This window comes from Pseudomonas hamedanensis, assembly GCF_014268595.2.
Classification (GTDB): domain Bacteria; phylum Pseudomonadota; class Gammaproteobacteria; order Pseudomonadales; family Pseudomonadaceae; genus Aquipseudomonas; species Aquipseudomonas hamedanensis.
The window spans coordinates 5,794,551-5,907,595 of the sequence record NZ_CP077091.1 but is presented as its reverse complement, the minus strand read 5'-3'; the positions used below and the strand labels follow the sequence as shown (position 1 = coordinate 5,907,595).

At 61.4% G+C, this 113,045-nt stretch carries 107 protein-coding genes and 1 pseudogene (2 of these 108 cut by a window edge); 52 read left to right on the top strand and 56 right to left on the bottom strand.

What is annotated here, in order from left to right; translation table 11 throughout:
- Nucleotides 1–162 carry the 5' portion of an excinuclease ABC subunit UvrA gene (uvrA, locus tag HU739_RS25955; protein WP_186546715.1) on the bottom strand. 2,673 nt of this gene lie to the left of the window's left edge, so the window shows 162 of its 2,835 coding nt (coding positions 1–162); the start codon lies at nt 160–162; its stop codon lies off the left edge, out of view.
- 191 nt (nt 163–353) lie between these two features.
- On the opposite strand from uvrA, the gene HU739_RS25950 reads away from it, so the two are divergent.
- Both HU739_RS25950 and HU739_RS25945 read left to right on the top strand, forming a co-directional pair.
- On the top strand, nt 354–1,751 hold the full coding sequence (locus HU739_RS25950; RefSeq protein ID WP_186546716.1) for an MFS transporter: 1,398 nt from the start codon (nt 354–356) through the stop codon (nt 1,749–1,751).
- Between the two features lie 9 nt (nt 1,752–1,760).
- Nucleotides 1,761–2,279, top strand: coding sequence for a single-stranded DNA-binding protein (locus HU739_RS25945; protein ID WP_186546717.1), 519 nt, complete (start codon nt 1,761–1,763; stop codon nt 2,277–2,279).
- Nucleotides 2,280–2,442: 163 nt separating this feature from the next.
- On the opposite strand, the gene pip is transcribed toward HU739_RS25945, so the two are convergent.
- Together pip and HU739_RS25935 are read right to left on the bottom strand one after the other, a co-directional pair.
- Nucleotides 2,443–3,423 carry a prolyl aminopeptidase gene (pip, locus tag HU739_RS25940; RefSeq protein WP_186546718.1) on the bottom strand — a complete coding sequence of 327 codons (981 nt, stop codon included), beginning with the start codon at nt 3,421–3,423 and terminating at the stop codon, nt 2,443–2,445.
- A gap of 117 nt (nt 3,424–3,540) precedes the next feature.
- Nucleotides 3,541–4,299, bottom strand: coding sequence for an SOS response-associated peptidase family protein (locus HU739_RS25935; RefSeq protein WP_186546719.1), 759 nt, complete (start codon nt 4,297–4,299; stop codon nt 3,541–3,543).
- 189 nt (nt 4,300–4,488) lie between these two features.
- Here HU739_RS25935 and HU739_RS25930 point away from each other — a divergent pair, with 189 nt between their 5' ends.
- Nucleotides 4,489–5,493, top strand: coding sequence for an NAD(P)/FAD-dependent oxidoreductase (locus HU739_RS25930; RefSeq protein ID WP_186546720.1), 1,005 nt, complete (start codon nt 4,489–4,491; stop codon nt 5,491–5,493).
- Nucleotides 5,494–5,592: 99 nt separating this feature from the next.
- Here the strand turns inward: HU739_RS25930 and HU739_RS25925 are convergent, their stop codons facing one another.
- The 7 genes from HU739_RS25925 to HU739_RS25895 all read right to left on the bottom strand — a co-directional run bounded on the left by HU739_RS25925 (nt 5,593) and on the right by HU739_RS25895 (nt 10,826).
- Nucleotides 5,593–6,750, bottom strand: a complete 1,158-nt coding sequence (locus tag HU739_RS25925; protein WP_186546721.1) for a glutathionylspermidine synthase family protein — start codon at nt 6,748–6,750, stop codon at nt 5,593–5,595.
- Nucleotide 6,751: 1 nt separating this feature from the next.
- Nucleotides 6,752–7,438 carry a DUF1190 domain-containing protein gene (locus tag HU739_RS25920; protein ID WP_186546722.1) on the bottom strand — a complete coding sequence of 229 codons (687 nt, stop codon included), beginning with the start codon at nt 7,436–7,438 and terminating at the stop codon, nt 6,752–6,754.
- 17 nt (nt 7,439–7,455) lie between these two features.
- Complete coding sequence (locus tag HU739_RS25915) at nt 7,456–7,881, bottom strand: DUF350 domain-containing protein (protein ID WP_186546723.1); 426 nt, start codon at nt 7,879–7,881, stop codon at nt 7,456–7,458.
- Between the two features lie 15 nt (nt 7,882–7,896).
- On the bottom strand, nt 7,897–8,547 hold the full coding sequence (locus tag HU739_RS25910; protein WP_186546724.1) for a DUF2491 family protein: 651 nt from the start codon (nt 8,545–8,547) through the stop codon (nt 7,897–7,899).
- A gap of 196 nt (nt 8,548–8,743) precedes the next feature.
- Nucleotides 8,744–9,442 carry a PspA/IM30 family protein gene (locus HU739_RS25905; RefSeq protein WP_186546725.1) on the bottom strand — a complete coding sequence of 233 codons (699 nt, stop codon included), beginning with the start codon at nt 9,440–9,442 and terminating at the stop codon, nt 8,744–8,746.
- 17 nt (nt 9,443–9,459) lie between these two features.
- A complete protein-coding gene (locus HU739_RS25900; RefSeq protein WP_186546726.1) occupies nt 9,460–10,128 on the bottom strand; it encodes a YjfI family protein in 669 nt (222 codons plus the stop codon).
- A gap of 143 nt (nt 10,129–10,271) precedes the next feature.
- A complete protein-coding gene (locus HU739_RS25895) occupies nt 10,272–10,826 on the bottom strand; it encodes a cysteine hydrolase family protein (protein WP_186546727.1) in 555 nt (184 codons plus the stop codon).
- Nucleotides 10,827–10,927: 101 nt separating this feature from the next.
- On the opposite strand from HU739_RS25895, the gene HU739_RS25890 reads away from it, so the two are divergent.
- From HU739_RS25890 to HU739_RS25880, 3 genes are all read left to right on the top strand, one after another.
- On the top strand, nt 10,928–11,908 hold the full coding sequence (locus HU739_RS25890; protein ID WP_186546728.1) for a GlxA family transcriptional regulator: 981 nt from the start codon (nt 10,928–10,930) through the stop codon (nt 11,906–11,908).
- 302 nt (nt 11,909–12,210) lie between these two features.
- On the top strand, nt 12,211–13,320 hold the full coding sequence (locus HU739_RS25885) for a DUF3182 family protein (RefSeq protein WP_186546729.1): 1,110 nt from the start codon (nt 12,211–12,213) through the stop codon (nt 13,318–13,320).
- Nucleotides 13,310–14,068 carry an alpha/beta hydrolase family protein gene (locus tag HU739_RS25880; protein WP_186532304.1) on the top strand — a complete coding sequence of 253 codons (759 nt, stop codon included), beginning with the start codon at nt 13,310–13,312 and terminating at the stop codon, nt 14,066–14,068. The genes HU739_RS25885 and HU739_RS25880 overlap by 11 nt, the downstream gene beginning before the upstream one ends.
- Before the next feature lie 112 nt (nt 14,069–14,180).
- Here HU739_RS25880 and HU739_RS25875 read toward each other — a convergent pair whose 3' ends face one another.
- From HU739_RS25875 to HU739_RS25860, 4 genes are read right to left on the bottom strand one after another with little or no spacing between them, the layout of a single operon-like run.
- On the bottom strand, nt 14,181–15,167 hold the full coding sequence (locus HU739_RS25875; protein WP_186546730.1) for a lysylphosphatidylglycerol synthase domain-containing protein: 987 nt from the start codon (nt 15,165–15,167) through the stop codon (nt 14,181–14,183).
- A complete protein-coding gene (gene clsB / locus HU739_RS25870; RefSeq protein ID WP_186546731.1) occupies nt 15,164–16,438 on the bottom strand; it encodes a cardiolipin synthase ClsB in 1,275 nt (424 codons plus the stop codon). The genes HU739_RS25875 and clsB overlap by 4 nt, the downstream gene beginning before the upstream one ends.
- On the bottom strand, nt 16,435–17,232 hold the full coding sequence (locus HU739_RS25865; protein WP_186546732.1) for an endonuclease/exonuclease/phosphatase family protein: 798 nt from the start codon (nt 17,230–17,232) through the stop codon (nt 16,435–16,437). The genes clsB and HU739_RS25865 overlap by 4 nt, the downstream gene beginning before the upstream one ends.
- The gene (locus HU739_RS25860) at nt 17,229–18,155 is read right to left on the bottom strand and encodes a DUF72 domain-containing protein (protein WP_186546733.1); all 927 of its coding nucleotides are present in this window, start codon (nt 18,153–18,155) and stop codon (nt 17,229–17,231) included. Before HU739_RS25860 ends, HU739_RS25865 begins: the two co-directional genes overlap by 4 nt.
- A gap of 307 nt (nt 18,156–18,462) precedes the next feature.
- On the opposite strand from HU739_RS25860, the gene HU739_RS25855 reads away from it, so the two are divergent.
- Nucleotides 18,463–20,568: a mechanosensitive ion channel family protein gene (locus HU739_RS25855; protein ID WP_186546734.1), complete on the top strand. Its 2,106-nt coding sequence runs from the start codon at nt 18,463–18,465 to the stop codon at nt 20,566–20,568.
- A gap of 115 nt (nt 20,569–20,683) precedes the next feature.
- On the opposite strand, the gene HU739_RS25850 is transcribed toward HU739_RS25855, so the two are convergent.
- The gene (locus HU739_RS25850) at nt 20,684–24,970 is read right to left on the bottom strand and encodes a DEAD/DEAH box helicase (protein WP_186546735.1); all 4,287 of its coding nucleotides are present in this window, start codon (nt 24,968–24,970) and stop codon (nt 20,684–20,686) included.
- Between the two features lie 298 nt (nt 24,971–25,268).
- On the opposite strand from HU739_RS25850, the gene HU739_RS25845 reads away from it, so the two are divergent.
- Nucleotides 25,269–26,153 (top strand): sugar nucleotide-binding protein, encoded by an 885-nt coding sequence (locus tag HU739_RS25845; protein ID WP_186546736.1) that lies wholly within the window; start codon nt 25,269–25,271, stop codon nt 26,151–26,153.
- Nucleotides 26,146–27,075, top strand: a complete 930-nt coding sequence (locus tag HU739_RS25840; protein WP_186546737.1) for an NAD-dependent epimerase/dehydratase family protein — start codon at nt 26,146–26,148, stop codon at nt 27,073–27,075. The genes HU739_RS25845 and HU739_RS25840 overlap by 8 nt, the downstream gene beginning before the upstream one ends.
- 240 nt (nt 27,076–27,315) lie before the next feature.
- Here the strand turns inward: HU739_RS25840 and HU739_RS25835 are convergent, their stop codons facing one another.
- The 5 genes from HU739_RS25835 to HU739_RS25815 form a co-directional block, all read right to left on the bottom strand.
- Nucleotides 27,316–28,014 (bottom strand): OmpW/AlkL family protein, encoded by a 699-nt coding sequence (locus tag HU739_RS25835; protein WP_186546738.1) that lies wholly within the window; start codon nt 28,012–28,014, stop codon nt 27,316–27,318.
- Nucleotides 28,015–28,235: 221 nt separating this feature from the next.
- Entirely contained in the window at nt 28,236–28,754 is a 519-nt protein-coding gene (locus HU739_RS25830; protein WP_186546739.1) for a DUF3299 domain-containing protein, read from the bottom strand.
- An 11-nt stretch (nt 28,755–28,765) separates the two neighbouring features.
- The gene (locus HU739_RS25825) at nt 28,766–30,031 is read right to left on the bottom strand and encodes an ABC transporter permease (RefSeq protein WP_186546740.1); all 1,266 of its coding nucleotides are present in this window, start codon (nt 30,029–30,031) and stop codon (nt 28,766–28,768) included.
- A gap of 1 nt (nt 30,032) precedes the next feature.
- Entirely contained in the window at nt 30,033–30,743 is a 711-nt protein-coding gene (locus tag HU739_RS25820; RefSeq protein ID WP_186546741.1) for an ABC transporter ATP-binding protein, read from the bottom strand.
- 139 nt (nt 30,744–30,882) lie between these two features.
- Nucleotides 30,883–31,482 carry a DUF2796 domain-containing protein gene (locus tag HU739_RS25815; protein ID WP_186546742.1) on the bottom strand — a complete coding sequence of 200 codons (600 nt, stop codon included), beginning with the start codon at nt 31,480–31,482 and terminating at the stop codon, nt 30,883–30,885.
- A gap of 135 nt (nt 31,483–31,617) precedes the next feature.
- Between HU739_RS25815 and HU739_RS25810 the strand changes: the two genes are divergently transcribed.
- Entirely contained in the window at nt 31,618–31,977 is a 360-nt protein-coding gene (locus tag HU739_RS25810; protein ID WP_186546743.1) for a hypothetical protein, read from the top strand.
- Between the two features lie 4 nt (nt 31,978–31,981).
- On the opposite strand, the gene trxA is transcribed toward HU739_RS25810, so the two are convergent.
- From trxA to HU739_RS25795, 3 genes are all read right to left on the bottom strand, one after another.
- Nucleotides 31,982–32,854 carry a thioredoxin gene (gene trxA, locus HU739_RS25805; protein WP_186546744.1) on the bottom strand — a complete coding sequence of 291 codons (873 nt, stop codon included), beginning with the start codon at nt 32,852–32,854 and terminating at the stop codon, nt 31,982–31,984.
- A 181-nt stretch (nt 32,855–33,035) separates the two neighbouring features.
- Entirely contained in the window at nt 33,036–33,692 is a 657-nt protein-coding gene (locus HU739_RS25800) for a class I SAM-dependent methyltransferase (protein ID WP_186546745.1), read from the bottom strand.
- Nucleotides 33,689–34,153, bottom strand: a complete 465-nt coding sequence (locus HU739_RS25795) for a YbaY family lipoprotein (protein ID WP_186546746.1) — start codon at nt 34,151–34,153, stop codon at nt 33,689–33,691. Before HU739_RS25795 ends, HU739_RS25800 begins: the two co-directional genes overlap by 4 nt.
- 128 nt (nt 34,154–34,281) lie before the next feature.
- Between HU739_RS25795 and nrdR the strand changes: the two genes are divergently transcribed.
- From nrdR to HU739_RS25735, 12 genes are all read left to right on the top strand, one after another.
- Nucleotides 34,282–34,746 (top strand): transcriptional regulator NrdR, encoded by a 465-nt coding sequence (nrdR, locus tag HU739_RS25790; protein ID WP_007910946.1) that lies wholly within the window; start codon nt 34,282–34,284, stop codon nt 34,744–34,746.
- On the top strand, nt 34,743–35,876 hold the full coding sequence (gene ribD, locus HU739_RS25785) for a bifunctional diaminohydroxyphosphoribosylaminopyrimidine deaminase/5-amino-6-(5-phosphoribosylamino)uracil reductase RibD (protein WP_186546747.1): 1,134 nt from the start codon (nt 34,743–34,745) through the stop codon (nt 35,874–35,876). The genes nrdR and ribD overlap by 4 nt, the downstream gene beginning before the upstream one ends.
- 47 nt (nt 35,877–35,923) lie before the next feature.
- A complete protein-coding gene (locus tag HU739_RS25780; RefSeq protein ID WP_186546748.1) occupies nt 35,924–36,586 on the top strand; it encodes a riboflavin synthase in 663 nt (220 codons plus the stop codon).
- Between the two features lie 21 nt (nt 36,587–36,607).
- Nucleotides 36,608–37,699, top strand: coding sequence for a bifunctional 3,4-dihydroxy-2-butanone-4-phosphate synthase/GTP cyclohydrolase II (gene ribBA, locus HU739_RS25775; RefSeq protein ID WP_186546749.1), 1,092 nt, complete (start codon nt 36,608–36,610; stop codon nt 37,697–37,699).
- 250 nt (nt 37,700–37,949) lie between these two features.
- The gene (gene ribH, locus HU739_RS25770) at nt 37,950–38,426 is read left to right on the top strand and encodes a 6,7-dimethyl-8-ribityllumazine synthase (protein WP_003228649.1); all 477 of its coding nucleotides are present in this window, start codon (nt 37,950–37,952) and stop codon (nt 38,424–38,426) included.
- Nucleotides 38,423–38,923: a transcription antitermination factor NusB gene (gene nusB, locus HU739_RS25765; protein ID WP_186546750.1), complete on the top strand. Its 501-nt coding sequence runs from the start codon at nt 38,423–38,425 to the stop codon at nt 38,921–38,923. The genes ribH and nusB overlap by 4 nt, the downstream gene beginning before the upstream one ends.
- Nucleotides 38,924–38,950: 27 nt before the next feature.
- On the top strand, nt 38,951–39,916 hold the full coding sequence (gene thiL / locus HU739_RS25760) for a thiamine-phosphate kinase (protein ID WP_186546751.1): 966 nt from the start codon (nt 38,951–38,953) through the stop codon (nt 39,914–39,916).
- Entirely contained in the window at nt 39,913–40,416 is a 504-nt protein-coding gene (locus tag HU739_RS25755; protein ID WP_039761886.1) for a phosphatidylglycerophosphatase A family protein, read from the top strand. Before thiL ends, HU739_RS25755 begins: the two co-directional genes overlap by 4 nt.
- 31 nt (nt 40,417–40,447) lie before the next feature.
- The gene (locus HU739_RS25750; protein ID WP_186546752.1) at nt 40,448–41,185 is read left to right on the top strand and encodes a substrate-binding periplasmic protein; all 738 of its coding nucleotides are present in this window, start codon (nt 40,448–40,450) and stop codon (nt 41,183–41,185) included.
- A 244-nt stretch (nt 41,186–41,429) separates the two neighbouring features.
- A complete protein-coding gene (ribA, locus tag HU739_RS25745; RefSeq protein ID WP_186546753.1) occupies nt 41,430–42,047 on the top strand; it encodes a GTP cyclohydrolase II in 618 nt (205 codons plus the stop codon).
- Nucleotides 42,044–42,463: an MFS transporter gene (locus HU739_RS25740; protein WP_186546754.1), complete on the top strand. Its 420-nt coding sequence runs from the start codon at nt 42,044–42,046 to the stop codon at nt 42,461–42,463. The genes ribA and HU739_RS25740 overlap by 4 nt, the downstream gene beginning before the upstream one ends.
- Nucleotides 42,463–43,263, top strand: coding sequence for a cobalamin-binding protein (locus HU739_RS25735; protein ID WP_186546755.1), 801 nt, complete (start codon nt 42,463–42,465; stop codon nt 43,261–43,263). Before HU739_RS25740 ends, HU739_RS25735 begins: the two co-directional genes overlap by 1 nt.
- A 138-nt stretch (nt 43,264–43,401) precedes the next feature.
- On the opposite strand, the gene HU739_RS25730 is transcribed toward HU739_RS25735, so the two are convergent.
- From HU739_RS25730 to HU739_RS25710, 5 genes are all read right to left on the bottom strand, one after another.
- The gene (locus HU739_RS25730; protein WP_186546756.1) at nt 43,402–45,285 is read right to left on the bottom strand and encodes a TonB-dependent receptor domain-containing protein; all 1,884 of its coding nucleotides are present in this window, start codon (nt 45,283–45,285) and stop codon (nt 43,402–43,404) included.
- A gap of 166 nt (nt 45,286–45,451) precedes the next feature.
- Nucleotides 45,452–47,350: a 1-deoxy-D-xylulose-5-phosphate synthase gene (gene dxs / locus HU739_RS25725; protein WP_186546757.1), complete on the bottom strand. Its 1,899-nt coding sequence runs from the start codon at nt 47,348–47,350 to the stop codon at nt 45,452–45,454.
- A gap of 91 nt (nt 47,351–47,441) precedes the next feature.
- Entirely contained in the window at nt 47,442–48,329 is an 888-nt protein-coding gene (gene ispA / locus HU739_RS25720) for a (2E,6E)-farnesyl diphosphate synthase (protein ID WP_186546758.1), read from the bottom strand.
- A complete protein-coding gene (locus tag HU739_RS25715) occupies nt 48,326–48,568 on the bottom strand; it encodes an exodeoxyribonuclease VII small subunit (protein ID WP_003228627.1) in 243 nt (80 codons plus the stop codon). The genes ispA and HU739_RS25715 overlap by 4 nt, the downstream gene beginning before the upstream one ends.
- Nucleotides 48,569–48,801: 233 nt before the next feature.
- Nucleotides 48,802–49,935: a Fic family protein gene (locus tag HU739_RS25710; RefSeq protein ID WP_186546759.1), complete on the bottom strand. Its 1,134-nt coding sequence runs from the start codon at nt 49,933–49,935 to the stop codon at nt 48,802–48,804.
- A 276-nt stretch (nt 49,936–50,211) separates the two neighbouring features.
- Between HU739_RS25710 and HU739_RS25705 the strand changes: the two genes are divergently transcribed.
- Genes HU739_RS25705 through HU739_RS25680 form a run of 6 tightly spaced genes read left to right on the top strand, consistent with a single transcriptional unit; the run spans nt 50,212 to nt 60,394 of the window.
- Nucleotides 50,212–51,003, top strand: coding sequence for a YfaP family protein (locus tag HU739_RS25705; protein ID WP_186546760.1), 792 nt, complete (start codon nt 50,212–50,214; stop codon nt 51,001–51,003).
- A 35-nt stretch (nt 51,004–51,038) separates the two neighbouring features.
- The gene (locus HU739_RS25700) at nt 51,039–52,751 is read left to right on the top strand and encodes a DUF2138 domain-containing protein (RefSeq protein ID WP_186546761.1); all 1,713 of its coding nucleotides are present in this window, start codon (nt 51,039–51,041) and stop codon (nt 52,749–52,751) included.
- Nucleotides 52,736–53,386 carry a DUF1175 domain-containing protein gene (locus tag HU739_RS25695; protein ID WP_186546762.1) on the top strand — a complete coding sequence of 217 codons (651 nt, stop codon included), beginning with the start codon at nt 52,736–52,738 and terminating at the stop codon, nt 53,384–53,386. The genes HU739_RS25700 and HU739_RS25695 overlap by 16 nt, the downstream gene beginning before the upstream one ends.
- Nucleotides 53,383–57,957: an alpha-2-macroglobulin family protein gene (locus HU739_RS25690; protein WP_186546763.1), complete on the top strand. Its 4,575-nt coding sequence runs from the start codon at nt 53,383–53,385 to the stop codon at nt 57,955–57,957. The genes HU739_RS25695 and HU739_RS25690 overlap by 4 nt, the downstream gene beginning before the upstream one ends.
- A 1-nt stretch (nt 57,958) precedes the next feature.
- A complete protein-coding gene (locus HU739_RS25685) occupies nt 57,959–59,578 on the top strand; it encodes a DUF2300 domain-containing protein (protein ID WP_186546764.1) in 1,620 nt (539 codons plus the stop codon).
- A gap of 3 nt (nt 59,579–59,581) precedes the next feature.
- Entirely contained in the window at nt 59,582–60,394 is an 813-nt protein-coding gene (locus HU739_RS25680; RefSeq protein ID WP_186546765.1) for a YfaP family protein, read from the top strand.
- 45 nt (nt 60,395–60,439) lie between these two features.
- Here the strand turns inward: HU739_RS25680 and darG are convergent, their stop codons facing one another.
- The 13 genes and pseudogenes from darG to exaC form a co-directional block, all read right to left on the bottom strand.
- On the bottom strand, nt 60,440–61,525 hold the full coding sequence (darG, locus tag HU739_RS25675) for a type II toxin-antitoxin system antitoxin DNA ADP-ribosyl glycohydrolase DarG (RefSeq protein WP_186546766.1): 1,086 nt from the start codon (nt 61,523–61,525) through the stop codon (nt 60,440–60,442).
- A pseudogene (locus HU739_RS25670) lies at nt 61,522–61,605 on the bottom strand (type II toxin-antitoxin system toxin DNA ADP-ribosyl transferase DarT); the annotation flags it as partial. The gene darG and the pseudogene HU739_RS25670, both read right to left, overlap by 4 nt.
- Nucleotides 61,606–61,675: 70 nt before the next feature.
- On the bottom strand, nt 61,676–61,972 hold the full coding sequence (locus HU739_RS25665; RefSeq protein ID WP_186546767.1) for a type II toxin-antitoxin system RelE family toxin: 297 nt from the start codon (nt 61,970–61,972) through the stop codon (nt 61,676–61,678).
- Nucleotides 61,962–62,201, bottom strand: a complete 240-nt coding sequence (locus HU739_RS25660) for a type II toxin-antitoxin system RelB/DinJ family antitoxin (protein WP_039761862.1) — start codon at nt 62,199–62,201, stop codon at nt 61,962–61,964. The genes HU739_RS25665 and HU739_RS25660 overlap by 11 nt, the downstream gene beginning before the upstream one ends.
- A 442-nt stretch (nt 62,202–62,643) precedes the next feature.
- Entirely contained in the window at nt 62,644–63,390 is a 747-nt protein-coding gene (locus HU739_RS25655) for a S24 family peptidase (protein WP_186546768.1), read from the bottom strand.
- A 216-nt stretch (nt 63,391–63,606) separates the two neighbouring features.
- On the bottom strand, nt 63,607–64,134 hold the full coding sequence (gene ppa / locus HU739_RS25650; protein ID WP_003205933.1) for an inorganic diphosphatase: 528 nt from the start codon (nt 64,132–64,134) through the stop codon (nt 63,607–63,609).
- Nucleotides 64,135–64,246: 112 nt separating this feature from the next.
- Nucleotides 64,247–65,059 (bottom strand): M90 family metallopeptidase, encoded by an 813-nt coding sequence (locus HU739_RS25645; RefSeq protein WP_186546769.1) that lies wholly within the window; start codon nt 65,057–65,059, stop codon nt 64,247–64,249.
- Between the two features lie 4 nt (nt 65,060–65,063).
- Nucleotides 65,064–65,714, bottom strand: coding sequence for a DedA family protein (locus HU739_RS25640; RefSeq protein ID WP_016773001.1), 651 nt, complete (start codon nt 65,712–65,714; stop codon nt 65,064–65,066).
- A gap of 232 nt (nt 65,715–65,946) precedes the next feature.
- Nucleotides 65,947–66,408 (bottom strand): GNAT family N-acetyltransferase, encoded by a 462-nt coding sequence (locus HU739_RS25635; protein WP_003228592.1) that lies wholly within the window; start codon nt 66,406–66,408, stop codon nt 65,947–65,949.
- Nucleotides 66,409–66,524: 116 nt separating this feature from the next.
- Entirely contained in the window at nt 66,525–67,358 is an 834-nt protein-coding gene (gene eutC, locus HU739_RS25630) for an ethanolamine ammonia-lyase subunit EutC (RefSeq protein WP_407681937.1), read from the bottom strand.
- Nucleotides 67,355–68,749: an ethanolamine ammonia-lyase subunit EutB gene (locus HU739_RS25625; protein WP_186546771.1), complete on the bottom strand. Its 1,395-nt coding sequence runs from the start codon at nt 68,747–68,749 to the stop codon at nt 67,355–67,357. Before HU739_RS25625 ends, eutC begins: the two co-directional genes overlap by 4 nt.
- A gap of 52 nt (nt 68,750–68,801) precedes the next feature.
- Nucleotides 68,802–70,253 (bottom strand): ethanolamine permease, encoded by a 1,452-nt coding sequence (gene eat, locus HU739_RS25620; protein ID WP_186546772.1) that lies wholly within the window; start codon nt 70,251–70,253, stop codon nt 68,802–68,804.
- Between the two features lie 172 nt (nt 70,254–70,425).
- Entirely contained in the window at nt 70,426–71,946 is a 1,521-nt protein-coding gene (gene exaC, locus HU739_RS25615; protein WP_186546773.1) for an acetaldehyde dehydrogenase ExaC, read from the bottom strand.
- A 302-nt stretch (nt 71,947–72,248) separates the two neighbouring features.
- Here exaC and HU739_RS25610 point away from each other — a divergent pair, with 302 nt between their 5' ends.
- The 4 genes from HU739_RS25610 to HU739_RS25595 all read left to right on the top strand — a co-directional run bounded on the left by HU739_RS25610 (nt 72,249) and on the right by HU739_RS25595 (nt 76,656).
- Complete coding sequence (locus tag HU739_RS25610) at nt 72,249–74,159, top strand: sigma-54-dependent Fis family transcriptional regulator (protein WP_186546774.1); 1,911 nt, start codon at nt 72,249–72,251, stop codon at nt 74,157–74,159.
- A gap of 226 nt (nt 74,160–74,385) precedes the next feature.
- A complete protein-coding gene (gene mpl, locus HU739_RS25605; RefSeq protein ID WP_186546775.1) occupies nt 74,386–75,735 on the top strand; it encodes a UDP-N-acetylmuramate:L-alanyl-gamma-D-glutamyl-meso-diaminopimelate ligase in 1,350 nt (449 codons plus the stop codon).
- Entirely contained in the window at nt 75,732–76,379 is a 648-nt protein-coding gene (gene ubiX, locus HU739_RS25600; protein ID WP_186546776.1) for a flavin prenyltransferase UbiX, read from the top strand. The genes mpl and ubiX overlap by 4 nt, the downstream gene beginning before the upstream one ends.
- Nucleotides 76,372–76,656, top strand: coding sequence for a YceK/YidQ family lipoprotein (locus tag HU739_RS25595; protein WP_186546777.1), 285 nt, complete (start codon nt 76,372–76,374; stop codon nt 76,654–76,656). Before ubiX ends, HU739_RS25595 begins: the two co-directional genes overlap by 8 nt.
- 128 nt (nt 76,657–76,784) lie before the next feature.
- Here the strand turns inward: HU739_RS25595 and HU739_RS25590 are convergent, their stop codons facing one another.
- The 3 genes from HU739_RS25590 to HU739_RS25580 form a co-directional block, all read right to left on the bottom strand.
- On the bottom strand, nt 76,785–77,426 hold the full coding sequence (locus HU739_RS25590; protein ID WP_186546778.1) for an oxidoreductase: 642 nt from the start codon (nt 77,424–77,426) through the stop codon (nt 76,785–76,787).
- Nucleotides 77,427–77,453: 27 nt separating this feature from the next.
- Nucleotides 77,454–79,181, bottom strand: coding sequence for a C13 family peptidase (locus HU739_RS25585; protein WP_186546779.1), 1,728 nt, complete (start codon nt 79,179–79,181; stop codon nt 77,454–77,456).
- Nucleotides 79,182–79,283: 102 nt separating this feature from the next.
- Nucleotides 79,284–79,739 carry a MaoC family dehydratase gene (locus HU739_RS25580; protein ID WP_186546780.1) on the bottom strand — a complete coding sequence of 152 codons (456 nt, stop codon included), beginning with the start codon at nt 79,737–79,739 and terminating at the stop codon, nt 79,284–79,286.
- Nucleotides 79,740–79,931: 192 nt separating this feature from the next.
- On the opposite strand from HU739_RS25580, the gene HU739_RS25575 reads away from it, so the two are divergent.
- The 5 genes from HU739_RS25575 (at nt 79,932) to HU739_RS25555 (ending at nt 82,608) form a co-directional block, all read left to right on the top strand.
- Nucleotides 79,932–80,294 (top strand): CidA/LrgA family protein, encoded by a 363-nt coding sequence (locus tag HU739_RS25575; protein ID WP_186546781.1) that lies wholly within the window; start codon nt 79,932–79,934, stop codon nt 80,292–80,294.
- Complete coding sequence (locus HU739_RS25570; protein WP_016773013.1) at nt 80,294–81,010, top strand: LrgB family protein; 717 nt, start codon at nt 80,294–80,296, stop codon at nt 81,008–81,010. The genes HU739_RS25575 and HU739_RS25570 overlap by 1 nt, the downstream gene beginning before the upstream one ends.
- 12 nt (nt 81,011–81,022) lie before the next feature.
- Complete coding sequence (locus HU739_RS25565; RefSeq protein WP_186546782.1) at nt 81,023–81,613, top strand: LON peptidase substrate-binding domain-containing protein; 591 nt, start codon at nt 81,023–81,025, stop codon at nt 81,611–81,613.
- A 113-nt stretch (nt 81,614–81,726) separates the two neighbouring features.
- Nucleotides 81,727–81,957 carry a hypothetical protein gene (locus HU739_RS25560; RefSeq protein WP_186546783.1) on the top strand — a complete coding sequence of 77 codons (231 nt, stop codon included), beginning with the start codon at nt 81,727–81,729 and terminating at the stop codon, nt 81,955–81,957.
- A 78-nt stretch (nt 81,958–82,035) separates the two neighbouring features.
- Nucleotides 82,036–82,608, top strand: a complete 573-nt coding sequence (locus HU739_RS25555; RefSeq protein WP_186546784.1) for a hypothetical protein — start codon at nt 82,036–82,038, stop codon at nt 82,606–82,608.
- 116 nt (nt 82,609–82,724) lie between these two features.
- Here the strand turns inward: HU739_RS25555 and HU739_RS25550 are convergent, their stop codons facing one another.
- From HU739_RS25550 to HU739_RS25540, 3 genes are all read right to left on the bottom strand, one after another.
- Entirely contained in the window at nt 82,725–86,222 is a 3,498-nt protein-coding gene (locus HU739_RS25550; RefSeq protein ID WP_225922780.1) for a calcium-binding protein, read from the bottom strand.
- Nucleotides 86,223–86,564: 342 nt separating this feature from the next.
- Complete coding sequence (locus tag HU739_RS25545; protein WP_186546785.1) at nt 86,565–87,881, bottom strand: bifunctional DedA family/phosphatase PAP2 family protein; 1,317 nt, start codon at nt 87,879–87,881, stop codon at nt 86,565–86,567.
- Between the two features lie 165 nt (nt 87,882–88,046).
- Entirely contained in the window at nt 88,047–88,772 is a 726-nt protein-coding gene (locus HU739_RS25540; RefSeq protein ID WP_186546933.1) for a DNA-3-methyladenine glycosylase, read from the bottom strand.
- A 176-nt stretch (nt 88,773–88,948) separates the two neighbouring features.
- On the opposite strand from HU739_RS25540, the gene HU739_RS25535 reads away from it, so the two are divergent.
- From HU739_RS25535 to HU739_RS25475, 13 genes are all read left to right on the top strand, one after another.
- Entirely contained in the window at nt 88,949–90,220 is a 1,272-nt protein-coding gene (locus HU739_RS25535) for a glutamate-5-semialdehyde dehydrogenase (RefSeq protein WP_186546786.1), read from the top strand.
- Nucleotides 90,189–90,911, top strand: a complete 723-nt coding sequence (gene nadD / locus HU739_RS25530) for a nicotinate-nucleotide adenylyltransferase (protein WP_225922778.1) — start codon at nt 90,189–90,191, stop codon at nt 90,909–90,911. The genes HU739_RS25535 and nadD overlap by 32 nt, the downstream gene beginning before the upstream one ends.
- A 71-nt stretch (nt 90,912–90,982) precedes the next feature.
- Nucleotides 90,983–91,477, top strand: a complete 495-nt coding sequence (gene rsfS / locus HU739_RS25525; protein ID WP_016773024.1) for a ribosome silencing factor — start codon at nt 90,983–90,985, stop codon at nt 91,475–91,477.
- Between the two features lie 9 nt (nt 91,478–91,486).
- Nucleotides 91,487–91,954 (top strand): 23S rRNA (pseudouridine(1915)-N(3))-methyltransferase RlmH, encoded by a 468-nt coding sequence (gene rlmH, locus HU739_RS25520; RefSeq protein ID WP_011063671.1) that lies wholly within the window; start codon nt 91,487–91,489, stop codon nt 91,952–91,954.
- 10 nt (nt 91,955–91,964) lie between these two features.
- A complete protein-coding gene (gene mrdA / locus HU739_RS25515; RefSeq protein WP_186546788.1) occupies nt 91,965–93,860 on the top strand; it encodes a penicillin-binding protein 2 in 1,896 nt (631 codons plus the stop codon).
- A gap of 31 nt (nt 93,861–93,891) precedes the next feature.
- On the top strand, nt 93,892–94,995 hold the full coding sequence (gene rodA / locus HU739_RS25510; protein ID WP_186546934.1) for a rod shape-determining protein RodA: 1,104 nt from the start codon (nt 93,892–93,894) through the stop codon (nt 94,993–94,995).
- A 17-nt stretch (nt 94,996–95,012) separates the two neighbouring features.
- Entirely contained in the window at nt 95,013–96,023 is a 1,011-nt protein-coding gene (mltB, locus tag HU739_RS25505) for a lytic murein transglycosylase B (RefSeq protein WP_186546789.1), read from the top strand.
- Nucleotides 96,023–97,033: a septal ring lytic transglycosylase RlpA family protein gene (locus HU739_RS25500; RefSeq protein ID WP_186546790.1), complete on the top strand. Its 1,011-nt coding sequence runs from the start codon at nt 96,023–96,025 to the stop codon at nt 97,031–97,033. Before mltB ends, HU739_RS25500 begins: the two co-directional genes overlap by 1 nt.
- A 187-nt stretch (nt 97,034–97,220) precedes the next feature.
- On the top strand, nt 97,221–98,378 hold the full coding sequence (locus HU739_RS25495) for a D-alanyl-D-alanine carboxypeptidase family protein (protein ID WP_186546791.1): 1,158 nt from the start codon (nt 97,221–97,223) through the stop codon (nt 98,376–98,378).
- A gap of 80 nt (nt 98,379–98,458) precedes the next feature.
- Nucleotides 98,459–98,734 (top strand): DUF493 domain-containing protein, encoded by a 276-nt coding sequence (locus HU739_RS25490; protein WP_186546792.1) that lies wholly within the window; start codon nt 98,459–98,461, stop codon nt 98,732–98,734.
- Nucleotides 98,734–99,381, top strand: a complete 648-nt coding sequence (gene lipB / locus HU739_RS25485; RefSeq protein WP_039761815.1) for a lipoyl(octanoyl) transferase LipB — start codon at nt 98,734–98,736, stop codon at nt 99,379–99,381. Before HU739_RS25490 ends, lipB begins: the two co-directional genes overlap by 1 nt.
- A 25-nt stretch (nt 99,382–99,406) precedes the next feature.
- Nucleotides 99,407–100,405 carry a lipoyl synthase gene (gene lipA / locus HU739_RS25480; protein WP_169432710.1) on the top strand — a complete coding sequence of 333 codons (999 nt, stop codon included), beginning with the start codon at nt 99,407–99,409 and terminating at the stop codon, nt 100,403–100,405.
- Nucleotides 100,406–100,579: 174 nt separating this feature from the next.
- Nucleotides 100,580–101,527, top strand: a complete 948-nt coding sequence (locus HU739_RS25475) for a S66 peptidase family protein (RefSeq protein ID WP_186546793.1) — start codon at nt 100,580–100,582, stop codon at nt 101,525–101,527.
- A gap of 101 nt (nt 101,528–101,628) precedes the next feature.
- On the opposite strand, the gene HU739_RS25470 is transcribed toward HU739_RS25475, so the two are convergent.
- The 5 genes from HU739_RS25470 to leuS all read right to left on the bottom strand — a co-directional run bounded on the left by HU739_RS25470 (nt 101,629) and on the right by leuS (nt 107,733).
- Nucleotides 101,629–102,951, bottom strand: a complete 1,323-nt coding sequence (locus tag HU739_RS25470; RefSeq protein WP_186546794.1) for a lytic murein transglycosylase — start codon at nt 102,949–102,951, stop codon at nt 101,629–101,631.
- Nucleotides 102,952–103,012: 61 nt separating this feature from the next.
- On the bottom strand, nt 103,013–103,177 hold the full coding sequence (gene arfA, locus HU739_RS25465) for an alternative ribosome rescue factor ArfA (protein WP_186546795.1): 165 nt from the start codon (nt 103,175–103,177) through the stop codon (nt 103,013–103,015).
- Nucleotides 103,178–103,355: 178 nt separating this feature from the next.
- Nucleotides 103,356–104,393 (bottom strand): DNA polymerase III subunit delta, encoded by a 1,038-nt coding sequence (gene holA, locus HU739_RS25460; protein WP_186546796.1) that lies wholly within the window; start codon nt 104,391–104,393, stop codon nt 103,356–103,358.
- A gap of 39 nt (nt 104,394–104,432) precedes the next feature.
- Entirely contained in the window at nt 104,433–105,038 is a 606-nt protein-coding gene (locus tag HU739_RS25455) for an LPS-assembly lipoprotein LptE (RefSeq protein WP_186546797.1), read from the bottom strand.
- A gap of 88 nt (nt 105,039–105,126) precedes the next feature.
- Nucleotides 105,127–107,733, bottom strand: coding sequence for a leucine--tRNA ligase (leuS, locus tag HU739_RS25450; protein ID WP_186546798.1), 2,607 nt, complete (start codon nt 107,731–107,733; stop codon nt 105,127–105,129).
- 255 nt (nt 107,734–107,988) lie between these two features.
- On the opposite strand from leuS, the gene HU739_RS25445 reads away from it, so the two are divergent.
- Nucleotides 107,989–108,312: a hypothetical protein gene (locus tag HU739_RS25445; RefSeq protein ID WP_186546799.1), complete on the top strand. Its 324-nt coding sequence runs from the start codon at nt 107,989–107,991 to the stop codon at nt 108,310–108,312.
- A 105-nt stretch (nt 108,313–108,417) separates the two neighbouring features.
- Nucleotides 108,418–109,197, top strand: coding sequence for a YdcF family protein (locus tag HU739_RS25440; protein WP_186546800.1), 780 nt, complete (start codon nt 108,418–108,420; stop codon nt 109,195–109,197).
- Nucleotides 109,198–109,287: 90 nt separating this feature from the next.
- Here HU739_RS25440 and lnt read toward each other — a convergent pair whose 3' ends face one another.
- The 4 genes from lnt to HU739_RS25420 form a co-directional block, all read right to left on the bottom strand.
- Nucleotides 109,288–110,811, bottom strand: a complete 1,524-nt coding sequence (gene lnt, locus HU739_RS25435; protein ID WP_186546935.1) for an apolipoprotein N-acyltransferase — start codon at nt 110,809–110,811, stop codon at nt 109,288–109,290.
- Between the two features lie 280 nt (nt 110,812–111,091).
- On the bottom strand, nt 111,092–111,931 hold the full coding sequence (locus HU739_RS25430; protein WP_007909641.1) for an HlyC/CorC family transporter: 840 nt from the start codon (nt 111,929–111,931) through the stop codon (nt 111,092–111,094).
- Between the two features lie 5 nt (nt 111,932–111,936).
- Nucleotides 111,937–112,431: an rRNA maturation RNase YbeY gene (gene ybeY, locus HU739_RS25425; protein ID WP_186546801.1), complete on the bottom strand. Its 495-nt coding sequence runs from the start codon at nt 112,429–112,431 to the stop codon at nt 111,937–111,939.
- Nucleotides 112,424–113,045: the 3' portion of a PhoH family protein gene (locus HU739_RS25420; RefSeq protein WP_186546802.1), read on the bottom strand. 377 nt of this gene lie beyond the right edge of the window; the window shows 622 of its 999 coding nt (coding positions 378–999); the start codon falls outside the window, past its right edge; it ends in the stop codon at nt 112,424–112,426. Before HU739_RS25420 ends, ybeY begins: the two co-directional genes overlap by 8 nt.

Here is a 113,045-nt window from a genome sequence, read left to right as displayed (position 1 = left end):
GACATAGCGACGCTGACCTTCGGCATACAGCGTGTCGAACGCCAGGGACGACTTGCCGGATCCGGACAGGCCGGTGATGACGATCAGTTTGTCCCGTGGCAGGGTCAGGTCGATGTTCTTCAGGTTGTGGGTACGGGCCCCACGTATCAGGATCTTGTCCAAAGTGGCCTCGCTTGGCGGGCGTCGAAAACGTAGGAGTATACGGCCAAATACTGGATGGATGCACACTATCAAACAGCGGGTTTTTTGCACTGGATGAAGAGAGTTTCATCTATACGCGTCATAGCGTCGCGATCTACCCCGTCTTTCGATGGGACTGGTAGAATCGCCGCCGGTTCACACGAGGTTTTTCCATGCACGATCCCCACAGCGAACGCATGAGTGGCAGCGAGACCCGCGCGGCGAGCGGTCTGGCTCTGGTGTTCGCGTTCCGTATGCTTGGCATGTTCATGGTGTTGCCGGTACTGGCGACCTATGGCATGGACCTGGCGGGAGCGACCCCGGCCCTGATCGGGTTGGCGATTGGCGCTTACGGCCTGACCCAGGCCATTTTCCAGATTCCGTTCGGGGTCATTTCCGATCGCATCGGCCGTCGGCCGGTGATTTACCTGGGGCTGATCGTGTTCGCCCTGGGCAGTGTGCTCGCGTCTCAAGCCGATTCGATCTGGGGCGTGATCGCCGGTCGGATCCTGCAAGGTGCCGGAGCGATTTCCGCGGCGGTCATGGCGCTCCTCTCAGACCTGACCCGCGAGCAGCATCGCACCAAAGCCATGGCCATGATCGGCATGACCATCGGCCTTTCGTTCGCCGTGGCCATGGTGGTCGGCCCCTTGTTGACGAGCGCGTTCGGGCTGTCCGGATTGTTCCTCGCCACCGGCGGGATGGCGCTGGTTGGCATCCTGATCATCATGTTCATGGTGCCGCGCTCCACCGGGCCATTGCAGCATCGTGAGTCCGGCGTGGCGCGACAGGCACTGATGCCGACGCTCAAGCACCCCGACCTGCTGCGGCTCGATCTGGGGATCTTTGTGTTACATGCGATGTTGATGTCGAGCTTCGTCGCCTTGCCCCTGGCGCTGGTGGAAAAAGCCGGTTTGCCCAAGGAGCAGCACTGGTGGGTCTATCTCACCGCACTGCTGATTTCTTTCTTCGCGATGATCCCGTTCATCATCTATGGCGAGAAGAAACGCAAAATGAAACGAGTTTTGCTCGGCGCCGTCATGACGCTGATGCTGACTGAGCTATTCTTCTGGCAGTTCGGCGACAGCTTGCGGGCTCTGGTGATCGGTACGGTGGTGTTCTTCACTGCGTTCAATCTGCTGGAAGCTTCATTGCCATCGCTGATCAGCAAGGTTTCACCGGCAGGTGGCAAGGGCACGGCCATGGGCGTGTATTCCACCAGCCAGTTCCTCGGTTCGGCACTTGGCGGGATACTCGGCGGCTGGTTGTTCCAGCACGGCGGTCTGTCGGTTGTGTTCCTCGGATGCGCCGCGCTGGCTGCACTTTGGCTGGCCTTTGCTGTTACCATGCGCGAACCTCCCTACGTGACGAGCCTGCGCTTGCCGTTGTCGCCCGAAGCGATCCGCGAAGCGGGTCTGGTCGAGCGCCTCAAGGCCCTGGTAGGGGTAACAGATGCAGTGATAGTCGCTGACGAAGCGGCTGTTTACATCAAACTGGACAAAGAATTAGTGGATCGCACCACCCTCGAACGCCTGGTGAACAACCCGGCCGGAGCTGCGTGCGACGCTTAGGAGAACGTTATGGCCCGTGGGGTTAACAAAGTCATATTGGTCGGCACTTGCGGCCAGGATCCCGAAGTTCGCTACCTGCCGAACGGTAACGCCGTGACCAACCTGAGTCTGGCCACCAGCGAACAATGGACCGACAAGCAAACCGGTCAGAAGGTCGAGAAGACCGAGTGGCATCGTGTGTCGATGTTCGGCAAGGTCGCCGAGATCGCCGGCGAATACCTGCGCAAGGGTTCGCAGGTTTACATCGAAGGCAAGCTGCAGACCCGCGAGTGGGAAAAAGACGGTATCAAGCGTTACACCACCGAAATCGTGGTCGACATGCAAGGCACCATGCAACTGCTCGGCGGTCGTCCACAACAGGGCGAGCAGCAAGGCGGCGGCAATAACTACCAGCAGCAGGCGCCACGTCAGCAGGCACCACGCCCGCAACAGTCGGCTCCACAGCAGCGTTCGGCGCCGGCCCCTCAGCAGGCTGCACCGCAACCGGCTGCGGATTTCGACAGCTTTGATGACGATATTCCGTTCTGATCCGCAGCTTTCAGAACCGTAGACATAAGAAGCGAAGCCATTCATTTGGCTTCGCTTTTTTATTGGCTTGCAGATACGTCCGCGTGTACGGCAGGTGACTGCACTCTGGAAATGTGATGTCGAGGACGAAGTCTTCGGCCAGCTCGGTTGCCATGCCTTCGCTTCAGCAGAACTTCCCCGATTCCTTGAACTGTTCGGTCGCCTCGATCAACGCACTGACAATCCCCGGCTCCGATGGCGAATGTCCGGCGTCGTTGATGATCTTCAGCACCGAGTCTGGCCAAGCCTTGTGCAAACGAAAAGCTGAATTGGGCGTGGCGATCATGTCGTGCCCACCCTGGATAATTTTGCACGGGAGATGTTTGATTGCCTCAAGGTTGTTTATCAGTTGGTCCTCCTCAAGAAACAGACGGTTTTTGAAGTACCAGACATCAAGACGTCCCAGACCGGTACTGGTTTGTTCATCGGCGGCCTGGTCTTCGACGCCGTCGGGATCGTGGCGCAACAATGAGCAACTGGCCGAGTAGCGGACCCAGCCGCGAATGGCTTCGCCGCTCAATTTCTCGTCGTCGCCTGTCATCCGCTCGAGATAGGCCTGTAGCAAATCTTGCCGCTCTTCCTCGGGGATGAAGTTCACGAAATCCTCATGGGCACGCGGAAAAAACCGACGCATGCCGTGGATGAACCAGTCGATCTCGTCTTCGGTGCCAAGGAACACGCCGCGCAAGATGAAACCCAGGCAGCGCTGCGGATGGGTCTCGCCGTAGGCCAGCGCGAGGGTAGTGCCCCATGAGCCTCCGGTTATCAGCCAGTTTTCGATGTTCAGATGTTCGCGCAGTTTTTCCAGATCGTCGACCAGCGCCTGCGTCGTGTTGTTTCGCAGCTCGCCCAGGGGCGTCGAACGAAGGGCGCCGCGTTGATCGAACAGCACGATGCGGTAGTAATCCGGATCCCAGAACTGACGCTTGCCCGGCGGAGCCCCTTCGCCGGGGCCACCGTGCAAGTACACGACGGGAACACCGTCAGGGTTGCCGCTTTCTTCCCAATAGAGGGTATGGATTTCATCGACTTCCAGCGTACCGCTGCGTCGCGGTTCTTCGATTGCAGGGAACAGGCTGTAGGTGACTTCACGAGGGGCTTGCATGTTTCATCCTCACGAATCGCAACGGCGGGGTGCCTGAGCGTTTGCGGATTGATGGAGGGTCGCTCGACGTGGCCTCGTGAGGTCGCGAGCGGCCCTGGATAAAGGACATGTTCGTGCTCATCGCCCGCGCAGGCTGCGCGGCGAGGCCAGGACATGTTCCAACTGCGGTTCTGCCAGTGCCATGTGCATGGCCAGCTCCTGCGCCTGCTCCCATTGCAGATCGGGACGTAGCCACACCCGTGCGTCCTCGGCAGTAAATGCCAGCAGGCGTTGCTGCTTGGTGGCGCTGTCATCATGGGTGACCAGGGTGAGTCCGTCACAACCATTGAATTGTTCACTGGCCTGCGCCAGCGCCGCGAGAAAAATCGGTGCGCTCTGGCGCGAGGTGGTGTAGCTGAGGCGGTGGTTGTTTTTCGATTGCTCGGATTCGCAGGCTTCATACCAGCCGTCGACAGCGATGAGCATGCGCCCGTCGCGCTTGACCCGGTCGAACACCTTCGAACGCATCACCAGATGCAGAGGCAGGTGAGTCATCGGCGGCATTGTTCCCATCGACCAGAAAGGCTTCCACCCCCAGCGAACCTTGATGCATTCCAGAACCCCGTTGCGGCTGCGTATGGCATCGACCTGCATGTTCGGCTTGATCACGTGTTGGCTGTCCTGCGGTTCGCAGGTTCGGTGCAGGCTGCTGCCCGCCACCGCAATTGCACTCCCGATACTTTGATTCTGCGTTGCGGCAAGCAGCGCTTCGAACCCCTCGGCGACATCATGTTGAACAATGTACTCACACATCGCGAAAACTCCTGGCAGTGGCACTTCAAAGGATCCGCCGCGTCGCGTCTTATCAGTTTTTACGGATTGAATGCGGCGGGTCATGTAAATGCGAGCCATGGCGTTGCGACGTGGTTCGAAACTGCTTCGCCTAAGCAGACGAGCGGAAAAAAAGCTGCATTTCATCGACTTACGTTACCGCTCATCGGACGTTGCCGTTTGCGAACGGAGGTGATCGCGCGATCTGTCTGTCGTCAGTCAAGCGGGGTCAAAAAACATTCAGGAGGGCAGGCCATGTCAGTTAATCCAGACGAATACCGCAAGGTTTTTGATCGCCCCGAATCAGCCTCTGCCAAGGCCGATCATGTCGACGTCGATTGCCTGGTTGTTGGTGCCGGTCCCGCAGGGCTGACCACGGCGGTTTATCTTAGCCGCTTCCACCGGCGAGTCGTGGTTGCCGACGGCGGGCAAAGTCGTGCGAGCCTGATTCCGCTTTCGCACAATTACCCCGGCTTCCCGCCAGGTATATCGGGTCACGACTTGCTCCGCCGATTGCGCGAGCAGGCGGTGTCTTACGGTGCGACGATTGAAGCCGGGCGCGTGGAAAGTCTGTTCAAGAACCGCACCGGTTTCGTTGCGCAACTCAACGGCCGAACGCTGAGCGCGCGCCGCGTGGTGCTGGCAACGGGAATCGTCGATACCCTGCCGCAAATGGATCGCCCTTACGACGGCATCGCACAGTCGGTCATTCGGCTATGCGCCATATGCGACGGCTACGAAATCAACGGTGACAACGTCGCGGTGTACGGCGAAGCACACTGCGCGATTAGTCACGGACTGTTTTTGCGCAACTTCACTGACCGCGTAACGGTGCTGGTCGAGGGTGATAACCCAGCGTGTGAGGAGGCAGTCGCGGCAGCGCGGCACGCCGGGATACGCCTGATCGATGACCGGGTCGTGGCCATCGAAGTGAGCGATGGCAAAGTTCTCGTGACGGTGGGCAAGGGCGAAGCCTTTTGCTTCGATATCGTCTATCCGTCGCTCGGCTCGCAATACCGCTCGGAGCTGGCGGTGCAACTGGGTGCGCAGGTCGACGAGGAGGGCGCTGTGCGCGTTGACAGCCACCAACGCACATCGATCGACGGGCTTTACGCGGTCGGGGATGTCGTCGACTCGCTCAAGCAACTCAGCGTCGCTACAGGCCAGGCGGCAGTTTGCGCGACGGCGGTGCATAACAGCCTGCAAGTGCGTTTGTGGGATCGTGCACAGGATGAACGAACCGCTCAGGGTACCGCTTGAGTGTGGGCGCTGGCTTGCCAGCGATGGCCCGGATCAATCAACCAATGAGGCGACCGAGGTCCGTCATCGCTGCCAGGCCGACACAGGGATACGAGTGCTTCAGTCGAGGATCAGGTGCGGTAAGAACCGGCTGGAATCCTTGGTGATCAGACTGTTGTCCTCGCGCACGCCAATCCCTGCCGCCTGATCGCCAATCACCCAGGAGCCGATCAGCGTGTAGCTGTCGCCAAACTTCGGCAACGGCGCGAACTCTTGCAGGATGAACGGCGCATCGGTGTAAGGTCCGTCCTCTTTTACGATCAGACCGTCCGCTGTTTGCAGCTCGATGTTCGCGCCTTCCCGGGAAAAGTACGGCTTGCGCACCCAGCCCCTTGGCACGGCGCCGGCCGGATTCGGATCGAGGTGCGCGGCGAGCAGGTTCGGATGGCCCTTGTGCAGTTCCCACAGCAGCGGCAACGCGCCTTTGTTCGACAGGATCGCCTTCCACGCCGGCTCGAAAAACTGCGTATCGCACTCGGCAATCGCCGCGCCAAACGGTTCGTGGAAGATGAATTCCCAGGCGTGCAGCTTGAACAGGTGCGGGATCCAGCGATCCTGCAGGTCGACAAAACGACCTTCAGCCGTCAGGCCGATGTCCTCGATATCGATGTGCCGCGACTCGATGCCGACCTTTTCTGCGATCAGCCGCAGGTAGTCGGTGGTGCCTTTGTCCTCGACCGAGTCTTTCATCGATGCGAAGTAGAACGGCCGCTTCAATTGCAACTCGGCAAAGGCCTGATGCAGCCGGGTGTCGATGCTGTTGAACTGGTCGGCATGGCGCGGCAGGGTACCGCGTTCGATGCATTGTTCCAGCCAGCCCCACTGGAACGCCGCCGCTTCGTAGAGGCTGGTCGGCGTGTCGTAGTTGAGCTCCAGCAGTTTCGCCGGGCCGGCGCCGTTGTAGGAAAAGTCCATGCGACCGTACAGATGCGGATGACCTTCACGCCAGGACGTGCGGATCATCTCGTAGTACGCCGCCGGGATGCTCAGGCGATCCAGCAACTCTTCGCTGTTCACTACGCGCTCGACCAGGTCCATGCACATCTCATGCAGTTCGGTGGTCGGGTCTTCGAGATCGTTTTCGATCTGCGCGAGGCTGAACTGGTAGTAGGCGCTTTCGTCCCAATAGGGTTCGTCGTCGATGGTGTGGAACATGAAACCGAGGCTTTCGGCGGTGTGTTTCCAGTCGGGGCGCTCGGCGCAATGGATCTTTTTCATGTCAGCTGCTCGAGCGCCCGGAGCTGCTGCCCCAGCCACCCCAACCGCTGCGCGCGCTGGACTGGCTGCCGAAGCCGCCGCGCGAAGTCGACGAAGCCACGTTCACCGGTTTGCTTTTGCTGCTCTCGTAATCCGCCTGACTGCGCGTCGTCGTTTCAGCTCTGCGATATTGCGTCGAAGTGTTGTACGGCTGGCGCGTTTCACGGTCGCGGTAAACGGTGCGGTTGGCGTTGTTGCTCATCGCGTTGCCGATCAGCCAACCGGTGAGCCAGCCGTTGCCGCCGCCAGTGGCAACCTGCGACGTGTTCGCACCCTGCACAGATGCGGCGTCACCCGCCGGCATCTGCGCATCGGCGATGGCGTCGAGATTTTGCGGCGCGTCACCGCTCTGCGGCACTTTGAAACCGCCGAGTTTCGGTACGAAGCGGCCATCGGAGTTTTTCTGACACCAGTCGGCGGCAAAATCTGCGTCGCACTTGGCTTTGTCGTCGTACGCCGGGGCGATGCGCCGGTGTTCGGTCAGAGCGGCGACGTAGGCGTTGGAGCAGACGTCGGCGGCCAGTTCGGCATCGACGCATTGTTCGACACTCTGGAAACTGCGCGGCTGATCCACCGCCGCGGCTTCACCGGAAATGGCCATCGCCACCGACGCGGCGAGGGACAATTGCACGTATTTGCTGCGTTTCATCGAAGGCGTCCTGCCGATCAGTTGGAGGGGGTCATGCACGCGGCATTGAGCATGCCGACGCTGATCGCCACGGCGGCCACGTAAATGCCGGCGGCGACTTCGCCGTTGGCGATGCGCTGGGAAGTGCCCTTGAGCACCAGCCCGGTCGCAACGAACGCCAACAGCTGCACGACGGCGGCGATGACAGCCCAGAGTACAAAGTCGAGCACGTTGACCGAGTAGGCAATCACGTTGCTCGCCGGAATGGCAAAACCGATGATCGCCCCGGACAGTGCGATAGCGGCTGCGGTATTGCCAGCGCGGATCAGCTCGAATTCCTTGTGCGCGGTGATGCGCGTATAGACGAATTGAAACAGCATGAACAGCAAAACGGCGCCGATCAGGTAGACGACAAAACCGACCAGTGCGGTTTTGTTCAGGGAAACGGCCAGCACTTCCAGCATGAAAAACTTCCTTTTTTAAATGGCGCTCAAATCAGTCGTGTACAGCGAGATGCCCAATGAGGTACTCAGGCTGACGGTGCCTTCTTCGTCCTGTTCGACGGAAAACAGCAGCAGTTCGCGGCGATCGGTCAGGCCGGTGTCGCGGGCATAGAGTATCGAGTGGTGTTTGATGGTGTAGGACTCGTCCGGGTTGGCCACGTGTTCGGTCATCGGCACCAGTTCGGTCTGGCCCTGTTCGGTGCCCCACTCGCGAGTGTATTCGACACCGTCGTGGGTATAGCCCGGCAGACCGATCAGGCTGTTCGGGCCGGCCAGACGCTGCAGTTCGGCGTCACTGTTGACCGTCACGTAGCTGAGGTAATTGAAGAGGGTGACCGACTCGATCTGGTCTTCACCAGTGACGTGGATCTGCACCCAGAAATCCTCGTCGTTCATGTAATAGCGGTGCAGTTTGTTGGACTGGCCGAGATCGACCCAACCGGCGCTCCACACCGCTTGATCGAACGGTACCCGCACCGAGGTCGAGCCTTCCAGCAACAGCGCCAGGGTTGTGTCGAACCGTACGCCTTTGCCTTGCGCCATGCCCAACGGGCCACTGGCAGCGGTGGTCGTTGGCGCAGCGGTCTGCCAGGTGCTGGTGCCCAGCAAGTCTTTAAACCATCCCATGGGTACGTTCCTTGAAGCGGGTGGAGGTGTTCGGGGGCGAAAAAGTGGCGCTAGTGTAACGGGCGCAACGGTGTACGACACGCCGCAAACCATGTGGGAGCGGGCTTGCTCGCGAATGCGTTGTGTCAGGCAGTAGAAATTTGACTGACAGTACGCATTCGCGAGCAAGCCCGCTCCCACAGTTATGATTGCGGAGTTAGTGCGTGGACTTCTGCTTCAGCCGCTCAAGAATCGCATTGGCGCTGCCTTCGTTCGGCGTGATGCCGGCGTCGCGCAGTTTGCGTTCCAGGTCGTTGCCGGTGGAGGCGTCGGCCAGTTCGTCCGCCGCGCTGAGTTCGGCCGCGCGTTGCTGCTGTTTGGCTTGCAGACGGTTCAGGGTGCCGACGGCGGTTTCCAGTTTGCCGTTGGCGCCGCCGCTGGCAATCGAAGCGCTGACCTGTGCCTTCTGTACGCTGTCGCGGGCCTTGGCCATGTCCACTTGCTGGCGCAGGCTTTTGATTCGCGACTCGGCCTTGCTGATGTCTTTGCGCATGTTCTCGGCGTAGGCGCCGAACTCATCGCTGAGCTTCTTCTCGGCATCCAGGTCGTTGGTCAGGGTCGAAATCGCTTCGGCCACTTCCAGGGCCAGATCTTCGCGGCCGGCGTTCAGCGCGGCAACGGCCTTGGCTTCGAGGTCCTTGATCTTGGCGTCGTATTCGCTGACGCGGTCGGCGGCCAGTTTGTGCTTGGCCATGATGGTGACCAGTTCGCGACGAGCGTTGGATAGCGCGCTATCAGCGTCGCGGATTTCCTGATCGAGGATGCGCAGGGCCTGCTGGTCGGCGATGGCTTCGCCGACTTCGTTGGCGCCGCCGCGCAGCGCGGTGAACAACTTGCTCCAGATGGACTGAGTCATTGGATATTCCCTGTTGATTACTTGAAGAAGTGTTCGAAGGCTTCGCTGGCGCGCTGCACATTGTCGACCAGGGTTTTCACCTCGGTGACGATATTGGTCAGGCTCGAGTCGGCGCTGAGGGCGCCGAACATGTTGTAAACGGTCTGGCCGTTGGGCATCGACTCGATACCGATCGACGACAGCGGGAACATCTCGCGGCTGCGCAATACGGCATCGTTGAAGGCGTGCACATCGCTGATCGAATCGATGTCCACCAGCACGGTGTCGACGATGATCTGCTGGCCGGCCAGGGCGATGTGAATCGGCAGGCCGCCGAATTCATTCATCTCCAGCTTGATGCTCGGCTCGGAGCTCTGGATCAGGGACAGCGAAATCTCTTGGGAAACCACCTCGTCCAGGGCCTTGAGGGCATTGAAGAGGCTGTCGATGGTCCAGTTGTTGCCTGCGCTCATGTAATTCTCCGACATGAAAGAGCCAGCCAGAATCGGTTGGCGTAGCTGTTGCTCCATTTGCTTGAGCAAGCTTCGGTTTTCCGGAAGCACCCAAGTTTCGTGTTTGACATAACCGGCGGCGGCCAGCCCTGCACGCATCTGCTTCATGTAGAAGCTCGACGGTTTTTTCGCGGACGCCTTGGCTCGCTCGCCCTTGGGGCTTGCGGCGGCAGTTGTCGTAGAGCGGCTTTTCATGGCTATGACCCGGTTATGAACATCTCACGCGTGGGCCACACTACAACCAATGCAAAGTGCCATCAATGACTCACGCGTGAGATTTTCATGACAGACGCAAAAAGGCCCGCAACGCGGCGGGCCAGTGGGTTTTGCAGTTGTTGCTAGGCGTTGCTGCGCAGGAACTCGTCGGTCGAGACCACGCTGGCGTAGGCGAAACCCAGTGCCGACATAAATGCTGCGTGCACCTGTGCGGCCGGCACGGTCAGGCCATTGAATTGCAGATCCCGGCTGGCGCAGGCATCGTGAATCACCGTCACGCCATAGCCCATGTCTGCCGCCGCGCGAGTGATGCCATCGATGCACATATGGCTCATGCTGCCGATCACCACCAGATCCGTGATGCCTTGTTCGTCGAGAACCGATTTCAGTTCGGTTTCACGGAACGAGTTGACGAAGTGCTTGAGCACCACAGGCTCGCCAGCCTGATTGAGCACTTTGGGATGCAGTTTGGCGCCCTCGGAGCCTGGGGTGAAAAACGGCGCATCTTCGGAGGTGAATTCGTGGCGAATGTGCACCACCGAATCCCCCGCTTTGCGAAAGGCCGCGATCAGCCGCGCGGCGTTATCGGCAGCAGCGTCGGCGCCGACCAGCGGCCACTTGCCTTGGGGGAAGTAGTCGTTCTGGATATCGACTACGATGAGCGCTTGCTTGGCCATGGGAGTGTCCTCGGGGTTGTGATTGGGTGTGGCTTCAGTATTGGCGCTGGCCGACGATTCGAGGATTGGCCGCACCGACAATAGACAGGGGAAAACTGACAATGCCTGCAGAAAAAGCCGCCACGGCTGAATTGGGCGTGCTGATTTATCCCGGCGCGCAACTGGCGGCGGTACACGGGTTGACCGATCTGTTCGCCGTGGCCAACCGCATCGCCGGCGAATATGCGGCGGTGCAATTGCCCGTGCTGCGGGTCAGTCACTGGCAGGTTGAAGGCAAGCAAGTGCCGACGCCGGTGTATGACAGCCACCCGGGCAGCCAGAACGCTTTGCTGGCCGTACTGATTCCACCGTCGCTCGGCGGTTTCAGCGCGGCGCAGATGCCTGCCAGTCTGAAGCAATGGCTGCGCGAGCAGCATGCCCGCGGCGCGACGCTGGGCGGTGTGTGCGTGGGGTCGCTGATGCTTGCCGAAAGCGGCTTGCTCGATGGCCGTAGCGCCACCACCCACTGGACCTCGGCCGAGGCGTTTGCCGAGCGTTACCCGCTGATTAAACTCAAGGCGGATACGCCGATTGTCGACGACGGCGACCTGATCACCACGGCCGGTCTGATGGCTTGGTCCGAGTTGGGATTGCGTCTGGTCGATCGCTTGCTCGGCCCGAGCATCGCCACCGCGACCGCGCGATTTCTGGTGATGGAACACAGCGACAGCGCCAGCGAATGTGGCAGCAATTTTGCGCCGATCCTCAGCCACGGCGACGCGGCGATTCTCAAGGTCCAGCACTGGCTGCAAAGCACCGGCGCGACGGAGGTCTCGCTGACGGCAATGGCTGAGCGAGCGGGGCTGGAAGAGCGTACTTTTCTAAGGCGTTTTCGCGCCGCGACCGGTTTGAAACCGACCGAGTACTGCCAGCACCTGCGGGTGGGCAAGGCGCGGGAAATGCTTGAGTTCACCAACGGCACCATCGATCACATCGCCTGGACGGTGGGCTATCAGGACCCGGGCGCGTTTCGCACGATCTTCAAGAAAATTACCGGGCTGGCGCCGAGTGATTATCGCGCTCGGTTTGGCCTGACACGCTAGCTCAAGCAATGATGTTCCACTGTAGGAGTGAGCCTGCTCGCGATAGCGGTGTTTCAGTCGCCAGTAGAGTTGAATGACACACCGCTATCGCGAGCAGGCTCACTCCTACAAGGGGAGCGGTGTGTCGCGTGTGATCGTGCAATTTGCCGGACTTTCGCGCGCCGTCGTGCAGTTTGAAACAGGCGCGGTGCCAGTACCGTTTCGCCAACCGCCCGGTTACCGGGTGTTTTCTGCGGATCAGCCATTGGCCTGATCTCTGCACTTTTCCTTGCTGAACCCACGAACCGATGCAAGGGGAACGCATGACCCCGACACTCAGCAGCAAACTCGTCGTCGCGCACTCGCTGCGTGCCGACGCGCCGCAACATGAAGTCCAGACCAACAAGGCCCTGGCCCGCTGGCTGGCGCAGATTCTCGGCTGCACATTCGGCGGCAGCTACGATCCCGAAAAGCATCAGGGGTGCGATGTGTATTGGCTGCCGACACAGACCATCGTCGGTGCGGCCAATGCGCAAGCGCTGGGGATCAAAGGTCCCGATGATCTGTGGGGCGGTTACGTCGAATACGATTTCATCTGCACCAAAGCCATCAGCCACGGTTTACGCAGCCATCTGGCCCGGGCGCCGCAGGGCTGGTCGCCGCTGTTCTCCGAGCGCGTGCGCAACGTGGTGCTCGACGGCCTCAGCGTATTTGCGCTGGAGGATGCGCGGCCGGCCGCCGAGCATTTGCTGTACGCCGGGCCGATCCGCTTGAAGCCGATTCACGCCTGTGCCGGCCGCGGCCAGGCAGTAATCAAAAGCCTCGACGCGTTCGATGAAATCCTCGCGCGGCCCGAGGCGCAAAAGATCTTCAGCGAAGGCGTGGTGCTGGAGCAGGACTTGAGCCAGGTGGTCACCCACAGCGTCGGCCAGTCGTTCATTGGCGGCAGGGTGCTGAGCTACTGCGGTGACCAGTACCTGACCGAAGACGGTCAGGGCGAAGAGGTCTACGGCGGCTCGAACCTGCTGGTGGTGCAGGGCGGTTATGACGCGTTGCTGGCGCTGGATCTGCCCGACGATGTGCGTCTGGCGATCGAACAGGCCCAGGTGTTCGACAACGCCGCCGATGAAGCCTACCCACGATTCTTCGCCTCGCGGCGCAATTACGACATCGCCCAAGGCCTGGATGCCAACGGCAACGCGCGCAGCGGGGTGCTTGAACAATCGTGGCGCATGGGCGGGGCCAGCAGCGCGGAAATTGCCGCGCTGCAAGCTTTCGTCAACGATCCAGGGATACGCGCTATCCGCGTGTCCTCCGTGGAAACCTACATCGATCAGACGCTGCCGGCGGACGCCATCGAGGTCTATCGCGGCCCGGCCGAAAACAGCGCCTTTCTTCTCAAATACGTAACGGTCAAACCCTATGACGGCTAGAAGCGAAAGCATTCAAATCGACATTGATGATGAACAGATGAGCGGGACGTTTCTCAGTCCCAAATCGAAGGTGCCGGGGGTGTTGTTTGTCCACGGTTGGGGCGGCAGTCAGGAGCGCGACCTGGAGCGTGCCAAAGGTATCGCCGGTCTGGGCTGCGTGTGTCTGACGTTCGACCTGCGCGGGCATACCGGCGGCACCGGCATCCCGCTGAGCCGCGTCACCCGTGAGGACAACCTGCGTGACCTGCTGGCGGCCTACGACCGCCTGCTGGCGCATCCGGCGCTCGACACCTCGGCGATTGCCGTGGTGGGCACCAGTTACGGTGGCTATCTGGCCTCGATCCTCACGTCCTTGCGGCCGGTGCGCTGGTTGGCGCTGCGAGTGCCGGCGCTGTATCGCGACGAACAATGGCACACGCCCAAGCGTGATCTGGACAAGGCGGATTTACGTGACTATCGCGGCACACTGGTGCCCGCCGACAGCAACCGTGCGCTGCACGCTTGTTCGCAGTTCACCGGGGATGTGTTGTTGGTGGAATCGGAAACCGACGATTTCGTGCCGCACGCGACGATCATGAGTTACCGCGCCGCGTGTCAGCAGACGCACTCGCTCACGCACCGGATTATCGACGGCGCCGACCATGCCTTGAGCGATCCGGTGTCGCAGCAGGCCTATACCTCGATTCTGGTGGACTGGATTACCGAAATGGTGGTGGGTGAGCGGTTGAGCATTATTCAATCCAGATGATGTGGCGCGTGTACCGGCGCTATCGCGAGCAGGCTCACTCCTACATCTGGAATGCGTTCCCCTTGTAGGAGTGAGCCTGCTCGCGATAGCTATTTCCCATCCAACAACAATCTCAGGAAGGTTTCTTCTCGATCCGCAGCGCCTTGGCTTTGGCCTCCACCACCAGATACATCACCACGGTAATCAACAACGGCAGCAGAAAGTAAATCGCCCGGTACGCCAGCAGTCCCGCCACCAGACTGCCCCGTGATGCCTCATGCTGCAGCAGCGCCACAAACACCGCTTCGAGTACGCCCAGACCCGCCGGAATATGGGTGATGACCCCGGCAATCGCGCTGATCAGCAGCACGCCAAGCACCAGCGGATAATCCAGCTTGCTCGGCAACAGCGTGAAGATGACCGCCGCCATCAACGACCAGTTCAACGCGCCCAGCAACAGTTGCAGCACCGCCATGCGCAGCGACGGCAGGTTGATTTCCACGCCACGAATCGTCCATTCGCGACGCTTGGAAAACTGACACGCCGCCAGGTAACCGGCGCTGATCAACAGCAACAGCACGCCCACCCACTGCAACGCATCGCTGCTCAGTTTCCAGCCCGGCGGCATGCGCACCAGACCACTGCTGAACACCACGCCGGCGATGGTCATGTAGCCGAACCAATTGGTCGCCAGACTCAGGCCAAGGATCTTGGCGATGTTGCCTTTGCTCACGCCCAGCCGCGAATACAGGCGATAGCGCATGGCGATCCCGCCCACCCAGGCACTCAGGTTCAGGTTGAACGCATAGCTGATCACGCCCACCGGCAGGATCTGTTTCCAGGTCAAATCCTGACGAATGTAGGTGCGCCCGATCAGGTCGAAACTGGCGTACACCAGAAAACTCAACAGCGTCACGCTCGCGGCGATGAGCAGCGTGCGCACCTTGAAATCGGCGAGGGTCTGCAGCACTTCGGCCCATTCGATGCGCGTGGCGAACATCGTCAGCAGAACGATCAGGGCGAGGAAGAACAGCAAGGTCAACGGGCGCTTCCAGCGGCTCCATTTCGAGTGGTTGGCTGGCGCCGAATCAGCGGTGGACTGTGCTTGGGTTCGGCTCATTTAAACTCTCCTCGAAAAGGCTTGAGCCGCGGTTTATGCGCCGGCAGCCAGCCGGCGATTGCCGGGAAATGCCGTAGAAAGTGGAACACCAGAAAACCCACGGTCATGTGCCAGATTCGTCCACGGGGTAGGCGCTTGGGATCCATGGCTTTGCAGTGGTTGCGGCTGAGGTCTTCGAGGCGTTCGAACAAGTGCTGATTGAATGCGCGGTCGCGGATCAGCACGTTGGCTTCCAGGTTCAGCGACAGGCTCAACGGGTCGAGATTGCTCGAGCCGACGGTGCTCCAGTCGTCATCCACCAAGGCGACTTTGCCGTGCAGGGGGCGCTCGCAATATTCATGAATCTGCACGCCCGCCTTGAGCAGGTAATCGTAGGTCATGCGTGCCGCCAGTTTGGCCACCAGCATGTCCGGCTGACCTTGCAGAATCAGCCGCACCTCAACACCCCGGCGCGCCGCGTTACGGATCTCGCGCAACAGGCGATAGCCAGGGAAGAAATAGGCGTTGGCGATGATCACGCGGCGCTTGGCTTGGCGCAGCACCTGTAAATAGACATCCTCGATATCGGTGTTGTGCTGGTCGTTGTCGCGGAACACCAGGCGTACCTGACCATCGTGTTCGTTGAACGCCATTTCTGCGCGACGCTGACGCCGACGCTGCCACCAGAACCGCGCGCGTCCCGGACGGCCGCTTTGCAGCAGGGCAAAATGATGGATATCAGCGACTACCGGGCCCTGAATCTCCACGGAATAATCCTGCTTGGCTTCCGGGCCGAAATCGGCCAGGTGATCGCCGGAAAAATTGATCCCGCCAATGAACGCGATCAGGCCGTCGACCACCACGATCTTGCGATGCAAACGGCGGAACCAGTTGGTGCGGATACCCAGGTGTTTTGGCGCCGGATCGAAAATTTGCAAGTGCACGCCGGCGTCGCTCAGCGCCGTGAGGTATCCGGGGCTCAATTCGCCACAGCCGAAACCGTCGAGGCTGACCGTGGTGCGCACACCACGCTGGGCCGCTTCGATGAGGATCTGTTGCAGCTCGGCGCCGACCTTGTCTTCAAAGACGATGAAGGTTTCCAGGAGAATTTCGCTCTTGGCCGCGCGCATCGCTGCGAACACCCTGGGGAAATATTCCTCGCCGTTCTCCAGCAATTGCACGCGGTTGTTGCCCTGCCATTGGTATTCGACATCAACGTGACCGGGCTCGCGAACCGGCGGGTTGAGCGGGACGGAGTCCACGGTGGATTTCTCCAGTGGCGCACTGTTCATAGTTCAATCTCCACCGATAACGGGACGTGGTCGGACAGGTGCGACCAAGGGCGGTTGGTCAGGACTTTTGGCCGGCTGGCCTTGAGGTTGCGCACGTAGATGCGATCGAGCCTGAGCGCCGGCAATCGCGCCGGAAAGCTGCGCGCCGGTTTACCATTGTGCTCGGCGAACACTTCACGCAGGCCGCAGGGCGTGAGCTGCGCATCGGCGCGCTGGCGCCAGTCGTTGAAGTCGCCGGCGACGATGACCGGCGCGTCGGCGGGCAACTCGCCGAGACGTTGCATCAGCAACGCCAGCTGCGCGTTGCGATGGCTTTCACGCAGGCCCAGGTGCACACAGATCGCGTGGACTTCGGCGCCGTCACCGGGCAGGCGCAGCACGCAATGCAGCAGGCCACGGTTTTCATGGCCGCTGATCGACACGTCGAGGTTGTCGTGGCGGATGATCTGGAATTTCGACAGCAGGGCATTGCCATGATCGCCCGCCGGGTACACCGCGTTGCGCCCATAGGCGAACTGCGGCCAGAGGCTGTCGGCGAGAAACTCGTACTGCGGCATCGTCGGCCAGTTGTTGTAGCGCTTGGGGTGCTGCTCATGGGTGCCATGGACTTCCTGCAGAAACACCACGTCGGCGGCGACGCTGCGTACCGCTTCGCGCAGCTCAGGCAAGATGAAACGCCGATTGAGGGCGGTGAAGCCCTTGTGGGTGTTGACCGTCAGCACGGTGAAGCTGCGCACCGATGGCGCGACCACGGCGCCTTCATCGGTGAAACCGACCGGTTCGGGAATGCTCATGACAGCACTCCTTCGGCCGCGACTTGCCCCGGTGTGGTGGCAAGGTCTTTATCGAGATCGAAACGATGCAACAGGTTACGCGCGTCATAGGGCGCGCGGACCTTGATGTCGTTGTCGAAGTAGCAGAACACCTCGCGGGATTTGCGTGCGCGCGGTTTCAAACGTGGCGCAATCAAGTGTGCGTCGGCGGGCTGCCGGCCCTGATGCCAGGCATCGATGCGTTCGGCCCAGCGCTTGAGCGCGTCCTCGGAATAACCGCTGGCATAGAGTTCTTCGGCACCGTGCAGGCGCAGGTAGACAAAGTCACTGGTGAGGTCTTCGCGGTAGGGCCATTTACCGGCGGTGTCGGCAACGACCAGGGCGGTATTGTGACGTTTGAGCAGGCGGACGAAATCCGGGTCGATGAAGCTTTCATGACGAATTTCCACGGCATGACGCAGTGGTTGCTTGCGCCACGCCTTGACGCTTGCACGGCCGGGCAGGTGCGAATCGTGCTGGCGAGCGAGGGCGGCGGCCGCCTCGGTATCGTGGGGCAATTGCGCGAGAAACTGGTCGAAGCGCTCGGCGTCGAACTTGAAGCTCGGCGGAAACTGCCAAAGGATCGGGCCGAGTTTTTCCTTGAGTTCCAGCACGCCTGAGGCAAAGAAATTGGCCAACGGTTTTTCGATTTCACGCAGGCGCCGCACATGGGTGATGAAGCGTGGGGCCTTGACGCTGAAAACGAAGTCGGCGGGTGTTTCGGCGTACCACTGGGCATAGCGTTCGGGCCGTTGCAGGGCATAGAACGATCCATTGATTTCGATGCTGTTGACGGCCCGCGAGGCGAATTGCAATTCGCGTTTCTGAGCCAGTCCTTTCGGGTAGAAATCCCCGCGCCACGGGGTGTAGCGCCAGCCTGAAATACCGATGTGAATCGTCGCCATCCCGTCCTCCTGTGGTCAGCCCTCGTGTTGCCGGTGTTTTCTGCTGACTGCGCGGCAGGCGCGAAAGTTTCGATGGCGTTACGGACGGTCGCGATTGAGCATTGCCCCTCCATCCATTGTGGGAGCGAGCCTGCTCGCGAAAGCGCTGGGTCAGTCGCAGGGTTCTCTACTGACAGTGCGCATTCGCGAGCAGGCTCGCTCCCACAGGGATATGTCCCACACGGGGCATGTGTGGTGGCAATGGCTGAACTTGCCGCGCAATTACCGATCAGTTCCTTACACGGTTCAGTCACGGGAGACCGCAGTTTTGCTCAAGTTCAGGATCGCCATTGTGCTGGGAGCGCTGTTGTTTCTCGGCGCCAACGAGCTGGAAGCCGCGGCGTTGCCGGGTGTTCCCGCCAGCGCCGAGAAACCCGCCGAACCCGAGCCGCTGGTGCAGGGCGGTCTGCTCGGGGCGATCAGCACGAGCATTGACGATGTGCAGGACAAACTCGACCTCAACGAGCACCTCGTCGACGCCTGGCGCCTGCGCGCCGACCGTGCGGCGGACGAGGTCGACAAGCTGGTCAATCAGCCATCGAACCGCTCGGGCTGGAGCATCGCTGTCGACTTCCTCACGCTGTCGGGCGCATGGCTGGGCAGTTTCGCCCTGCTGACGGTGCTTGGCGGGCTGTTGGCCAGGCGATTGCGCGAGCGTCGCTGGCTGCGCACGCGCCAGCGCAGCCAGGATCTGCTGGGTTACGTGCTGCCGTATACCGTGCCGGCACTGATCAGCCTGCCGCTGACCCTGTACGTCAGCCATTTTCTGCAAGCTTCGGTGGGGCGAGCGCTGGCGCTGTGTCTGGCGTATGCGACCAGCAGCGGGATTTTTTCCACCTCGATGTTGTTGTGTGTGGTGGTGATGTTCAACGTCGGCCACAAGCGCACGGCCGCGCGGATCATCCGTGAATACTGCCCGCGGCCGCTGTTCCTGATCGGCTTTCTCGCCGCCCTCAGCGATGCGTTGACCAGCCCGCAGATCGCCCGGCAACTGGGCGGCAATATCACCAGCAGCATCGCCGTGTTCACCGGGCTGATTGCTTCGGTCATTTTCGGCTTGCTGGTGATTCGCCTGCGCCGTCCGGTGGCGCACCTGATCCGCAATCGTTCACTGAGCCAGCGGCTGAAACAGCCATCCTTACAGGAGTCGCTGCGGATTTTTTCCGGGCTGTGGTATTGGCCGATCGTGCTGATGGTGCTGGTGTCGGCGGTCAACCTGATCGGCATCGGCGAGGACAACCAGAAGACTCTGCGTTGCGCGCTGTTCACCACGGTCTTGCTGATCGCCACGGTGTTTCTCAGTACCGTGCTGCAGCACCTGTTCAAGTCGCGCAAGGCCGAAACGATCCAGCGCAGCAGTGCCTACAAAGAGCGCTTTCTGAGCTTGCTGCATGCGTTGTTGCGGATTGTCATCGCGATTGTCTTCATCGACATTCTCGGGCGGATCTGGGGTGTGTCGTTGCTCGACTTTGCCCAGAGCAGCACGGTGGGCCGGGCGATCAGCAATGCCTTGAGCAGCATCGGCCTGATCTTTCTGGTGACATGGCTGCTCTGGGTGGTCCTCGACACAGCGATTCAGGAGGCGCTGAAACCGCCGCTCAACAAACGCGCCGCGCGCCAGCCGAGCACGCGGGTGAAAACCATCCTGCCGCTGCTGCGCAACGCGATCAAAATCATTTTGGTGGTGATCTGCGCGATCACCACCATGGCCAACCTGGGGATCAACGTGGCGCCGCTGCTGGCCGGTGCCGGGGTGGTCGGTCTGGCGATCGGTTTCGGTTCGCAGCAATTGGTTCAGGACGTCATTACCGGGCTGTTCATTATCATCGAAGACACCCTGTCGATTGGCGACTGGGTGGTGCTCGACTCCGGGCATGCCGGCACCGTCGAAGGCCTGACCATCCGCACCCTGCGTCTGCGCGACGGTAAGGGCTTCGTACATTCGGTGCCGTTCGGCCAGATCAAGGCTGTGACCAACCAATCGCGGCAGTTTGCCTTTGCGTTCTTCTCGGTGCAGTTCACCTACGACACGGACGTGGACAAAGCCATCGAGCTGATCCGCGAGACCGGCGACTCGATTCGCGAAGACCCGTTCCTCAAGTACAACCTGCAAGGGCCGCTGGACGTGTTCGGTGTGGACAAGATGGATTTGAACGGCGTAGTCCTGACGGCGCAGTTCCGTACGGTGTCCGGTGGGCAGTATGCGGTGAGCCGGGCGTTCAATCAGCGCTTGAAGAAGCTTGTGGATAACACCCCGAACGTGCATTTTGCGCAGACTTATCCACAGCAGGTTTTCTTGCCGAAGCGGCAGCAAATAGATGATGTGGCGCCTGAGCATTCGACGGTGGTGGTGCCGCAGGAATCGCGGACCTGATCTGAGCGATGCGTTAGATTTTCCGGCCTCATCGCGAGCAGGCTCACTCCTACAGGGGAACGCATTCCAAAATGTAGGAGTGAGCCTGCTCGCGATAGCGGCAGAACAGACACCCTCAATGCCGGATCAATTTCCTGCCTATCTGCTCCATGGCATCTTGATCCAGCGCCACCCACACCTGCTGCTTGCCAGCAACCATCGCCGCCGCCGGAACCCCATCGCGATACACCAGCCGATTGCTCGCCAGCGCCGGCACTTTCACGCCCGGCAACAACGTCCCGGCCAGATTCAACGGATCAACCCCACACACCGCCACCAGAGCACCGTCATGCGGGCGCCGGCGCACTTCGCGCAATAACGGGATCGCCTCAGGCAGCGCAAATTGCTCACCCGCCAAACCGCTGACAAACCGCCCGCCACGAATCTCGCCCCGCGCCTCCAGCCGATGAAACGTGCGCAACAATTCGCGCCAGCTCGGCAGCCAATCCGCTTCCCGCTCCAGCAAACGCCAGAACACCACGCCGTAGCGGCGCAGCAGAGTCTTGGCGACGTGTTCAAGTGTCGCAGTCGCATCTACCGTCGAAGCTCGGCGCAGCAATGCCCAACGCCCGGCGTCGTCCATCCCGCCAATAAATGCACCGCGTCCGCGCCGGCTGCTGCGCTGTTGACGCTTGCTCGCCGGGGTAATCAACGCGCGCAGGCCGGCGAAGCTGTCGGCGTTCACCAGCCCGGCGCCGACCAGTTCCTGCAAGGCGATTTCCAGTTCGGCGCGCAGCAGGTGCGCCTCATGAACCAGCTCATCGAAAAACAGTGCGCCGTGCTGACTCAATGCCTCAAAGACCTTTTGCGCTTTCGGCGACAGTTCGCTGACCGGTGTCTGCTCGGCCAACGCACGCCACGTGCCGACCTGACTGCGCGGCAACAACACGATCGGCGTACTGCGCAACGCCGTGCCGCTGCCACTCTGCCGTGCGCTGATACGCGTCCATACCAGTTTGCCGTTGCGGCACAGCTCATCCAGCCAGCTCGGCGAATAGTCCTTGAGGCGTGCCGGGAGGATGTCGCTGTCCCACGCCGAAGCCGCCGCCGGATAGCCCTCGAACTGCCCGACAATCGCCGGCAACACCGCGCTGCCCTGGCCTTGCGTGGCCGGCGTCAGATGCTGCCAGTCGAACAGAAAACGCATGAAATCCTGTAGCGCCACCGGTTCGATTTCCCGGCGCAGACGTTTGACCGTGTAGCGATGGATACGCGCGAGCAGATGGCGCTCGCACCACTCTTCAACCGCACGCTTGGGCGTGAACTGGCCGCGCAAGACATAACCTTCGCGCTCCAGTCGGGCGAGGGCCTGATTGATTTGCGCGGCTGGAAGGGCAAGCGGCTCGGCGATGGCGGGCAAGGGTATCGGCCCGAAGGCGCCGAGGCGGGCGCGGATCACTTCGACCAGAGCATCGTCGAATGTCCACGCTTCGTCGAAACCGGGCAGCGCCACCGCTGCGCTCGCCAACGTCGCCTGTGGATAAAGTGCTTGCAGGCAACTCAACCGTTCGCGAGCCAGCCATAGCTGATGGTTGGGGTCTATCTGCAGCAAGCAGGCGCGCCCACTGGTCATCAACGTCTGTAACCACTCCAGCCAACCCGCATTGGTCTCCGCTTCCGCACCGCTGACGCAGGCGAGGCTCATCAGTGCTTCGTGCATTTCGTCCACGGAATTGGGCGACGGCCAGGCTTCTTCGCGCACCGCGCGGATAGCGTCGGCGTCCAGCGCGCCGAGGTCATCGGTTGATTGCGGATCGCTCCAGCGCCGATTGATCACGGCCTGGGTTCGGCGTTCCTCAAGCGGCGCGTCATCCAGAAAGGTGTACGGCCGGGCGCTGAGAATTTCCGCCGCCAGTGGCGAGGGCGCCGGCAGGTCGCGACTGATCAGGCGCACCTCGCCACGCTCCATGCGCCGCAGCAGGGTCAGCCAGCCTTCGCAGTCCATCGCTTCGTGCAGACAATCGTCGAGGGTCTGTTCGATCAAGGGATGCTCGGGTATTTCCCGTTCGCCAGCGAGATTTTCCAGGCAGGCAATCTGATCGGGAAACACGCTGGCGATCAGGTCTTCGCTTTTCATTCTTTGCAATTGCGGCGCGACTTTGCGCCCGCCGGTAAAACGCGGCAGCGCCAGCGCCACCCCGGCATTCCAGCGCCAGCGCACGCCGAACAGCGGCGCATCGAGTACCGCTTGAATCAGGAGATGTTCGGCGCTGTTGCTGTGCAGGTAACGCCAAACCTCATCAAGTTCGAAACTGTGGCTGGTCGACAGCGACAGCACGATCGCGTCCTCGCTGGCGGCGGCCTGCAATTCGAAATTGAACGTGCGGCAAAAGCGCTTGCGCAGGGCCAGGCCCCAGGCGCGGTTGATGCGGCTGCCGAATGGCGTGTGGATGATCAGTTGCGTGCCGCCGGATTCGTCGAAAAACCGTTCCATCAGCAACGTGTCCTGCGAAGGCAGGGCGCCGAGAGTCTGCCGCGCGCGGGCGAGATATTCGACCAGTTGCTCGGCGCTGGCGAGGTTGAGGCCCAGGGTGGCGGTCAGCCAGTCGAGGGCCGGTTGCAGATTGCCGGGACTGGCGCTGAGCAAGCCGTCCAGTTGCGCTTGCAGGCGCGCCACGGCGGCCGACAGCTCATCACTGCGCCCCGGCGCTTCGCCGAGCCAGAACGGAATCGTCGGCGGCATGCCCTGCGCGTCCTCGACCCGCACCTTGCCGCTCTCCACCCGCAGGATGCGGTAAGAGGTATTGCCGAGCTGGAACACATCGCCGGCGATACTTTCCACGGCGAAGTCTTCGTTGACGCTGCCAATGTTCAAGCCCTGTGGTTCGAGCAGCACGCTGTAGTCGGCATTGTCGGGAATCGTCCCGCCACTGGTCACGGCGGTCAGTTGCGCGCCACGCCGGCCGCGCAGGGTGCGACTGACAGCGTCGCGGTGCAGGTAAGCACTGCGAATGCCCTGGCGGCCGTTGTAGCCCTCGGCGAGCATGCTCAGCAACGCCTGATAATGTTTTTCGTCGAGATCCCGGTAAGGCGAGGCTTTGCGCAACATCGCCAGCAAGGCGTCTTCCGACCACTCCTGGCAACTGACCTCGGCAATGATCTGCTGCGCGAGCACGTCCAGCGGCGCCTCGGGGATGTGCAGGGTATCGAGCTCGCCACGGCGCACGCAGTCGAGCAGGGCGGCGCATTCGATCAGGTCGTCGCGGGTGGTGGCGAACAACCGGCCCTTGGGCGTGCCGCCGACCTGGTGTCCGGAACGGCCGACCCGTTGCAGGAACGCGGCAATCGAGCGTGGCGAGCTGATCTGACAGACCAGATCGACTTCGCCGATATCGATGCCCAGTTCCAGCGAGGCGGTAGCGATCAGCACCTGCAACTCACCGCGCTTGAGCCGTTGTTCGGCGTCGAGGCGAAACTCCTTGGCCAGGCTGCCATGGTGCGCCGCCACGGCCTGCTTGCCGAGTCGTTCGCTCAGATGGCGGCTGAGGCGCTCGGCGAGGCGCCGGGTGTTGACGAATATCAGCGTGGTGCGATGCTCGCGCGCCAGTTCGGCGAGGCGGTCATACACCAACGCCCAGACATCGTTGGCCATGACTGCCGATAACGGCACGGGCGGTACTTCGATGCCGAGGTCCCGTGGGCGGGCGTGGCCGATGTCGATGATTTCGCAGGGTCGATCCTGCCCGACCAGAAACTGCGCCACGGCGGCCAACGGCTTCTGCGTTGCCGACAGGCCGATGCGGGTCAGTGGCTCGTTGCACAACGCTTGCAGCCGTTCCAGGCTCAAGGCCAAGTGACTGCCGCGTTTGCCCCCGGCCATGGCGTGGATTTCATCGATGATCACCGTGCGCGTGGTGCCGAGCATCTTGCGCCCGGATTCTGAGCCGAGCAGCACGTACAGCGACTCCGGTGTGGTCACCAGAATGTGCGGCGCGGTCTTGCGCATCGCCACGCGCTCTTTCTGCGGCGTATCGCCCGTGCGCACGGCGGTGCTGATGGTCAACTCCGGCAGGCCCATTTCGCGCAACTGCGCGGTGATGCCGGCGAGCGGATTTTGCAGGTTGATCTGGATGTCGTTGGACAGCGCTTTCAGCGGCGAGACGTAGACCACCAGAGTCTCAGCGGGCAGGCCGTCAGGATGTTCCAGGCCTCGGTGGACGAGGTCATCGATCACGGCGAGGAACGCGGTCAGGGTTTTGCCTGAGCCGGTGGGCGCGGCGATCAGCGTCGAACGGCGCTGGCGGATCAACGGCCACGCACGGGCCTGAGCAGCGGTGACCGCCGGGAAGGTATTGCTGAACCAGGCGCTGACGGCAGGGTGGAAGCCTGCCAGAGCACTGTTGGCGGGGAGGGGCAGATTCATGGATAAAGTTATGCGGGCGGGGGCAGCAAGATGCAAGTACCGCTGGGGATCTCCAGCGGCTGGCAGGGCCTCTTCGCGAGCAAGCTCGCTCCCACAGGGGAACGCATTTCAACTGTGGGAGCGAGCTTGCTCGCGAAGGGGTCGGTCGGGACGCTGCAAAATCCGCGGATGTACACTTTACGGATGACGGTTGCGCACTAAACCCGCAAAATGCAACGATTCCGGCAATTATCGACGACGGTTCCCCGTGTTCCGTCGCTAAAGCCATCGTTCCAATCAGACTGGGCCTGCTGACTCTATGCGAATGCGCCTTATGTTACTGGGCGGCGGAAATGCCCTTGGGCAGGCGCTGATTCGCCTCGGTGCGGAGGAAGACATCGGTTTCCTCGCCCCCCGCCCGCCCGAAAACGGCTGGGATGCCGCGAGCCTGACCCAATTGCTCGACGACACGCGTCCCGATGCGTTGATCAACCTCGCCTACTATTTCGACTGGTTCCAGGCCGAAACCGTCAGTGAAAGCCGCATGGCCGGACAGGAGCGAGCGGTCGAGCGCCTCGCCGAATTGTGCCAGCACCACAACATAATTCTCGTGCAGCCATCCAGTTACCGGGTGTTCGACGGCTCGCGCGCCACCGCTTACAGCGAAAAAGACGAGCCCGTGCCGCTGGGGCTGCGCGGCCAGGCGTTGTGGCGGATCGAGCAAAGTGTGCGCGCGACCTGCCCGCAACATGTCCTGCTGCGTTTCGGCTGGCTGCTCGATGACAGCCCGGATGGCACCCTCGGGCGTTTTCTCGCCCGAGCCGAAAAGCCGGAAGAGTTGTTGATGGCCGACGACCGTCGCGGCAATCCGACCCCGGTCGACGACGCTGCGCGGGTGATCATTTCCGTGCTCAAGCAACTCGATTGCGCCGCGCCGCTGTGGGGCACCTATCACTACGCCGGCCACGAAGCGACCACGCCACTGGCGCTGGGCCAGGCGATTCTCACCGAAGCACGCAGCCTGCACGCGCTGGCCATCGAAGCACCGACCGCGCAGGCGCACGCCGCCCGTCCGGACGCTGCCGAAGAGCCGCAACACGCCGTGCTGGCCTGCAAGAAGATTCTGCACACGTTCGGGATCAAGCCGCGCGCCTGGCGCGCCGCGCTCCCGGCCTTACTGGACAGGTTTTATCGTCATGGCTGAAGGGACTGTTTTAATCACCGGCGGAGCCGGTTTCATCGGCTCGCACCTGACCGACGCCTTGCTCGCCAAGGGCTATGCGGTGCGCGTACTGGACGATCTGTCGACCGGCAAGCGCAGCAACCTGCCGCTGGACAATCCGAAGGTTGAACTGCGGGTCGGCGATGTCGCCGATGCCGCGCTGGTCGCGCAGGCAATGCAAGGTTGCGTTGCTGTCGCTCATCTGGCGGCCGTGGCTTCGGTGCAGGCCTCGGTGGACGATCCGGTGAGAACGCACCAGAGCAACTTCATCGGCACGCTGAATGTCTGCGAAGCCATGCGCCTGGCCGGGGTCAAACGTGTGGTCTATGCCTCCAGCGCGGCGGTGTACGGCAACAACGGCGAGGGCGAGTCGATTGACGAAGACACGCCGAAAGCACCGCTGACGCCCTATGCTTCGGACAAACTGGCCGGTGAGCATTACTTCGATTTCTATCGTCGCCAGCATGCTCTGGAACCGGCGATTTTCCGTTTCTTCAACATCTTCGGCCCACGCCAGGATCCGTCCTCGCCGTACTCGGGCGTGATCAGTATCTTCAGCGAGCGCGCGCAGAAAGGTCTGCCGATCACTGTGTTTGGCGATGGCGAGCAGACCCGCGATTTCCTCTATGTCGGGGATCTGGTCGATTTGCTGGTGCAGGCGATTGAAAAGCCTGAAGTACAGGAAGGCGCGGTGAATGTCGGCTGGAATCAGGCGATGAGTCTGAAGCAGATGCTGGAAGCGTTGGAATCGGTGGTTGGCGAGTTGCCCCCCGTGAGTTACGGGCCGGCGCGCTCGGGCGATATTCGCCATTCGCGGGCGGATAACCGGCGGTTGCTGGAGCGCTTTGAAATGCCGCCGCAGACGCCGATGAGTGTGGGGTTGGCGCGCTTGCTCGGGCGCTGAATCTGAACAAAAAAGGCGCCTTTACAGGCGCCTTTTTTGTGGGCGAGATGTTGCTTCAAATGTTTGGCAACTCTTGTGGCGAGGGAGCTTGCTCCCGCCTCGACTGCAGAGCAGTCGCCATTCCAGTCAATGCGGTTTTTCTGAAGCACCGCTTTTGCCGGTTTGGGGGTCGCTTCGCAACCCGGCGGGAGCAAGCTCCCTCGCCACATTAGCCCGCATTCACCACCACGCGAATGTTCATTAAAACTTATAGCCCAAACCAACCATGTAGATGAACGGATCGACATCCACATTGACCCGCGCACGGGTGCCCGGGGCAACGGCATTGTTTTCGACGGTCGCACGGGTATCGATATCGATGTAGCGCACCTGGGCGTTGAGCATGATGTTGTCGGTGAGCATGTAGTCGGCGCCGACCTGCCACGCCAGGCCCCAGGAGTTTTTCGCCTTGAAGTTACTGAAGCCGTTGGCGCTCGCTTCGCTGCCGACGTGCTCGTCGTAGATCCAGGTGTAGTTGATGCCGCCGCCGACATACGGCTGGAAGGCCGACTTCGAATCCAGCGGGTAGTAAACGACACTAAGGGTTGGCGGCAGGTGTTTCAGGGTGCCGAGCTTGCCGTTGGCCGCTGGCAGGGCAGTGCCCTTGAGCTTGACGTCATGCTCGAACGGCGTGGCCGCGAGCAGTTCGATGCCGACGTGGCTGGTGAGCATGTAGGCGAAGTTAAGACCCAGTTGGGTGTCGCTGCTCATCGTCGCTTTGCCGCCCAGGTCGGCGCCGCGCAACGGACCCTGATCGACCTTGACGCTGGAGCTGTCGGCCTTCGGGTTGACGGTGATCGCACCGGCGCGAATGAGAATGTCACCGGCCTCGTGGGCGTGGGCGAGCGGGGCCGCGAGCGCGAGGGCAAGCAGCGAGGCGCTGAGCAAGGACTTGTTCATGGGGGCTCCGAAGGACTTGAAAAGATTCGATGTCCTAGGGTACGAAGCCGTCTGATACGGTGTTTTGACTCAGCTCAATGAAACAGTGAAGGGCTGGTTTTTTGTGGCGCCCGTGCTGGCTTTTTCGCGAGCAAGCCCGCTCCCACAGGGGAATGCATTCCAAATGTGGGAGCGGGCTTGCTCGCGAAGGCTATGGCTCAATCAACACAAAACTGCCAGGTTCACTCCGGCAGCTCATACGCATAAATCTTGTCCGCCTCCATCTGATACCCGGCATCGGCCAGCTCACTGCTCGACGCTTTCACCTGCAATGGCCCTTCAACCCAGTACGGCTGATACAGCTCATCGAGCTTCACACCGAGTTCACTTTTCACATGCACGATCTGGTTCGACGGCGGGGGCGGCACATGGATGCAGGCGCCGAAATACGGCACCAGCAAAAAGTCCGTGGTGCGCCCCTCTTCGCTGACTTCCAGCGGCACGATGTAGCCGGGCAGGCGAATATTCTGGCCGTCGAGGCTCTGCACCACCGGCGCGTTCGGCATGTCCTGTTTCGCTGCCGGCGCGGCTTCGGCAGACAGCGCGTCGCCCATTTTCGACAAGTCGTGCAGCGGCGTCATGTTGGGCACTTCCGGCGCGGCGTCCGGCGGGATCATCTCCGACCAGGTCAGGTCTTTCGGTGCCGCTGCCCACACGGGCAGGGCGACCAGCATCAGCAGCGCAAGCAGGGCGCGGGGCATGGTGAATGTCCTCATAAACGGATCGACAGGCCATCGGCCAGGGATTGGCGATACGCGCGCCAGGCCGGCACGCTGCCCATCAGCAGCGCGGCTGCCAGAATGCCACCGAGCAGCGTCCATTCATACTCGCTTGGCCACGCCAGCGGCAGATACAAACCGTAATTGGCCTGCACATAACCCTGCGCAGCGGCGATGCCGATGTACAGCAGCGCCAGCCCGGCGATCACTCCGGTCAGCGCTAAAGCAAACGCTTCCAGCACCAGCAGACTTGCAATGTGCCACGGTCGCGCGCCCACCGACCGCAGAATCGCCATCTCGCGGCGACGCTCGTTGAGGCTGGTGAGAATCGCCGTGAGCATGCCGATCAATCCGGTCAGCACGACGAACAGCGAGACCACAAACAAGGCTTTCTCCGCCGTGCTCATCAGGCTCCACAGTTCTTGCAGGGCCACGCCCGGCAGAATCGCCAGCATCGGCTCGCCGCGGTATTCATTGATCTCGCGTTGCAGCGCAAACGTGGAAATCTTGCTGTTGAGGCCGAGCATGAACGCGGTGATCGCCTGCGGCGTCAGGTCCATGTTGCGCGCCTGATCGGCACTGATCCGGCCGTTGCCGCGCGCCGGCACGCCGTTGTGCCAGTCGACATGAATCGCCTCCATGCCACCGAGACTGATGTGCAGCGTGCGGTCCACCGGCGTGCCGGTACGCTGGAGAATGCCGACCACGGTGAACGGTTTGTCATCGTGCTTGACCAGACTGATCGCCGCCACGCCGTGGGCCAGCACCAGTTGGTCGCCGAGTTTGTAGTGCAGCGCTTCGGCGACTTCGGCACCGAGCACCACTTCGAACGGATCGGTGGCAAACGCCCGCCCGTCGGCCAAGGCCAGATGCTGCTGGCGGCCGTACTGGTAATGCTCGAAATAGGCTTGCGTGGTGCCCATCACGCGGTAGCCGCGATGGGAGTCGCCGAGGGACATCGGGATGGCCCACTTCACTTTCGGGTTACTGGCGAAATGTTCGAAGCTGTCCCAGCGGATGTTGTTGGTGGCGTTGCCGATGCGGAACACCGAATACAACAGCAGATTCACCGAGCCGGAACGGGCGCCGACGATCAGGTCGGTGCCGCTGATGGTGCTGGCGAAACTGGCTTTGGCTTCGGTGCGCACGCGCTCGACGGCAAGCAAAAGGCACACCGACAGGGCGATGGCGAAAGCGGTGAGCAACGCAGTAAAGCGGCGGTTGGCCAGGCTGGCCATGGCCAGACGAAACAGATACATCTCAGACCTCGGCGGACGTGGCGGCGCGATTGAGTTCGGCCAGGGACAGGTGACGGTCGAACAGCGGCGCCAGACTCTGGTCGTGGCTGACGAACAGCAGACTCGATCCGGCCTCGCGGCATTCGGCAAACAGCAGCCGGAGGAAATTCTCCCGGGCATCGTAATCCAGCGCCGAGGTCGGCTCGTCGGCGATCACCAGTTCCGGCTGGCCGATCAACGCGCGCGCTGCCGCCACCCGTTGCTGCTGGCCGATGGACAACGAATCGGCACGACGGCCGAGCAGGCTTTGATCTTTCAGGCCGAGGTGGGCGAGCAGGGTCGCGGCGGCCTGATCGATGCTGCCGTGGCGCTGTTTCGCCCGTTGCGCACGCAGCCTGGAAAAATGACACGGCAGCTCAACGTTTTCGCGCACCGAGAGAAACGGCAGCAGGTTGAATTGCTGAAAAATGTAGCCGGTGTGATCAACACGAAAGGTGTCGCGCTTGCCGGCAGAGAGTTCGGTCAGTTCCTGGCCGAGCAGGCGAATGCTGCCACGACCGGGTTTCTGCACCCCGCCAAGCAGGCCGAGCAGGGTAGTCTTGCCACTGCCGCTGGGGCCTTTGAGAAACAGGGTTTCGCCGGCTTCCAGGCGAAACGCCGGGATGTCCAGCAACGGCGGGTGACCGGGCCAGTTGAAGCCCAGGTCGGACAGTTCGATGAGTGCTTGGGTCATTTGAAACCGATCGGGTAGTTGCGTGGCCCTTGTGTAGGAGTGAGCCTGCTCGCGATGGCGGTGGGTCAGTCAGCACAGTTGCTGAATGTGCTGGCCTCATCGCGAGCAGGCTCACTCCTACAGGGGATCTCTACAATATTCAGAATTTAAGGGCAGCCGCCTTCGCCGTCACTTCCGTGCCTTGCTGGCCGCTGGCGCTGATCAGTTGTACCTGAATTTTCTGCGTCGCCGGGAAGGTCTTGAACAGGTTCGCCAGATCCAGGGTTTTCAACGCGCCCGGGGTGGCGCAACTGAACTGATAGTGCGCATGGATTTCGCTGTGGTCGTCATGATGCTCATGCCCCTCCTTGTCCGCTTCCTCTTCATCGTGATCAGCGGCATCCGGTTTGTCACCGAACAGCGGGCTTTCCAGTTCCTGGCTGACCACTTTGCAGCCGGCCGCCGCTGGCAAGCTGAACAGGGCCAGCGGTTTTTCAAGCTGCGCACGGGCAGCAGCAACTTTTGCCTTGTCCGCGTCGGATGTGGCGGCGTGTTCAAAACCCACCAGGTTCATCGCCGGGCTTTCCAGTTCCAGCTCCAGGGTCTGACCGTCGAGCGCGGCATTCAGGCGACCCACGCCATGTTCATGGGCGCCAAGGCTACCGTGCTCATGGTCGTGATCATGATCGTGCTCATCAGCCGCATGGGCGATGGCCAGCGGCAACAGGGCAAACGGCAAAGCGAGCAGCAGACGACGCATGGCGGACTCCGGGAGGTAAAGTGAAAAGTTTGTTATGTAATCTTATAACGAAAGTGCGCAGAGTGTGCCCGTGCGCTTGGCGTTGCACAAGTCCCGTGGGAGCATGCAGGCCAGAAAAGTGCAGGAGCGAACTCGATGTTGCGGATACGCGGAACGGTCGGCGAGGTGCCGGTGGATTTGACGGTGGAGCTGGATGACAGCGATTGGGCCAGGCTCGGTTCGGCGCTCAGCGGGCAGGCGCCGATTGCGCAGTCTGGAGCGGTCGCGCCAGTCCCGGCGGCGAAGCCGCAGAATCAGGACGATGCGTTGTGGCAGGTGGCGAAAGACTTGTTGCGCAAGGCTGGGCAACTCAGTGGGCCGGATCTGCTTGATCAGCTCGAAGCGTTGACGGGCAGCGCGGCGGCGGGCAAGCGCTTGCTGGTGCGTTTGCGCCACAGCGCTGATGTGAAAGTAGTGAGCGGCGGGGATACGCCGCTCTACAGCTGGATCGAGTGAGCGCTTAGTACAACGCCGCGAACATTTTGCGGCGGTAAGCGGTTACCAGCGGGTGATCATTGCCCAGCAGCTCGAACACCTGCAGCAAGGTCTTGTGCGGCAAGCCTTCGCCATAGCTGCGATTGCGGATGAACAGCTTCAGCAGGGCGTCCAACGCTGCTTCGTATTGCTGGCGCGCCAGTTGCTGGATCGCCAGTTGATACACCGCTTCATCGTCCTGCGGATTCTGCGCCAGGCGGCTTTTCAGATCGGCGGCGTCCGGCAGGTCGCGGGCCAGACCGAGGAACTGGATCTGCGCCTTGGCCCCGGCCAGCGCAGCTTTGTGTTCGTCGCTCTTGACCGCGTCGAGCACGGTTTGCGCTTCGCCCAGCTCACCGCGCTCGGTCAGGCAGCGCGCGTAGAGGATCAGCGCCTTGGCGTTGCTGTTGTCTTCATTGAGCATGGCGACCAGCGCGGCTTCGGCGTCGGCGAAACGACCCTCGTCAAACATTGCCTGCGCCTGTTCGAACGGATCGGCGGCGGCAGGTGGCGGCATTTGCACATGCGGCTCGAGCAGGGCGCGCACCGCAGACTCCGGCTGCGCACCGGCAAAGCCGTCGACCGGTTGCCCGTCCTTGAACAGCACCACGGTCGGCAGGCTGCGGATGCCGAAGCGGGCCACGATGTCCTGCTCGATGTCGCAATTGACCTTGGCCAGCAGCAGCTCTCCCTGATAGCTCTCGGCAATGCCTTGCAGCATCGGCATCAGCGCCTTGCACGGCGCACACCATTCGGCCCAGAAATCCACCAGCACCGGTTTGTTGAAGGAGGCTTCGATCACCGACTGGTCGAAATCGGCAGTCGTGGCGTCGAAGATGTACGGCGTTTGCTGACTCATGGGGGATCTCGTAAAAGCGTGGATGGGCTCACTATAAAGCTTCGCGAGGGGCTGCTGAAAGCCGTAACACTGATCGTTCCCATGCTCCGCGTGGGAATGCCTCCGGTGACGCTCTGCGTCACGCCGTACGAAGGGACGCGGAGCGTCCCGGGCTGCATTCCCACGCAGAGCGTGGGAACGATCATGCGCGGGTGGCGTGGTAGAGGCTGACATGCCGAAATTCTTCCGGCTCGGCGAGGTCGGGCAGGGTCATCGCCTCAAGCACTTCAATCCGCTCATACAACGGATGGCGGAAATCCCTCACCCGCGAATCCGCCACCAGCGCCTCGCGGCCGCGACTGAGAAACGCGTCGAGCAGCGGGAGATTCGCCCGGTCGTACAACACGTCGGCGACCAGAATCAGATCGAAGCGATCGGCCTCGGCAAAGAAATCCGTCGAATAGCCCATCTGCACATCATTGAGTTCGGCATTTGCCCGGCACGCTGCGATCGCCAGCGGATCCAGATCGCAGGCCACCACTTCCAGCGCGCCGGCTTTCACCGCCGCGATGCCGGCGATCCCGGAGCCGGCGCCGAAATCCAGCACGCGTCTGCCGCGTACCCATTCGGGAAACTCGACCAGATAACGCGCCACCGCCAGACCGCTGGCCCAGCAAAAGCTCCAATAGGGCGGCTCATGCAGGATGCGCCGGGTTTCTTCCTGGCTGAACTCGCGGGCCATGTTGTCGCCGTCGATCAGCCATAACTGCAAGTCACTGCCTGGCAACGCACAGGCTTTCAGTCTGGCGTCGCCGAGCAATTCACCCAGAGCCTGCTGGAGGTCGAGCGGTGCCTTCATGGCGCTTTGACAAATTGCAACTGGCCCAGCGCTTGAGTGGTTGGCTGGGTGATGGTCTGCGACGGCAGATGCAGGATCAATTGGCCGGACTGACTGGCGCGACCGCGCAGTTCAACCCGCGCGCCGGCCGGGAAGGCCTGCGGGTTGAAGCGCAGGCGGAAGGGCAGGATCTGGTTGTTGCCGATCAGGCTGGAACTGGCGAGCAATTGTTGCGGGCGGTCCTTGTCATCGATCACCAGCAGCGCCAGTTCGACTTCGGCGCCGGCCGGCACGCCCTGCAGGGTGCCGCTCAGTTCACGCTGATGCGCCGGCAGCGGGCCGAGTTCGGCGGCCTCTTTGGCTTTTTTCTGGGCCTGCTGTGGGGCCGGACCGGGCGTCGGCGGTTGCGGCTTGGGCGCATCGCTGCCACAGGCCACCAGCAGGCTGAAAAGACTGAGCAAAACGAGCGGTCGTAACGGCATTGGAAGCTCCGGCAAAATGAAATCCATGGATCAGACGATCATGCCGTTCTGTATACCGCAAAGCCTATGGCTTGTCTTGCCACCGGGATGCGCTACCATGGCCCTCCCATTTTTTGTTGCCAGCCACCATGCACTGTCCCTTCTGCGGTGCCAACGACACCAAGGTCATCGACTCGCGTCTGGTCGCCGAGGGCGAACAGGTGCGCCGCCGGCGTGAATGCCTGGCCTGCGGCGAGCGGTTCACGACGTTCGAGACGGCCGAACTGGTGTTGCCGCGCCTGATCAAAACCGACGGCAGCCGCCAACCGTTCGACGAAGAAAAACTCCGTGCCGGCATGCAGCGCGCCCTGGAGAAACGTCCGGTGAGCGTCGAGCGCCTCGAATCCTCTCTGGTCCACATCAAGCACAAGCTGCGCGCCACCGGCGAACGCGAGGTCAAATCCCTCGTGGTCGGCGAGTTGGTCATGGCTGAATTGCAAAAGCTTGATGAAGTCGCCTACATCCGTTTTGCTTCGGTGTACAAGCGCTTCCAGGACCTCAATGAGTTTCGCGAAGAGATCGACCGCCTCGCCCGCGAGCCGGTGAAAGAATGACCACTGCCGCCGAGCAAGCCATCCTCGACGCCCATTTCATGGCCCGCGCGCTTGAACTGGCGCGCAAAGGTCACTACACCACTCATCCCAATCCACGGGTCGGCTGTGTGGTGATGCGTGACGGGCAGATTGTCGGCGAAGGCTGGCATGAGCGCGCTGGCGAACCCCATGCCGAAGTCCACGCCTTGCGCGCTGCCGGAGAGCTGGCCCGGGGCGCCACCGCTTACGTGACCCTCGAACCGTGCAGCCATCACGGTCGGACCCCGCCGTGCGCCGATGCGCTGGTCAACGCTGGCGTGGGACGGGTGGTCGCGGCAATGCGCGATCCGAACCCGCAAGTTGCCGGACGCGGTTTGCAGCGCCTGGCCGAGGCCGGCATCGCCACCGCAAGTGGTGTGCTCGAAGGCGAGGCGCGCCAGCTCAATCAAGGTTTCCTGAAACGCATGGAACACGGCTTGCCGTTCGTGCGGGTCAAGCTGGCGATGAGCCTGGACGGGCGCACCGCAATGGAAAACGGCGAGAGCCAATGGATCACCGGCCCGGCCGCGCGTTCCGCGGTGCAGCGTTTGCGCGCTGAGGCTGCGGTGGTGCTGACCGGCGCCGATACGGTGCTGGCCGATGGCGCGCGATTGACCGTGCGCGCTGACGAGTTGGGCCTGGATCCCGGGCAAACCGCTCTGGCCATGAGCCGCCCGCCGTTGCGCGTGTTGATTGACGGTCGCCTGCGGGTGCCGCTGGATGCGCCGTTCTTCAAGGCTGGCCCGGCGCTGGTTGCTACCTGCGTCGCCGTCGAAGAACAGTACGCCAATGGTCCGGAATGTCTGATCGTGCCGGGTGAAGACGGCCAGGTCGATCTGCATCAGTTGCTGATCGAACTGGCCAGTCGCGGCGTCAACGAAGTGCTGGTCGAGGCCGGCCCGCGCCTGGCCGGTGCCTTTGCCCAGCTCGGCCTGGTCGATGAGTTCGTGATTTTCATTGCCGGCAAGTTTCTCGGTTCCACGGCGCGGCCGTTGCTGGACTGGCCGCTGGCCCATATGAAGGACGCCCCAGAGCTGAAAATCACTGAAATCCGTGCGGTGGGCGATGACTGGCGAGTCACTGCCATCCCTGTCCCCTCGGCCCGCGTATAATTCCCGGCCATTGCGTAAGCGCTGGCCCAGTTCTCAAGGAGAACCCCATGTTCACCGGCATCATCGAATCCATCGGCAGTATCCGCGCACTGACCCCAAAGGGCGGTGATGTGCGGGTCCACGTGGCAACCGGCAAGCTCGACCTTAGCGACGTCAAACTGGGCGACAGCATTGCGGTCAACGGCGTTTGCCTGACTGCGGTCGAGTTGCCGGGCGACGGTTTTGCCGCCGACGTCAGCCGCGAAACCCTGGATTGCACCGCCATGAATGACCTGAAAAGCGGTAGCCCGGTCAATCTGGAAAAAGCCCTGACCCCGACCACGCGTCTGGGAGGGCATCTGGTCAGCGGTCACGTCGACGGCGTCGGCGAAGTGGTCTCGCGCAGCGACAATGCCCGCGCCGTGGAATTTCGCATCCGCGCGCCCAAAGAGCTGGCCAAGTACATCGCTCATAAAGGCTCGATCACTGTCGACGGCACCAGCCTGACCGTTAACGAAGTCGATGGCGCCGAATTCATGCTGACGATCATTCCGCACACCCTCAGCGAAACCATCATGGCTTCGTACAAGCCAGGGCGCCGGGTGAACCTGGAAGTCGACTTGCTGGCGCGTTATCTGGAGCGTCTGCTGCTGGGTGACAAAGCCGCCGAGAAAACTACCGGCAGCACGATCACCGAAAGTTTTCTGGCCCAAAACGGCTACCTCAAATAATTTAAAAGAAGGGGGTGCCTTGTGGCGCTCAATAGCATCGAAGAACTGGTTGAAGACATCCGCCAAGGCAAGATGGTCATCCTCATGGATGACGAAGACCGCGAGAATGAAGGCGACCTGATCATGGCCGCCGAATGCTGCCAGGCTGAGCACATCAACTTTATGGCCAAGCACGCCCGTGGCCTGATCTGCATGCCGATGAGCCGCGAGCGCTGCGAGCTGTTGAAGCTGCCGCTGATGGCGCCGCGCAACGGTTCCGGTTTCGGCACCAAGTTCACCGTATCGATCGAAGCCGCCGAAGGCGTGACCACCGGCATCTCCGCCGCCGACCGCGCGCGCACCGTGCAGGCGGCTGCCGCCAAGGACGCCAAGGCTGAAGACATCGTCAGCCCGGGCCACATCTTTCCGCTGATGGCCCAGGCCGGCGGCACCCTCGCTCGCGCCGGTCACACCGAAGCGGCTTGCGACCTGGCGCGCATGGCCGGTTTCGAGCCGAGCGGGGTGATCTGCGAAGTGATGAACGACGACGGCACCATGTCCCGTCGCGCCGAGCTGGAAGCGTTCGCCGCCGAACACAACATCAAGATCGGCACCATCGCCGACCTGATTCACTACCGGATGATCCACGAACGTACCGTTCAGCGGATTGCCGAGCAGCCACTGGACAGCGAACTGGGCCAATTCAACCTGGTGACCTATCGTGATTCGGTGGAAGGCGACGTGCACATGGCGCTGACCCTGGGCACCGTGTGCGCCGAGGAACCGACCCTGGTCCGCGTGCACAACATGGACCCGTTGCGCGATCTGCTGATGGTCAAGCAGCCGGGCCGCTGGAGCCTGCGCGCCGCCATGGCCGCGGTGGCCGAGGCCGGCAGCGGTGTGGTGCTGCTGCTCGGTCACCCGCTCGATGGAGACGTGCTGCTGGCGCATATTCGTGAAACCGCTGATCAGGCGCCGACGAAAAAACCGACCACCTACAGCATCGTCGGTGCCGGTTCGCAGATCCTGCGTGACCTCGGCGTACGCAAAATGCGTTTGATGAGCGCACCGATGAAATTTAATGCGATATCCGGTTTCGATCTGGAAGTTGTAGAATACGTGCCCTCCGAATAATGACCCGGAGATTCGTATTGCTGGTGTACACCGATTGTGGCGAGGGGATTTATCCCCGTTGGACTGCGTAGCAGGCCAAAAATAGGGGCCTGCTGCGCAGTCCAGCGGGGCGGTGCGACGTTTCGCTAAATCCCCTCGCCACAGGGTGTAGTTGAACGGCAATGCGGTATTTCCGCCCCTGTTATTCGTGGCTAAATATCACTGAGGGACGCGTAGCAGACGCGTCCCGGCTCTTTAAGAGAACTGACGAATGACCCTGAAGACCATCGAAGGTACCTTCATCGCCCCCAAAGGCCGCTACGCTCTGGTAGTGGGCCGCTTCAACAGCTTCGTGGTTGAAAGCCTGGTCAGCGGTGCCGTGGATGCCCTGGTTCGCCACGGCGTGAGCGAAAGCGACATCACCATCATCCGCGCACCGGGCGCCTTCGAAATCCCGCTGGTTGCGCAGAAAGTCGCCCAGAAAGGCGAGTTCGCCGCGATCATCGCCCTCGGCGCGGTCATTCGTGGCGGTACTCCGCACTTCGAATACGTCGCAGGCGAGTGCACCAAGGGCCTGGCCCAGGTGTCCATGGAATTCGGCGTACCGGTCGCCTTCGGCGTCCTGACCGTTGATTCCATCGAGCAAGCCATCGAACGTTCCGGCACCAAGGCCGGTAACAAAGGTGCCGAAGCTGCCCTGTCCGCTCTGGAAATGGTCAGCCTGCTGGCGCAGTTGGAGGCCAAGTGATTAGCGACGAAAGCGATCGTTTCAACCCGCGCGATCCGAAACCTGCGGATGCCGGCAAGCCCTCGAAAAGCGTCAAGCGTCGCGAAGCCCGTCAGCTCGCCACTCAAGCGCTGTACCAGTGGCACATGGCCCGGCAATCGCTGAACGAGATCGAAGCGCAGTTTCGCGTTGATAACGATTTCACCGATGTCGACGGCGCCTATTTCCGCGAGATCCTCCACGGGGTTCCGCAGTTCAAGACCGAAATCGACACCGCCCTGACGCCTTGCCTGGATCTGACGATCGAAGAGCTGGACCCGGTTGAGCTGGCGGTTCTGCGCCTGTCCACCTGGGAACTGCTCAAGCGCGTCGACGTGCCATACCGCGTTGTGATCAACGAAGGTATCGAGCTGGCCAAGGTGTTCGGTTCGACCGACGGCCACAAGTTCGTCAACGGCGTGCTCGACAAGCTGGCCCCGCGCCTGCGTGAAGCTGAAGTGAAGGCGTTCAAGCGCTGATTGGCGCTTGAGCACTTTTTCTCAGCCATGGGCGAATTTGAGCTGATCCGCAATTTCTTCGCCGCCGCGCCTTGTGCGCAGGGCGGCGAGGGCGTTGCTCTGGGGATTGGCGACGACTGCGCCTTGCTGGCGGTTCCCGCTGGGGAGCAGTTGGCTATTTCCACCGATACGCTGGTGACCGGCGTGCACTTTGCCGACCCCTGCGATCCGTTTCTGCTCGGTCAGCGCTCGCTGGCCGTCGCGGTCAGCGATCTGGCCGCCATGGGCGCCACGCCCGTAGCCTTTACTCTTGCTTTGACTGTGCCGACGGTAACCGCCGATTGGCTGCAAGCCTATGCCCGAGGCTTGAACCGCATGGCGCAAACCTGCGGCGTGGCGCTGGTCGGCGGCGACACCACGCGTGGGCCGCTGAGCCTGACGGTCACTGTGTTCGGTCGCGTACCCGCGGGCCAGGCCTTGACCCGCAGCGGCGCACAGCCGGGCGATCTGCTCTGTGTCGGCGGCGAACTGGGCAATGCGGCCGGCGCCTTGCCGCTGGTCCTCGGGCAACGGGACGCCGCACCGCAAATTGCCGGGCCGTTGCTTGATCATTATTGGTCGCCACAACCGCAACTCGCCCTCGGTCAGGCCCTGCGAGGCAAGGCCACGTCGGCGCTGGACATCTCCGATGGCCTGCTCGCCGACTGCGGCCATATCGCCCTCGCGTCGAAGGTTCGGCTTGAGATTGAACGCGAGCGCGTACCGTTGTCGGATGCTTTAGTCGCGTTTCTCGGTCAGCGCGGCGCCGAGCGTGCGGCGCTGAGCGGTGGCGATGATTACGTACTGGTCTTCACCTTGCCGTCCGCCGAGTTACCGGCGCTGCTGGCCGACGGCTGGCCGATCCATGAGATCGGTCGCGTGGTGCCGGGCGAGGGCGTGGTGCTGCACGACCGCGAAGGGCACGACATCACCCCGCACATTCGCGGCTACCAACATTTTCAGGAGACACCGTGACAGATCACCCGAAACAGGTTCCGGCCGAATTCGTGCCGCCGTCGGTCTGGCGCAATCCCTGGCATTTCCTTGCGTTCGGCTTCGGCTCGGGCACGCTGCCCAAGGCGCCCGGCACCTGGGGCTCGTTGGTGGCCCTACCGTTCATTCCGTTGTGGCAGATGCTGCCCGACTGGGGCTACTGGCTGATGCTCGGGATCACCATGCTGTTCGGCTTCTGGCTGTGCGGCAAGGTCGCCGACGACCTGCGCGTGCACGATCACGAAGGCATCGTCTGGGACGAAATGGTCGGCATGTGGATCACCCTGTGGCTGGTGCCGGAAGGCTGGTATTGGTTGCTTGCGGGTTTTCTGGTGTTCCGTTTCTTCGACATTCTCAAACCCTGGCCGATTCGCTGGATCGACAAGCATGTGCACGGTGGCGTCGGGATCATGCTCGACGACGTGCTGGCCGGTGTGTTCGCCTGGCTGGCAATGCAGGGGCTGGTGTGGGTGTTCGCCTGATCCGAATCAGGATTGAGTGAGGGGCAGATTGATGGTGCGACATTGGTTGGCGCTGCTGGTGCTGGTAGTGCAGGGCGCCGTTGCTCAAGCGCAGGAGGCCGCGCCTTTGCCTGCGGTGATCCATCTGGCCAGCGAAGACTGGGAAGACTATACGGCTGCCGACGGCCATGGTCTGGCCTGGGACGTGTTGCGTAAGGTGTTCGAACCGGCCGGGGTCCAACTGGATATGCGCACGGTGCCGTACACGCGCTCGGTGGGGCTGGTGCAATTGAAGGAAGTCGACGCGCTGGTCGGCTCCTACCGTGACGAAGCCGAGCACGTCCTGTACCCGCAGTGGCATTTCGACTCCGATCATATCTACGCCCTCGGCCTGGCAAGTCATCCCCAGCCGACCCCGGCCACGCTGGGCCAGTATCGGCTGGCCTGGGTGCGCGGTTACCGCTATGAAAATTACTTGCCGAACATTAAACGCTACAACCAGATCGAACGGCGTAGCGGCATTCTGTCGATGCTCAAGCAGGGGCGCGCGGATTACTACATCGATGCGCTGACCGAGGTGGAAGCCGTGGTGCGCAACGCCGCCGACCCGGCTCAGTATCGTTATTCGCATCTTGCCGAGTTGCCGCTGTTTCTCGGGTTCGCCGACACTCCACAGGCCCGGGCGCTGATGGCGCTGTATGACCGGCGTATGGCGGAACTGGTGAAGAGCGGGGAGTTGAAGCCGATCTTCAAGAAGTGGCAGCAGCCGTATCCGTTCAACCCGAACTGAAGCCCAACACAAATCCCCTGTAGGAGTGAGCCTGCTCACGATAGCGGACTGACATTCAACAATGATGTCGCCTGATCAACCCCTATCGCGAGCAGGCTCACTCCTACAAGGGACCGATGCAGGGCAGTCTGTCATCAAACTTTTTGATCGTTATGCCCGATAATTCAGCCTAAGCGTCGGCAGGAAGCTGCTGTTACAATGCCGGCCTGCGAATTTTCAGAATTTTTAGATCAGGAGCACACCGGTGCCTGTCGTCTTTGTTGCCGCTTGCAAGCTGCCAACGCCTTATGCGCAATTCACCATGCACGGGTTTCTCGATGAAAGCACCGGCCGCGAGCACGTCGTGCTGAGCCTGGGTGAAATTGCCGACGGCGCTCCGGTACTCGGCCGTTTGCATTCCGAATGCCTGACCGGCGATGCCTTGTTCAGCCAGCGTTGCGACTGCGGCTCGCAACTGGACGCCGCCCTGCAGGCGATCGCCCGCGAAGGCCGTGGCGTGCTGCTATACCTGCGCCAGGAAGGGCGCGGCATCGGTTTGCTGAACAAGATTCGCGCCTACGAATTGCAGGACGGCGGCGCCGACACCGTTGAAGCCAACGAGCGTCTGGGCTTCGCTGCCGATCAGCGCGACTATGCGATGTGTCTGCCGATGCTCGAGCACTTGGGTGTGAAATCCCTGCGCCTGATGACCAACAACCCGCGCAAGGTCAAAGCTTTGACTGACATGGGCATCGTCGTCGCCGAGCGCGTGCCGCTGCACACCGGCCATAACCCGCACAACAAACTCTATCTGGCGACCAAGGCCAGCAAGCTCGACCACATGATGGGCAACGAGCATCAGGGCGAGGTCGACCGCGCGTGACTCGCGGTCAGGTTCGGCGGCGGTTGTCGGTGACCTGGTGGCAATACCTGGCGCTGGCCCTGCTGCCGCTGTTCGTGCTCAACGCGCTGTTCGGCGAAGGCCAGGGCCTGCTGCCAGTGCTGGCGATGCCCCTGTTCATCGCCGGCGTCGCCTCGATGTTTGTCAGCCTGAAGTATTTCGGTCGCTACAAACATGCACTGATCGCCACGCAAAAAGCCCTCGATACCACCGATGAACCCGCCGCCTGGATTGCCCTCGCGGCGTGCCGGCGCACGGCGTTCCTGGTGGCGTCGTTGCCCGCGTGGATCGGTGCTCTGGCGGTGTTCGTCGGTCTCGAAGCCGTACCGCTGATGCTGCTGGCGTTGTCCACCGCCGTGCTGTTCTACCTCTACCGTATTCCGCGTCAACTCGGTTGATGCACCGTCTGTGCCTGGCGGTTCTGCTGCTTGCCCTGAGCAGCCCGGCGCTGGCCGCGTTGCGCGTGGTCAGCCTCGCACCGTCGCTTTCCGAAATCGTCGTTGAGCTGGATTCCGCCGACCTGCTGGTCGGTGTGCTGGACGCCGGCGAACGGCCAGGGGCGATTGCCCATATTCCTTCTGTTGGTCGCTATGGCCAGCTCGACATGGAGCGCTTGCTCAGCCTCACCCCTGATCTGTTGCTGCTCTGGCCCGGCAGCGTCGGCCCGGCACAGCGTGATCAATTAAAGCGTCTGGGCATACCGACCTTCGTCGCCGAACCGCACACTCTGGACCAGCTCACCGCGCAGATCCAAGCCATTGCCCAACAACTCGGTCGGCCTGAGCGTGGCGTCCAGCGCGCAGCCGAACTGCGCCAGACACTCGATGCCCTGCGCCAACGCTATCGCCGTGACGTGCCGTTGCGGGTGTTTTATCAGGTCTGGGACAAGCCGTTGTACACCGTCGGTGGCGGGCAAATCATCAGCGATGCGTTGCAAGTGTGCGGGGCGCGCAATGTGTTCGATGATCTGAATTTGCCGGCGCCGCAAGTGAGTGTGGAAGCGGTGTTGCAGCGCGATCCCGAGGTGATTCTGGCTGGCGATCAGGCGCAGCTTGAGGCGTGGAAGGTGTGGCCGCAGGTGGCGGCGGTCAGGCAGGAGCGATTGCTAACGGTTGCCGACAAAGGCCTTGAGAGACCTAGCGGGCAAATGGTCGAAGCCACTGCCAAGCTTTGCCGGTTGATCGCGCCTGACCGGTAGACCGCGTCGCCTCCATTCGCGAGCAAGCCCGCTCCCACATTTGATTGGTTTCAACCATGAATCTGAGGTGCAACCGAGATTCATTGTGGGAGCGGGCTTGCTCGCGAAAAGGCCAGTCAATCCAGCACAAATCAAGGATCAGAGTTCAGGTGTCCAGGTCACCCCAAACATCCACGCCCGGCCTTCCTCGCGATAGCCATACTGTCCGCCGTCATAACTGTAATTCGCCCGGCTGTAATCCTTGTCCAGCAAGTTATCCACCTTCAAGTCGAGCTTGATCTCACGGTTCAGCGCCCAACTGCTGCGCAGTCCGAGCGTGCCGTAGCCGCCCAGGGACTGGGTGTTGTTCAAATCGTCGTAACTGCCGCTGACCAGTTGCCAACTGGCGCCCAGCCCCAAGCGATCGAACTGCCGATCCAGATCCCAACTGGCCGTGCGCCGCGCCCGTCGCGCCAGTGTATGCCCGGTATCGCGATCACGCGGATCAATGATTGCCACGCCAAGATTGCTCTGCCAGCCAAACAGATCCTGCTTTACTGTCGCTTCAAAGCCATTGATCCGCGCCGATGCAACGTTCTGCGGGCGTGAGTTGCTGCCGAAGATAATCGCGTCTTCCAGGTCGGTGCGATAAATCGAGGCTTCCAGGCGGGTGTTGTCATTCAACTGACTGCGCCATTGCAGTTCGTAACTCTTCGAAGTTTCCGGTTTCAGCTTCGGGTTGCTGAAATCGGGGTAGTACAAGTCGTTGAAGGTCGGCGCACGGAAGCCTTCGCTGTAGCTGAGCAGCACATCGTTGTCCGGGTTCAGCGGCAGGGTGAAGGTGCCGCTCCAGGTGTTCTGGCTACCAAACTGCTGGTTATCGTCGTGGCGCAGGCCCAGTTCGGTGGAGAAACTGTCGGCCTGATAGCGATGCTGGATAAACGCTGCGCGATTCCAACGGCTGTCCTCGTCGAACGCAGTGCTGCTGTTGATCCGGTCTTCGTACCAGTCGCCGCCGAGGATCAGGCTGTTGCGTGCGTCGAGCGTCAGGTCGTTCTGCCAGTTCACCGAATCGCGGTAGGTGTTGAATACGGTGCGCTCGTCGCTGAGCTTGTCGAGGGTCTTCTCGCGATTCTCCGTGTGGCCGAACTCTAGGCGGGTTTTCCAGGTTTCGTTGATCCGCGCATCGACATAACTGCTGAGGCTGCTGACATTGAAATCGCTGTACGGCTGCTGTTGCACCGACTCGAATGTGTCCATGTCGAAGCGGCCGAACGGGTTGTCGAATTCGCTTTTGCCACGGTTATCCAGCAGATTGGCGCCGACTTCGATGTTCTCGGTCAGCGCGTGGCTGAGGCTCAGACTGAGGGATTTGTTGCGGTAGGCGTCGTCATCGCCGTCGCTGGGATATGAGTCGTGCGTGCGATCGATTCCGGCGGTTTCATCGAGGCTGGCGCCGAGGTTGAAGCGGGTTTTCTCATCGCCGCCGGACAGGCCGAGGCTGCGCTCCCAGGTTTGATGGCTACCGAAGCCGAGGTGCAGGCGCGGCTGCAAGCCTGGTTCGCTGCCTCGGCGCGTGAAAATTTGAATCACCCCGCCAATCGCGTCGCTGCCGTAAATCACCGAGCGCGAGCCGCGCAGCACTTCGACGCGTTCGATCTGCTCGATGTTCAGATGTTGCAGATTGCTGTCGCCGGACGTTGAGTTGCCGATGCGCTGGCCATCGACCAGCACCAGGCTTTGCGCCGACTGCGTGCCGCGAATGTAAACCCCCGGCAGACTGCCGCGCCCGCCAGCCTGCGCTACTTGCACGCCCGGTACACGACGCAGCAGATCAGGCACGTCGCTCGGTTGCAGGCGGTCGATGTCTTCGCGGGTGAACACGGTGTTGGCGGCGCTGCTGTCGTTGCGCGCCTCGACCTGGCGGTTGGCGCTGATCAGTGTGTCGGGGAGCTTCAGCGCCTGATCGCGCTCGAAGGTGTCGGCGAGGGTGCTGGCGGTTGGCAGCAGGAGCAAGGGCAGGGCGAGGCGCGAGAGGTTCATCGTTGATCCGTGAGAAACTTCAGGTGTACACAAAACTTTCTGTTTCCACAAAACACTGTGGGAGCGGGCTTGCCCGCGAAGAGGCCGGCACATTCAAGATCAATGTTGAATGTGCCAACGCCTTCGCGGGCAAGCCCGCTCCCACAGGAGATGTGTGTTTTCCGACTTAACGGTTAAGCAAGTCCAGCCGCTGGCGAATCGACGCTTCGATCCCGGCCTCATCCAGACCGCACTCGGCGAGCATTTGCGCCGGTTTTGCGTGCTCGACGTAGATATCCGGCAAGCCCAGATGCAGCATCGACTTGAGGATGTTCTCGCGGGCGAGGAATTCGCTGACCGCGCCGCCGGCGCCGCCCATGATCGCGTTTTCTTCGAGGGTCACCAGCAACTCGTGGCTACCGGCAATCTCGCGCACGAGCGCTTCATCCAGTGGCTTGACGAAACGCATGTCGACCACCGTGGCGTCGAGCTTCTCGGCGACTTTCAAGGCTTCGCTCAGTTGCACGCCAAACACCAGCATGGCGACCTTGCTGCCTTGGCGACGGACGCTGCCCTTGCCGATTTCGATCGGCTCCAGGTCTTTGTCGATAAGCGCATTCGGGCCGCTGCCGCGCGGGTAACGCACCGCCGCCGGACCGTTGTAAAGGTGGCCGGTGGTGAGCATTTTGCGCAGTTCGTTTTCGTCGCTCGGGGTCATGATGACCATGCCCGGGATGCAGCGCAGGTACGACAGATCGTAGCTACCGGCGTGCGTCGGGCCGTCTTCGCCGACCAGACCGGCGCGGTCGATGGCGAACAGTACGTCGAGGTTCTGTACGGCGACGTCATGCACCAACTGGTCGTAACCGCGTTGCAGAAACGTCGAGTAGATCGCCACTACCGGTTTCGCGCCTTCGCAGGCCATGCCGGCGGCGAACGTCACCGCGTGCTGCTCGGCAATCGCCACGTCGAAATAACGCTCGGGGAAACGCTCGCTGAACGCGACCAGATCCGAGCCTTCCTTCATCGCCGGAGTGATCCCGACCAGACGGGAGTCAGCGGCCGCCATGTCGCACAGCCACTCGCCGAATACCGCCGAATACTTCGGCCCGCCGGCGGCTTTTGGCGCAGCGGCCGGGGCGTCCAGCGGTTCGAGTTTGGTGATGGCGTGGTAACCGATCGGGTCGACTTCCGCCGGGGCGAAGCCTTTGCCTTTCTTGGTGACGATGTGCAGGAACTGCGGGCCTTTGAGATCGCGCATGTTGCGCAGTGTCGCGATCAGGGTCGGCAAATCGTGGCCGTCGATCGGGCCGATATAGTTCCAGCCCAGTTCTTCGAACAGCGTGCCGGGAACCAGCATGCCTTTGGCGTATTCTTCGGTGCGACGGGCGATTTCCCAGGCGCCGGGCAGGCGCGAGAGGACTTTCTTGCTGCCCTCGCGCATGCTCGCGTAGGTGCGGCTGGAAAGGATCTTCGCCAGATAATTGGACAGCCCGCCGACGTTGCGCGAGATCGACATGTCGTTGTCGTTGAGGATCACCAACATGTTGGCGTTGACTTCCGGCGCATGGTTCAGCGCCTCGAAGGCCATGCCCGCGGTCAGTGCGCCGTCGCCGATCACGGCAATGGCCTTGCGCTCGCTGTCTTGCAGGCGGGCGGCAATCGCCATGCCCAGCGCGGCGCTGATCGAGGTGCTGGAATGACCGACACCAAAGGTGTCGTACTCGCTCTCGGAGCGGCGCGGAAAAGCGGCGATGCCGTCCTTCTGACGCAGGCTGCCCATGCGTTCGCGACGGCCGGTAAGGATTTTATGCGGATACGCCTGATGACCCACGTCCCACAGCAACCGGTCGTCCGGCGTGTCGAAGACGTAATGCAGCGCGATGGTCAGCTCGATCACGCCCAGGCCGGCACCGAAATGCCCACCGGTCTGACCGACCGTGTAGAGCAATTCCAGGCGCAACTCATCGGCCAGGGTTTCCAGCTCGGCTTCGCCTAACCGGCGCAGGCCGTCCGGCGTGTTCGCGCGGTCGAGCAGGGGCGTGGTCGGGCGCTTGCGGGGAATCTCATGAAACGTCGTGGGCATCAGGCGAATCGTTATAGGTATAAAAGATGCGGCAGTTTACCTGATGCATCGTCCCCTGCCCACGCGTTGGTCTTTTTTGGCCGATACGCCGTCAGTTGCGCCGCTCGACGATATACCGGGCCAACTCGCGCAGCGGCTCGGCTGCCGCGTCAAACGGTCGCAGGGCGTGCAGCGCCTGATCGCGCAGTTCCAGAGCGTAGGCTTTGGCGGCGTCGAGGCCGAGCAGCGCCGGATAGGTCGGCTTGTCCCGAGCGATGTCGGCGCCCTGGCGTTTGCCGAGGGTGGCGGTATCGCTCTCGACGTCGAGGATGTCGTCCTGCACCTGAAACGCCAGACCGATGGCCTGTGCATAGGTCTGCAACGCCTGAAGCTGATCGGCCCCGGCGTGCCCGCTGGCCAAGGCGCCGAGTCTGACGCTGACTTCGATCAGCGCGCCGGTCTTGTGCCGGTGCATCTGTTCAAGCGCTTTCTGATCGAGTTTGAGGCCGACCGAACCGAGGTCGATGGCCTGGCCGCCGACCATGCCCGCCGGGCCTGCGGCCTGCGCCAGCGCAGTCACCATTTGCAGGCGGGTATCGCTGGGGCAATCACTCAGGCGCGGGTCGAGCAGGGCGCTGAAGGCCAGGCTCTGCAAGCCGTCACCGGCGAGAATCGCGCACGCTTCGTCGAATTTCTTGTGAGTCGTAGGCTGGCCGCGACGCAGATCATCGTCGTCCATCGCCGGCAAGTCGTCATGTACCAGCGAGTAGGCGTGGATCAATTCGACCGCGCATGCCGCGCCGCTGGCCTGTTCGGCCTGGCCGCCGAGCGCCTCGCACGCGGCGTAAGCCAACAATGGACGCACGCGTTTGCCGCCGTTCATCACGCTGTAGCGCATGGCTTCGTAGAGCCGCGCCAGCTCCGGCAACGGCGCGCTGAACAAAGTCTCCAGCGCCGCGTTGACCCGGGCCTGACTGGTCGCCGAATACGCTGCAATCATTCTGGCTGTTCCGCGTCGAAGGGTTCCTCGGCGAGCTCGCCATCGCGCTCCAGCAGCACCTGCACCTTCTGCTCGGCTTGCGCCAGCGCCGCCTGGCAGTCACGAGTCAGGCCGATGCCCTGCTCGAAAGCGGTCAGCGAGTCTTCCAGCGACAATTCACCGTTCTCCAGACGCTCGACCAGTGTTTGCAGGTCGGCGAGGGATTGTTCGAAATCCAGTGCAGCTTTTTTGCGGGCCATGGCGGCAATTTCCGGTAGACGTTAAACCGGCGCGACACTAGCAGATAGGGGGGGTATGGGCAAATGAGCGGGCCTTGCCGCGGCTTATCCCTGTGGTGAGGGAGCTTGCTCCCGCTGGGTTGCGCAGCGACCCCAAAACCAGCCACCGCGATCAACAGGTGAACCGTGGTTGGCGGTCGGGGCCTGCTGCGCAGTCCAGCGGGAGCAAGCTCCCTCGCCACAAGGGTAGGTGATCAAGCCGGATAGTTGATTTTGTAACGCGTGCTGCGTCCGCCGCCCGGCAAACGTTGCAGGCAGCCTTTTTCCAGCAACTCTGCCAGATGCCGCGTCGCGGTGGCTTTGGACACTTTCGCAACCGCTTGATATTGCCCGGCACTAAGCCCCTGTTCGAAACCGCGCTCACTGCCATCAAGCAAGCGATTGAGCACTTTGATCTGCTCCGCTGAAAGGTCGGATTCGCGGTGCGCCTGCCAGAAACGGGTTTTGCCCAATACCGAGTCGATCCGAGTGATGGCTTGCTGCAGGCTGTGCAGCAAGGTCTTTAAAAACCACGTCAGCCATTCGGTGATGTCGAGCGTGGCTTTTTGGCTCGACTCCAGAATCCGGTAATAACCGACGCGATCCTCAAGAATGCTGGCGGACATGGCGTAGAAGCGGATCGCCTGCGCTTCGCCTTGAGCCAGTGCCAGATCAGTGACGGTGCGGGTCAGACGACCGTTGCCGTCATCGAACGGGTGCAGGGTGACAAACCAGAAATGGGCGATGCCTGCGCGTAGCAGCGGATCCAGAGAAACCTGATTGCGGCTGGCTTCGAACCAGTTCAAAAAACGTTCAAGTTGCTGTTCCAGCCCTTGGCGCGAAGGCGCCTCGAAGTGAACCGTTGGCCGGTCGAGGCGTCCAGACACGACTTGCATTGGCTCGTCGCCACGCAAGGTGCCGACGAGCATCGATCGGGCGCTGAACGTCGTTTCCTCGGCCGGGAACAGCCATGTGTGCCATTCCAGCAATCGTGAAACGGTCAGCGGCTCGTCGAAACCGTGGGTGGCATCGAGCATCAACTGCGCCAACCCTTCGCTACGCTGGCTGACGCTCTCGCGATCAACCCATTCCAGACCCAGGCGTCGGGCCAGCGAAGAGCGCACGGAGCCGACATTCAGTTGTTCATCTTCGATGGCGGAGGAGGTCACGATGTTCTGCAGCAACGCATCGAGTTCGCTCTGTGCATTCATCGAATCGCCCACCGAGCCGGCCATTCCCAGGAGTCGGCCCTGCGTCTGCACGCACTCGCGCAGCAGCGGGGCGAGGCGCTCGGCTTGCCAGTTGAAGTCGGGCCAATCGGGTTGTTGCCAGATCCAGTGCGCGGTCATCAATCACCTTTCCTACATGCATGAGCCGAATAAAAGCGCTATTCGGCTCATTTGGTGAGCCGAATATGCCGGCTATTCGGCTCACCGTCTACCAGGCGGCGCAGTTCCTACAGCAATCACACCTGTATCCGATTGTTAAAAAACTGCTGAATCGCTAATCTTCGCGCCTTCTACGGCCCGACAGTCTCGGGCTATTCAGACGAAACGCAGTTCACCGCTGTGAAGCGCCGAGGATCGGGTGCAAGGTTTCGTTCAAGGCATGGCAGGAGGCGTCACATGCGTTCATTTCTTTTGCTGCTGATCGGCCTCGCCTGCGCGCCTGCGCTGTGGGCGGCGCCGACTGCAGAATTGTCCGAGCCGGTCGGCGGCTGGCGCTATCACGGCTTGCTTGATCGCTCGGAAAACCCGCAGGTCGCTTACCCGACGCCGCCGATCGATCGCGGCATCCAGCGCAATCGCACGATGATCCAGGGCCAGCTCAAGGCCATCGGGCACATCCGCCCGCCGCACAGCCTCGCCGTGAACGGCAATCCATTGAATCTGTACACCGATGATCAAGGGCGTTTTGCCCGGCCGTACGCGTTCGGCGCCGGTTCCAACAGTGTCGAGGTGATCAGCGCCGAAGGCCAGTCGCTCAAGCGCGTGCAATTTTACGAAGCCAACAACCTGCGCACGCCGGCGCGGATTCGTCTGGTCCTGGGCTGGGACGATCCGAAAGCCGAACTGGATCTGCATATTGTCACCCCCGATGGCCAGCATGCGTTCTGGGCGCGGCCGGCGCTGAGCAATGGCGGCGGTCTCGATCCGGATGGCGTCGACGGCCCCGGCCCTGAAATGTTCACCATGACCGCGCCGTTGCACGGCACCTATCTGGTCTACGTCAACTATTGGGGCAACTTCGGCAACGGCGGCTATAACTTCGAGGAGACCAGCAACCAGAACGAGGTGATCACCTCGCAAATCACCCTGGTGCTCAACGAAAACACCGTCGACGAAAAACGCGAAACCTTCATCGTGCCCCTGCGGGCGATCGGTGATCTGCTGCTGGTCAAGACTTTCAACTATTAAGCATCCCGCCACGGATGAACTCGGATGTTGTGAACATGAGCGATAACACTGTGACCCAGGCTGCCGCGACACCCGCAGCCAAACCTTCGCGGCGCTGGCCGCTGGTACTGCTCGGCCTGTGCCTGGTGGCCGGCGTGGCGGGCGGTTTTGGCTGGCTGCTGCTCAAGCCCAAGGCGCCGCCAGCGGAACTTGCGAGCGACAAGCTTGGCCTTAGCCGTCCAGACGCCTTGCTCGAAACCCGCTCGCTGAGCCAGTTGCCCAAGGACCTGCTGACGGTGCCGTTCCTCAAGGCCACGCTGACCGAAGACTTCGTCTTCTATTACGAAACCCACGCCGATCGCCTCGGCCTGATCGGCAGCCTGCGCCGGATCGTCTACGAGCATGACCTGAAGTTGCAGGACAGCCTGATCGAGCAGCTTTTCGATCAACCGGCCGACGTCGCGCTGTGGCGTGGCGCCGATGGTCGCCTGAAGGATTTTCTGCTGGTGATGGATCGCGGCGGGCTGGCGAAGCTGCTCGAGCCGCTGGCGAAAGTGGCGCTGGATGACACTCAGCTCAGCGTCTTCGTCAGCCTTAAGGTGGGCGGTGACGAGGTGCCGTTGTACCAGCTCAGCTACGGCGCCAGTAAATCACTGCTGTTCGCGTCCCGCGGCGACAAACTGGTGGTGCTGTCCAATCCGGCCAAGTACTACGACCCGGAGAGCGGCGTGTCGCAAGAGCCCGGCCACGTCTCGGCGCAAGCGCTGGCGGCGCTGCTCAGCGGCGAAAAACTCTTCCCAGAAGCGTTCGGCCTGCCGGCGAAAGGCCCGGAAACCAAGCAGCGCCTGTCGGTCAATTCCAGCGTCCTCGCCATGGGCTACCAGCGCTTCATCCCGAATTTCGCCGGGCTGCGTTTCGACATGGACGACAAGGGCTGGCACAGCTACCTGGCCATGGATGGGCTGGAAAACCAGCCGGACTTCGATTTTCAACCGGTCTGGCAAGCGATGCCGTTGGGCGCAAGCGCCTGCGTGACCCTGCCGGTGGCGGCCGAGCCGCAGAAGCCGCTATTGATCAAGCTCGGCGCAGAAGAAGCGGTGGCGCAGGCCCTCACCGAACACGTCGCCGGCGCAGCGGGCCTGTGCTGGTACGCCGATTCGCGGCTGTACACGCCGTTGCTGGTTGCCAGCCTCAAAGATGAGGACAGCAGCAAGCTCGACGGCGACCTCGGCAAGCTATTCGGCTCGATGGTCGGCGCGTTCGAGGCCAACGTCGCCGAAAACGTATTTCCAGTGGTTGAGAAACAAGAAGGTCAAAGCCACGTCTGGCAGCGTCAGGTCAGCTCCAGTTTCGGCCCGTATGCGGCGAAGACTGCCGAGAACCCGGACGCCATCAGCGGCCGCGCCTTCATGAAAGTCAGCCTCGCCCGTCACGGCTCGACGCTGCTGTTTTCCCTGGACGACAAGCTGGTCGACAAAGCCCTCGGCACTCTGGACAAGCGCTTCCCGCCGATGGCCGACGTGTTGCCCAAAGATGTGCTGATGCCGATCTACTTCGGCCCGGACGCCATGGCGCAACTGATGCAACGCGAAACTCTCGACAGCCTGCCGCAGGACATGGAACCGGTGTTCTATAACGCCGCGCAAACTTACCTGATGCCGAAACTGCGCACCCTCGGCGGTTACGGCAAATATGCCCTGACCTTGCCCGAAGGCAGCGAGCCTGACGGGCACTGGCAATGGTTGCCACTGGAATGGAAAGCGCTGTGACCACACTGATCCGCAGCCTCGGCCTGCTCGCGCTGCTGTTGAGCGCAGGGGCCCGTGCGGTTGAAGCGCCGGCGCTCGACCCTGCTCAGTCACAGGTGTTCCGCGCCTGGTTCGTGCGCATCGCCCAGGAACAACTGAGCCAGGGTCCGAGCCCACGCTGGTATCAGCAGGACTGCGCGGGACTGGTGCGTTTTGCTGCCAACGAAGCGCTGAAAGTCCACGATGACAAATGGCTGCGCAGCAATGGCCTGTCCAACCGCTATCTGCCGCCGGAGCTGTCGCTGAGCGACGAGCAGCGCAAGCTCGCTCAACAATGGCAGCAGGGCGGCGGCAAGGTCGGGCCCTACGTCAACGCGATCAAATTGATCCAGTTCAACAGCCGTCTGGTCGGCCGCGATGTGTCGCAGGCGCGGCCCGGTGACCTGATGTTTTTCGATCAGGGCGACGACCAGCACCTGATGATCTGGATGGGCCGCTACATCGCCTATCACACCGGCACCACCACCCCCACTGACAACGGCATGCGTTCGGCAAGCCTGCAGCAACTCATGACATGGAAGGACACCCGATGGATACCCGACGCAGCCAACCCCAACTTCATCGGCGTCTATCGACTCAACTTTCTCTCCCAATGACCGGTGCCCGCATGTTGCGACTCTGCTCCCGAATCCCTTTGCTGCTGGCGCTGTTGCTGCCACTGGCGACCGTGAATGCCGACGATTCGGTCGAGCCCAGCGGCTACACGCCGGTGTCCGGCGAAAGCTTCTTTCTGCTCGCCGACAGCAGTTTTGCCAGCGATGAACAGGCGATGGTCCGGCTTGAAGCGCCGGGCCGTGATTACCGGCGCTTTCGCATGGAACCCTATGGCGGCGCCGACATACGCGTATATCGCATCGACAAGCCGCTGGACTTTCTCAAGCGCCAGAAGAACCTGCACCGGGTCGTCAGTGACGGCCAGTTCGAGGGCGAAGGCCTTTCCAATACCCTCGCGTATCTCTGGGACAACTGGTACCGCAAATCCCGCCGGGTGATGCAGCGTGCGTTCTCTTACGAATCGCGCAAACAAGTCACTGAAGAAGTCCCGGAACTGAAGATGGGCGACGCCATGGTCGCGCCGACACCGTACGACGCTCAGCCGCAATTCGCCTTGATTCCGGGTCTGCCGGTGGTCAGCCAGTTCCGTTATCCGCTGTGGCAGGCCAAGCCGATCCAGCCGCCGGCCGGGGTCAATCTGGCCGGCTCGTCGAGTGATTTTGTCAGCGTTGCGCCCGGGAACGTTTACATCCCGCTGGGCAACCTGAAACCGGGGCTGTACCTGGTCGAAGCACTGATCGGCAAGTACCGCGCGACGACGATGGTGTTCGTCTCCAACACCGTTGCGGTGAGCAAGATTGCCGGCGATGAATTGCTGGTCTGGGCCGCACGCAAACATGAGGGCAGTTCGGTATCCAAGGTCAATGTGCTGTGGACCGATGGCCTCGGCGTGATGAGCAGCGGTGCCACCGATGCTGACGGCCTGCTGCGTCTGAAACATGTCAGCCCAGAGCGCTCGTTCGTCATCGGCGAGGACGAAGAGGGCGGGGTGTTCGTCTCGGAAAACTTCTATTACGACAGCGAAATCTACGACACCAAACTCTATGCCTTCACCGACCGGCCGCTGTATCGCCCGGGCGATTGGGTGTCGCTGAAAATCGTCGGTCGCGAGTTCAAGAACGCGCGGGATTCGGTGCTGCCGGGCGCGGCGGACGTCAGCGTCAGCGTGCTGGATGCCACCGGCACCGAGCTGCAAACCCTCGACCTGAAGCTGGACTCCAAGGCCGGTACGCAAGGCCGTTTCCAGTTGCCGGACAACGCCGTGGCCGGTGGTTACGAAATCCGCTTCAACTATAAGGATCAGGCCTATAGCAGTGCCTTTCGCGTGGCCGAATACATCAAGCCGCACTTCGAAATCTCGCTCAACCTGGCGAAGCAGGATTACCGCACCGGTGAGCCGGTCAAAGGCAGTCTGGTGCTGCTCTACCCGGACGGCAAACCGGTGGCCAACGCCAAGCTGACGCTGGGCCTGCGCGCTCAGCAACTGTCGATGGTCGACAATGAGCTGCAATACCTCGGGCAATTCCCGGTGGAACTGAGCAGCACCGAACTGACCACCGACAGCAAAGGCAACGCCAGCCTCGACCTGCCAGCGGCGGATAAACCGAGCCGCTACATGCTCACCGTGTTCGCCAGCGATGGCGCGGCGTATCGGGTCAAGACCACCAAGGAAATCCTCATCGACCGAGGCGCCGCGAGTTTTCGCCTGAGCGCGCCACAGCGTTTCAGCGCAGTCGGCGACAAGGTCGCGTTCAGCTATGCCAACGAGGGCGGCACTGAACAGGGCAAAGCGGTTGCCCCGAGTACGTATGGCTGGGTTCGACTGGAGGACCAAAGCACGGGCGAAGGCAAACTCACCGCGACTGACAAAGGTTTCAGCCTCGCGTTCGAGCGTCCGGGTACTTACAACCTGACGCTGAAGGACCAACACGGCCGCGTCCTCGGCGCCACCGGCCATTCGGTCACTGGCGACGGTGTGAAAGCGGTGCCGGGTACGGTGGAAATTGTCCTCGACAAGCCTGAATACAAGGCCGGCGAAGAAGCGCTGGCGCTGATTACCTTCCCCGAGCCGGTCAGCGATGCACTGTTGTCGCTGGAGCGCGACAAGGTCGAAGCCACCGCGCTGCTGGCCAAGGGCGGCGACTGGCTGAAGCTGGAAAAACTCAGCGACACTCAATACCGCGCACGCATCCCGGTGAAGGACAACTTCGCACCCAACCTGACCTTCTCGGTGCTCTATACCAAGGGCGGCCAATACAGCTTCCAGAACGCCGGGATCAAAGTGGTCGCGCCGCAAATTGATGTGGCGATCAGCACGGACAAAGCGGTGTACCTGCCGGGCGACACCGTTACGGTTGATCTGACCACTCAGTTCGCCGGCAAAGCCGTTCCCGCGCACCTGACCGTCAGCGTGGTCGATGAAATGGTCTACGCGCTGCAACCGGAAGTCGCGCCGACCATCGACCAGTTCTTCTATCACCCACGGCGTAACAACGTGCGCACCAGCGCCAGCCTGTCGTTCATCAGTTACGACGTGGCGCTGCCGGGCAGCCCGGGCGCGCCGGGCAAAGCCAATCGCAGCGAGCGTGGAGTGAAAGTGCTGGAGCGGCCGCGTCGCGAAGACGTCGACACCGCTGCGTGGCAACCGGAGTTGCTGACCGGCGCCGACGGCAAAACCCGCTTCACCTTCAAGATGCCGGACTCGCTGACCCGTTGGCGCATCACCGCCCGCGCCATTGCCGATGACGGTCAGGTGGGGCAGAAGAAACAGTTCGTCCGTTCGGAAAAACCGCTGTACCTGAAATGGAGCGGGCCGAGCAAATTCCGCGAGGGCGACCAGCCGCAACTGGGCGTGTTCGCCTTCAGCCAGGCCGAGAAACCGGTCAAGGCTGAGCTGGTCACTCACTACGCGGGCGTCGAGCAGCGCCTGCCGGTGACCCTGAACAGCGGCATCAATTACCTGCCACTGCCGGCGTTCGCCCTGGCCTCTGGCGAGTGGACCGCGCAACTTGTGCAGGACGGCAAAGTCGCCGATGCCCTGGCCGTGCGTCTGAGCGCGACTGGGGATGGCTGGCAAATGACCCAGACGCAAAGCCTCGATGTGGTCAGCGGCGACACGCCTTTGAGTCTGCCGGCGGATGCCACGGACATTCGCCTGCGTCTGGACGACAGCCCGCAAGCGCTGTTCCGTTCGGCCCTCGACGATCTGCTCGGCTACCCGTACGGCGGCGTCGAACAGACGGCCAGCCGTTTGCTACCGCTGAGCATCGCCTACCCATCGCTGGCCTCGAATCCACAGATTCGCGATCGCTTGCGCCTGATCATGCAGAACAGCCGTCTGCGTCTGGTGCAAATGGCCGGGCCGTCGGCGAGCTTCACCTGGTGGGGCTACGACGGCGAGCCGGATGCATTCCTCACCGCCTACGCCTATTACGCCGACTGGAACGCAAGCCGCGTACTCGACCTGACCCTGCCGGCGGAGCATTGGCAGCGCGTGCTGGAGGTGTACGCCAGGCAGGCGCCGAACACGCCGTTGCTGCAACGGGCGCTGATTCTGTCGTTCGCCAAGCAGATGCAGTTGCCGGTGACCACGTTGCTCAGTGGTCTGATCGACGATCTGACCAAGGCCGGTGAAGGTAGCGCCGAGACCTTGCTCGACGATGGCCGGGACAGTCTGGTGATGAACGACCCGGATTCGGCGCTGGGTCTGGCCGCGGCACGGGTGTTGACCGCTGCGTTGGCCGCGCAGGCGAAAGTCGCTTTGCCAGATGCGTTCAATCGTCAATTGGGCGCAGCGCAACAACGTCTGGCGGTCAGTTCGCAGCCGTTTGTCGAAGCGCTGAACCTGTCGCTGCAGCCGTTCGATCAGGCTCGCGCGACGGCGTTGCTGCAACGTCTGCTGCCGCAGCAATCGACGCTGGAGCGGGCACTGGCGCTGACCTGGCTGCAACGCAGCATCGCCCAGGCGTCGCCGACCATCGCGCTGATGCCCGGTGAGGGCTGGAAGAAAAATTACGGTGCCAGCGGCGAGATGTACTGGACATGGCAGGGCGCGACGCCGCAGCCGAGCGTGCTGACCGTGTCCGGTATTCAAGAGCGGCCGCTGCGCGCGGCGCTAAGTTTCCAGACGCAACAGCCGCCAAGCGATCCGATGGCCGTGACCGTCACCCGCCGTCTGTCGCGACTGGTGCCGGGCGACGAAGCATTCACCTTCAAACTCGAGCCGGTCGGCAGCAAGCCGCTGTCCAGCGACAGCCTGTACCTGGACGAAGTGATCCTCACCAGCAAAGCGCCGCAACCCCTGCGCTACGGCATGCTTGAAGTGCCGCTGCCGCCCGGCGCCGATGTTGAGCGCACCACGTGGGGCATCAAATTGCAGGGCAAGGACGGTACCGAACCGACTGCGCTGGAGAAAGCGAAATTCGAACCGGGGCAACTGGCCTACGCGGTGCCGGTGGATGCGCTGAGCGGCGAATTGCGCCTGCGCCATCTGGTGCGCTTCTCGCAGAAAGGTCAGTTCAACCTGCCACCGGTGCGCTTCAGTCAGGTTTACGCACCGCAGCATCAGGCCCAGGAAGCGAAAGCCGCCCTCGGTCAGGTCACGGTCAACTGACATGCGCCGGCCGCTGCTGTGGCTGTTGTTATGGGCGATGCCTGCGTTGGCAACGGCGCAGGACGCGCCGTTGCGCGTGGCTTATAAGGGCGAGCTGTGGTCGTTGAATCAGACGCAAGTGATCGCGCGCGAAGCGTTGCCAGCGTCGTTCGATGCACCGTTGGGCAGTTTGTGGAAGCTGTTTGTCTACGCGTGGCTGGTGGACAACGGCGCGCGCGAGCCTGCTTACGAATGTCGCGGGCAGTCGAAGGAAGAGGTTTATTGCTGCGCGGCGGGTGGGCGGATCGAGCGTGATCAGGCCTTGGTGAAATCCTGCGGGCTGTATTTCGAGCCAGCGCGGCTGGGCATTGGAGCGGCGGATTGGCGCGCGTATTGGCAGGCGCGGCAGGCGCCAGCATGGTTGCTCGACTTGTCATCGCTTCAACCGGCTACTCGGGTCGCCGTTGCCGATTTGCTCAAAGTGCTGGCTTCGATGCCGGCTCAAGATCAGATGCGCCGCGTGCTGCTTGATGTCGTGCTGAGCGCAGCGGACGGCAATGTCGTCGGTGAGTTGGGCGGGCGTTTGCGGGTGAAAACCTGGAGCTGGCTCGGCGATCAGGATGCGCAATCGCGCCAGGGTGGATTCGCTGGCTGGACCCACGACGGCGCGCCAATCTGGGCGGGTGGGCGTGGCACCAGTCAGAGGGTGTTGCGGCATTACGGGCAGGCGCTGGCAAGCGTTTTGCCGACGGCTTGGCCAGCGGACGCAGGGCCTTGTGTGGAAGTCGGACTGTTCGCGAAATATCCGCTGTCGAAGGTTCTCGCGGGTGATCGTGTGGCGTCGTCTGGTCCGTTGCGCGGCGACTACCGTGTCGAATTCGCCAATGGCAACGCGCTGGATATCCACAGCGACGGCGAACTGTTTCTGCTCAACGACAAACTCGTCGCGAGGCTTGATCGCGAAGAGTACGTCGCTCGCGTCCTCGAACGCGAAGCCAAACCCGAACCCGCCGAAGCGGCCAAAGCCCTCGCCGTCGCCATCCGTACCTACCTGCTGCAAAACGCCACGCGCAACGGCGAATGCCTGAGCATCGACGACAGCAGCAGCCGCCAACGCGTCGCCCCGCGCCCGGCCTCCAGCGAGTCACGCCGCATCGCCGCCTGGACCGCCGATCTGGTCCTGGCCGGCAGCACCGTCACCTATCACTCCGACCAGCCCGGCCCGGACAAGCTCGCCTGGCAGCAAGCCGTCGCACAAGCCAACGCTGGGCAGCGCTACGACGCGATTCTGGTGCACGCCTATCCACGCGCCAGCCTCAGCCGCTGGGACAACCCGGTCGCCGCCTGCGAAGCGTTACCCACCGCGCAGGACTGGCTGCAGAAACAACGACGCGGCTGGCGTCCGAAGCTGGAAAGCGAAACCGGCTACAACGAAGTCAGCGCGTTCGCCGTGTGCAAACTCGCCTTCGGCCGGCCCTTTGTCGACCGCGAACGCCAGCGCATATACGTGCGCGGCGTGCTGACCCTGCAGGATCGCCTCGACCTGACCCACGAATACTTGCACCTGGCCTTCGAAGCACACCCCAACGGCCAGGATGAAACCTACATCGAAGGGCTCGCCCGTCACCTCTTGCTGGAATAGACCATGACACTCCGTTATCCACAGGTCTTGCTGCTGCTCTGTGCCCTCAATGGACTGCCGCAGGCTTTTGCCGCCGACGGCGTCAAACTCGACACCCCGGTCGGCGGCTGGCGCAGCGGCGCACCGGAAGGCGAGGGCGAAAGCTTCCGGCAGACGGTCAACTACCCGGCCTCGTCGGTCAACACCCCGCTTGGCCAGGCCAACACCGCGCGCATCAGTGGCCAGATCAAAGCCATCCCCAAGAACAACGAGCCCGGCCGGCTGATCGTCAACGGCGTCAGCATGCCGCTGAAAATCGACCCCGCCGGCCGCTTCGACCGCCCGTTCTCCTTCCCCAACGGCAGCAACAGCGTCGAAGTCCGCAGCCCCGACGGCCAACAGCGCCACCGCACCCAGTTCCTCAACGCGCGCGGCGGCGCCACCCCGGCCAAGCTCCGCGTCCTGCTGGCCTGGGACAGCGACGGCACCGACCTCGACCTGCACCTGATCACTCCTGACGGCGCCCACATCTGGTACGGCAACCGCAGCGCCGCCAACGGCGCCGCGCTGGACGTCGACGTCACCACCGGCTACGGCCCGGAAATCGCCGCCATGCCAGCGCCGATCAAAGGCCAGTACCTGGTTTATGTGAATTATTACGGTGGCGGGTATCGCGGGGATGACGAAGGCGGGGATGAAGCGGTGCAGGCGCTGACGACGGCGCAGGTGACGGTGATTACGGAAGAGGGCACGCCGAGCGAGAAAATGGAGACGTTTCTGGTGCCGATGCGGGCGGTGGGGGAGTTGACGTTGGTTAAGTCGTTCAGTTATCCGTGACGGAAATTGGGCAGCAAGTTGCTGCCCAATTTTATCGAGCGTCTTTCAGGCCGCTAATCCAGGCCGGAAAGTACTGGATGTCAGGCGCTTGAGCGCAATATCAAGGGCCTGATCATCGAACAGTTTGCTCTTGCGAGCTGCGGCACCGGCGCCACCGTCCCAATGCTTCAATGCTTCGCGTAGCGCTGGAACAGTTACAGATACCCCTTCCTGGCTCAACAACCAATCGACCGTGGCCAATAACTCCATACCGAATGGCGATTCAAAACCGTCAATCAGTTGAGCCGTACGTTCCAACGCTTGCAAATATGCCTTGGCCTCAGTCTTGAGATACGTTTGTAAAAACGCTTTGCGATCTTGATCAAACCAGATCACATCATTAATGCCTGCGTCGCTGATGCGCTTGTCACAGTGCAGATAGCTGCCATCGAGGTTATCAAGCAGGTGTTCCAGCCGGTTGGCGTACGGGCCATATTTATGTGCGACGAACTTCAGGTTCAGAGGGTTCTGGGTATCTGGCAACTGCTCGATAGCGCGCTCAAGAAACCAGGCGAGCTTCTGAATCTCCAGCAGACTGCACTCCATGCCTAAAACCCAGTAGCGACGAACCAGTTCGGCGATAAGCGCTCGGGCTGGCGTGAGCTTTTCTACGCCCGCGCGTTTGGTGACGTTCAGGTACTGATTGGACGGCTCGAATACCAAAACATCAGCGTCCAGGTCCCCCAACACTTCGACAATCTGTTCACGGACTTCAGGCCACTTCAAACCGCCGTTACCAGCACCTAACGGTGGAACCGCAACGGATTTCACATCGTTTTCAAGCAAGAACCGCCGCAGGTCATGCAAACCTTCGGTGATCCACGCCATTTGCGACGGCGACCGCCAGTGGCGCTTGGTGGGGAAATTCACGATCCAGCGAGGGCCATCGAGTTCGTTGGTGGCGGTCACATGCATTTTGCCGGTTTCTACTTCCCCGGCCTTACACGCCGCTGCATACACTCGGTAATTCTGCGCAAAGCGCTCTTTGAACATCAATGCGATGCCCTTGCCCATCACACCCACAGTATTCACCGTGTTGACGAGGGCTTCGGTTTTGGCTTCCAGCAGGTTGCCTTGGGTGAATCTGATCATTGGAAATACCATTTGGGACGCGCATGGACCGGCAACGTCAGGCCTCTGGCTGCGACGTCTGGTTCTATGGATGTACGCGTTGGACTTTTTACAAATGATCAGCCCTTTGCACCTCGGTAGCGTGCGTCCGACAAATGGCATTTTTCGAAATCAGGCTCGGGATGGCAAGCGATCTTGCGCAACCTCGTAGGCCGCCTCCCGCTCACGTTTGCCAATAGCGACCACGAACACCAATATTTCCTGATCGAGTACCTGATAAATCAAGCGATAACCGGCGCTTTTCAATTTCACTTTATAGCAGTCTGGTAGCTCGCGAAGCCGATTGGCTTCGATTCGAGGGTTTTCCAAGACCTCAGCCAGTTTTTTTTTGAACTGTTGGCGAACCGTATCGCCCAGCTTGTTCCACTCTTTTAATGCACGTCGATCAAACTCAAGCTCATAAGTCATCCAGACTCACCTTGACCCGCTGAGGGGATGCGAGACGTTCGGTGACTACGGCAATAAGCGCTTCATCTTCTTCACTGAGCAACGCGGCTTTGAAGGGTAACTTGCCCCGCTCTGCAACATATTGGAGGGTTTGGCGCAGAAGCTCCGACGGCGTGACGCCGAGCTTTTCGAGTTCGGCGAAGGAGCGCTGTTTCAAATCATCATCGATGCGGATGTTGATGGAAGCCATGATGGAATACCTGTAATGACGGTTGTCATTACGGTAACAAGAGGGTCGCCTTCTCGACAAGTGAGAATTCAAGTTCCGGACGGTAGGCGTAGCCTTTTCGCAGACATTAAAAAGCCGGCTTGTGGCCGGCTTCTCGGGGACTGGCTTGGTTTATTTTTGGTAAACCGCGCCAGCCTTCAAAACGTACATCCGGATCTGCGTCCGGCTGTGGGACTTGGTCAGACGTTGGTCTGCCGCGTCGGGCGTCATCTGAGCCGCTGGGCGGGCCGATGCGCAAATGTGGGGCGCAGGATACTGAGTTTTGCTTTGGATTCCCAGCCTCAAGTGCGGGTTAGAGCGACTGAAGCGGTACGAACTCTGGATTTGTACCGGTTTTCAGGGCCTGTTCGCGAGCAGGCTCGCTCCCACAGGTTCTGTGTGTAGATTGAGATCGGCGAGCCCGTCACAAAAACGGCACCACCGGCCTGCGCTTGCCAAGCGTCGACCACCAGAACACCCAGCCCAGAATATGGATCCTCTGTTCCTCGATCTGCGCCGGCCGGAAAACCTCGTCGGGGTATTCGGCGCTGTTGTGGCTGCGCATGCGCAGGCCGTTGCCGGGCATGCGGTGCAGGTATTTGATGCGCAGCATGCCTTCGTGTTCGACGGCGTAGATTTCGCCGTCGACAACCTGGGTCAGGCCGCGGTCGATGGCGACGATGGAGCCGTCTTCGATGCGTTCGGCCATGCTGTTGCCGATCATGTGGGCGCAGATGGCGTTGGCGTGCTTGATGTCGAGTTGGTCAAGGTGGGCGCGGGGCAGGCGGATGGATTGGTCCGGGTCGAGGATGACCTCGGTTTTGCCGCCGCCGTTGGCAATGGGGGCTTCCTTGAAGAACGACAGGTCGATGTCGCTGGGGTTGACGACCGTGTACACCCCGCGAATGGCCTGGGCATCGAACGTGTCGCCATTGCTCGCCGGAGCGTGCAGGCGCGGGATGTCCTTGACGCCTTCTCCGGTCTTCAGCCAGTCACTATTGACCGACAGCAGGCGTGAGACTTCTTCCATGCGATACGCCGGGACGCCCCGGGTGTACCAGTTATGAACGTTTTGGGCTTCCGTGCCCCAGAACTTTGCGAAATCCGTGGTGCTGATGTTCGCTGCTTCCAGGAGTGCCCTGAATCGTGGACCGCTAGTGTTCTTTCTCATAAACACGAGTCTACGGGCGGGCTAGAGCGGTTTGAATAAACTCGGCGTTCAAAAAATGGCTGTATTTTGCGACTGGATGTAAGACTTGCTTGTGGGAAATTAAACAGATTAAAACCGTATGCTGAATTTTAAACACGCTGTTTAACGAAGTTTTCCAGGCACAAAAAACCCCGGAATTCCGGGGTTTTCGTCAAGCCTAACGCGAAGCGCAATGGCTCAGCCTTTGTAGGCGGCAACCGACTTGGTGATCGCTTCGCGGGCGGCGTCTGCACCGGCCCAGCCTTCGATCTTGACCCATTTGCCTTTTTCGAGATCTTTGTAGTTCGCGAAGAAGTGCTCGATCTGCTGGATCAGCAGGGGTGGCAGGTCGGTGTATTCCTTCACGTCGACGTACAGCTGGGACAGCTTGTCGTGTGGCACGGCGATGACTTTGGCATCGCCGCCGCCGTCGTCGGTCATGTTCAGGATGCCGACCGGACGGGCACGGATAACCGAGCCTGGGGCGACCGGGTAAGGGGTCACGACCAGCACGTCGAGGGGGTCGCCATCGTCAGCCAGGGTGTTCGGGATGTAACCGTAGTTGGCCGGGTAGAACATCGGGGTGGCCATGAAACGGTCAACGAACAGGCAATCGCTGTCTTTGTCGATTTCGTATTTGATCGGCGCGTGGTTGGCCGGGATCTCGATCGCGACGTAGATGTCGTTCGGCAGGTCTTTGCCAGCCGGAATCTTGCTGTAGCTCATTGGGCGTTGCCCCCGTAGTTGACCAAAAAAACCTGGTCGGATTGACCAAAAAGTGGCGGCGATTATAGGCATATTCTGCCGCGTACGCCATGTGCCGAAAGTCGTGCAGAACTCAGGCGTGCGCCTGATAGACCGGGTCCGAGGCCTGAAGTTGCCGCAACCTGCCCAACGGGTCCTGACGGTAGAAAAGCTGCAGTTGCGCATACACCCGTGGATAGGCCTCGTGGAGCAGATCCGGGGCGCTGAAAAAGTACTCGCTGGTGACGGCGAAGAACTCGGCCGGGTTCTCGGCGGCGTAGGGATCGATGGCGGTTTCGGCGTCGGGATCGTGGTCGAGTTGGCGGTTGAGGTCGTCGTAAGCCGCTTGCATCACCTCGGCCCACTCGCTGACGCGCATGTCGGCGTGCAGTGGCGGCAGGCCGTTGGCATCGCCGTTGAGCATGTCGAGTTTGTGCGCGAGTTCGTGGATCACCAGGTTGTAGCCGTCCCAGCCACCGCTGGCCATTACGCCGGGCCAGGCCAGGATGACCGGGCCTTGCTGCCAGGCTTCACCGCTGTGTTCGCCGTCCCATTCATGCTCGATGCCGCTGGCATCGCGATGGCGTTGCGGGCTGAGGAAGTCGTCGGGATACAGCACGATCTCGTGAAAGCCCTGATACCAATTCAAGTCGCCCAGCCTGAGCAACGGCAGTTGCGCCTGGGCGGCGAGCAGCAGGCGTTGTTCCTGATGCAGCTCGACGCCGGGTAGGGCGCTCAGGTGCTTGTCCTGGAGAAACAACACGCAGGCTTCACGCAGCCAGCGGTCTTCGTCGGCGTTGATGCCGTCGAGAAAGCTCAGGCGGTGGCGTACCCGTTGCCACAGGTCGTCGGCAATCGGGTGTTTCGCCAGGAGGCGCCGGCGACGCCAGGCGCTCAGGGACCACATCGGCTTAGTGCGATTGCACTTTGGTGCCGCCGAAACGGCTGCGCACCACGCCGATGATCATTGGCACCAGCGACAGCAGGATGATGGCCACCACCAGCAGCGACAGGTTTTTCTTGATGAACGGCACGTTACCAAAGAAGTAGCCCAAGGTGACCAGACCGCCGACCCAAAGGATGGTGCCGAGGACACTGAAGCCGAAAAAGCGCGGGTATGGCATCCGCGCCACACCGGCGACGAACGGCGCGAAGGTGCGGATGATCGGCAGGAAACGCGCCATGGTCACCGTCTTGCCGCCGTGTTTGTCGTAGAAATCGTGGGTTTTTTGCAGGTAGTCGCGACGGAAGATTTTCGAGTTCGGATTGCTGAACAGCTTTTCCCCGGCCGTTCGTCCGATTACGTAGTTGGTGCTGTCGCCCATGATCGCCGCCAGCATCAGCAGGCCGCCGAGCAGCACCGGGTCCATGCCACCGCCCGCTGCCACAGCGCCGGCGATGAACAGCAACGAATCGCCTGGCAGGAAGGGCATCACCACCAGGCCGGTTTCACAGAAGATCACCAGAAACAGGATGGCGTAGATCCACGGCCCATAGTTGTTCACCAGCAAATCGAGGTACACATCGAGATGCAGGATAAGGTCGAGCGGGTTGAAATCCATGGGGGCACCTGTATGACGGCCCGACTCGGCAGGCCTGTGCGGATGACTTCGTGTAAGCCTACAGCCGGGTGTAGTTTTTCTTACAAGCCGGAAAAGTCGGGATTATAAGGTCTGAGTGATGAAAAGCGCGTCGGTTTTGTAGCGGGGAATGTCGGGTGTGATTAATTGTCGGGCGCAGGTCAGCTGTGGTGAGGGAGCAAGCTCCCTTGCCACAGAACAACCCCAGTGAGGTTCAGAGTTCGTCGCTGATCGGCAGTACGTAGTTCTTGAACTCGGTGTCTTCCTTGAAGCCGATGGATTCGTAGGTTTTCTGCGCCACTTCGTTGTTGCTGCTGGTCGAGACGCGCATGCGCACGGCCTGGGTTTCCTTGGCCATCTTCTTTGCGGTGCGAATCAGGTTGTCGGCGACCAGTTGGCGGCGCGCGTCTTCGGCGACGTAGATGTCGTTGAGAATCCATACGCGCTTGAGCGACAGCGAGGAGAAGCTCGGATAAAGCTGACAGAAGCCCATGAGCTTCTTGTCGTCATCATCCGCCAGGGCCAGGTAGATCACCGATTCCTTGCGGCGCAGGCGTTTTTCCAGAAAGGCGCGGGAGGAGTCCGGGTAAGGCAGGGAACCGTAGAACTCGCGATACTTGACGAACAACGGGGTCAGCAAATCCAGATGTTCGAGGGTCGCTTGAATAATCCGCATGATAGGTCTCGTCTTCAAGTGGCTGTCTTCAACTGCTCTGACGGCGATGGGAAACCCTTGGCGGCCGTGCATCGATCCTGCCTGAAACCAGCGCAGAAAGGCAATGCGGAAACGGTTCAGGTTGTAGGTGGATCCAGTAGGAAATTTCTTCGCATGTTGACGCCCTCGTCGGCCTCCAGAGTCTGGACCTGTGCTTCGTCCTTCAGATTGACCCCTGACAACTGCCGCCTGCAGGCTTCGCGCATCAGGTACAGCAAGCGATGCGCAGCCATGCCGTAGCTCAAGCCCTCAAGCCTGACGTTGGAAATGCAGTTGCGATAGGCATCGGTCAGCCCGACTTTCGGCGCGTAGGTGAAATACAGCCCGAGGCTGTCCGGCGAACTGAGGCCCGGGCGCTCGCCGATCAGCATCACGACCATTTTCGCGCCGAGCAACTGGCCGATTTCATCGCCCACGGCAACACGGCCCTGTTCGACCAGCACCACCGGCGCGACGGACCAGCCATCGGCGCCCATCTGTTCCTCCAGGCGCGTCAGAAACGGCAAGGTGTGGCGATGCACCGCCAGCGCTGACAGGCCGTCGGCGACGACAATCACCAGATCGACGCCGCCCGGGTGCGCCGTGGCATAGTCGCGCAAGGCCTGCGCTGATTCATCGCTCAGCTTGCGCCCCAGATCCGGTCGTTGCAGGTAACTGTTGCGATCCAGTGCGGCGCTGTGCAGCAGCAGACTGTCACGCCCGCGCTCAGCGAGTTGTGCGCTGATTTCGGCGTGATCAAAGGCCAGATGCACGGCGTCCCGCGCCTGCGCGTGGGCAAACTGAAAGTCCAGTTGCGCCCGTGTCGGCAGGCTGGTGCCGGTGCGGCCCAGGGCAATGCGTGCCGGGGTCAGGCGGCGCAGTTCCAGCCACGGGTTTTGCGGATCGACCGGTGGTTTTTCCATATGACTCATCCCAAGTGCGCCAAGGCCTGACGGAAGGCCGGCGGCAGGTTATTGCCAAAGCGAACCTTGCCGTCCGCCTGGGTGAAGATGCCCATGTTCGCCAGCCATTGCTCGAACTCCGGCGCCGGTTTCAAGCCCAGGGTCTGGCGCGCATAGAGGGCGTCGTGGAACGAGGTGGTCTGGTAATTGAGCATGATGTCGTCGGAGCCGGGGATGCCCATGATGAAATTGATCCCCGCGACGCCGAGCAGCGTCAGCAGAGTGTCCATGTCGTCCTGATCGGCTTCGGCGTGGTTGGTGTAGCAGATGTCGCAACCCATCGGCACGCCGAGCAGCTTTCCGCAAAAGTGATCTTCGAGGCCGGCACGGATGATCTGCTTGCCGTTATAGAGGTATTCCGGGCCGATAAATCCTACGACGGTGTTCACCAGGAACGGCTTGAAATGGCGCGCCACGGCGTAGGCTCTTGTCTCGCAGGTCTGTTGATCGACGCCGTGGTGGGCGTTGGCTGACAGCGCACTGCCCTGGCCGGTTTCGAAATACATCAGGTTCTGCCCGAGGGTGCCGCGCTTCAGGCTGAGGCCGGCGTCGTAGCCTTCCTGCAAGACGTTGAGGTTGATGCCGAAACTGGCGTTGGCCGCTTCGGTGCCGGCAATCGACTGGAACACCAGATCCAGCGGCACCCCACGGTTGATCGCCTCGATCGAGGTGGTGACGTGGGTCAGCACGCAGGCCTGGGTTGGAATGTCGTAGCGCTGGATGATCGCGTCGAGCATCTCCAGCATCGCGCAGATCGAGGCGATGCTGTCGGTGGCCGGGTTGATGCCGATCATCGCATCGCCGTTGCCGTAGAGCAGACCGTCGAGAATGCTCGCGGCAATGCCGGACGGTTCGTCGGTTGGGTGGTTGGGTTGCAGACGGGTCGACAGGCGCCCGCGCAGACCGAGGGTGCCGCGAAATTTCGTGACCACACGGATCTTTTGCGCCATCAGCACCAGATCCTGCACGCGCATGATCTTCGACACGGCGGCGACCATTTCCGGGGTCAGGCCGGGGGCGAGGGCGCGCAGACTGGTTTCATCCGCCGCATCGCTGAGCAGCCAGTCGCGAAAGCCGCCAACGGTGAGATGGCTGACCACGGCGAAGGCCTGCTTGTCGTGGGTGTCGATGATCAGCCGGGTGACTTCATCGGCTTCGTAAGGAATCAGCGCTTCCTGCAGGAAGTGCGTGAGCGGGATGTCCGCCAGCGCCATTTGCGCGGCCACCCGTTCGCCGTCATTGAGCGCGGCGACCTCGGCCAGAAAATCCCCCGAGCGGGCCGGGCTGGCCTTGGCCATGACGTCTTTCAAGCTGTCGAAGCGGTAAGTCTGCGCGCCGACCGTGTGAGCAAAACTGGCCATTCAGCGTTCTCCGTGACGGCGCAGAACGCGTCTGCGCCGTGGTTTTCGACAATCAGTGCAAGGCTTGTTCAGCTTTCTGAATCGCCGCGAATTCTTCTTCCGGCGTGCCCGCTACCAAGTGATGCCGACTGTAGAAAGCAAAGTAAGCAATTAACACTCCATAGATGATCGCCGCGCCGATCACCACCCGTGGATCGACGAGGAAGCCCGCCACCACGGCGATGCACGCCAATACCAGCGCCACACCCGAGGTGAAAATGCCGCCCGGCGTGCGGTACGGCCGGTCCATTTTGGGGCGACGGATGCGCAGGGTGATGTGCGCGGCCATCATCAGCACGTAGGAAATGGTCGCGCCGAACACCGCCACCAGAATCAGCAGGTCGCCCTGACCGGTCAGCGACAGACCGAAACCGATAATGCCCGGGATCACCAGCGCCAGCACCGGCGCTTTGCTTTTGTTGGTCTCGGACAGTTTGCGTGGCAGGTAGCCGGCGCGCGACAGCGCAAAGATCTGCCGTGAATAGGCGTAGATGATCGAGAAGAAACTGGCGATCAGTCCGGCCAGGCCGACCAGGTTGACGAAGCTGCCCATCCAGGTCGAGCCCCCGTAGGCTTTGCTCAGAGCTTCGACCAGCGGGTTGCCGGAGGTCAGCAACGAATTGGCACCTGCGCCGCCGGGGCCAACGATGAGAATCAGCAGGGCGAACATCAGCAGCACCAGCATGGCGCCGATCAGGCCGCGCGGCAGGTCGCGCTTGGGGTTCTTGGTTTCTTCAGCGGCCAGCGGCACGCCTTCGACGGCGAGGAAAAACCAGATCGCATACGGAATCGCCGCCCAAACGCCAACATAGCCGAACGGCAGGAACGGGCTGGCGCCGGCAGCAGCGGTCACCGGGATGTCGAGCAGGTTGGCGACATCAAAGTGCGGCACCATCGCCACCAGAAACACCCCCAGCGCCAGCGCAGCGACGGCGGTAATGATGAACATCAGCTTGAGCGCTTCGCCGACCCCGAAAATATGGATCGCGATGAAGATGATGTAGAACGCCAGATAGATCATCCAGCCGCCGATGCCGAACAACGACTCGCAGTAGGCGCCGATGAACACGGCGATGGCAGCGGGGGCGATGGCGTATTCGATGAGGATCGCGGTGCCGGTTAAAAACCCGCCCCAAGGCCCGAAGGCGCTGCGGGCAAAACCGTAGCCGCCGCCGGCGGTGGGGATCATCGACGACAGTTCGGCCAGAGAAAAACACATGCACAGGTACATGGTCGCCATCAGCAACGTGGCGAGGAACATACCGCCCCAGCCACCTTGGGCGAGGCCGAAGTTCCAGCCGGCGTAATCGCCGGAGATGACATAGGCGACACCGAGGCCCACCAGCAGGACCCAGCCGGCGGCGCCTTTTTTCAGTTCGCGTTGTTGGAAGTAGTCCGTGCCGACTTTTTCGAAGTCGACGGAGGAGCCGGTCGCCGGAGCGCCAGCCGGGGATTCGCTTGGCATAGGGTTCACCATTTTTATTGTTTTATTGGCCCGGCTACAGCCAGGAACCTGATCGTTCCCACGCTCTGCGTGGGAATGTATCAACGGACGCTCCGCGTTCGGCTTTGAAGGGACGCGGAGCGTCCCGGGCTGCATTCCCACGCAGAGCGTGGGAACGATCAGCATCGCAGGATTAGAAGAACCCCAACGGATTGATGTCGTAACTCACCAGCAGATTCTTGGTCTGCTGGTAATGGTCGAGCATCATCTTGTGCGTCTCACGCCCGACGCCGGACTTCTTGTAACCACCGAACGCGGCGTGCGCCGGGTACAGGTGGTAGCAGTTGGTCCATACGCGACCGGCCTTGATCGCCCGGCCCATGCGGTAGGCGCGGTTGATGTCGCGGGTCCACAGGCCGGCGCCGAGGCCGAACTCGGTGTCGTTGGCAATCGCCAGGGCTTCGGCTTCGTCCTTGAAGGTGGTGATGCTCACCACCGGGCCGAAGATTTCTTCCTGGAACACGCGCATTTTGTTGGTGCCCTTGAGCAGGGTTGGCTGGATGTAGTAACCGGTGGCCAGGCTGCCCTCGAGTTTCTCCACCTTGCCGCCAGTCAGCAGCTCGGCGCCTTCGCCCTTGGCGATTTCCAGATACGACAGGATCTTGTCGAATTGCTGCTCCGACGCCTGGGCGCCGACCATGGTCTCGGTGTCCAGCGGGTCGCCACGTTTGATCTGGCTGACTTTCTTCATCACCGCCTGCATGAATTCGTCGTAGATCGATTCCTGCACCAGCGCGCGGGAAGGGCAGGTGCACACTTCGCCCTGGTTGAAGAACGCCAGCACCAGACCTTCGGCGGCTTTTTCGATGAAGCTCGGTTCGGCCTGCATGATGTCTTCAAAGAAAATGTTCGGCGACTTGCCGCCCAGTTCCACGGTAGATGGAATGATGTTTTCCGCCGCGCATTTCATGATGTGCGAGCCGACCGGGGTCGAGCCGGTGAAGGCGATCTTGGCGATGCGCTTGCTGGTCGCCAGTGCTTCGCCGGCTTCTTTGCCGAAACCTTGCACGACATTGAGTACGCCCGGCGGCAGCAGGTCGCCGATCAGTTCCATCAGCACGCAGATGCCCAGCGGGGTTTGCTCGGCGGGCTTGAGTACCACGCAGTTACCGGCGGCCAGCGCCGGAGCGAGTTTCCACGCGGCCATCAGCAGCGGGAAGTTCCACGGGATGATCTGGCCGACCACGCCCAGTGGTTCATGGATGTGATAGGCCACGGTGTTGCCGTCGATTTCCGCAGCGCTGCCTTCCTGAGCGCGCAGGCAACCGGCGAAGTAACGGAAATGGTCGGCTGCCAGCGGGATGTCCGCGTTGAGGGTTTCGCGGATGGCTTTGCCGTTGTCCCAGGTTTCGGTGATCGCCAGCAGTTCGAGGTTTTCTTCGATGCGGTCGGCGATTTTCAGCAGGATCAGCGAGCGCGCCTGCACGGAGGTTGCGCCCCACGCATCGGCGGCAGCGTGGGCGGCGTCCAGGGCCTTGTCGATGTCTTCGGCAGTGGAACGGGGGAATTCGGCGATTGGCTGGCCATTCACTGGCGAGGTATTGGTGAAGTACTGACCTTTGACCGGCGCGACGAACTCGCCGCCGATGTAGTTACCGTACTTGCTCTTGAACGAGACTTTGGCGCCTTCAGTACCGGGGTGGGCGTAACGCATGATGATGTTCTCCTTGGCTTTGTACTTATTAGAGAAACGCGCAAGTGCGCTTGCTATAAGCGTAGAGCAAGGCTCGGGCCACTGCCGTGCAGGTCAGGCAAATCAAGGGCTTGGCGGGTTTCTGTCGGACGAGTGGATTGGCGCTGTGACGGTTTCGGTACAGCGGGCGTGACAATTTGTACCGCTTTCGGCACAGCCCGTGACTGAGTGGTCTTGCCAGCATTGCAATGAGCCGATGGCTGGAGGATGCTGGGCCTCACCTCATGCTTTGGGCCCTAGCGCCTCGGGGAGAACAATAAGAAATGCACGACAACCATTTGAGTCGCCACGCCCGTCAGGTTCTCACTGTCACCCAGGGCAAGCCGCACCCGCACGGCCCCGGTGCCGATCCGTCGATCGCCCGCTCGTGGCTGCGCTGTCTTGAGGACTATCACCTCGATCCTTCGGTGACCATGGCGCCGACCGTGCTCGAACACGGCCGGGTGCTGGAAAGTCGCGAGCGCTTGCAGCAAGTCCTGCAGATCGCCGGTACGGAAATGAGCAGTCTGCATCAACAACTCTCCGGCGCCGGCCACGCGGTGCTGCTGACCGATGCCCGCGGGGTGATCCTCAACTGCGTTACCGCCCCGGCCGAACGGAAGATTTTCGAGCGCGCCGGGCTTTGGCTCGGCGCCGACTGGAGCGAGGCCTGCGAGGGCACCAACGGCATCGGCACCTGCCTGGTCGAGCGCCAGGCGCTGACTATTCATCAAAACGAGCACTTTCGCGGCCGTCACACCGGGCTGACTTGTTCGGCGAGCCCGGTGTTCGATCCGCATGGCGAACTGATGGCGGTACTCGACGTGTCCTCGGCGCGCCCGGACGTCTCGCGCCAGAGCCAGTTCCACACTATGGCGCTGGTCAATCTGTCGGCAAAGATGATTGAAAGCTGTTACTTCCTGCGCTGTTTCGACAATCAATGGTTGCTGCGTTTTCATTTGCAGGCCGAGTCCGTCGGCTTGTTCAGCGAAGGGCTGCTGGCGTTTGACGGCGAAGGGCGGATCAGTGCAGCGAATCAGAGCGCGTTGAACCTGCTCGGGCATGTTCGCGGTGGTTTGCTGGGAAAACCCGTCGAGGCGTTTTTCGATTGTTCGCTGGATGACCTGCTTGGCCGAGCGAGTGCCAATGCCAGCGCCAGTTGGCCGCTGCGCACCCTCGACGGACGCCATCTGTTCGCCGTGTTGCGCGGCGAATCGCGCAAGCCGACGCCGGTTTTCGCCACGCCGATCGCGACGCCTGCGCCACGTCTGTCCGGCATCTGCCTTGGCGACGAGGCATTGCAGGCCGATTTCCGCAAGGCCCTGCGCGTGTTCGAGCGCGACGTGCCGTTGTTGATTAATGGCGAGACCGGCTCTGGCAAGGAAGCGTTCGCCAAGGCTGTGCACCAGGCCAGCCAGCGCTCGACCCATGCCTTCGTCGCCCTCAATTGCGCAGCCATCCCGGAAAGCCTGATCGAGAGCGAACTGTTTGGTTATCGCGGTGGCAGCTTCACCGGTGCGCGCAAGGATGGCATGCGCGGCAAGTTGCAGCAGGCCGACGGCGGCACTTTGTTCCTCGATGAAATCGGTGACATGCCGCTGGCCTTGCAGACCCGTTTGCTGCGCGTGCTGGAGGACCGGCAGGTGGTGCCGATTGGCGGCGAGCCGGAAGCGGTCAACGTGCGGATCATCAGCGCTACCCACCGCAATCTGCTTGAGCGAGTCGCGGACGGCAGCTTCCGCGAGGATTTGTATTACCGGCTCAACGGGCTGGAAGTGGCGTTGCCGGCATTGCGCGAGCGCAGTGACAAGGCGCAGTTGCTGGATTTTCTGTTGGCTGAAGAGGCGGGCGGCGAAACCATCCTGATCGACGAGCCGGCCCGTCAGGCATTGCTGGCGTTCAATTGGCCGGGCAATGTGCGGCAGTTGCGCAATGTGCTGCGCACGCTGGCAGCGTTGTGTGATGGCGGGCGGGTCGGGGTTGAGGATTTGCCGGTGATGATTCGGCAGGCGCGGCCGGCGGTTTTGGCGCAGGAGTCTTGCGCACAGCCGCTGGACGATGCCGAAAGGCTGGCGCTGCTCAATGCACTGGAACAGGCACGCTGGCACATGACGCACACGGCTGAGCAACTGGGCGTGAGCCGAAATACGCTGTATAGAAAGCTGCGCAAACACGGCATCGCCCGCTCTGCCTGATTTCCACCAATCCTGTGGCGAGGGAGCTTGCTCCCGCTGGGCTGCGAAGCGGCCCCAAGACCAGTGCATCCGGTTCAGAAAGATGAACCGCATGTGCTCAATTTACGACTGCTGCGCAGTCGAGCGGGAGCAAGCTCCCTCGCCACAAGGGTCAGGCCGACAAAGCTAAAGAGTGCCATTTCCCCCTCCCTACGCTAACCTGCGGCCATGTTTTACGAGGTCGACTATGCACATTCATATTCTGGGTATCTGCGGGACTTTCATGGGCTCGATGGCGGTGCTGGCCAAAGAGCTGGGCCATCACGTGACCGGCTCCGACGCCAACGTCTATCCGCCAATGAGCACGCAGCTCGAGGCCCAGGGCATTCAGCTGACGCAGGGTTATGACCCGGCGCAGCTCGATCCGGCGCCGGATCTGGTAGTAATCGGCAACGCTATGTCCCGTGGCAACCCGGCGGTCGAATACGTCCTGAACAAGGGCCTGCCGTACGTCTCCGGCCCACAGTGGCTGGCCGATCATGTGCTGCAAGGTCGTTGGGTGCTGGCAGTCGCCGGTACCCACGGCAAGACCACCACCAGCAGCATGCTCGCCTGGGTACTGGAGCACGCAGGCATGAGCCCGGGTTTCCTGATCGGTGGTGTACCGCAGAATTTCTCGGTGTCGGCGCGTCTGGGCGGCACGCCGTTCTTCGTGATCGAAGCTGACGAATACGACAGTGCCTTCTTCGACAAGCGTTCGAAATTCGTCCATTACCGCCCGCGCACTGCGATCCTCAATAACCTTGAATTCGATCATGCGGACATCTTCCCCGATTTGCCGGCGATCGAGCGGCAGTTCCATCATTTGGTGCGCACTATTCCAAGCGAAGGACTGGTCATTCATCCGACCACTGAGCCGGCTTTGCAGCGCGTGATCGAAATGGGCTGCTGGACCCCGGTGCAGACCACCGGTGCTGGCGGTCAGTGGCAGGTCAAATTGCTTAGTGAAGACGGCTCGGCGTTCGAAGTGCTGTTCGAAGGTGTGTCGCAAGGCACCGTCGAGTGGGAGTTGACCGGTCAGCACAACGTCGCCAACGCCTTGGCTGCTCTGGCCGCCGCGCGGCATGTCGGCGTGGTGCCGTCGATGGGCATCGCCGGATTGAGCGCGTTCAAGAACGTCAAGCGGCGTATGGAGAAAGTCGCCGAAGTGCGCGGCATAACAATCTACGACGACTTCGCCCACCACCCGACCGCCATCGCCACTACCCTCGACGGCCTGCGCAAACGTATTGGCGATGCGCCGCTGATCGCGATCATCGAACCGCGCTCCAACTCGATGAAGCTCGGCGCGCACCGTGACGGCTTGCCGGACAGCGTGGCCGATGCCGATCAGGTGATCTGGTATGCCCCGGCCAACCTGGGCTGGGACCTGGCGGCGACCGCGGCGTTGTGCACCGTGCCGTCGATTGTCAGCGATTCGCTGGAGGGCATCATCGAGCGCGTGAAGAGCCAGGCACAACCCGGCACCCACGTGGTGATCATGAGCAACGGCGGCTTCGGCGGCCTGCACGGCAAGCTCGCCGAGGCGCTGCAATGAACACGTTCTCGCAGCACGGCGGCCCGGAGCGCATCACGCTGGCGATGACCGGCGCGTCCGGCGCCCAGTACGGCCTGCGCCTGCTCGATTGCCTGGTGCGTGAGGATCGCGAGGTGCATTTCCTGATCTCCAAGGCCGCGCAGTTGGTGATGGCCACGGAGACCGATGTTTCCTTGCCGGCCAAGCCGCAAATGATGCAGGCCTTTCTGACCGAATACACCGGCGCCGCCGCCGGGCAGATTCGTGTGTACGGCAAGGAAGACTGGATGTCGCCAGTCGCTTCCGGTTCCGGTGCACCGGCAGCGATGGTGGTGGTGCCGTGTTCGACCGGCACGCTGTCGGCGATTGCCACGGGGGCCTGCAACAACCTGATCGAACGCGCGGCGGACGTCACGTTGAAAGAGCGCCGCCAGTTGATTCTGGTGCCGCGCGAGGCGCCGTATTCGAGCATTCATCTGGAGCACATGCTCAAGCTGTCGAACCTGGGCGTGACGATTCTGCCGGCGTCGCCGGGCTTCTATCACCAGCCGCAGACCATCGACGACCTGATCGATTTTGTCGTCGCGCGGATTCTTAACCTGCTCGGCATCCCGCAGGACATGCTGCCGCGCTGGGGCGAGCATCATCTGAGCAGCGATGAATAAGCTGCTGGTGATTGTTCTGGCGGCGCTGCTGACTGGCTGTGCCACGGCGCGCACGCTCGATGCGGCTAAACCGGGCGCACCGGTGGTGTACGCCGGGACGCGGCTGGATTTGTACGCGTTGAATGGCGGCTGCTGCGCGATGGAGCGGTTTGGTGCTGAGGCGCCGAGCTATCCGGGCGTGGACCTGCCGGCCAGTGCGTTGCTCGATACGCTGTTGTTGCCGTTGTCGTTGCTTACCGTGATTGGCGTAGGTTTCCAGGCGACCGGCGGATTGTAGGGGAGCGCACAACCTCTGTGGCGAGGGGATTTATCCCCGTTGGGGTGCGAAGCGCCCCCCAAATTTTAAAAGCGACGACTGCTGCGCAGCCGAACGGGGATAAATCCCCTCACCACAAAGTCCCGGAGTTATTTGCCTAACTTGCGCAACTCATCCGACTCAATCACCCGCACCCCATCCTGCTCCTCCAGCGCCAACCGCCACATCGCCCGCGCCAACTGGCACGCTTCGATGCCGCGGTACTTGCCCGGAATCAGTTTCGACAACGGCCCGGCCAATTGCTCGGCCAGACGCGGTTCCGTACGCTCGCCCAATAATAGCGAAGGCCGGCAAATGGTCAGTTGCGGCCAGTCCTGCGCACGCAAGGCCTGTTCCATTTCACCTTTGACCCGGTTGTAAAACACCGAGGATTTCGGATCGGCGCCAATCGCACTGATCACGATCAGATGCCGCGCGCCCATCTCCCTCGCGCGTTTGGCGAATGCCACGACCATGTCCAGATCTACTGCGCGAAAGGCAGCTTCGGAACCGGCCTGCTTGATCGTGGTGCCGAGGCAGCAGTACGCGATATCGACGCGTCCGGCGAGCTGCGGCAGAAAAGCCTGCGGATCGCCGACCGGGTTTTCCAGATGCGGATGCTCGGCCAGTGGTCGACGGGAAGGGGCGAGGACGCGGGTGATCGTGGGCTCGTTGAGCAAGCGGTCGAGTAGATGTTCACCGGTCAATCCGGTGGCTCCGGCAAGCAATACATGCTGAGGCGTCAAGTACATAAGGTCTCTCCCTTGATACTGTTCAGCTTAGTTGCCTTTTGTCGGCGCGTCGTTCAACGCCGCACTTTGCAGTGCTTTGCGCGCTTGCTGTTTGCGCAGCAACTGCCAATGCGACAGCACGGTCTTCGGCGCCCAGATTTGCGGCTCCGACGCTTCGAAACCGTCCGCCAGTTCACGCTCGGCGACCGTGGCCCTGGCCAGTTTGAAGGCTTGCTCCAGATCATCGGTCTGGTTCAGCGCCTGGGCAAACAGCGCGTCGCCGAAATAAGTGAAGTTGGCCTCTTCCGAACAGCCGAAGGACACCCGATCGGCGCGCGAGGCGGTCATGATCAGGGTGCGCTGGTCTTTTAGCGCCGGGATGAAACCGCCGGAATAGCACGATGAAATGACGATGACCTTGTCGCGGTTTTTCAACGGTGCGAGCACGGCCGCGAGTTCGTCGGCGGGCAGGTCGGCCAGCTCCATTCGCGGCTGGTCCAGTACCAGTTCATGTTCGGCGGTGCCGTGGCTGGTCAGGTAAATGAACAACAAGTCTTCCGGACCGCTGCGTTCGGCGAGGGTCAGCGCAGCGCGGCGCAGGTTTTCGCGGGTGGCCATGGGGCGGTCGCCGAGATGGTCGCGGTGGTTGACCAGACGAATCTGGCCGAAAGCGCCGAAACGCGTGTTGAGCATGTTGGCGACGTAATCTGATTCGCGCAGGAACACGCTTTGCTTGCCGTCGCCGCCCAGAGTCAGGGTGTACAACTCGACCGTTGGAGTCGAAGCGGGAATCGCCGCCAGGGCGTCATCGAGCAGGCGCCCTTGGGCGATCAGGCCGAGTTCAAGAGTATCGGGCAGTAACTTGCCGTCGGCATCGCGCACCCGCTGGCCGTTGATCCAACTGCCGCTGAGCACGCTGCCATCGGTCAGCACCAGGGTGCCGCGTCCGGAATAGCTGTCGTTGTCAAAGCCGCCGATGTAAAAACTGCCGTCGGACAGGTTCAGGCGACCCTGGCCGCTGAAGCGCCAGTCAACGAAGCTGCCGATGTAATGGCTGCCGTCGGCGCCGATCAGTTCGCCCTTGCCGGTCAATGCGCCTTCCTTGAACTGGCCGATCCAGACATCGCCATCGGCGTTTTCGTAGCGGCCCTTGCCGTGTAATTGATTGTTCTTGAAACCGCCGACATAGATGTCGCCGTCGGCGCTGTTATAGGTGCCGTTGCCTTCCAGCTGACCGTTGACGAAATGGCCGCTGAACGAATTGCCGCTGGCATCGCCGCGCTGGCCTTCGCCGTTGGGTTTGCCATGGGCGAACTGGCCTTGATAGGAGCTGCCGTCGTCCATTTCCAGACGACCGAGTCCGGAATACTGATCCGCCTTGAACTCGCCGCGATAGGTCATGCCGTTTTCTTTCAACGTGCCTTCGCCGTCGCGCCGCCCCTGCTTGAAGCCGCCGGTGTAACTGCTGGCGCTGGTGGTCAGGCTGCCCTGGCCGTCGAACAGACCTAGCTGAAACTGGCCGCGATAAACCTCGCCGTTGCTGCCATGCCATTCGCCTTGCCCGTGCCACTGGCCCTGGTCGAACTGCCCGGCGTACCAGCTGCCATTGGGATAGTCGACACGGCCCTGGCCTTGCAGCAAGCCATTGACCAGCTCACCGCGATAGCGTCCGCCGTCCGGCAGGCGCGCATCTGGCGGCAACAGCGATTCGCCGTCGCCGCAAGCGGTGAGCATCAGGGTCAGGGCAAGGGGTGCAAGACGAGCGAGTGAGCGCATAGCGGGATCCGGGCAATTAGGCGACCGAGTATGCCGCAGCTATGCGTCGCATATATAGAGACGTGACGCGAAACAGCGTGTGCTGCTTCGCATACGGAACGATCAGACGAAACAGAGCGACAACGGCTCGGCGATATAGGCCGGTTTGTCCGAGCCCTCTATCTCCAGTGTTGCGGTAGCCTTGAGCAACCACTGGCCGGGTTTTTTCTCGGTCACTTCGACCATGTCGACCTTCAATCGGACTTTCGAATCGACTTTGACCGGCTGGATGAAACGCACGCTGTCCAGGCCATAGTTGACGACCATTTTCACGCCTTCCGGCAGAACGAGGATGTCCTCCATCAATTTGGGCATCAGCGACAGCGACAGGAAACCATGGGCAATGGTGCTGCCAAACGGGGTTTGCGCGGCTTTGACCGGGTCGACATGAATGAACTGATAATCACCGGTGGCTTCGGCGAACAGGTTGATGCGTTCCTGGTCGATGGTGAGCCATTCGGAACGTCCGAGTTCCTTGCCGACATAATCTTTGAGCTCTGCAACGGGAACATAGGGCATTGAGACTCTCCTTGGGTTCATCGGTTTTATAGTTTTTCAGGGGCGGATTTGACCGGCCTGCGAACCACTGTAGATCATCATGGCGATTTGCTCAGGTCAACCGACCATGCTTTTGGCGAATGCCGGTCCATAGCGCAGGCATGCTTATAATGCGGGCGATTTGCGGGTTGGAAAGTCAGACGGAGATGTCAGATGTTGTTACGTGGCCTGACCATGCTGGTGCTGTTTCAGTTGCTCGGCACGGCGCTCAATCACTTGCTGCTGCCGATACTGCCGGGGCCGATCATCGGTCTGCTGTTGCTGCTGGTGTTTCTGATCATTCGCGGTGAAGTCGGCGAGCCGCTGAATCAGGCGGCGGGTAGCCTGCTGCGTTATCTGCCGTTGCTGCTGGTACCGCCAGCGGTGGGTGTCATGGTGTATGCCGGGGCAATTGCTGCAGACTTTTGGGCGATTGTCGGCGCACTGGTGGTCTCGCTGATCCTGTCGATGGCCTTTGCCGGCGTGCTGATGCAGCGTCTGATCAAGCGTCACGCGCCGCCGGCGGAGGAGTCCTGATGCTCTTTGACTGGCAAGGTGCCTGGGCTTCGGTCATTCACCATCCGTTGTTCGGCATCGGCATCACGCTGGGTGCCTATCAGCTTGTGCTGGCGGCATTCGAGAAAACCCGCTGGATCTTTCTGCAACCGGTGCTGGTCTCCATGTTGTTGGTGATCGGTGTGCTGGTCGGATGCGGTCTGACCTACGCCGAGTACCGCAAGAGCACCGAAATCCTCAGCATTTTGCTGGGCCCGGCCACGGTGGCGCTGGCAGTGCCGCTGTATTTGAATCTGCGACGCATCCGCCAATTGTTCTGGCCGATTTTTACTACGCTGGTGATAGGCGGGGTGGTGGCGACAGGCATGGGCGTGGCGCTGGGCTGGTGGTTCGGTGCCGATCACATGATCTTGATGACCATGGCGCCAAAATCGGTGACGTCGCCGATTGCCATGCTGGTGGCCGAGCAGATCGGCGGCGTCGCGGCGCTGGCGGCAGTGTTCGTGCTGATCACCGGGGTTATTGGCGCGATCTTCGGCCCGGCGCTGCTGACGCGCCTCGGCGTGCACAGCCCCGAGGCGCGCGGCATGGCACTGGGCATGACCGCCCACGCCGTCGGCACGGCGGTGGCGATGCAGGAAAACGATGAGTGCGGCGCCTTTGCCGCGCTGGCGATGAGTCTGATGGGCGTGGCCACGGCGGTGTTCCTGCCGTTGGCGGTGTCGATGGTGGTGTAAGGAAAAATGTCTATGAGTCTGCCGCTTTTCCCGCTGAACACAGTGCTGTTTCCCGGCTGCAACCTTGACTTGCAGATTTTCGAGGCGCGCTACCTCGACATGATTGGCCGCTGCATGAAGCAGGGCGTTGGCTTCGGTGTGGTGTGCATTCTTGAAGGCAGCGAAGTCGGTGCGGCGCCGGAAGGTTTTGCCATGGTGGGTTGCGAAGCGCGGATCATCGATTTCCAGCAGCAGGACAACGGCTTGCTCGGTATCCGTGTACAGGGCGGGCGGCGCTTCAAGGTATTGCGCAGCGAAGTGCAGCGCGACCAATTGATTCAGGCTGACATCGAGTGGTTCGACGATGAACCCGAACAACCGTTGCAAGACGAAGACGCCGATCTGGTGGCCCTGCTCAAGGCGCTGGCCGAACACCCGATGGTCGAAGCGCTGGACATGGGCACCGAGGCGTCGGGGCAGCAGTCGCTAGCCAACCAGTTGGCCTACCTGCTGCCGTTTGCCGAAGAAGACAAGATCGACTTGTTGCAACTGGATAATCCGCAGCAACGTCTGGATGCGATTCAGGCATTGCTCGATGAGTTGCAAGGTGAGTTGTTTGCTTAGTTGCACTTTGAATTAGCTGGCCGTATCTGCCAGCATTGTTTTGATTTTGCCTTTGTCTTAATTTCAAGTTGCCGACAGGAGTCGGCGACCTGATTAATAACAAGGAAGAAATCATGACTGTTTATGAAGATGAGTGGGGGTTCTGGGACGATATCGCCGGCAAGTATATTTTCAAACATGCCGGTAGCGATCATAACGTCGACCATGTCATTGAGGCGGCTGCTACTTATGCCGACGCCATGGTGCTTGCGCGCCGTCAGCGCAAGGCCGCGAAAATTCCAGCCAACGATATACCGCGAGTGACAGCGACGGCTGCATCGTTGTCGGCAGTCGTTGTGGCTTGAAGCAGTATTTTTTCAATCTATCAGACTGTTGTTCGAAAAGAACGAATGGCAGTGCTGCAATCGTCAGGTGGTTGTTCCATGGACAAAAATAATAATGGTAGTTTTACCGCGAACTTGTACGTCAACGGTTTGCCCGTCGTACTCAATCAGCAACGCTTGAAACTGAAATTGCGCGACCCGCGAATCACCCGGCGCGTACAGCTGGAGGCGGAAACGGGACTGGCCGACAAGCGCGCGAGCCGCCTTATCACGCTCGCCGACCATGAAGATGACAAGCCTCTGCTATTTACCTTTACTGCGCAGGGCGACAGTTACGCCATCACCGTTTCTCTGCGGGGGATTTACGATCAGGCGCGTTTGGTTATCGAACCGGGCACGCATGATTTACTGGTCAGCACGACCGAGCGCAGCGAATTTTTTTCCATCAGCAAGATGGGGGTGTTGCGGGCAACCCTGATTGACTTCGAGACGGGGCCGGCCTACATCGATCTGGCGACCGAGTCGAATCAAATACCGTTGTACAAGACTGTGATTAACGGGATGAGCGTCTTTAAAAACGTCGATCCCAACCTGACGGGTCATACCGCGTTCAATAACAAACCGGTTATCTTCGTGATGAAGATCATCGATAAATTGCCACTGTCCGCTTGATCTGGAACGCCATGCATTGTTTCGATGCATGGCGTTTTTTTATAGGCGCACTATCGCTCTGCGGCTGACCCTCGTCGGCGCCGGGTGGCCGTCTGCTCCACGCCGGCGCACGGGCCTCAGGCCTTGTTGACGGCGCCGAGGGTCAGTTCTTGCGGATTGATCTGCACATTTGGATCGGTATCGATACTCCACTGACTTTTTGCGGGCTGATACACCAGGGTGCCGACGTCTCCCGGCTTGAAGCCGATGTGCGTTACATACACGGTTGGCGCCAGTTCGCTCCGCGTCTGATGGGCGTGGATGTCGGCCAGCAGCGCGTCGATGCTGGCATAGCCACGCGCATCGATCAGATACAGCACGACCACTTCGAACAACAGTGACACTTCATAAATGTTGCCGGCTGAAGTCACTACGCTGAGAGTGTCGACAGGCACGTCGTCATCGATGTCTGGCAATTCGATTGAGGCGCTGCCGACTTGCAGCCGGGTTGAAATCAGCTGAATGTCATCACGGCGTATCGTTTCGCTCATGCTGGCCGTGTACAGGTTCCAGGTGGAAGCGTCGGCTGTTTTCGCCAGCGCGCCGGGCGTCGACAGGCGAATGATGCAGTTACTGACCAAGTGAATGTCATAGGTCGAACTCTGGCCCTTGAGGACATAAATGCCGTTGTGTGCCTTGGCATCGATCTCGACTTTGTTGGGCTTGGCGGAGAGCAAAATGCTTTCCGTCACCTGGGGGCTGGAAAACACGTAGTTGCCCTGCCGGAGCTTGAGGCAGTCTTTGGCGTTGCGCACTTTGGTGCCTGGCGTTTCAGCGTCGTCGAAATAATCGGGATAGAAGCCCTGCAACCGATACGACACGCCGTCCTGCATGAGCAGCACAATGTCCTGGGCCAGATAAGGGGTGTTGACCTTGAGACTGTTCCGGCCGGTGTAGCCTGTGGAATGCCTTGCGGTCTGAATCAGGCCTTTGAAGATCACAAGTTTGGACGGCAGCAGAACCGACAGGTTGATGTGGCTGTAATACAAATGGCTGTTGCCTGACACCCCTTCACGCTTGTCCACGTCATACGTGGCGATCACATCGACGATGTCTTCGGCTTTGAAGTCGATAAAAACCACCTGCGAAGTGCTGGGCGTTTCGCGGGTCGCAATGAACTCAACCCGGCGCCCAATGCGCGAAACGAAGTGCCGGTGTGCACTTTTTTCACTGATCGAGACGGGGCCCTCATTGACGATCGCGGGGGCGGCCAGCGGTTTGCCCACGGCACTGATCAGCATTTCTATGGCGTGATTGCCGGGCTCGTTGAGCAGCGCTGGCAAAAGTGGCACCAGTTGGTACTGATCCTCGGTCTTGAACGACAACTTGCTGTGCCGCAGTTCGCGCGTGCCGTCGACTTGTCGGTAGACGTTTTTTATCGTCAATGTCTGTGGCGGATCCTCGCCGTCGATACCGCGCAACGAGTGGACGACCAGGGACGTGCCGATGATCTGCCAGCGCTGGATGCGTTCCATGGGCCAGCCCAATTCGATCACGCTCGGCTGTTCGCCGTCCTCAATGATGGTCGCGTAGGCGGACGTTGGCGCGATGTAGTAGCGGTCATCGCCCGGGCCGCCATCCACTGAGCAGTTTTCCCCGCGTATGATGATCGTGTCGTCGCCTCCGCCAGCGACGATGTGATCGTTGCCGTTGGCGACAATCCGGTTGGCATCGTCGGTGGCGGTGACGTGGCTGGTGCCGCTGCGTAAGGTCGAGATGTTTTCGATGGAATCGAGCTGCGCAATCTCGATCGGATCGACGCCGAGCGTGTTGCTGCGCAGCAGCACTTTGCCGGTCTGTAAGTTGACGTCGTGACCGACATGACGGGTCGGTGCAACCGGGCGTGTGCCTTCGAAAGCCAGGGTGTCCGAGCCGGCGCCGCCCTTGAGCGTGCTGGCTGGGGCAGAGGTTTTTTCCTGATTGAGCTCGCCCTCGGTGACTTGATCGTAGAACCCGTCATCAAGGTCGCCGCCCTCAAGAGTCTTGGCGCCTTCGCGATAGCTGAACAGATTGACCTTTTTACGGACCCCTTCGACCTTGTCGTTGCCGTCACCCAGGCGCCAGAGCACGCCTTTGTCGCCGGGAACGCCGTGAACGACGCCTGGCAGGTTGGCGGGCACCCCGTCCCGGGCGCTGATGGCGTCGTCGTTCTCCACCAGGACCGGTTCGCTCTCAAGCTTGAACGGCTGGTTGGTGCCGGCTTTCCACTGGTGAGCCCAGACTTTCACCGGTCTGAGTTCGACGCTGAAGCTGCCATCGACGACCTGTTCCACAAAGTCTTTGTAAGCGCCCTCGATCAGCGTCTTGGCGGATGCCTGCAGTTGCTTGCGATGCTCACTGAAGGCCTTGGACACCCGGAAGCGATCCAACACTTCCTTGTCCAGTTCCTGCCCGGTGAAGGCGAACCAGCCGGAGCGCAGCCGTTCGTGGGTGGTCAGCTCGATGTAGTCATCGATGTCATCCACCACCCGGGCGGCCTGGTAGATCATCGAACCGGTGATGAGTATGGCGGCCGCGGCGAGGCCGATGGGGCCGGCCGTGCTGCCGAACCCGGCGAGCGCCGCCACGCCGAGTATCAGGCTGATGCCCGCGCCCGTGACGCTCAAGGCACCGCTGACGTAATGGTCCTGGGCCTGCTTGCCGCTGCTTGCCGCGGCGGCATTGAACGATTTGACGGCATCGGTGATGTCGAAGGGCAAGGTGATCGCGCTGGCAAACAGCCCGGCGCCACGGCTGAGAACTTTGCCGGCCGAGGTCAGCGGAAAGCGACGGAAGGCCGTCGAGCCATTTCTGAGCATCGCCTGACCGGTCTTGGTCAGGCCCTGTTCGATGATCAGTGAACCGAATTCTGCGGCGACCGACGTTCCCTGATACGCCGCCTCCAGCGATTCACCTTTCTTGATCGCATCGATCATGCCCATGTAGCCGCTGTAGATGCCGAAGGCTTGCAACCCGACACCTGTGCCGCTCATCAAATAGCTTTTGCTCTTGCTGACCCAGCCGGGGGTGTTTTCGAAAGAATCGACGCGATGAATGTCCAGTTTCTGCGCAGCCTTGCCGAGCTGATTGAGGCGCTGCATCGCGCTGCCGTCGGCGAGCACGGTGGGGCTGACGAACAGCGGCGGGGCATCGGTCGAGCGTTTGCAGGCGATTTCATAGAACAGCGTGGCGATAACACTGCCGTCGGGATTGTCGACGGACTTCAAGCGCGCTTCGACACTGGCCGAATCGAAGTTGAGCGCGTCGAGAAACGGTTGATCTGGCGTCTGCATCCCAGCGTTCGCCGGGCTGATGGCGACGCCGTCCACGGTCGCTCCCAGCGCACTGAGCTCGACTCGCGTGACTTCGATCTCGCCGATGCGCAGAGGCCCGTGCTGCTTGTCGAGGGCTTTGAGGGTAGTCGCCAAAGCGCCGGCGGTGCCGGAGGCCGGGGCTGACTCCGGGGGCGGTGTGCTTGCCAGGGTGCTGGATCTGTCGGCGCCGGGAGCATGGATATTGGTCAAGGCCGAGAGCGGCGTTACGTGGACGGAGCGAATGTTTACGGAGTCGATGGGCGGGGCAATAAGTTTGGCCATGTGTTCTTCCTTGAGTAATAAGCGCGAGAGCGCTCCGGTGTCCTTACCGGTAGTTATTAACGTTTTGAATATATTTGTTGAATCTTGTTGCGCAACTTAGTAGTCAGCTAGGTGCGCAGATGCATCGACGCGATTCAATGTAATTGAATTGGCGACGTTTAAAGAATGATCTTTTCAGACTTTTGATTGTAAATGTAACGCGCGCTTATTGTTGATCTTTAAAGTAAGAGGCAGTTGTAACTGGCGTACGGACAGTGACAAGACGAGGGCAACAGCTATAGGAGATAGCGCCACTCTCATCGGCAATACGTTGAGAGTGGCTTGAAGAGGCGTGATGGCGGGTTAGTAAGCGTAACGAAGCATCGTATGCGGCAAATGGCGCAGGACAAACAGGCTGAACAGCAAGACCAGGGCTGGCAGAATCAGCCACCAGACCTTGAATGGCATGGCGTTGAGTGGCGTTCGGCGCTGGCTCAGCCACAGGCCTGCGGCGCAGACACAGGCTGCCAGCATTGCGCCGGCGAGAATGTCCGTCGGCCAGTGCGCGCCCAGGTATACCCGCGACAGGGCAATCGCCAACGCCGGGATGCAGCCCACCAGCAGCCAGGTCAGGCGCATGCGTGGTGGTTGCCCGCGGCCGGCAAGCACCGCCAGGGTCAGGAACAGCGCAAAGGCGCCGGAGGCGTGGCCGCTGGGCATGCTGTAACTGGTCAATGGGTCCGTCAGCACTTCCGGGCGGACCCGGGCGAAAAAGTGTTTGGTCGTGGTGTTGAGCAACGCGGTGCACAGCAACGTGCCACCGGTGAAGATCGCATGCCGCCATTGCCGACACAGCAATAGCAGGCCGGTGAGCAGGGCGCTGAACACGAGCATGTTGTGAAACTCACCGATCAGGGTCAGCGTGACGGCGATCTCATCAAGCGTCGGTTGGCGATGTTCCTGTACCAGCGTCATCACGCCTTGGTCGAGCGCGGTCAGGTAGGGGAAACCGATGAACAGACCGATCAGAATCAACAGACTCATGCTGCTGATCCAGATCGTTGCGCGGCGATGGCGGCGCAGGCTGCTGTTGACGCTCATGCCGACCATCACCGCGATACTGGCAGCGACGATCCCGGCTTCGAGCCAGAAACCCTCGGGCAATGGCAAACGGAATGCCGCACCCGTGGCCCAGCCCGGCAGCAGGTAGGCCAGGCTCCAACCGGCAGCCGCCAGCAGGCTGACAGCAAAAAACCGCGGGAAGGGCATGTCGCACATGCCGGCGACCATCGGCAACATGGGCCGCAGCGGGCCGATGAAGCGTCCGACCAGCAGGCTGGCGATGCCATAGCGCTGGAAATAGGATTCGGCGCCGGCCATCCACTCCGGATGATGGCGCAGCCCCGGCAGGCGGCGGATGTTCTGGTGGAAATGCCGTCCGAGGAAATACGAGATCAGGTCGCCAAGGATTCCGCCCAGGAAACCCAGCAACAGCGTTTCGCTCAACGACAGTGCGCCGCTGCCGGCCAGCACCGCCACGGTAAACAACAACACCGTGCCCGGCACGATCAACCCGGCAATCGCCAGGCATTCCACACACGCGACAATGAAGACCGCGGCAGCCAGCCACTGCGGATTGGCGCTCAGCCATCCAGTGATGCTATCGAGCCATGGGCCCATACAGACAACTCCATCAAATCTTTAATTGATCCCGAAGGATGCATCGTTATCAGTGGTTGACTGATCCCCTGTGGGAGCGAGCCTGCTCGCGAATGCCTCGTGTCAGACGCAGAAACATTGGCTGGCACGCCCTCTTCGCGAGCAGGCTCGCTCCCACAGGGGATGTCATTTGGTTGCAGATTCGGCGTCAGCCCCGGGAAGCAGAAAATAATCCCGCCCTTCGACCTGACCGCGTCGCAGCGGGTTCCTTGTGCACCATTGCGCATAGGCGGCGTCAACGAAGCGGTACAGCAGATGCTCGTCCCGGCCCAGCGGAATGCCCAGTCGGGTGGTTTGAATAACGTGCGAGGGCTTCGGTCCGGTGTCCTCGACCAGCAACAGCTCGTGGTCAAAACGCTTGGCGTCCCACACCGGCACTTTCAACCCCAGCGCCTTGCACAGCAAGGTCTGCCCGGCGCACAGCTTCTGCGTTGGACGTGGGCGGCCCTGAGCATCGGGATTGTTCAGGAGCATCTGCGCCAGGCTCGCCGGGCCGCTGATTTCATCGACCCACGGATAGGCGGATTTGATCAGCACGGCATTGCCCGGCCCTTGGGCGCTGAAATTCAGCGAGTCGCCGCCACGGGCGTAATACATATAGATGTGGCCGCCATCCAGAAACAAAGCCTTACGCTTTTCCGTGTAGCCGAGCGAGGCGTGACTGCCTTTTTCCGCGCAGTAATAGGCTTCGGTTTCGATGATCCGCGCGCTCAACCACAAGTCCCCGATGCGATGGCGGATGACTTTGCCGAGCAGATCCTGCGCCAGCACTTGCGCGTCACGGTCAAAAAAACTGTCTGGCAGGCCCACCGGCAGGCGCTCGGTGGCGGGGCGAAGGTGCACGTTGGTCATGATGGGCAAGGTTTATCCAGGCTCAAGAGGTCGTGATGATAGCAACGCTCAGCTTAATTACGTCTGAACGTTGGCCAAATGCTGCTCATTTCGACCATCCGCCCGTCACTGCTGTTAGTCCCGGGACGCGACAGCTATAATCTGCCGCTTTCCTCTTTGCCAAGACCCCAGCAGCCATGACTGAGTCCGTTCTTGACTACATGACCCGATTGGGTCGCGCCGCCCGCCAGGCTTCCCGGGTCATTGGCCGTGCCAGCACTGCGCAGAAAAACCGCGCCTTGCAGGCAGCGGCCAATGCGCTGGACGCCGCGCGCGCCGAGCTCGCCGCCGCCAATGAGCAAGACCTGGCAGCCGGTCGCGCTAACGGTCTGGAGCCGGCCCTGCTGGAGCGTCTGGAACTGACCCCGGCGCGCATCGACGGCATGATCGTCGGTCTGCGTCAGGTCGCGGCGCTGCCTGATCCGGTCGGTGCGATCCGCGACATGAGCTTCCGTCCGTCGGGCATCCAGGTCGGCAAGATGCGCGTGCCGCTGGGCGTGATCGGGATCATTTACGAATCCCGTCCCAACGTGACCATCGACGCCGCCAGTCTGTGCCTGAAGTCCGGCAATGCGACGATTCTGCGCGGCGGCTCCGAGGCGATTCATTCCAATCGCGCGATTGCCGCGTGCATTCAACGCGGTCTGGCCGAGGCCCAATTGCCCGCCGCCGTCGTGCAAGTGGTCGAGACCACCGACCGCGCTGCCGTCGGTGCGCTGATCGCCATGCCTGAATATGTCGACGTCATCGTGCCCCGTGGCGGCCGTGGCCTGATCGAACGCATCAGCCGCGATGCCCGCGTGCCAGTGATCAAACATCTGGACGGTATCTGCCACGTTTACGTCAGTGCCCACGCCGATCTGCCGAAAGCCCGGCGTATTGCCTTCAATGCCAAGACGTATCGTTATGGCATTTGCGGCGCGATGGAAACCTTGCTGGTCGATCAGGCAGTCGCCGCTGACTTCCTGCCGGCGATGGCGGCGCAGTTCCGCGAAAAAGGCGTCGAGCTGCGTGGCTGCGAGCGCACCCGGGCGATCATCGAGGCTGTGGCTGCCAGCGAAGACGACTGGCATACCGAGTATCTGGCGCCAATCCTGTCGATCCGCGTGGTCGACGGCCTGGACCAGGCGATCGAGCACATCAACCATTACGGCTCCCATCACACCGACTCGATCGTCAGCGAAAACCTCGCAGACACCCGTCGCTTCGTGGCGGAAGTCGACTCGGCCTCGGTGATGATCAACACGCCGACCTGCTTTGCCGATGGATTTGAATACGGATTGGGTGCCGAGATCGGCATTTCTACTGATAAGCTGCACGCCCGTGGCCCGGTGGGCCTGGAAGGACTGACCTGCGAGAAGTACATCGTGGTCGGCGATGGCCAGTTGCGCGGCCAGGCGACGGTCTGACTTGACCGACCTCGAACCGACAGCGCCGCAGCCCGGCAGCGAGTCCCGTCCGCAACGCATTGGCGTGCTGGGCGGCACGTTCGACCCGGTGCACATCGGTCATCTGCGTGGCGCACTGGAAGTCGCCGAAGCGCTGGCGCTGGATGAGCTGCGCATGATGCCCAGCGCCCGGCCGCCGCACCGAGATACGCCGCAGGTGTCGGCGCAGGATCGCCTGGCGATGGTCGAAAGCGCGGTGGCCGGTTTGCCGCCGCTGGTGGTGGACGCCCGTGAATTGCAGCGGGACAAACCGTCCTGGACCATCGATACCCTGGAGTCGCTGCGCGCCGAAATGGCCGCCGAGACCCAGGTTTTTCTGCTTTTGGGCTGGGACGCATTTTGCGGCCTGCCCACTTGGCACCGCTGGGAAGAGTTGCTCCAGCATTGCCATATCCTGGTGCTACAGCGCCCGGACGCCGACAGCGAACCGCCGGATGCCTTGCGCAACCTGCTGGCAGCGCGTTCGGTGAGCGACCCGCTGGCCCTGAAAGGGCCGAGCGGACAGATTGCATTCGTCTGGCAGACACCGCTCGCGGTTTCCGCCACCCAGATCCGTCAACTGCTGGCCAGCGGTAAGTCGGTACGTTTCCTGGTGCCCGACGCGGTCCTGGCCTACATCGATGCGCACGGTCTGTACCGTGCGTCGAACTGAACAAGGCGTGCTTCACTGATACGAATCACCGTATCCCAAGCCGCCGAATACATGAGCAAAACGAGTTTTATATGACTGACAAAGATCTACCGAAAGTAAAGCGCAAAGGCACCTTCAAGAGCGCGCCGCTGCCTGAAGCGGTCAACACCAACGAGCCGCTCAAGGGCGACGAACTGGTCAAGATTGCCGTCGCCGCGCTGGAAGACGTCAAGGCCCAGGACATCCAGATCATCGATGTGCGCGACAAGCAGAGCATCACTGACTACATGATCATCGCCACCGGTACCTCCAATCGCCAGATCAACGCGATGCTGGACAAGGTCCGCGAAGAAGTGAAGAAACAGGGCGCCAAGCCGCTGGGCGAAGAAGGCAAGGGCGACAGCGACTGGGTGTTGCTCGACCTCGATCTGGTGATCGTGCACATGATGACCGCCTCGGCACGTCAGTTCTACGACCTGGAGCGTCTGTGGGCCGGTGCCGAGCAAAGCCGCGCGGCCGACGCCAAGCACCACAGCCCGGAAAACACCCACGAGCATTTCACCAAGCTCAACAAAGACCAGTTCTAAGGGATTGCTGTGCGACTGCGCCTGATCGCCGTCGGTTCACGCATGCCCAAGTGGGTGGAAGAAGGCTGGCATGAATATGCCAAGCGTCTTCCGTCCGAGCTGGCGCTGGAACTGGTGGAAATTCCGCTCAATACCCGCGGCAAGAATGCCGACGTGGCCCGTTTCATCCGCCAGGAAGGCGAAGCCATGCTGGCCAAGGTCGGGCACAACGAGCGGATCGTCACGCTGGAAGTTCACGGCAAGCCCTGGAGCACCGAGCAACTGGCGGTCGAGCTTGATCGCTGGCGGCTGGATTCGCGCACGGTCAATTTCATGGTCGGTGGCCCGGAAGGGCTGGCGCCGGAAGTTTGCGCCCGGGCTGACCAGCGCTGGTCGTTGTCGCCGCTGACGTTGCCGCACCCGCTGGTGCGGATCCTGATCGGCGAACAGTTGTACCGTGCCTGGACCGTGCTGTCCGGTCACCCTTACCACAAGTAATCCTGCCCCCATGACTCAGCCGATCCGCATCAAGGACCACGAAAAGGACGCCCGTCTGGTGCGCAGCCGCGTCGTGTTCGGTGCGATCGTGATCGTGATGCTGATCGGCGTGCTGATCGCGCGGCTGTATTACTTGCAAGTGATCCAGTACGAGTACCACTCGACGCTGTCGGAAAACAACCGCGTCCACGTGCAGCCGATTCCGCCGACCCGCGGGTTGATCTTCGACCGCAACGGCGTGGTGGTGGCGGACAACCGTCCGAGCTTCAGCCTGAGCATGACCCGCGAGCGTTCCGGCGACTGGCAACAGGTACTCGACGTCATTGTCGAGGTGCTGGAGCTGACGCCCGAGGACCGGGTGATCTTCGAGAAGCGCATGCGTCAGGGGCGCCGACCGTTCGAACCGGTGCCGATACTGTTCGAACTGAGCGAGGAGCAGATCGCCCGGATTGCCGTGAACCAGTTCCGCCTGCCTGGGGTGGAAGTGGTGGCGCAACTGGTCCGTCACTATCCGCAGGGCGCGCATTTTGCGCACTCGGTGGGTTATATGGGGCGGATCAACGAGAAAGAGCTGAAGTCGCTCGACCCGGTCAATTACAGCGGCACCCACCATATCGGCAAGACCGGCATCGAGCGTTTCTACGAGCCGGAATTGCACGGTCAGGTCGGTTACGAAGAAGTCGAGACCAACGCCCGTGGCCGGGTGTTGCGCGTGCTCAAGCGCACCGATCCGATTCCCGGCAAGGACATTGTCCTGAGCCTCGACATCAAATTGCAGGAAGCGGCCGAGGCAGCACTGGGCGGGCGCCGTGGCGCGGTGGTTGCGCTCGATCCGAAGACCGGTGAAGTGCTGGCGATGGTGAGTCAGCCGAGCTTCGACCCGAACCTGTTCGTCACTGGTATCAGCTTCAAGGCCTACGCCGAGTTGCGTGATTCCATCGACCGGCCGCTGTTCAATCGTGTGCTGCGCGGTCTGTATCCGCCGGGTTCGACGATCAAACCGGCGGTGGCGATTGCCGGCCTCGACGCGGGTGTGGTCACGGCCTCCAGCCGAGTGTTCGACCCGGGTTACTACATGCTGCCCAATTACGATCACAAGTACCGCAACTGGAACCGCACCGGTGACGGCTTCGTCGACCTCGACACGGCGATCATGCGTTCCAACGACACCTACTTCTATGACTTGGCGCACAAGCTCGGCATCGATCGGCTGTCGGCCTACATGAACAAGTTCGGCATCGGCCAGAAGGTCTCGCTGGACATGTTCGAAGAATCCCCCGGCCTGATGCCGTCCCGCGAATGGAAGCGCGCCACCCGCAAACAGGCGTGGTTCCCTGGCGAAACCCTGATCCTCGGGATCGGCCAGGGCTACATGCAGTCGACGCCGTTGCAACTGGCCCAGGCCACTGCGCTGGTCGCCAACAAAGGCATCTGGAATCGTCCGCACCTGGCCAAGTCCCTCGACGGGGTGAAGCCGGTGGACGACAACCCGATGCCGAACATCGTGCTGCGCGACCCGTCCGACTGGAACAAGGTCAACCACGGCATGCAGCAGGTGATGCACGGGGCCCGTGGCACTGCGCGCAAAGCGGCGATCGGCGCGCAATATCGCATTGCCGGCAAGTCCGGTACCGCGCAGGTGGTCGCGATCAAGCAGGGCGAAAAATACGATCGCTCCAAGGTTCAGGAGCGCCACCGCGACCACGCCTTGTTCGTCGGTTTTGCCCCGGCCGATGACCCTAAAATCGTCGTCTCGGTGATGGTCGAGAACGGTGAATCCGGTTCCGGCGTCGCCGCGCCCGTGGTGCGTCAGATCATGGACGCCTGGCTGCTCGATAAGGACGGTCATCTGAAAGCCGAATACGCCAGCCCAATCACTGCGGAGGCCTCGGCCCGTGATGAATAACTTCGATCGCATGCTCTCCAGCGAGGATGTGATGCGTCGCCGTGCGACGCTGCTGCAAAGGCTGCACATTGATGGGCCGCTGCTGATCCTGCTGCTGATCCTCGCCGCCGGCAGTCTGTTCGTGCTGTATTCGGCCAGTGGCAAGAGCTGGGATCTGCTGGCCAAGCAGGCCACCTCGTTCGGCATCGGTCTGGTGTCGATGATCGTCATCGCTCAGCTCGAACCGCGGTTCATGGCCCGCTGGGTGCCGCTCGGTTATGTGATCGGCGTGGTGCTGCTGATGGTCGTCGACATCATGGGCCACAATGCCATGGGTGCCACGCGCTGGATCAACATCCCCGGGGTGATCCGCTTCCAGCCGTCGGAATTCATGAAGATCCTCATGCCGGCGACCATCGCCTGGTATCTGTCCAAACGCACCTTGCCGCCGCAACTCAAGCACGTCGGCATCAGCCTGATGCTGATTGGCGTGCCGTTCGTTCTGATCGTGCGCCAGCCGGATCTGGGCACCTCGCTGCTGATTCTCGCCGGTGGTGCTTTCGTACTGTTCATGGGCGGCTTGCGCTGGCGCTGGATTCTCAGCGTGCTGGCGGCGGCCGTGCCGGTGTCGGTGGCGATGTGGTTTTTCGTCATGCACGACTATCAAAAGCAGCGGGTTCTGACGTTTCTCGACCCGGAGAGCGACCCGCTCGGCACTGGCTGGAACATCATCCAGTCGAAAGCGGCGATCGGTTCCGGTGGGGTTTTCGGCAAGGGCTGGCTGCTCGGCACCCAGTCGCACCTGGACTTTCTGCCGGAAAGCCACACCGACTTCATTATTGCCGTGCTCGGCGAAGAGTTCGGTCTGGTCGGCATCTGTGCGCTGCTGCTGATCTACCTGCTGTTGATCGGTCGCGGCCTGGTGATCACCGCTCAGGCGCAAACGCTGTTCGGCAAGTTGCTCGCCGGTGCGTTGACCATGACATTTTTTGTTTACGTTTTCGTCAACATCGGTATGGTCAGTGGCCTGTTGCCGGTCGTAGGGGTGCCGTTGCCGTTCATTAGCTACGGAGGAACTTCGCTGGTGACGCTGCTGTCAGCGTTTGGGGTTTTGATGTCGATCCATACCCATCGCAAGTGGATCGCACAGGTTTGAATAAGGTGAAGAGTTCAATGCAAGCAATGCGTGGCTGGGCGACTCGATGTGCGCCGCTGGTTGGCCTGGTGGGCCTGCTGGGGAGCGTGCAGGAAGCGCTGGCCGGCGACTATGAAGGCTCGCCGCAGGTGGCCGAATTCGTCGGTGAAATGACCCGCGACTACGGTTTCGCCGGTGAACAACTGATGGGTGTGTTCCGCGAGGCGCAACGCAAGCAGTCGATTCTCGACGCCATCTCCAAGCCCGCCGAACGGGTCAAACAGTGGAACGAATACCGCCCGATGTTCATCACCGACGCGCGCATCGCCCGCGGCGTGGACTTCTGGCGTCAGCACGAGGCGACACTGGCCCGTGCCGAGCAGGAATATGGCGTGCCGGCACAAGTCATCGTGTCGATCATCGGCGTAGAGACCTTTTTCGGACGTAATACCGGTAATTTCCGCGTCATCGACGCTTTGTCGACCCTCGGTTTCGACTATCCTCCCCGTGCCGAATTTTTCCGCAAGGAACTGCGTGAGTTCCTCTTGCTGGCCCGTGAAGAGCAGGTCGATCCCCTGACCCTCAAAGGCTCGTACGCCGGGGCCATGGGCCTGCCGCAATTCATGCCCAGCAGCTTTCGCGCCTACGCGGTAGATTTCGACGGTGACGGCCACATCAATATCTGGAACAACCCCGACGATGCGATCGGCAGCGTTGCCAGCTATTTCAAGCGTCATGGCTGGGTTGCCGGCGAACCGGTGGTCAGCCGCGCCGATGTGCGTGGCGAGCAGGCCGATGAGGGCTTGACCACCGGCATCGAGCCGGTGAAGACGGTGGCGGAGTTGCGGGCGCTGGGCTGGTCAAGTCATGATGCGCTGCGCGATGATATGCCGGTTACTGCATTTCGCCTTGAAGGCGACAATGGCCCGGAATACTGGATGGGCCTGAAGAATTTTTACGCAATCACGCGTTATAACCGCAGCGTGATGTACGCCATGGCCGTACATCAACTGTCTGAACAGCTGGTACAAGCACGGGGCGTCAAGTAATGCAGGCATTGCCTAACAACAAACCCCTGAAGCTGGTGGCTTTCGCTGCGTTGGCAGTCCTGGTCGCCAGTTGCACGACCAGCCGCACGCCGACGCAGAAGACCCCGTCCACCGCTGTCCGCGCCCAACCGGGCCTGGACATCAACCGCGCGCACAAAGATGGCGCGCCGTGGTGGGACGTTGATGTTTCGCGCATCCCCGATGCGACACCGACCCTGCACACCGGCCCGTACAAGGCCAACCCGTACACCGTGCTGGGCAAGACCTACTTTCCGTTGCAGGAATCCAAGACCTACGTGGCTTCGGGCACGGCGTCCTGGTACGGCACCAAGTTTCATGGCCAGAACACCGCCAACGGCGAAGTGTATGACCTGTACGGCATGAGTGCCGCGCACAAGACCTTGCCGCTGCCGAGCTACGTTCGGGTGACCAACCTGGACAACAACAAGAGCGTGATCCTGCGCGTCAATGACCGCGGGCCGTTCTACTCCGATCGCATCATCGACCTGTCCTACGCTGCGGCGAAGAAACTTGGCTATGCCGAAACCGGCACCGCGCGGGTCAAGGTTGAAGGCATCGATCCGCAGCAATGGTGGGCAGCCAAGGGGCGTCCGGCGCCGCTGATGCTCAACGAGCCGCAAGTGGCGCAAAATAGCGCGCCGGTGATCACGGCTTCGGCCGGCACCGTCGAGCAGTGGACGCCACCGCCGCAACAGCACGCTGCGGCCGTAGTGCCGGTGCAGATCGATGCAAAAAAAAACGCTTCTGCACCAGCGTCTGGCCAGTATCTGCAGGTGGGCGCGTTCGCCAACCCGGACGCTGCCGAACTGCTGAGGTCGAAGCTCAGCGGGATGGTGAGCGCTCCGGTGTTCATCAGCTCGATCGTGCGCAATCAGCAGACCCTGCACCGGGTACGCCTGGGGCCGATCGGCTCGCCGGGTGAGATCGCCCAGGTGCAGAACAGCGTGCGCCTGGCCAACCTGGGTTCGCCCAGTGTGGTCACCGAGTAATACGTAGACCTTGATTGACGGTTCACTTGCGGTATTCGGGGGGTGAACCAGGTTGTTGGCTCGTCGAAGAACAAAAGCCCGGCAAGGGTGACTGGAGTGAGCAACTGAACACGCGATGGCCCGTTAGAAGGCTGTCTGAATAAGTTTTGCCTTCGGGCAAGTTTCCATTAGCGATTTCGAGAGACGGATGAACATCACCACCTTTGCCAAACGCCTGTGTCTGCTAGTCCCGCTGCTCCTCTCGCCAGCCGCTTTTGCGGCCGAGATGATGCCGTCGCCACCACAACTGGCTGCCAAGGCCTACGTTCTGATGGACGCCAGCAGCGGCAACGTGCTGGTCGAAAACAATGGCGACCAGCGTCTGCCACCGGCCAGCCTGACCAAGCTGATGACCGCGTACATCGCGACCCTGGAAATCCGTCGCGGCCAGATCGGTGAAAACGACCCGGTGACCGTCAGCGAAAACGCCTGGCGCACCGGCGGTTCGCGGATGTTCATCAAGGTCGGCTCGCAAGTCACGGTCAGCGACCTGCTGCACGGCATCATCATCCAGTCCGGCAACGACGCCAGCGTCGCCCTGGCCGAACACATCGCCGGCAGCGAAGACGCATTCGCCGACCTGATGAACAAGACCGTCACCGAACTGGGCATGACCAACACCCACTTCATGAACCCGACCGGTCTGCCGAACCCTGAGCACTACTCGTCCGCGCACGACATGGCGATCCTGGCCCGCGCGATCATCCACGAAGACCCGGCTCACTATGCGATCTATTCGCAGAAAGAGTTCTTCTGGAACGGCATCAAACAGCCGAACCGCAACCTGCTGCTGTGGCGCGACAAGACCGTTGACGGTCTGAAAACCGGCCACACCGATGAAGCCGGCTACTGCATGGTGTCCTCGGCGGTACGTGACGGCCAGCGCCTGATCGCCGTGGTGTTCGGCACCAACAGCGAAGTGGCTCGCGCCGCTGAAACCCAGAAGCTGCTGACCTACGGTTTCCGCTTCTTCGAAACCCAGACCTTCTACCAGAAGGGCACTGAACTGGCGCAGGCGCCGGTGTGGAAAGGCACCACCAACCAGGTCAAGGCCGGCCTGGCGCAAGACCTGACCATGACTCTGCCGAAGGGCCAGCTGAAGAAGCTCGCTGCGAGCATGACCATGAACCCGCAACTGGTTGCGCCAATCGCCAAGGGCGACGTGATCGGTAAAGTCGAAGTCAAACTGGAAGACAAGGTCGTTCACAGCGCTGACCTGATCGCTCTGGATGGCGTCGAGGAGGGTGGTATCTTCCGCCGCATGTGGGATAGCATCCGTCTATTCTTCTACGGCTTGTTCAACTGATTTAGTGTTGACCTGCATGGCCCCGCCCCGATCCGGTGCGGGGCCATGTGCGTTACCACGGCTTAAGAGGCCGTTACGCCATGACCGATACCGAAGTAAAGGCGCCAAAGATCGAATTCCCTGTCACGGATTATCCCGTCAAGGTGATCAGCGATACGGGCGTGGGCCACAAAGACAAGATCATCGAAATCGTGAAAAAATTCGCGACTATCAACGATGAGCGGGTCGATGAACGCTCAAGCAGCAATGGCAAATACACCACCATTCAGTTGCACATCGTCGCCACCGACCAAGACCAGCTGTACAACATCAACAGCGAACTGCGGGCGACCGGCTTCGTACACATGGTGCTGTGATGCACGGCACGCTGGGCTTTCGCGAGCTGGGCCAGATGGCGTACGAGCCGGTCTGGCATGCCATGCAGCGCTTTACCAACGAACGCGGCAGCGATGCCGCCGATGAAATCTGGCTGGTCGAACACCCGCCGGTGTTCACCCAGGGCCAGGCGGGCAAGGCCGAGCATTTGCTGCTGCCGGGCGATATTCCGGTGGTGCAGGTCGATCGTGGCGGCCAAGTGACTTATCATGGCCCCGGGCAATTGGTGGCTTATCTGTTGCTGGATGTGCGCAAGCTGGGATTCGGCGTGCGTGATCTGGTCAGCCGCATGGAAGCCTGCCTGATCGAACTGCTGGCCAGCTACGGCGTCACCGCCGCCGCCAAGCCAGATGCTCCCGGCGTGTACGTCGATGGAGCGAAAATCGCTTCTCTGGGTTTGCGCATTCGCCACGGTTGCTCCTTTCACGGCCTGGCCTTGAACGTGGATATGAACCTGGAACCGTTTCGACGGATTAATCCCTGCGGCTACGCCGGGCTGGCGATGACCCAGCTGAGTGACCACGCAGGATCGATTGAATTTGCCGAGGTAAGTGCCCGGCTGCGCGCGCAGCTCGTCAAACACCTCGACTATGCTGAGCAGACGACCCTCACGGGCGGAATCGACTGATATGACTACTGATGCAGTGCAAACCATGATCCCGACGCTCGACGTGACCGAGCGCCCGGCCCCGCGTCCCAAGGTTGAAGCCGGCGTCAAGCTGCGCGGCGCCGAGAAGGTTGCACGCATTCCGGTCAAGATTATTCCGACCACCGAACTGCCGAAGAAACCCGACTGGATCCGCGTACGCATCCCGGTTTCCCCGGAAGTCGACCGCATCAAGAGCCTGCTGCGCAAGCACAAGCTGCACAGCGTCTGCGAAGAAGCGTCCTGCCCGAACCTCGGCGAATGCTTCTCCGGCGGCACCGCGACCTTCATGATCATGGGCGACATCTGCACCCGTCGCTGCCCGTTCTGCGACGTGGGTCACGGTCGTCCGAAGCCATTGGACGTGAATGAGCCGCAAAGCCTCGCTATTGCGATCGCCGACCTCAAGCTCAAGTACGTGGTCATCACCTCGGTTGACCGTGACGATCTGCGTGACGGCGGCGCCCAGCACTTTGCCGACTGCATCCGCGAAATCCGCAAACTGTCGCCGAACGTGCAGCTCGAGACGCTCGTCCCGGACTACCGTGGCCGTATGGACATTGCCCTGGAAATCACTGCCGCCGAGCCGCCGGATGTGTTCAACCACAACCTGGAAACCGTGCCACGCCTGTACAAGGCCGCGCGTCCGGGTTCGGATTACCAGTGGTCGCTGACCCTGCTGCAACGCTTCAAGCAGATGATGCCGCACATTCCGACCAAGTCCGGCCTGATGCTGGGTCTGGGTGAGACCGACGACGAAGTCATCGAAGTGATGAAGCGCATGCGCGAACACGACATCGACATGCTGACCCTCGGCCAGTACCTGCAACCGTCGCGCAGCCACTTGCCGGTGCAGCGTTTCGTGCACCCGGACACCTTCGCCTGGTTCGCCGAGGAAGGCTACAAGATGGGCTTCAAGAACGTTGCTTCCGGTCCGCTGGTACGCTCCTCGTACCACGCCGATGAGCAGGCGAAGCTGGTCAAGGCAGAGCTGCTGGGTTCCTGATCCGGCCCTGAATGGAAAATGCCCGCAAGGCTTGAAATCCTGCGGGCATTTTTTTTTGCCTGTCCTACAGCTGGTGTTTATTTTTCCTGCAACTTGCGGGGCAACGGAGCCTCTTCTGTTTGTCCGCGTTCCTGACTACTGTGTGAGCATGATTTTACGCACGGAGATCCATGGATGACTGTTCGACCGACCCACACCCTGTGTCCGCACCGAGCCGTACCCGCACTGTCCTCGGAAGGGCTGATCGGTGTCATTGCGCCCGCAGGCCCGGGCGCACTGGACACCGATAAGGCGCTGCAATGGATGCGTGCCCGTGGCTATGGACTGAAGGTGTTTCCCGGTGTTTACGAGAAGGACGGCTATCTGGCCGGCAGCGATGAGGTGCGTCTGCGCGATCTGCACGCCGCGTTTGCCGATCCGCAGGTTGCCGCGATCATTTGCCTGCGCGGCGGCTACGGCACGCCACGGCTGCTGGATCGCATCGACTACGACCTGCTGAGCCGCCATGCCAAGCCCTTCGTCGGCTACAGCGACATCACCGCGCTGCATTTGGCGATCAGCCGCTATGCCGGGTTTGTGACCTTTCACGGGCCGCTGCTCAACGCTGATCTGCTGGGCGACAAGGAACCGCCGACGGTCACTTCGTTTTTCGCCATGCTGCGCGGGCAGATCAAGGCGGGCAGTGTGCTGAGCCACCCGGTGGCTTATCCGCTGACTACCGTAGAGCCGGGCATCGCCCACGGGCGTTTGCTTGGCGGCAATCTGGCGATGATCGCTGCGACATTGGGCACGCCTTATGAGATCGAGGTCGAAGGGGCGATTCTGTTCATCGAGGACATCAACGAGCCGCTGTATCGCATCGATCGTCTGCTGACCCAGATGCGTCTGGCCGGCAAGCTGGCCAGGTTGCGTGGGGTGTTGGTCGGTGATATTGCGGGTGTGGAGGTCGCGGCGCTGAATCGCTTACTGAAGCAGACCTTTGAATCGCTGCGGATTCCAGTGCTGTCGGGATGGCGCAGCGGCCATTGCGATCCGAACCTGACATTGCCGTTGGGCGCGCTGGTGCGGCTGGATGCGGGCAAGCAGGAGTTGATGCTGGAGCAGGATGTGGTAACCCGATAATTCGGGCGAAGCAAAAAAGATCGCAGCCTTCGGCAGCGCCTACATGGAATCGGTGATCATCCTGGAGGAGCTGCCGAAGGCTGCGATCTTTTGATTTCGCTTTATTGCGAGCGCAGGCTCTCAAGCAACTTATGCGTCGGATAACCATCCGCCGGCCAGCCCAGCGCCTGCTGGGCACTGCGAATCGCCTTGCGCGTATTGGCGCCGATAATCCCGTCTGCCGTGCCGGCATCGTAATTGCGCGCGCTCAGCAGCGTTTGCAACTCGATCCGCTCGGTGCGGCTCAGTGGTAGATCATCTTTCGGCCAGTTGCCACTGATCAGGCCTGCGCCGCTGAAACGCTCGGACAACAGACTCACCGCCAGCGCATACGACGACGAATTGTTGTACTTGAGGATCGCCCGGAAGTTATCGAGGATCAGGAACGCCGGGCCACGATGGCCGGCGGGCAACAGCAGGGCGGCGGACAGTTGTTCGGAACCCGACGGGACCTGCGCGCCATTTGGCAGGGTCACACCCAGTTGGCGCCATTCGGCAACGCTTTTGCGAATCGCCCCGTCAGCGAGGGTGTAATTGAAGTTGGTCGGCACTTGCACTTCGAAACCCCACGGCTGGCCACGCTGCCAGCCCGAGCTTTGCAGGTAGTGTGCGGTCGAGGCCAATGCGTCGGCGGGGCTGCCCCAGATATCGCGGCGACCGTCACCGTCGAAGTCCACCGCGTGGGTGTTGTAAGTGGTCGGAATGAACTGGGTCTGGCCCATCGCGCCGGCCCAGGAGCCGAGCATTTTCTCGGGAGTGATATCGCCCTGTTGCAGAATTTGCAGGGCGGCAATCAGCTGCGCGTGGGCGAAACCCGGACGGCGACCTTCATAAGCCAGGGTCGCCAGTGAGTTGATCACCGATTTGCTGCCCTGGAACTGGCCGAAGTTGCTTTCCATGCCCCATACCGACACCAATGCCTGGCGATCAACGCCATAACGCTGCTCAATGCTTTGCAGAATGTCGGCGTACTGCTCGATCAGTGCCTGACCTTTTCGCACCCGCAATGGCGACAGCGCACCGTCGAGGTATTCCCATACCGGACGGGAGAATTCCGGCTGGCTGCGATCGGCGCGAATCACGCTGGCATCGAAGCTGATGTTGGCGAAGGCGCGATCGAACAGCTCGGCGCGAATCCCGGCGGCCAGGGCATCCTTGCGGAAACCGGCCTGCCATTCGGCAAACGTCTGGGTGGGTTGAAGATCAAGCGGGTCGGCGGACGGCACTACCGGCGGGACGATCGCTGGGGCCGTGGTGACCGGGGCGGCTTGAAGCGGTTGTGCATCGGCGGCGGTGGGTTTTTCCGCACAGGCGACAAGCAAAATGAAGCTGGAGGCAGCGATCAATTGGCGGACAGGCCAACGACGGGAAAGACTTAAGGGCATGCACGGTTCCAGGAGATACGAATCAGGTGCAGACCTTAACATGAGCGGGGGGTACTGCGCTTCAGGCAGCCAGAAAGTAAGAAGCCTCCCAGTTGTCAGACTGGAAGGCTTCGCGGCGGTAGCTGCCTTTGCCCTTGGCTGGTCGTTCCTGGCGGCTGCGGAACAAGGGCTGGGCGACGATGGATTTGGCCTTGTTGGGGCCGTGTTTCGCTGGCTTTTTGCTCATGAGGTTCTCTCGGTGAGGTGGGTTTTGCGGGGGGAATAATCTGCCGATGCCTGGCGTCTGTCCAGTAACAGTTGTATACGAATGTTATGGCGTCTTCGAGCAGGCTCGCTCCCACATTGGAACGCGGTCACCTGTGGGAGCGAGCCTGCTCGCGAATGGGCGTGATGCGGTCGAATGCCTACTCGGCAGGAAGTGTCAGACGCTGACCGGTCATCAACAGCGCCAACCGACTCAGGCTCATCCACGGCGAACCCGCCGCCTGACCCTTGATCTGCGCATCGATACGCTGAGCTTCGAGCAACAACTGCGCCCAGCGTTGCGCCGAGTAGCGTTGCAGGGCCTTGCTCATCAGGGGTTTGCGCTTGTCCCAGACCGGCGGTTTCGCCTGGCTGAAACATTTGTCCAGCGGCGTGCCCTGACTGTACTGCAGCGAGATATTGGCCAGCAGGCGCAACTCCCGCGCCAGCGCCCAGAGAATCACCGGCGGCTCGACGCCCTCACCGCGCAGACCTTCAAGCATGCGCAAGGCGTGGGCCGGTTCGCCGTTGAGCACCGCGTCGGTCAGGCCGAACACGTCAAAACGCGCACTGTCCGCGACGGCGGCCTGAACGGTTTCAAGGGTGATCTGCCCACCTTCGGCCATCAGTTTGAGTTTTTCGATTTCCTGCGCGGCGGCGAGCAGGTTGCCCTCGACTCGCGCGGCAATCAGTTCGACAGCGTCCTGACTCGCCGATAGCCCGGCCTGAGAGAGGCGCTGACGAATCCAGCTCGGCAATTGATTGGCGTCCACCGGCCAGATCTGAATGAACTGGGTTTGCTGGCCTTCGACCAGCGCCTTGCCCCACTTGGTTTTCTGCGCGCTGCCATCGAGCTTGGGCAGGCTGATCAGCAGCACCGTGTCTTCAGCGGGGCGCGAGCAGTATTCGATAAGTGCCGCGGCACCTTTGTCACCGGGCTTGCCCGAAGGCAGGCGCAATTCCAGCAGGCGTTTTTCCGAGAACAACGACATGCTGGCGCCGGCCTGCAACAACGTGCCCCAATCGAAATTGGCGTCGGCGGCGAAGACCTGGCGTTCGTCGAAACCTTGCTGGCGAGCAGCGCTGCGGATAGCGTCGGCGGCTTCCTGACACAGCAGCGGGTCATCGCCACTGATGATGTAGACCGGCGCAAGAGCGCCTTGCAGGTGTTTGCCGAGTTGAGCGGGAGCGAGCTTCATAAGGAAGGGCGAGCGGGGCGCCTGGGCGCCCCGGTCGTCTTACTGCTGCGGGATTTCGAGCGGCGACTGACGCGGGGTTTCCGCCTCAGCCTTTTGCGCCGCTTCCAGTGCGTCGGCTTCTGCCTTGGCACGGTCGTTGGCGGTTTGCTGCAATTGTTGCAGTTGACCCGGGGTCAGTTGCTGCAGGCGCAGCATCATGCGCTGAACCAGCTCACGGCGGGTCTCACGGCGGGCGTCATTGGCTTCCTGATCGGAACCGACGAGGTTGTTGCCGTCATGGATGAACACTTTCTGCACTTCAAGCTTGTCGCTCAGCAGTTGCAGGTTGTTCTCGCCGCGGATGTCATAGCTCAGGATAGTGCTGACCTGATACTCGCCTGTACGACCGGCGCCGGCATAGCTGAGGATGCGCTGGCTTTCCTGCTCGTCAGCCAGGAACAGTTTGTACGGCGCGCCGCTGTAAACCTTGACACCGCTGGACTCCAGTACCTGACGCAGCTGAGTCACGGTTTCGCCATAGGCGTTACGGGCGCTCAGGTCGAGTTCCTTGATAGACAGTTCATTGGTGCCAGTGCCACGCAGCTGGAAACCGCAGGCGCTCAGCAGGACAGCGAGGCCCATCACCAGCAGATTGCGTTTGATCATTGTGTTGCTCCCCTTGAAACCATGTGGGCCGACCCGGCGGCCCGAAAGGTTTTACAGGGCGCCGGGCAAGCCCGACACCCAATCCAATTTAGCTGGCAACGATGTTGACCAGTTTGCCCGGCACCACGATCACTTTACGAATCGTCAGGCCATCGACGAAGCGCAACACGTTTTCGTTGACCCGAGCGGCCGCTTCGACTTCTTCGCGGGTCGCGCTGGCCGGCATCTCGATCTGGCCGCGCAGCTTGCCGTTGACCTGAATAACCAGAGTCAGGTTGTCCTGCACCAGTGCGCTTTCGTCCACCGCCGGCCAGCCTGCGTCGATCACGGCGTCGGCGTGACCCAGTTGCTTCCACAGTTCGTGGCTGATGTGCGGGGTGATCGGCGCCAGCAGCAGCGTGACCGCTTCCAGCCCTTCGTGCAGCAGCGCGCGGTCCTGTTCGGTGCCTTGCGCGGCTTTTTCCAGCACGTTCATCAGCGTCATGACCTGGGCGATGGCGGTGTTGAATTTGTGGTTCTGGCCAACGTCATGGCTGGCTTGCTTGATCGCCAGGTGAATGGCGCGACGAACGGCTTTCTGCTCGTCGCTCAGGCCTGCGATGTCCAGTTTGCCCGGCAAGCCCTGGGTAACGTGGGACTGGGCCAGACGCCAGACGCGCTTGAGGAAACGGTGCGAGCCTTCAACACCGGAGTCCGACCATTCCGCGCTCATGTCGGGCGGCGAGGCGAACATCATGAACAGGCGGCAGGTGTCGGCGCCGAACTGATCGATCATCGACTGCGGGTCGACGCCGTTGTTCTTCGACTTGGCCATCTTCTCCGTGCCGCCGATTTCCACCGGCAGGCCGTCTGACTTCAGCTTGGCGCTGATGACCTTGGCTTTGCTGTCACGCTCAAGTTCCACGTCCGCCGGGTTGAACCAGGTGTAGGCACCGTTGGCTTCGCGACGATAGTAAGTCTCGGCGATCACCATGCCCTGGGTCAGCAGGTTCTTGAACGGCTCGTTGGAACTGACCAGGCCTTCGTCGCGCATCAGCTTGTGGAAGAAGCGCGCATAGAGCAGGTGCAGAATCGCGTGTTCGATACCGCCAATGTATTGATCGACCGGCAGCCAGTGATCCGCCGCGGATTTTTCGACCAGACCACCTTCAAAGTGCGGCGAGGCGTAGCGGGCGTAGTACCACGACGACTCGACGAAGGTGTCCATGGTGTCGGTTTCGCGTTTGGCCGGCGCGCCGCATTTCGGGCAGCTGCACTCATAGAACTCCGGCATGCGCGCCAGCGGCGAACCGGCGCCGTCCGGCACCACGTCTTCCGGCAGCACGACAGGCAGTTGGTCTTCCGGCACCGGTACGTCACCGCACGCATCGCAGTGGATGATCGGGATCGGGCAGCCCCAGTAGCGCTGACGGCTGATGCCCCAGTCGCGCAGGCGGAACTGGGTACGGGAGGCGCCCAGTTCCTTCTTGATCAGGGCGACTTCCATGGCGTCGAATGCGCCCGCGAAGTCCAGGCCGTCGAATTCGCCGGAGTTGATCAGCGTGCCATGCTCGCCATAGGCGTCTTGCCACGGCGCGGGGTTGGTATCACCGGAGCTGGTGCGCACCACCGATTTCACCGGCAGGTTGTACTTGTGGGCGAATTCGAAATCACGCTCGTCGTGGGCCGGTACGGCCATGACCGCGCCGTCGCCGTAGTGCATCAGCACATAGTTGGCGACCCACACCGGGAGTTTTTCACCGGTCAGCGGGTGCTCGACGAACAGGCCGGTCGGCAGGCCTTTTTTCTCTTGGGTGGCGACGTCGGCTTCAGCGACGCTGCCGCCCTTGCATTCGGCGATGAACGCTTGCAGCTCAGGGTTGTTCTGCGCGGCCAGGCTGGCCAGCGGGTGTTCGGCAGCAACGGCGACGTAGGTCGCGCCCATCAGGGTGTCCGGACGGGTAGTGAAGACTTTCAAGGTACCGGCTTCGCCGATCGAGTCGACGTTGTACGGGAATTGCACTTCCATGCCACGGGACTTGCCGATCCAGTTGCGCTGCATGGTCTTGACCTGTTCCGGCCAGCCCGTCAGTTCGTCGAGGCTTTCCAGCAGCTCATCCGCGTAGGCGGTGATCTTGAAGTAGTACATCGGGATTTCGCGCTTTTCGATCAGCGCGCCGGAGCGCCAGCCGCGACCGTCGATGACTTGCTCGTTGGCCAGCACGGTCTGGTCGACCGGGTCCCAGTTCACGGTACCGTTCTTGCGGTAGATCACGCCTTTTTCGAACAGACGCGTGAACAGCCATTGTTCCCAGCGGTAGTAGTCCGGCTTGCAGGTGGTCACTTCACGGGACCAGTCGACCGCAAGGCCGAGGCTGCGCAGCTGCGACTTCATGTAGGCGATGTTTTCGTAGGTCCATTTGGCCGGCGCGACGTTGTTTTTCATCGCGGCGTTTTCTGCCGGCATGCCAAAGGCGTCCCAACCCATCGGTTGCAGGACGTTCTTGCCTTGCATGCGCTGATAGCGGGAGATCACGTCGCCGATGGTGTAGTTGCGCACGTGCCCCATGTGCAGCTTGCCGCTGGGGTAAGGGAACATCGACAGGCAGTAGTAGGTTTCCTTGCCTGGCTGTTCACTGACTTCAAAGGACTTTTGCTCGTCCCAGAACGATTGGGCGGCGGCTTCGATCTCACGGGGCTGATATTGTTCGTGCATGGCTACTTTTGTACTGGATAGGGGTGGCCTAATCCTCTTCGACGGCAGCATTCGGGATGGCCCGGGTGCGCTGGAAGTGGAATGACAGGAAGCGCCGTAGCATACATGACCGCGCTTGGCCTAGGGAAACCCTGATTACAGCGGGTGGGCCCGGTCAAAGCGCAGCGAGGGCCGTTGGTCGCGGCGTGTAGCCGGTTTGCGCAGCGAAGCTAAGCTCTAACTGGGGAGTGAGTCTTATCTTCAATGAGGTGAGGGATGGTGGAGCAACGGAAAAAAAACGTAACGAAACCCGAGTTGTACGAAAGGCTGATCGATCGTCTGGGCACGGCCCTGGACGCCTTGAAAACCGCTGACCGGCTGCGCGACGAGCGCCCCCTGGAACTGGAACTGCGTGGCTTGAGCCCCGCCGAGTTCAAACTGGTCAAGGCCTATCTGGATCGAAGTGAGCGTGAAACCCACGGATGCCTGTCACAAGCAGTGAAGCAGCTCGATGCGGCTCATTCGGCCAAGGTCATCTGGCTCAAGGACAAGAAGCCGGCCAGAGAGGCCGTCAAGGTTCGTTCTCTGCAGGCCAAGTAACCCCATGGCAGGGCAAAAACGGGATCTTTTTCAACAGGATCCGACCCTGGCGGTTGTCGCATTGGATTAAGCCACTTAGGCTTCGGGCATCTCTGGAGATGCCCGATGCCGTTTCGTTATTTCGTCAAACAACTGCTCTTGCCGCCCGGCATTCTTTTATTGCTGTTGCTCGCCGCCTGGTGGTTGCGCCGCTCGCGGCCGCGACTGGCCGGGGTGTGCTTCGCCATTGGCTTTGGCGGCCTCTGGCTGATGAGCCTGCCGGTGGTCGTGCAGTGGGGCGCCAAGGCGCTCGAACGCCAGCCGCCGTTGGCCCGCGAAGAGTGGGCGACGCTGGCGCAGCGTGCCGAGGCGATTGTGGTGCTGGGTTCGGGGCGTGAGCGTGGCGATCTGGCCTGGGGCGACGATCAGCCGACCGGTATCGGGCTTGAGCGCCAGCGTTACGCGGCGCGTCTGGCGAAGGCGTCTGGCCTGCCGATCCTGACCAGTGGCGGCCTGCATTACGGTACGCCGCCAACCGAGGCGAAGTTGATGGCTGATTCGTTGCGCGATGACTTCGGCATGCCGGTGCGTTGGCAGGAAGGCGAAAGTCGCACCACTTGGGAAAACGCCAAATTCAGCGCCGGCATGTTGCTGCCGCAAGGGATCAAACGTGTCGTCGTGGTCACGCAGGCGTGGCATATGCCGCGTGCAGTGTGGAGCTTTGAGCAGGCGGGTTTTGAGGTGGTGCCGGCACCGGTGGGTTTTCTCGGCACCGACAATGCCCGGCCATTTGGTGGCTGGTTGCCGGAGTTCAAATCGATCTGGCAGAGCGGGCAGTTGCTTAACGAGGCGGTGGGGCAGGTGGGGTATTCGTTGTTTTACCGAGGTGATGCCCACCACAATTGACTCGGTGCTGTTAATGCACTCTTCGCGAGCAGGCTCGCTCCCACATTGAAATGCATTCCAAATGTGGGAGCGAGCCTGCTCGCGAAGCTTTTAAAGGGTTTTCGACATCCGGTTCGCCATCAGCGCCCAGCCAAACAGCAGCAAGCAGACAATGATCAGCGGCCACGAACGCCATTGCAGGTATGGCGTCAGGTTGTGCATCGGCACCACTTCGCCGTACAGCACGCCCTGTTCGAACTGCGGAATCTGCTCGGTGATCTGCCCGAACGGGTTGATCAGGCCGGTCACGCCGTTATTGGTCGCGCGGATCATCCAGCGGCCGGCTTCCAGCGCGCGCATCTGCGCCATCTGCAGATGTTGCAGCGGGCCGATCGAAGTGCCGAACCAGGTGTCGTTGCTGATCGTCAGCAACAGATCGCTGCGTGCCGACAGCCCGGCGGCAAATTCCGGGTAGACCACTTCGTAGCAGATGAACGGTGCTATCTGATAACCCTTGGCCTGCAACAACGCCTGATCGGACGGGCCACGAGCGAAGTCGGACATCGGCAAGTCGAAGAATGCGATCAGTCCGCGCAGCACGTCCTGCAAGGGTACGTATTCGCCGAATGGCACCAGTTTCTGCTTGAGATACGTGCCATCGCCTTCGCCCACCACGGTGATGCCGTTGTAGAAGCGGCGTTCGTGGTGCACGGTCTGGCGAATCGGTACGCCGGTGATCAACGCCGATTTACGCTCGGCGGCGAACGTGCCCATCATCGTCAGGTAGCCCTCGGCGGACTCCTTGAGCACCGGCACGGCGGTTTCCGGCCAGATCAGCAGGTCGACCGGTTTGGAACGGAAACTCAGATCGCGGTACAACGCGAGTTGCGCGTTGAGCTCGGCCGGGTCCCATTTCATGCTTTGCGCGACGTTGCCCTGAATCGCGGCGACCGTCAGCGGTGCACCGGACGGACTGGTCCAGGCGTGACCTTTCAAGGCGATCCCCGCCGCCCAAGGGCCAACGAGCAGCAACACACCGGCGGCGATAAAGCCCTTGCGACGAGCCTGCAACAGGCGCGGCGCGTTGTAGATCAACGCTGCCGTCAACGCCAGCACGAACGACACCAGCCACATGCCGCCGACTGGCGCGAGTCCCGACAGCGGGCCGTCGAGCTGGCTGTAACCGGAATACAACCAAGGGAAACCGGTGAGGAACCAGCCGCGGAACGCTTCCTGGCCGACCCACAGCGCAGCGAACGCCAACGCATCGGCCAGCGGTGCTTCGTTACGGCGCAACCAGCGCGCCCATAGCCAGGCAGGCAGGGCGAAGAACCAGGCAATCGCCGCCGTGAACAGCAGCATCAGGAACCCGGCCAGCAATACCGAAGCGCCGCCGAAATGGTGAATGCTGTAATAGATCCAGCTGGTGCCGGCGCCGAACAGGCCAAAGCCGAAGCACCAGCCACGGCCCAGCGCCTGACGCGGGTTCAGTTCACGCAAACCGGCATAGAACAGACCGACCGCCAGCAACGCCAGCGGCCAGATGTTGAACGGAGCAAGAGCGAACGTGGTGATTGCACCGGCCGCCACGGCCAGCAGGTTACCGGGCCAGCCGGGGCGGGTTGTCCAGCGCAGGGGGTATGTCATCAGCTATTTCCTGTATCGCGCCGGGCCTGCTGTTACGTAGGGCAAGGCACGAGGAGTGTGGTTTGGTTTTTCAAATGAGCGACGAGTAACGCAGCCCTACGTAACAGCAGGCCCGGCCCTCCGGGTTGTGCCTGAAAGCGGGCCATGCTGCGTTGCAGTCCTTGGAAAGGGAATGCCATTCCCTACGGACTGCGCCTTGCCTGGCCCGCTTTCAGGCGCAACGCGATGCAGGAAATAGCTGATGACATACCCCAATCCTTAGATTTCTTTACCGAGCAATTGGCGTGAGTCGCAGCAAATGAATCCGACGGCTGTCGGCGTTCAGGATGCGGAAACGATAGGCGCCGATTTCAGTGATTTCGTTGCGTTTTGGCAAGTGCCCGAACGCGCTCATCACCAGACCGCCAACGGTATCGAACTCGTCGTCGGAGAATTCGCTGTCGAAGAACTCGTTGAAGTTCTCGATCGGCGTCAGCGCCTTGATCAGGAAATCACCGCTGGGCAGCGGCTTGATGTAGCTGTCTTCTTCGACGTCGTGTTCGTCTTCGATGTCGCCGACGATTTGCTCGAGCACGTCTTCGATGGTCACCAGACCCGCCACGCCGCCGTATTCGTCGATGACGATGGCCATATGGTTGTGGTTGGCGCGAAATTCACGCAGCAACACGTTCAGGCGCTTGGACTCCGGCACGAAGGTGGCCGGGCGCAGCAGGTCCTTGATGTTGAAGCTGTCGCCGTTTTCCTTGAGGATCAGCGGCAGCAAGTCCTTGGCCAGCAACACGCCCATCACGTCATCGTGGCTTTCGCCAATCACCGGATAGCGCGAGTGGGCCGAGTCGACCACGGCAGGGAGGAATTCGCGGGGTGTCTGGGTCGCCTTGATGCTGATCATCTGCGAGCGCGGCACCATGATGTCGCGAACTTGCAGGTCAGCCACTTGAATGGCGCCTTCGACGATGGCCAGCGCTTCGCTGTCCAGCAATTTGTTCTGATGTGCATCGCGCAGCAGCTCAAGCAGCTCCTGACGGTTCTTCGGCTCGTGGGCAAAAGCCTGGGTGAGTTTACCCAGCCATGACTTCTGCCCGTTGCTCGATCGATCTTCGCTCATAGCGATTACTCTGAATCCTTTGTTGTAACGATGGGGGAGTGTTCGGTTTCGTCGTCCGCGTACGGATCGGGATAGCCCAGTTCAGCAAGCAACTCGCGTTCCAGTGCTTCCATTTCCTCGGCTTCTTCGTCATCTATATGGTCGTAACCGAGCAGATGCAAGCAGCCGTGAATGACCAGATGTGCCCAGTGGGCGTTGAGTGCCTTGCCCTGCTCGGCGGCCTCGCGTTCGACCACCGCCACGCAGATCACCAGATCACCGAGCAGCGGGATGTCGAGAAACTCGTCAGGCACTTCGGCCGGGAACGACAGGACGTTGGTCGCGTAATCCTTGTGACGCCAGGTGTGATTGAGTTCGCGGCCTTCGTCCTCGCCGACCAGACGAATGGTCATCTCCGAGTCGGCGGTGCGCTGGCGCAGGGCCAGTTCGCACCATTGGCGGAATTCGGTTTCACTCGGCGCCGACGCTTCGGTGGCGATTTGCAGATCCAGCTCAAGCATCGCGCGGGGCTTCCTTTGGCGCATCGGCGCGGCTTTCGAAGCGCTCGTAGGCTTCGACAATCCGCTGCACCAATGGATGGCGCACCACGTCTTTAGGCTGGAAGTGAGTGAAGCTGATGCCCGGCACGTCTTTGAGCACTTCGATCACATGATGCAGGCCGGACTTGGTGCCGCGTGGCAGGTCGACCTGGGTGATGTCGCCGGTGATAACCGCGGTGGAGCCGAAGCCGATCCGGGTGAGGAACATCTTCATCTGCTCGACCGTGGTGTTCTGGCTTTCGTCGAGAATGATGAAGCTGTTGTTCAGCGTGCGACCGCGCATGTAAGCCAGCGGAGCGACTTCGATCACTTGCTTCTCGATCAGCTTGGCCACGTACTCGAATCCGAGCATCTCGTAGAGTGCGTCATAGAGCGGGCGCAGGTACGGGTCGATCTTCTGTGCGAGGTCACCGGGCAGGAAGCCGAGCTTTTCGCCCGCTTCGACCGCCGGACGCACCAGCAGGATGCGGCGAATCTGCTCGCGTTCCAGCGCATCGACAGCGCAGGCCACGGCCAGATAAGTCTTGCCGGTACCGGCCGGGCCAATGCCGAAGTTGATGTCGTTGCCGAGGATT

Excerpts from the sequence above, each read along its gene's own strand:
- HU739_RS25750 (WP_186546752.1), top strand. The coding sequence starts at position 40,448 with ATGGTGCGACATTGGTTGGCGCTGCTGGTGCTGGTAGTGCAGGGCGCC.
- HU739_RS25825 (WP_186546740.1), bottom strand. The coding sequence starts at position 30,031 with ATGTATCTGTTTCGTCTGGCCATGGCCAGCCTGGCCAACCGCCGCTTT.
- HU739_RS25595 (WP_186546777.1), top strand. The coding sequence starts at position 76,372 with ATGAATAAGCTGCTGGTGATTGTTCTGGCGGCGCTGCTGACTGGCTGT.
- mltB (WP_186546789.1), top strand. The coding sequence starts at position 95,013 with ATGCAAGCAATGCGTGGCTGGGCGACTCGATGTGCGCCGCTGGTTGGC.
- HU739_RS25735 (WP_186546755.1), top strand. The coding sequence starts at position 42,463 with ATGCACCGTCTGTGCCTGGCGGTTCTGCTGCTTGCCCTGAGCAGCCCG.
- HU739_RS25500 (WP_186546790.1), top strand. The coding sequence starts at position 96,023 with ATGCAGGCATTGCCTAACAACAAACCCCTGAAGCTGGTGGCTTTCGCT.
- HU739_RS25705 (WP_186546760.1), top strand. The coding sequence starts at position 50,212 with ATGCGTTCATTTCTTTTGCTGCTGATCGGCCTCGCCTGCGCGCCTGCG.
- HU739_RS25860 (WP_186546733.1), bottom strand. The coding sequence starts at position 18,155 with ATGGCGACGATTCACATCGGTATTTCAGGCTGGCGCTACACCCCGTGG.
- HU739_RS25900 (WP_186546726.1), bottom strand. The coding sequence starts at position 10,128 with ATGAAAAGCCGCTCTACGACAACTGCCGCCGCAAGCCCCAAGGGCGAG.
- HU739_RS25665 (WP_186546767.1), bottom strand. The coding sequence starts at position 61,972 with ATGACTTATGAGCTTGAGTTTGATCGACGTGCATTAAAAGAGTGGAAC.
- HU739_RS25780 (WP_186546748.1), top strand. The coding sequence starts at position 35,924 with ATGTTCACCGGCATCATCGAATCCATCGGCAGTATCCGCGCACTGACC.
- HU739_RS25635 (WP_003228592.1), bottom strand. The coding sequence starts at position 66,408 with ATGCGGATTATTCAAGCGACCCTCGAACATCTGGATTTGCTGACCCCG.
- HU739_RS25935 (WP_186546719.1), bottom strand. The coding sequence starts at position 4,299 with ATGACCCGCCGCATTCAATCCGTAAAAACTGATAAGACGCGACGCGGC.
- darG (WP_186546766.1), bottom strand. The coding sequence starts at position 61,525 with ATGATCAGATTCACCCAAGGCAACCTGCTGGAAGCCAAAACCGAAGCC.
- HU739_RS25685 (WP_186546764.1), top strand. The coding sequence starts at position 57,959 with ATGCGCCGGCCGCTGCTGTGGCTGTTGTTATGGGCGATGCCTGCGTTG.
- HU739_RS25895 (WP_186546727.1), bottom strand. The coding sequence starts at position 10,826 with ATGGCCAAGCAAGCGCTCATCGTAGTCGATATCCAGAACGACTACTTC.
- HU739_RS25945 (WP_186546717.1), top strand. The coding sequence starts at position 1,761 with ATGGCCCGTGGGGTTAACAAAGTCATATTGGTCGGCACTTGCGGCCAG.
- HU739_RS25560 (WP_186546783.1), top strand. The coding sequence starts at position 81,727 with ATGACTGTTTATGAAGATGAGTGGGGGTTCTGGGACGATATCGCCGGC.
- ispA (WP_186546758.1), bottom strand. The coding sequence starts at position 48,329 with ATGATTGCAGCGTATTCGGCGACCAGTCAGGCCCGGGTCAACGCGGCG.
- exaC (WP_186546773.1), bottom strand. The coding sequence starts at position 71,946 with ATGCGTTACGCCCACCCCGGTACTGAAGGCGCCAAAGTCTCGTTCAAG.
- HU739_RS25715 (WP_003228627.1), bottom strand. The coding sequence starts at position 48,568 with ATGGCCCGCAAAAAAGCTGCACTGGATTTCGAACAATCCCTCGCCGAC.
- eat (WP_186546772.1), bottom strand. The coding sequence starts at position 70,253 with ATGCCAAGCGAATCCCCGGCTGGCGCTCCGGCGACCGGCTCCTCCGTC.
- HU739_RS25475 (WP_186546793.1), top strand. The coding sequence starts at position 100,580 with ATGACTGTTCGACCGACCCACACCCTGTGTCCGCACCGAGCCGTACCC.
- HU739_RS25730 (WP_186546756.1), bottom strand. The coding sequence starts at position 45,285 with ATGAACCTCTCGCGCCTCGCCCTGCCCTTGCTCCTGCTGCCAACCGCC.
- HU739_RS25905 (WP_186546725.1), bottom strand. The coding sequence starts at position 9,442 with ATGACTCAGTCCATCTGGAGCAAGTTGTTCACCGCGCTGCGCGGCGGC.
- HU739_RS25490 (WP_186546792.1), top strand. The coding sequence starts at position 98,459 with ATGACCGATACCGAAGTAAAGGCGCCAAAGATCGAATTCCCTGTCACG.
- HU739_RS25550 (WP_225922780.1), bottom strand. The coding sequence starts at position 86,222 with ATGGCCAAACTTATTGCCCCGCCCATCGACTCCGTAAACATTCGCTCC.
- HU739_RS25930 (WP_186546720.1), top strand. The coding sequence starts at position 4,489 with ATGTCAGTTAATCCAGACGAATACCGCAAGGTTTTTGATCGCCCCGAA.
- HU739_RS25660 (WP_039761862.1), bottom strand. The coding sequence starts at position 62,201 with ATGGCTTCCATCAACATCCGCATCGATGATGATTTGAAACAGCGCTCC.
- HU739_RS25610 (WP_186546774.1), top strand. The coding sequence starts at position 72,249 with ATGCACGACAACCATTTGAGTCGCCACGCCCGTCAGGTTCTCACTGTC.
- trxA (WP_186546744.1), bottom strand. The coding sequence starts at position 32,854 with ATGAGTCAGCAAACGCCGTACATCTTCGACGCCACGACTGCCGATTTC.
- HU739_RS25640 (WP_016773001.1), bottom strand. The coding sequence starts at position 65,714 with ATGGATTTCAACCCGCTCGACCTTATCCTGCATCTCGATGTGTACCTC.
- lipA (WP_169432710.1), top strand. The coding sequence starts at position 99,407 with ATGATCCCGACGCTCGACGTGACCGAGCGCCCGGCCCCGCGTCCCAAG.
- nrdR (WP_007910946.1), top strand. The coding sequence starts at position 34,282 with ATGCACTGTCCCTTCTGCGGTGCCAACGACACCAAGGTCATCGACTCG.
- HU739_RS25815 (WP_186546742.1), bottom strand. The coding sequence starts at position 31,482 with ATGCGTCGTCTGCTGCTCGCTTTGCCGTTTGCCCTGTTGCCGCTGGCC.
- holA (WP_186546796.1), bottom strand. The coding sequence starts at position 104,393 with ATGAAGCTCGCTCCCGCTCAACTCGGCAAACACCTGCAAGGCGCTCTT.
- eutC (WP_407681937.1), bottom strand. The coding sequence starts at position 67,358 with ATGAGTCATATGGAAAAACCACCGGTCGATCCGCAAAACCCGTGGCTG.
- HU739_RS25700 (WP_186546761.1), top strand. The coding sequence starts at position 51,039 with ATGAGCGATAACACTGTGACCCAGGCTGCCGCGACACCCGCAGCCAAA.
- HU739_RS25845 (WP_186546736.1), top strand. The coding sequence starts at position 25,269 with ATGCGAATGCGCCTTATGTTACTGGGCGGCGGAAATGCCCTTGGGCAG.
- HU739_RS25875 (WP_186546730.1), bottom strand. The coding sequence starts at position 15,167 with ATGAGCCGAACCCAAGCACAGTCCACCGCTGATTCGGCGCCAGCCAAC.
- HU739_RS25830 (WP_186546739.1), bottom strand. The coding sequence starts at position 28,754 with ATGCCCCGCGCCCTGCTTGCGCTGCTGATGCTGGTCGCCCTGCCCGTG.
- ybeY (WP_186546801.1), bottom strand. The coding sequence starts at position 112,431 with ATGCTTGAGCTGGATCTGCAAATCGCCACCGAAGCGTCGGCGCCGAGT.
- HU739_RS25580 (WP_186546780.1), bottom strand. The coding sequence starts at position 79,739 with ATGCCCTATGTTCCCGTTGCAGAGCTCAAAGATTATGTCGGCAAGGAA.
- pip (WP_186546718.1), bottom strand. The coding sequence starts at position 3,423 with ATGCAAGCCCCTCGTGAAGTCACCTACAGCCTGTTCCCTGCAATCGAA.
- HU739_RS25840 (WP_186546737.1), top strand. The coding sequence starts at position 26,146 with ATGGCTGAAGGGACTGTTTTAATCACCGGCGGAGCCGGTTTCATCGGC.
- ppa (WP_003205933.1), bottom strand. The coding sequence starts at position 64,134 with ATGAGCTACAGCAAGATTCCGGCTGGCAAAGACCTGCCGAACGACATC.
- mpl (WP_186546775.1), top strand. The coding sequence starts at position 74,386 with ATGCACATTCATATTCTGGGTATCTGCGGGACTTTCATGGGCTCGATG.
- HU739_RS25535 (WP_186546786.1), top strand. The coding sequence starts at position 88,949 with ATGACTGAGTCCGTTCTTGACTACATGACCCGATTGGGTCGCGCCGCC.
- ribH (WP_003228649.1), top strand. The coding sequence starts at position 37,950 with ATGACCCTGAAGACCATCGAAGGTACCTTCATCGCCCCCAAAGGCCGC.
- HU739_RS25565 (WP_186546782.1), top strand. The coding sequence starts at position 81,023 with ATGAGTCTGCCGCTTTTCCCGCTGAACACAGTGCTGTTTCCCGGCTGC.
- clsB (WP_186546731.1), bottom strand. The coding sequence starts at position 16,438 with ATGAACAGTGCGCCACTGGAGAAATCCACCGTGGACTCCGTCCCGCTC.
- HU739_RS25555 (WP_186546784.1), top strand. The coding sequence starts at position 82,036 with ATGGACAAAAATAATAATGGTAGTTTTACCGCGAACTTGTACGTCAAC.
- HU739_RS25950 (WP_186546716.1), top strand. The coding sequence starts at position 354 with ATGCACGATCCCCACAGCGAACGCATGAGTGGCAGCGAGACCCGCGCG.
- HU739_RS25540 (WP_186546933.1), bottom strand. The coding sequence starts at position 88,772 with ATGACCAACGTGCACCTTCGCCCCGCCACCGAGCGCCTGCCGGTGGGC.
- HU739_RS25865 (WP_186546732.1), bottom strand. The coding sequence starts at position 17,232 with ATGAGCATTCCCGAACCGGTCGGTTTCACCGATGAAGGCGCCGTGGTC.
- HU739_RS25455 (WP_186546797.1), bottom strand. The coding sequence starts at position 105,038 with ATGATCAAACGCAATCTGCTGGTGATGGGCCTCGCTGTCCTGCTGAGC.
- HU739_RS25545 (WP_186546785.1), bottom strand. The coding sequence starts at position 87,881 with ATGGGCCCATGGCTCGATAGCATCACTGGATGGCTGAGCGCCAATCCG.
- HU739_RS25885 (WP_186546729.1), top strand. The coding sequence starts at position 12,211 with ATGACCCCGACACTCAGCAGCAAACTCGTCGTCGCGCACTCGCTGCGT.
- dxs (WP_186546757.1), bottom strand. The coding sequence starts at position 47,350 with ATGCCCACGACGTTTCATGAGATTCCCCGCAAGCGCCCGACCACGCCC.
- HU739_RS25850 (WP_186546735.1), bottom strand. The coding sequence starts at position 24,970 with ATGAATCTGCCCCTCCCCGCCAACAGTGCTCTGGCAGGCTTCCACCCT.
- HU739_RS25910 (WP_186546724.1), bottom strand. The coding sequence starts at position 8,547 with ATGGGATGGTTTAAAGACTTGCTGGGCACCAGCACCTGGCAGACCGCT.
- HU739_RS25625 (WP_186546771.1), bottom strand. The coding sequence starts at position 68,749 with ATGGCCAGTTTTGCTCACACGGTCGGCGCGCAGACTTACCGCTTCGAC.
- HU739_RS25880 (WP_186532304.1), top strand. The coding sequence starts at position 13,310 with ATGACGGCTAGAAGCGAAAGCATTCAAATCGACATTGATGATGAACAG.
- thiL (WP_186546751.1), top strand. The coding sequence starts at position 38,951 with ATGGGCGAATTTGAGCTGATCCGCAATTTCTTCGCCGCCGCGCCTTGT.
- HU739_RS25695 (WP_186546762.1), top strand. The coding sequence starts at position 52,736 with ATGGAAAGCGCTGTGACCACACTGATCCGCAGCCTCGGCCTGCTCGCG.
- HU739_RS25655 (WP_186546768.1), bottom strand. The coding sequence starts at position 63,390 with ATGAGAAAGAACACTAGCGGTCCACGATTCAGGGCACTCCTGGAAGCA.
- HU739_RS25495 (WP_186546791.1), top strand. The coding sequence starts at position 97,221 with ATGAACATCACCACCTTTGCCAAACGCCTGTGTCTGCTAGTCCCGCTG.
- HU739_RS25680 (WP_186546765.1), top strand. The coding sequence starts at position 59,582 with ATGACACTCCGTTATCCACAGGTCTTGCTGCTGCTCTGTGCCCTCAAT.
- HU739_RS25690 (WP_186546763.1), top strand. The coding sequence starts at position 53,383 with ATGACCGGTGCCCGCATGTTGCGACTCTGCTCCCGAATCCCTTTGCTG.
- nadD (WP_225922778.1), top strand. The coding sequence starts at position 90,189 with ATGGCCAGTTGCGCGGCCAGGCGACGGTCTGACTTGACCGACCTCGAA.
- HU739_RS25835 (WP_186546738.1), bottom strand. The coding sequence starts at position 28,014 with ATGAACAAGTCCTTGCTCAGCGCCTCGCTGCTTGCCCTCGCGCTCGCG.
- HU739_RS25820 (WP_186546741.1), bottom strand. The coding sequence starts at position 30,743 with ATGACCCAAGCACTCATCGAACTGTCCGACCTGGGCTTCAACTGGCCC.
- HU739_RS25590 (WP_186546778.1), bottom strand. The coding sequence starts at position 77,426 with ATGTACTTGACGCCTCAGCATGTATTGCTTGCCGGAGCCACCGGATTG.
- mrdA (WP_186546788.1), top strand. The coding sequence starts at position 91,965 with ATGACTCAGCCGATCCGCATCAAGGACCACGAAAAGGACGCCCGTCTG.
- HU739_RS25810 (WP_186546743.1), top strand. The coding sequence starts at position 31,618 with ATGTTGCGGATACGCGGAACGGTCGGCGAGGTGCCGGTGGATTTGACG.
- HU739_RS25430 (WP_007909641.1), bottom strand. The coding sequence starts at position 111,931 with ATGAGCGAAGATCGATCGAGCAACGGGCAGAAGTCATGGCTGGGTAAA.
- leuS (WP_186546798.1), bottom strand. The coding sequence starts at position 107,733 with ATGCACGAACAATATCAGCCCCGTGAGATCGAAGCCGCCGCCCAATCG.
- HU739_RS25445 (WP_186546799.1), top strand. The coding sequence starts at position 107,989 with ATGGTGGAGCAACGGAAAAAAAACGTAACGAAACCCGAGTTGTACGAA.
- HU739_RS25920 (WP_186546722.1), bottom strand. The coding sequence starts at position 7,438 with ATGAAACGCAGCAAATACGTGCAATTGTCCCTCGCCGCGTCGGTGGCG.
- rodA (WP_186546934.1), top strand. The coding sequence starts at position 93,892 with ATGCGTCGCCGTGCGACGCTGCTGCAAAGGCTGCACATTGATGGGCCG.
- HU739_RS25470 (WP_186546794.1), bottom strand. The coding sequence starts at position 102,951 with ATGCCCTTAAGTCTTTCCCGTCGTTGGCCTGTCCGCCAATTGATCGCT.
- ubiX (WP_186546776.1), top strand. The coding sequence starts at position 75,732 with ATGAACACGTTCTCGCAGCACGGCGGCCCGGAGCGCATCACGCTGGCG.
- HU739_RS25800 (WP_186546745.1), bottom strand. The coding sequence starts at position 33,692 with ATGAAGGCACCGCTCGACCTCCAGCAGGCTCTGGGTGAATTGCTCGGC.
- HU739_RS25570 (WP_016773013.1), top strand. The coding sequence starts at position 80,294 with ATGCTCTTTGACTGGCAAGGTGCCTGGGCTTCGGTCATTCACCATCCG.
- HU739_RS25915 (WP_186546723.1), bottom strand. The coding sequence starts at position 7,881 with ATGCTGGAAGTGCTGGCCGTTTCCCTGAACAAAACCGCACTGGTCGGT.
- HU739_RS25645 (WP_186546769.1), bottom strand. The coding sequence starts at position 65,059 with ATGTGGTCCCTGAGCGCCTGGCGTCGCCGGCGCCTCCTGGCGAAACAC.
- rsfS (WP_016773024.1), top strand. The coding sequence starts at position 90,983 with ATGACTGACAAAGATCTACCGAAAGTAAAGCGCAAAGGCACCTTCAAG.
- HU739_RS25585 (WP_186546779.1), bottom strand. The coding sequence starts at position 79,181 with ATGCGCTCACTCGCTCGTCTTGCACCCCTTGCCCTGACCCTGATGCTC.
- HU739_RS25575 (WP_186546781.1), top strand. The coding sequence starts at position 79,932 with ATGTTGTTACGTGGCCTGACCATGCTGGTGCTGTTTCAGTTGCTCGGC.
- HU739_RS25890 (WP_186546728.1), top strand. The coding sequence starts at position 10,928 with ATGCCTGCAGAAAAAGCCGCCACGGCTGAATTGGGCGTGCTGATTTAT.
- HU739_RS25710 (WP_186546759.1), bottom strand. The coding sequence starts at position 49,935 with ATGACCGCGCACTGGATCTGGCAACAACCCGATTGGCCCGACTTCAAC.
- lipB (WP_039761815.1), top strand. The coding sequence starts at position 98,734 with ATGCACGGCACGCTGGGCTTTCGCGAGCTGGGCCAGATGGCGTACGAG.
- HU739_RS25440 (WP_186546800.1), top strand. The coding sequence starts at position 108,418 with ATGCCGTTTCGTTATTTCGTCAAACAACTGCTCTTGCCGCCCGGCATT.
- HU739_RS25925 (WP_186546721.1), bottom strand. The coding sequence starts at position 6,750 with ATGAAAAAGATCCATTGCGCCGAGCGCCCCGACTGGAAACACACCGCC.
- ribD (WP_186546747.1), top strand. The coding sequence starts at position 34,743 with ATGACCACTGCCGCCGAGCAAGCCATCCTCGACGCCCATTTCATGGCC.
- HU739_RS25795 (WP_186546746.1), bottom strand. The coding sequence starts at position 34,153 with ATGCCGTTACGACCGCTCGTTTTGCTCAGTCTTTTCAGCCTGCTGGTG.
- arfA (WP_186546795.1), bottom strand. The coding sequence starts at position 103,177 with ATGAGCAAAAAGCCAGCGAAACACGGCCCCAACAAGGCCAAATCCATC.